92 protein-coding genes, 1 other RNA gene and 4 pseudogenes (1 of these 97 running past the window's edge) are annotated in these 98,605 nt (G+C 63.3%); 53 read left to right on the top strand and 44 right to left on the bottom strand.

Features of this window, described 5'->3' with window-relative positions; translation table 11 throughout:
• The coding region (locus CKW37_RS15020) for an IS3 family transposase (protein ID WP_135192744.1) at nucleotides 1-109 on the top strand (109 nt) is incomplete at its 5' end.
• 204 nt (nucleotides 110-313) lie between these two features.
• Here CKW37_RS15020 and CKW37_RS15015 read toward each other — a convergent pair.
• From CKW37_RS15015 to CKW37_RS14990, 6 genes and pseudogenes are all read right to left on the bottom strand, one after another.
• Nucleotides 314-1,213: a site-specific integrase gene (locus CKW37_RS15015; RefSeq protein ID WP_256587759.1), complete on the bottom strand. Its 900-nt coding sequence runs from the start codon at nucleotides 1,211-1,213 to the stop codon at nucleotides 314-316.
• A 512-nt stretch (nucleotides 1,214-1,725) separates the two neighbouring features.
• Nucleotides 1,726-1,962, bottom strand: a pseudogene (locus tag CKW37_RS15010) (magnesium chelatase domain-containing protein); the annotation flags it as partial.
• Between the two features lie 159 nt (nucleotides 1,963-2,121).
• Nucleotides 2,122-2,952 (bottom strand): hypothetical protein, encoded by an 831-nt coding sequence (locus CKW37_RS15005; RefSeq protein WP_095156486.1) that lies wholly within the window; start codon nucleotides 2,950-2,952, stop codon nucleotides 2,122-2,124.
• Nucleotides 2,953-4,638: a PXPV repeat protein gene (locus CKW37_RS15000; protein WP_095156485.1), complete on the bottom strand. Its 1,686-nt coding sequence runs from the start codon at nucleotides 4,636-4,638 to the stop codon at nucleotides 2,953-2,955. It abuts the gene before it with no gap.
• Between the two features lie 15 nt (nucleotides 4,639-4,653).
• Nucleotides 4,654-6,327, bottom strand: coding sequence for an OmpA family protein (locus CKW37_RS14995; protein WP_256587758.1), 1,674 nt, complete (start codon nucleotides 6,325-6,327; stop codon nucleotides 4,654-4,656).
• Nucleotides 6,328-6,553: 226 nt separating this feature from the next.
• A complete protein-coding gene (locus tag CKW37_RS14990) occupies nucleotides 6,554-6,817 on the bottom strand; it encodes an accessory factor UbiK family protein (protein ID WP_095156484.1) in 264 nt (87 codons plus the stop codon).
• A gap of 409 nt (nucleotides 6,818-7,226) precedes the next feature.
• Here CKW37_RS14990 and glnK point away from each other — a divergent pair, with 409 nt between their 5' ends.
• From glnK to sutA, 3 genes are all read left to right on the top strand, one after another.
• Nucleotides 7,227-7,565, top strand: coding sequence for a P-II family nitrogen regulator (gene glnK / locus CKW37_RS14985; protein ID WP_002555808.1), 339 nt, complete (start codon nucleotides 7,227-7,229; stop codon nucleotides 7,563-7,565).
• Nucleotides 7,566-7,605: 40 nt separating this feature from the next.
• On the top strand, nucleotides 7,606-8,943 hold the full coding sequence (locus CKW37_RS14980; RefSeq protein ID WP_095156483.1) for an ammonium transporter: 1,338 nt from the start codon (nucleotides 7,606-7,608) through the stop codon (nucleotides 8,941-8,943).
• A 477-nt stretch (nucleotides 8,944-9,420) separates the two neighbouring features.
• Nucleotides 9,421-9,744: a transcriptional regulator SutA gene (gene sutA, locus CKW37_RS14975; RefSeq protein WP_095156482.1), complete on the top strand. Its 324-nt coding sequence runs from the start codon at nucleotides 9,421-9,423 to the stop codon at nucleotides 9,742-9,744.
• 54 nt (nucleotides 9,745-9,798) lie between these two features.
• Here sutA and CKW37_RS14970 read toward each other — a convergent pair whose 3' ends face one another.
• The 6 genes and pseudogenes from CKW37_RS14970 to CKW37_RS14945 form a co-directional block, all read right to left on the bottom strand.
• Nucleotides 9,799-10,494 carry an HAD family hydrolase gene (locus tag CKW37_RS14970; RefSeq protein WP_095156481.1) on the bottom strand — a complete coding sequence of 232 codons (696 nt, stop codon included), beginning with the start codon at nucleotides 10,492-10,494 and terminating at the stop codon, nucleotides 9,799-9,801.
• The gene (gene xerC / locus CKW37_RS14965; protein ID WP_095156480.1) at nucleotides 10,491-11,390 is read right to left on the bottom strand and encodes a tyrosine recombinase XerC; all 900 of its coding nucleotides are present in this window, start codon (nucleotides 11,388-11,390) and stop codon (nucleotides 10,491-10,493) included. Before xerC ends, CKW37_RS14970 begins: the two co-directional genes overlap by 4 nt.
• Nucleotides 11,390-12,124: a DUF484 family protein gene (locus tag CKW37_RS14960; protein WP_095156479.1), complete on the bottom strand. Its 735-nt coding sequence runs from the start codon at nucleotides 12,122-12,124 to the stop codon at nucleotides 11,390-11,392. Before CKW37_RS14960 ends, xerC begins: the two co-directional genes overlap by 1 nt.
• 13 nt (nucleotides 12,125-12,137) lie before the next feature.
• Nucleotides 12,138-12,968 carry a diaminopimelate epimerase gene (gene dapF, locus CKW37_RS14955; RefSeq protein ID WP_095156478.1) on the bottom strand — a complete coding sequence of 277 codons (831 nt, stop codon included), beginning with the start codon at nucleotides 12,966-12,968 and terminating at the stop codon, nucleotides 12,138-12,140.
• 4 nt (nucleotides 12,969-12,972) lie between these two features.
• Complete coding sequence (lysA, locus tag CKW37_RS14950) at nucleotides 12,973-14,220, bottom strand: diaminopimelate decarboxylase (RefSeq protein WP_095156477.1); 1,248 nt, start codon at nucleotides 14,218-14,220, stop codon at nucleotides 12,973-12,975.
• A 12-nt stretch (nucleotides 14,221-14,232) separates the two neighbouring features.
• A pseudogene (locus tag CKW37_RS14945) lies at nucleotides 14,233-14,367 on the bottom strand (lipoprotein); the annotation flags it as partial.
• 184 nt (nucleotides 14,368-14,551) lie between these two features.
• Between CKW37_RS14945 and cyaY the strand changes: the two are divergent.
• From cyaY to rnk, 3 genes are all read left to right on the top strand, one after another.
• Nucleotides 14,552-14,884, top strand: coding sequence for an iron donor protein CyaY (gene cyaY, locus CKW37_RS14940; protein WP_095156475.1), 333 nt, complete (start codon nucleotides 14,552-14,554; stop codon nucleotides 14,882-14,884).
• A 1-nt stretch (nucleotide 14,885) separates the two neighbouring features.
• Nucleotides 14,886-15,104, top strand: a complete 219-nt coding sequence (locus CKW37_RS14935) for a DUF1289 domain-containing protein (protein ID WP_095156474.1) — start codon at nucleotides 14,886-14,888, stop codon at nucleotides 15,102-15,104.
• A 217-nt stretch (nucleotides 15,105-15,321) separates the two neighbouring features.
• The gene (gene rnk / locus CKW37_RS14930; RefSeq protein ID WP_095156473.1) at nucleotides 15,322-15,732 is read left to right on the top strand and encodes a nucleoside diphosphate kinase regulator; all 411 of its coding nucleotides are present in this window, start codon (nucleotides 15,322-15,324) and stop codon (nucleotides 15,730-15,732) included.
• Here rnk and CKW37_RS14925 read toward each other — a convergent pair whose 3' ends face one another.
• The 3 genes from CKW37_RS14925 to CKW37_RS14915 form a co-directional block, all read right to left on the bottom strand.
• Complete coding sequence (locus CKW37_RS14925) at nucleotides 15,733-18,588, bottom strand: class I adenylate cyclase (RefSeq protein WP_095156472.1); 2,856 nt, start codon at nucleotides 18,586-18,588, stop codon at nucleotides 15,733-15,735.
• 173 nt (nucleotides 18,589-18,761) lie between these two features.
• Nucleotides 18,762-19,007, bottom strand: coding sequence for a TIGR02647 family protein (locus CKW37_RS14920; RefSeq protein WP_095156471.1), 246 nt, complete (start codon nucleotides 19,005-19,007; stop codon nucleotides 18,762-18,764).
• 86 nt (nucleotides 19,008-19,093) lie between these two features.
• The gene (locus tag CKW37_RS14915) at nucleotides 19,094-19,378 is read right to left on the bottom strand and encodes a hypothetical protein (protein WP_095156470.1); all 285 of its coding nucleotides are present in this window, start codon (nucleotides 19,376-19,378) and stop codon (nucleotides 19,094-19,096) included.
• Between the two features lie 146 nt (nucleotides 19,379-19,524).
• On the opposite strand from CKW37_RS14915, the gene CKW37_RS14910 reads away from it, so the two are divergent.
• Nucleotides 19,525-20,190, top strand: coding sequence for a glutathione S-transferase family protein (locus tag CKW37_RS14910; RefSeq protein ID WP_095156469.1), 666 nt, complete (start codon nucleotides 19,525-19,527; stop codon nucleotides 20,188-20,190).
• 47 nt (nucleotides 20,191-20,237) lie between these two features.
• Here the strand turns inward: CKW37_RS14910 and argH are convergent, their stop codons facing one another.
• Nucleotides 20,238-21,632 carry an argininosuccinate lyase gene (gene argH / locus CKW37_RS14905; RefSeq protein ID WP_095156468.1) on the bottom strand — a complete coding sequence of 465 codons (1,395 nt, stop codon included), beginning with the start codon at nucleotides 21,630-21,632 and terminating at the stop codon, nucleotides 20,238-20,240.
• A gap of 199 nt (nucleotides 21,633-21,831) precedes the next feature.
• Here argH and CKW37_RS14900 point away from each other — a divergent pair.
• From CKW37_RS14900 to rsd, 8 genes and pseudogenes are all read left to right on the top strand, one after another.
• A pseudogene (locus tag CKW37_RS14900) lies at nucleotides 21,832-21,939 on the top strand (sensor histidine kinase); the annotation flags it as partial.
• Nucleotides 21,936-22,682: a LytTR family DNA-binding domain-containing protein gene (locus CKW37_RS14895; protein ID WP_095156467.1), complete on the top strand. Its 747-nt coding sequence runs from the start codon at nucleotides 21,936-21,938 to the stop codon at nucleotides 22,680-22,682. The pseudogene CKW37_RS14900 and the gene CKW37_RS14895, both read left to right, overlap by 4 nt.
• Before the next feature lie 116 nt (nucleotides 22,683-22,798).
• A complete protein-coding gene (hemC, locus tag CKW37_RS14890; RefSeq protein WP_095156466.1) occupies nucleotides 22,799-23,740 on the top strand; it encodes a hydroxymethylbilane synthase in 942 nt (313 codons plus the stop codon).
• Nucleotides 23,737-24,504 carry a uroporphyrinogen-III synthase gene (locus tag CKW37_RS14885; RefSeq protein ID WP_095156465.1) on the top strand — a complete coding sequence of 256 codons (768 nt, stop codon included), beginning with the start codon at nucleotides 23,737-23,739 and terminating at the stop codon, nucleotides 24,502-24,504. Before hemC ends, CKW37_RS14885 begins: the two co-directional genes overlap by 4 nt.
• Before the next feature lie 44 nt (nucleotides 24,505-24,548).
• Nucleotides 24,549-25,682: a uroporphyrinogen-III C-methyltransferase gene (locus CKW37_RS14880; protein WP_095156464.1), complete on the top strand. Its 1,134-nt coding sequence runs from the start codon at nucleotides 24,549-24,551 to the stop codon at nucleotides 25,680-25,682.
• Nucleotides 25,679-26,917: a heme biosynthesis protein HemY gene (locus CKW37_RS14875; protein ID WP_095156463.1), complete on the top strand. Its 1,239-nt coding sequence runs from the start codon at nucleotides 25,679-25,681 to the stop codon at nucleotides 26,915-26,917. Before CKW37_RS14880 ends, CKW37_RS14875 begins: the two co-directional genes overlap by 4 nt.
• Nucleotides 26,918-27,114: 197 nt before the next feature.
• Nucleotides 27,115-27,636, top strand: a complete 522-nt coding sequence (locus tag CKW37_RS14870) for a disulfide bond formation protein B (protein ID WP_095156462.1) — start codon at nucleotides 27,115-27,117, stop codon at nucleotides 27,634-27,636.
• 229 nt (nucleotides 27,637-27,865) lie between these two features.
• Nucleotides 27,866-28,336: a sigma D regulator gene (rsd, locus tag CKW37_RS14865; RefSeq protein ID WP_095156461.1), complete on the top strand. Its 471-nt coding sequence runs from the start codon at nucleotides 27,866-27,868 to the stop codon at nucleotides 28,334-28,336.
• Nucleotides 28,337-28,363: 27 nt separating this feature from the next.
• Here rsd and CKW37_RS14860 read toward each other — a convergent pair whose 3' ends face one another.
• Nucleotides 28,364-29,029 (bottom strand): FKBP-type peptidyl-prolyl cis-trans isomerase, encoded by a 666-nt coding sequence (locus tag CKW37_RS14860; RefSeq protein WP_095156460.1) that lies wholly within the window; start codon nucleotides 29,027-29,029, stop codon nucleotides 28,364-28,366.
• Between the two features lie 241 nt (nucleotides 29,030-29,270).
• Between CKW37_RS14860 and CKW37_RS14855 the strand changes: the two genes are divergently transcribed.
• Nucleotides 29,271-30,395: an AlgP family protein gene (locus CKW37_RS14855; RefSeq protein ID WP_095156459.1), complete on the top strand. Its 1,125-nt coding sequence runs from the start codon at nucleotides 29,271-29,273 to the stop codon at nucleotides 30,393-30,395.
• On the opposite strand, the gene CKW37_RS14850 is transcribed toward CKW37_RS14855, so the two are convergent.
• The gene (locus CKW37_RS14850) at nucleotides 30,371-30,853 is read right to left on the bottom strand and encodes a TIGR02444 family protein (RefSeq protein WP_095156458.1); all 483 of its coding nucleotides are present in this window, start codon (nucleotides 30,851-30,853) and stop codon (nucleotides 30,371-30,373) included. The genes CKW37_RS14855 and CKW37_RS14850 overlap by 25 nt on opposite strands.
• 50 nt (nucleotides 30,854-30,903) lie before the next feature.
• On the opposite strand from CKW37_RS14850, the gene CKW37_RS14845 reads away from it, so the two are divergent.
• Nucleotides 30,904-32,814 carry an ATP-binding cassette domain-containing protein gene (locus tag CKW37_RS14845; protein WP_095156457.1) on the top strand — a complete coding sequence of 637 codons (1,911 nt, stop codon included), beginning with the start codon at nucleotides 30,904-30,906 and terminating at the stop codon, nucleotides 32,812-32,814.
• Nucleotides 32,814-33,401, top strand: a complete 588-nt coding sequence (locus CKW37_RS14840) for a mechanosensitive ion channel family protein (protein WP_095156456.1) — start codon at nucleotides 32,814-32,816, stop codon at nucleotides 33,399-33,401. Before CKW37_RS14845 ends, CKW37_RS14840 begins: the two co-directional genes overlap by 1 nt.
• On the opposite strand, the gene CKW37_RS32970 is transcribed toward CKW37_RS14840, so the two are convergent.
• The gene (locus CKW37_RS32970) at nucleotides 33,395-33,568 is read right to left on the bottom strand and encodes a hypothetical protein (protein WP_177454419.1); all 174 of its coding nucleotides are present in this window, start codon (nucleotides 33,566-33,568) and stop codon (nucleotides 33,395-33,397) included. The genes CKW37_RS14840 and CKW37_RS32970 overlap by 7 nt on opposite strands.
• On the opposite strand from CKW37_RS32970, the gene CKW37_RS14835 reads away from it, so the two are divergent.
• Entirely contained in the window at nucleotides 33,486-34,118 is a 633-nt protein-coding gene (locus tag CKW37_RS14835) for a LysE family transporter (RefSeq protein WP_095156455.1), read from the top strand. The genes CKW37_RS32970 and CKW37_RS14835 overlap by 83 nt on opposite strands.
• Before the next feature lie 151 nt (nucleotides 34,119-34,269).
• Here CKW37_RS14835 and CKW37_RS14830 read toward each other — a convergent pair whose 3' ends face one another.
• From CKW37_RS14830 to CKW37_RS14815, 4 genes are read right to left on the bottom strand one after another with little or no spacing between them, the layout of a single operon-like run.
• Nucleotides 34,270-35,013, bottom strand: coding sequence for a penicillin-binding protein activator LpoB (locus tag CKW37_RS14830; protein WP_095156454.1), 744 nt, complete (start codon nucleotides 35,011-35,013; stop codon nucleotides 34,270-34,272).
• A gap of 3 nt (nucleotides 35,014-35,016) precedes the next feature.
• Complete coding sequence (gene lpoB / locus CKW37_RS14825) at nucleotides 35,017-35,607, bottom strand: penicillin-binding protein activator LpoB (RefSeq protein WP_095156453.1); 591 nt, start codon at nucleotides 35,605-35,607, stop codon at nucleotides 35,017-35,019.
• Between the two features lie 21 nt (nucleotides 35,608-35,628).
• Nucleotides 35,629-35,997, bottom strand: a complete 369-nt coding sequence (locus CKW37_RS14820) for a YcfL family protein (protein ID WP_095156452.1) — start codon at nucleotides 35,995-35,997, stop codon at nucleotides 35,629-35,631.
• Between the two features lie 13 nt (nucleotides 35,998-36,010).
• Nucleotides 36,011-37,486 (bottom strand): COG3014 family protein, encoded by a 1,476-nt coding sequence (locus CKW37_RS14815; RefSeq protein ID WP_095156451.1) that lies wholly within the window; start codon nucleotides 37,484-37,486, stop codon nucleotides 36,011-36,013.
• A 318-nt stretch (nucleotides 37,487-37,804) separates the two neighbouring features.
• On the opposite strand from CKW37_RS14815, the gene CKW37_RS14810 reads away from it, so the two are divergent.
• Together CKW37_RS14810 and CKW37_RS14805 are read left to right on the top strand one after the other, a co-directional pair.
• A complete protein-coding gene (locus CKW37_RS14810; protein WP_095156450.1) occupies nucleotides 37,805-39,703 on the top strand; it encodes a cytochrome c/FTR1 family iron permease in 1,899 nt (632 codons plus the stop codon).
• Nucleotides 39,704-39,769: 66 nt separating this feature from the next.
• On the top strand, nucleotides 39,770-40,231 hold the full coding sequence (locus tag CKW37_RS14805; protein ID WP_095156498.1) for a YaiI/YqxD family protein: 462 nt from the start codon (nucleotides 39,770-39,772) through the stop codon (nucleotides 40,229-40,231).
• 30 nt (nucleotides 40,232-40,261) lie between these two features.
• Here CKW37_RS14805 and elbB read toward each other — a convergent pair whose 3' ends face one another.
• Complete coding sequence (elbB, locus tag CKW37_RS14800; RefSeq protein ID WP_095156449.1) at nucleotides 40,262-40,927, bottom strand: isoprenoid biosynthesis glyoxalase ElbB; 666 nt, start codon at nucleotides 40,925-40,927, stop codon at nucleotides 40,262-40,264.
• Between the two features lie 113 nt (nucleotides 40,928-41,040).
• On the opposite strand from elbB, the pseudogene CKW37_RS14795 reads away from it, so the two are divergent.
• Nucleotides 41,041-42,249, top strand: a pseudogene (locus tag CKW37_RS14795) (sterol desaturase family protein); the annotation flags it as partial.
• Here the strand turns inward: CKW37_RS14795 and CKW37_RS14790 are convergent.
• Nucleotides 42,169-42,816, bottom strand: a complete 648-nt coding sequence (locus CKW37_RS14790) for a DedA family protein (RefSeq protein ID WP_175652605.1) — start codon at nucleotides 42,814-42,816, stop codon at nucleotides 42,169-42,171. The pseudogene CKW37_RS14795 and the gene CKW37_RS14790 sit on opposite strands and share 81 nt — an antisense overlap.
• Nucleotides 42,817-43,024: 208 nt before the next feature.
• Here CKW37_RS14790 and hemB point away from each other — a divergent pair, with 208 nt between their 5' ends.
• Both hemB and ppk1 read left to right on the top strand, forming a co-directional pair.
• Nucleotides 43,025-44,035 carry a porphobilinogen synthase gene (gene hemB / locus CKW37_RS14785; protein ID WP_095156447.1) on the top strand — a complete coding sequence of 337 codons (1,011 nt, stop codon included), beginning with the start codon at nucleotides 43,025-43,027 and terminating at the stop codon, nucleotides 44,033-44,035.
• Nucleotides 44,036-44,054: 19 nt separating this feature from the next.
• Nucleotides 44,055-46,280: a polyphosphate kinase 1 gene (gene ppk1, locus CKW37_RS14780; protein ID WP_095156446.1), complete on the top strand. Its 2,226-nt coding sequence runs from the start codon at nucleotides 44,055-44,057 to the stop codon at nucleotides 46,278-46,280.
• On the opposite strand, the gene ppx is transcribed toward ppk1, so the two are convergent.
• Nucleotides 46,267-47,769, bottom strand: coding sequence for an exopolyphosphatase (gene ppx, locus CKW37_RS14775; RefSeq protein WP_095156445.1), 1,503 nt, complete (start codon nucleotides 47,767-47,769; stop codon nucleotides 46,267-46,269). The genes ppk1 and ppx overlap by 14 nt on opposite strands.
• Nucleotides 47,770-48,008: 239 nt before the next feature.
• On the opposite strand from ppx, the gene trxA reads away from it, so the two are divergent.
• The 5 genes from trxA (at nucleotide 48,009) to CKW37_RS14750 (ending at nucleotide 53,313) form a co-directional block, all read left to right on the top strand.
• Entirely contained in the window at nucleotides 48,009-48,338 is a 330-nt protein-coding gene (trxA, locus tag CKW37_RS14770; RefSeq protein WP_095156497.1) for a thioredoxin TrxA, read from the top strand.
• 225 nt (nucleotides 48,339-48,563) lie between these two features.
• Nucleotides 48,564-49,823 carry a transcription termination factor Rho gene (gene rho, locus CKW37_RS14765; protein WP_095156444.1) on the top strand — a complete coding sequence of 420 codons (1,260 nt, stop codon included), beginning with the start codon at nucleotides 48,564-48,566 and terminating at the stop codon, nucleotides 49,821-49,823.
• Nucleotides 49,824-49,950: 127 nt separating this feature from the next.
• On the top strand, nucleotides 49,951-51,417 hold the full coding sequence (gene ubiD / locus CKW37_RS14760) for a 4-hydroxy-3-polyprenylbenzoate decarboxylase (RefSeq protein ID WP_095156443.1): 1,467 nt from the start codon (nucleotides 49,951-49,953) through the stop codon (nucleotides 51,415-51,417).
• A complete protein-coding gene (locus CKW37_RS14755; RefSeq protein ID WP_095156442.1) occupies nucleotides 51,417-52,385 on the top strand; it encodes a CDP-6-deoxy-delta-3,4-glucoseen reductase in 969 nt (322 codons plus the stop codon). Before ubiD ends, CKW37_RS14755 begins: the two co-directional genes overlap by 1 nt.
• Nucleotides 52,386-52,671: 286 nt before the next feature.
• The gene (locus CKW37_RS14750) at nucleotides 52,672-53,313 is read left to right on the top strand and encodes a gamma-glutamylcyclotransferase (protein ID WP_095156441.1); all 642 of its coding nucleotides are present in this window, start codon (nucleotides 52,672-52,674) and stop codon (nucleotides 53,311-53,313) included.
• 47 nt (nucleotides 53,314-53,360) lie between these two features.
• Here the strand turns inward: CKW37_RS14750 and CKW37_RS14745 are convergent, their stop codons facing one another.
• Nucleotides 53,361-54,338, bottom strand: a complete 978-nt coding sequence (locus CKW37_RS14745; RefSeq protein WP_095156440.1) for an NADPH:quinone oxidoreductase family protein — start codon at nucleotides 54,336-54,338, stop codon at nucleotides 53,361-53,363.
• Nucleotides 54,339-54,495: 157 nt separating this feature from the next.
• Here CKW37_RS14745 and CKW37_RS14740 point away from each other — a divergent pair, with 157 nt between their 5' ends.
• Entirely contained in the window at nucleotides 54,496-54,900 is a 405-nt protein-coding gene (locus CKW37_RS14740) for a flagellar basal body-associated protein FliL (protein WP_095156439.1), read from the top strand.
• Here CKW37_RS14740 and CKW37_RS14735 read toward each other — a convergent pair whose 3' ends face one another.
• From CKW37_RS14735 to CKW37_RS14720, 4 genes are all read right to left on the bottom strand, one after another.
• Nucleotides 54,901-56,019 carry an ABC transporter permease gene (locus CKW37_RS14735; RefSeq protein WP_095156438.1) on the bottom strand — a complete coding sequence of 373 codons (1,119 nt, stop codon included), beginning with the start codon at nucleotides 56,017-56,019 and terminating at the stop codon, nucleotides 54,901-54,903.
• Nucleotides 56,019-58,739, bottom strand: a complete 2,721-nt coding sequence (gene rbbA / locus CKW37_RS14730; RefSeq protein ID WP_095156437.1) for a ribosome-associated ATPase/putative transporter RbbA — start codon at nucleotides 58,737-58,739, stop codon at nucleotides 56,019-56,021. The genes CKW37_RS14735 and rbbA overlap by 1 nt, the downstream gene beginning before the upstream one ends.
• A complete protein-coding gene (locus tag CKW37_RS14725) occupies nucleotides 58,736-59,701 on the bottom strand; it encodes an HlyD family secretion protein (RefSeq protein WP_371864290.1) in 966 nt (321 codons plus the stop codon). Before CKW37_RS14725 ends, rbbA begins: the two co-directional genes overlap by 4 nt.
• A 93-nt stretch (nucleotides 59,702-59,794) precedes the next feature.
• Complete coding sequence (locus tag CKW37_RS14720) at nucleotides 59,795-60,244, bottom strand: EVE domain-containing protein (protein WP_095156436.1); 450 nt, start codon at nucleotides 60,242-60,244, stop codon at nucleotides 59,795-59,797.
• A 186-nt stretch (nucleotides 60,245-60,430) separates the two neighbouring features.
• Here CKW37_RS14720 and CKW37_RS32965 point away from each other — a divergent pair, with 186 nt between their 5' ends.
• Nucleotides 60,431-60,577: a hypothetical protein gene (locus CKW37_RS32965; protein WP_175652615.1), complete on the top strand. Its 147-nt coding sequence runs from the start codon at nucleotides 60,431-60,433 to the stop codon at nucleotides 60,575-60,577.
• Between the two features lie 14 nt (nucleotides 60,578-60,591).
• Here CKW37_RS32965 and CKW37_RS14715 read toward each other — a convergent pair whose 3' ends face one another.
• The 4 genes from CKW37_RS14715 to CKW37_RS14700 form a co-directional block, all read right to left on the bottom strand.
• Nucleotides 60,592-61,197 (bottom strand): 5-formyltetrahydrofolate cyclo-ligase, encoded by a 606-nt coding sequence (locus CKW37_RS14715; protein WP_095156435.1) that lies wholly within the window; start codon nucleotides 61,195-61,197, stop codon nucleotides 60,592-60,594.
• An 89-nt stretch (nucleotides 61,198-61,286) separates the two neighbouring features.
• Nucleotides 61,287-61,465, bottom strand: a non-coding RNA gene (gene ssrS / locus CKW37_RS14710) — 6S RNA.
• Between the two features lie 19 nt (nucleotides 61,466-61,484).
• Entirely contained in the window at nucleotides 61,485-61,802 is a 318-nt protein-coding gene (locus tag CKW37_RS14705; protein WP_095156434.1) for a cell division protein ZapA, read from the bottom strand.
• Entirely contained in the window at nucleotides 61,799-62,008 is a 210-nt protein-coding gene (locus CKW37_RS14700; RefSeq protein WP_095156433.1) for a TIGR02449 family protein, read from the bottom strand. Before CKW37_RS14700 ends, CKW37_RS14705 begins: the two co-directional genes overlap by 4 nt.
• Nucleotides 62,009-62,158: 150 nt before the next feature.
• Between CKW37_RS14700 and CKW37_RS14695 the strand changes: the two genes are divergently transcribed.
• The 9 genes from CKW37_RS14695 to gcvP all read left to right on the top strand — a co-directional run bounded on the left by CKW37_RS14695 (nucleotide 62,159) and on the right by gcvP (nucleotide 73,991).
• Nucleotides 62,159-62,713 (top strand): YecA family protein, encoded by a 555-nt coding sequence (locus CKW37_RS14695; protein WP_095156432.1) that lies wholly within the window; start codon nucleotides 62,159-62,161, stop codon nucleotides 62,711-62,713.
• A 19-nt stretch (nucleotides 62,714-62,732) separates the two neighbouring features.
• A complete protein-coding gene (pepP, locus tag CKW37_RS14690) occupies nucleotides 62,733-64,073 on the top strand; it encodes a Xaa-Pro aminopeptidase (RefSeq protein ID WP_095156431.1) in 1,341 nt (446 codons plus the stop codon).
• Nucleotides 64,070-65,269, top strand: a complete 1,200-nt coding sequence (gene ubiH, locus CKW37_RS14685; protein ID WP_095156430.1) for a 2-octaprenyl-6-methoxyphenyl hydroxylase — start codon at nucleotides 64,070-64,072, stop codon at nucleotides 65,267-65,269. The genes pepP and ubiH overlap by 4 nt, the downstream gene beginning before the upstream one ends.
• 41 nt (nucleotides 65,270-65,310) lie before the next feature.
• Nucleotides 65,311-66,528 carry a 2-octaprenyl-3-methyl-6-methoxy-1,4-benzoquinol hydroxylase gene (locus CKW37_RS14680; protein ID WP_177454424.1) on the top strand — a complete coding sequence of 406 codons (1,218 nt, stop codon included), beginning with the start codon at nucleotides 65,311-65,313 and terminating at the stop codon, nucleotides 66,526-66,528.
• Between the two features lie 106 nt (nucleotides 66,529-66,634).
• Entirely contained in the window at nucleotides 66,635-67,636 is a 1,002-nt protein-coding gene (locus CKW37_RS14675) for an extracellular solute-binding protein (RefSeq protein WP_095156428.1), read from the top strand.
• A gap of 94 nt (nucleotides 67,637-67,730) precedes the next feature.
• Nucleotides 67,731-69,353, top strand: coding sequence for an iron ABC transporter permease (locus tag CKW37_RS14670; RefSeq protein WP_095156427.1), 1,623 nt, complete (start codon nucleotides 67,731-67,733; stop codon nucleotides 69,351-69,353).
• Nucleotides 69,354-69,472: 119 nt separating this feature from the next.
• Nucleotides 69,473-70,555: a glycine cleavage system aminomethyltransferase GcvT gene (gene gcvT, locus CKW37_RS14665; RefSeq protein WP_095156426.1), complete on the top strand. Its 1,083-nt coding sequence runs from the start codon at nucleotides 69,473-69,475 to the stop codon at nucleotides 70,553-70,555.
• 46 nt (nucleotides 70,556-70,601) lie between these two features.
• Complete coding sequence (gcvH, locus tag CKW37_RS14660) at nucleotides 70,602-70,985, top strand: glycine cleavage system protein GcvH (protein ID WP_095156425.1); 384 nt, start codon at nucleotides 70,602-70,604, stop codon at nucleotides 70,983-70,985.
• 132 nt (nucleotides 70,986-71,117) lie between these two features.
• Entirely contained in the window at nucleotides 71,118-73,991 is a 2,874-nt protein-coding gene (gene gcvP, locus CKW37_RS14655) for an aminomethyl-transferring glycine dehydrogenase (RefSeq protein WP_095156424.1), read from the top strand.
• A 37-nt stretch (nucleotides 73,992-74,028) separates the two neighbouring features.
• Here gcvP and CKW37_RS14650 read toward each other — a convergent pair whose 3' ends face one another.
• The 3 genes from CKW37_RS14650 to CKW37_RS14640 form a co-directional block, all read right to left on the bottom strand.
• Nucleotides 74,029-74,346 carry a DUF2388 domain-containing protein gene (locus CKW37_RS14650; RefSeq protein WP_095156423.1) on the bottom strand — a complete coding sequence of 106 codons (318 nt, stop codon included), beginning with the start codon at nucleotides 74,344-74,346 and terminating at the stop codon, nucleotides 74,029-74,031.
• A gap of 165 nt (nucleotides 74,347-74,511) precedes the next feature.
• Complete coding sequence (locus tag CKW37_RS14645; protein ID WP_095156422.1) at nucleotides 74,512-76,188, bottom strand: GspE/PulE family protein; 1,677 nt, start codon at nucleotides 76,186-76,188, stop codon at nucleotides 74,512-74,514.
• A gap of 80 nt (nucleotides 76,189-76,268) precedes the next feature.
• Nucleotides 76,269-76,622: a hypothetical protein gene (locus CKW37_RS14640; RefSeq protein WP_095156421.1), complete on the bottom strand. Its 354-nt coding sequence runs from the start codon at nucleotides 76,620-76,622 to the stop codon at nucleotides 76,269-76,271.
• Nucleotides 76,623-76,748: 126 nt separating this feature from the next.
• Here CKW37_RS14640 and CKW37_RS14635 point away from each other — a divergent pair, with 126 nt between their 5' ends.
• Entirely contained in the window at nucleotides 76,749-77,219 is a 471-nt protein-coding gene (locus CKW37_RS14635) for an Lrp/AsnC family transcriptional regulator (RefSeq protein ID WP_095156420.1), read from the top strand.
• 44 nt (nucleotides 77,220-77,263) lie between these two features.
• Here CKW37_RS14635 and CKW37_RS14630 read toward each other — a convergent pair whose 3' ends face one another.
• Complete coding sequence (locus CKW37_RS14630) at nucleotides 77,264-78,631, bottom strand: inorganic triphosphatase (protein ID WP_095156419.1); 1,368 nt, start codon at nucleotides 78,629-78,631, stop codon at nucleotides 77,264-77,266.
• 120 nt (nucleotides 78,632-78,751) lie between these two features.
• On the opposite strand from CKW37_RS14630, the gene argE reads away from it, so the two are divergent.
• Together argE and argA are read left to right on the top strand one after the other, a co-directional pair.
• The gene (gene argE, locus CKW37_RS14625; protein WP_143501996.1) at nucleotides 78,752-79,909 is read left to right on the top strand and encodes an acetylornithine deacetylase; all 1,158 of its coding nucleotides are present in this window, start codon (nucleotides 78,752-78,754) and stop codon (nucleotides 79,907-79,909) included.
• Nucleotides 79,910-80,020: 111 nt separating this feature from the next.
• Entirely contained in the window at nucleotides 80,021-81,319 is a 1,299-nt protein-coding gene (argA, locus tag CKW37_RS14620) for an amino-acid N-acetyltransferase (RefSeq protein WP_095156417.1), read from the top strand.
• Nucleotides 81,320-81,365: 46 nt separating this feature from the next.
• Here argA and CKW37_RS14615 read toward each other — a convergent pair whose 3' ends face one another.
• Nucleotides 81,366-82,742: a glutamine synthetase family protein gene (locus tag CKW37_RS14615; RefSeq protein ID WP_095156416.1), complete on the bottom strand. Its 1,377-nt coding sequence runs from the start codon at nucleotides 82,740-82,742 to the stop codon at nucleotides 81,366-81,368.
• Between the two features lie 602 nt (nucleotides 82,743-83,344).
• Here CKW37_RS14615 and CKW37_RS14610 point away from each other — a divergent pair.
• The 7 genes from CKW37_RS14610 (at nucleotide 83,345) to CKW37_RS14580 (ending at nucleotide 91,637) form a co-directional block, all read left to right on the top strand.
• Nucleotides 83,345-84,706, top strand: a complete 1,362-nt coding sequence (locus CKW37_RS14610) for a glutamine synthetase family protein (protein WP_095156415.1) — start codon at nucleotides 83,345-83,347, stop codon at nucleotides 84,704-84,706.
• Nucleotides 84,707-84,754: 48 nt separating this feature from the next.
• A complete protein-coding gene (locus CKW37_RS14605) occupies nucleotides 84,755-86,116 on the top strand; it encodes an aspartate aminotransferase family protein (RefSeq protein WP_095156414.1) in 1,362 nt (453 codons plus the stop codon).
• A gap of 161 nt (nucleotides 86,117-86,277) precedes the next feature.
• Entirely contained in the window at nucleotides 86,278-87,375 is a 1,098-nt protein-coding gene (locus tag CKW37_RS14600) for a polyamine ABC transporter substrate-binding protein (protein WP_095156413.1), read from the top strand.
• Nucleotides 87,376-87,540: 165 nt separating this feature from the next.
• A complete protein-coding gene (locus tag CKW37_RS14595; protein ID WP_095156412.1) occupies nucleotides 87,541-88,635 on the top strand; it encodes a polyamine ABC transporter substrate-binding protein in 1,095 nt (364 codons plus the stop codon).
• Between the two features lie 58 nt (nucleotides 88,636-88,693).
• Entirely contained in the window at nucleotides 88,694-89,836 is a 1,143-nt protein-coding gene (locus tag CKW37_RS14590) for an ABC transporter ATP-binding protein (protein WP_095156411.1), read from the top strand.
• Entirely contained in the window at nucleotides 89,833-90,753 is a 921-nt protein-coding gene (locus CKW37_RS14585; RefSeq protein ID WP_095156410.1) for an ABC transporter permease subunit, read from the top strand. The genes CKW37_RS14590 and CKW37_RS14585 overlap by 4 nt, the downstream gene beginning before the upstream one ends.
• Nucleotides 90,750-91,637, top strand: a complete 888-nt coding sequence (locus tag CKW37_RS14580; protein WP_095156409.1) for an ABC transporter permease subunit — start codon at nucleotides 90,750-90,752, stop codon at nucleotides 91,635-91,637. Before CKW37_RS14585 ends, CKW37_RS14580 begins: the two co-directional genes overlap by 4 nt.
• A gap of 102 nt (nucleotides 91,638-91,739) precedes the next feature.
• On the opposite strand, the gene CKW37_RS14575 is transcribed toward CKW37_RS14580, so the two are convergent.
• A complete protein-coding gene (locus CKW37_RS14575) occupies nucleotides 91,740-94,121 on the bottom strand; it encodes a penicillin acylase family protein (protein WP_095156408.1) in 2,382 nt (793 codons plus the stop codon).
• A 108-nt stretch (nucleotides 94,122-94,229) separates the two neighbouring features.
• On the opposite strand from CKW37_RS14575, the gene CKW37_RS14570 reads away from it, so the two are divergent.
• On the top strand, nucleotides 94,230-94,778 hold the full coding sequence (locus CKW37_RS14570) for a sugar O-acetyltransferase (RefSeq protein WP_095156407.1): 549 nt from the start codon (nucleotides 94,230-94,232) through the stop codon (nucleotides 94,776-94,778).
• Nucleotides 94,779-94,820: 42 nt separating this feature from the next.
• Here CKW37_RS14570 and CKW37_RS14565 read toward each other — a convergent pair whose 3' ends face one another.
• From CKW37_RS14565 to CKW37_RS14555, 3 genes are all read right to left on the bottom strand, one after another.
• Nucleotides 94,821-95,096 carry a bacteriocin immunity protein gene (locus CKW37_RS14565; RefSeq protein ID WP_095156406.1) on the bottom strand — a complete coding sequence of 92 codons (276 nt, stop codon included), beginning with the start codon at nucleotides 95,094-95,096 and terminating at the stop codon, nucleotides 94,821-94,823.
• A complete protein-coding gene (locus CKW37_RS14560) occupies nucleotides 95,096-97,300 on the bottom strand; it encodes an S-type pyocin domain-containing protein (RefSeq protein WP_095156405.1) in 2,205 nt (734 codons plus the stop codon). The genes CKW37_RS14565 and CKW37_RS14560 overlap by 1 nt, the downstream gene beginning before the upstream one ends.
• Nucleotides 97,301-97,399: 99 nt before the next feature.
• Nucleotides 97,400-97,960 (bottom strand): DUF6436 domain-containing protein, encoded by a 561-nt coding sequence (locus CKW37_RS14555; RefSeq protein WP_095156404.1) that lies wholly within the window; start codon nucleotides 97,958-97,960, stop codon nucleotides 97,400-97,402.
• A 100-nt stretch (nucleotides 97,961-98,060) separates the two neighbouring features.
• Here CKW37_RS14555 and CKW37_RS14550 point away from each other — a divergent pair, with 100 nt between their 5' ends.
• Nucleotides 98,061-98,605, top strand: the 5' portion of a protein-coding gene (locus CKW37_RS14550; protein WP_095156403.1) for an alpha/beta hydrolase. It continues 394 nt past the right edge of the window; only the first 545 of its 939 coding nucleotides appear in the window; the start codon lies at nucleotides 98,061-98,063; its stop codon lies beyond the right edge, outside the window.

Genomic DNA, 98,605 nt, shown 5'->3' with positions numbered 1-98,605 from the left:
CGATTACATCGAGATGTTCTATAACCCTAAACGCCGACACAGCAGTGCTATGCAGCTGTCTCCAGTAGAGTATGAGAAACGCTATTTCCTGAGCTTGGAGAGTGTCTAGGAAACCAGGGGCGATTCACAGTAACGGTAGGCGCTCCAATAGCGGCGGACCTAATTTTCCACTTGAAACCAAGCTAGAAAATTTACGGATGTCCGTGCCTGCCCCCCCATGGTAAAGTAGTAGGGTCAGGTTTAGAGGCGTTTCCCTTATCCCATAAGTTACGCCAGAGAATGTCAGGTTCGGTAATGATGCGGAAGGCATTTCTCAGTCCTGTCCGGAAAAAATTCCGAGAAATGCTCTAGTGAAGGTGTTAGCTAGTTCCTGCTTTATAGGTGTTTTTTCTACAAATTTTATGTATCTAAGTGCCGTTGATTCATGCTTGTGTAACAAAGCATCCTTTACGATCGCTACTGCGTGAATTCCACCGCCGGCACTTATGGCGAGTCGTGCTAGTTCCGTAGCGAAGGTACAACGTGTTTGGTGAAAACGGAAGTCACGCATCGTTTGGAGGCCATTTGCCAATGCAGCCTTTCTAAAATTATGCATCTCCACATTTATTGCTACAGATTTATTCGAGCCACGTTGGGCATACGGATTGCCAAAACGTGTTAAAAATACGAGGTCTTTACAGTCTGAGGAGGCCTTAATTTCTCGTTTAAGGCGGTGTTCGCTGTGCGAGTAGCGAATAAGCTCTTCTAGTAAGTCTTTTGTGATCCAGACTTGACCCGTTATACCAAATTTTGTCGCTACTGAGGGACTTGCACCTGGACCTACCCCTAATCGATATAGATTTTGATCACATGGGTCTGGTATTGCATTCGTCAACGTTTTTACTTTGAGGTCCGTCAATGTTTGAATCCTCATGCCAGTAAAAAAGCCACAGGTTAAAAGAAGAAATAACTCTTCAGATGCCTGCTTGCGGGCGAAGTTGAGGATTTGATTACGGTCGGCGGCCGATACAGGAAGTAGGCCATCTTCAAGCCGCTCACCTGGCCGTGATCGATTAGGAATCGACAGATCAGTGGTGGTAACTGCAAGGGTGCGCTCAAGACCGAACGAATTAGTGAGGTGTATACCTATCGTCCGTTCAAGCCACATAGGCCAATCCGGAGAAAGAAGGCCGGTAACTGTGAGCCAGCGATAAAAGCCAATGACTACTCGCATTCGTTGCGATACCGTTGATGGGGCTAGTTCTGAGTTATCCCTAGCCTCAACGAGGGTGCCGCGATAGCGAACTAAACATCGGTGCTCCCTACGAGCAGGAAAGTCCCACCAGGCACTGCCTGATGCTTCCAACCAATTTGCATAAGCATGCAAGCATGTTGCCTTTGCTTGCACCGTCTTCAGGTCAACATCTTGGTTGCACGCACTCTCCATGAGCCAGAGGTTTGCTTCACGCCACGGGTTTCCGTCCGCCCAAAACAGCTGAGGTAGCCCCTTAATTACGCGGCCGAGTACCACCGCCGTCCAGTGTACTCGACCCTCTGAAAGCTCTGAGCGATGGGGAATGTGATTGATTGACTCAAGTCGCGCCATGAGTGCCTACCCGTTCGTGACGGTCAATGGACAAGCTTGGGCTTAGCAAATATGTATCGACGGAAGCGTAGCTTAAAAGTTGAAAACGTCCATGAGTGAACTAAGTACTATGTGGCGTCCATACCTCCACCTAATCTGTGGCCGCCGTCCTTCGGCAAATCCGCCGGCGCCAGGTTGAGGGTGATCCGCCGCGCCGGAAACTCCAGCTTCGAATTGAGGATCGCGCTGCGCACCCGGTCCTTGCTTTCCTTGACCGTGGCTTCAGGCAGGCCGACCAGCGTCAGGGTCGGCAAACCGTTGGCGAGGTGGGCTTCGATGATGACAGGCGGGGCCAGCACGCCCACCTGGGCGCGGCTGTGGACGAGGGCGAGGGACATGAACGCTCCATGATCGATACGACGCCGCGTCGTGCGGCTTTGCAAGGATAGTGGCGGGTTCACGGGGTGCAGGCGGGAGAGTGAATCCGGGTGTTGCCGAGGGCGATCAGGTCGTTCCCGAAAAAAACACCCGCCGCCTGTAGGCGGCGGGTGAGGGGGTTACTTCAGGTCGACGTTCAGGCTCGGCGTGCCGAACGCAACGAGGCTGGCGTTGGAGCCGCTGAAGTAGCCTTTCCAGAAGCCTTCCAGCAGTTCCATGGTCTTTCCGGAACGGTAGGCCTGTTTCACGTCCTTGGTCACCAGCCCGGCACCGGCCACATAGACGCGGGCGCCTTGCAGGTCGGCGTAGAGCTGTTTCTCTTCGACGCGCTTGAGTTCGGCCTGGGCTTGCAGGTCACGAATCCGGTTGTTCACGTAGAAGCTGCCGAAGTCGCTGTTTTCCAGCATGTCGGAAATCAGCAGGATGACCCGCTCTTGCGCTGGCTGGGTAGCCAGGTCGTTGCCGATGTCACGCAGCGAATGGAAGATCTCGCTGCGCGGAATGTCTTCGGACGCTTCGCGCAGGGCGCTGACAAAGGCGCCGCCGAACTTCTTGCGGAAGAAGTCCTGCTGCTGCGCGACGCATTTGTCGAACGTGCGCAGCGACGACATGCCAACGCTGTCGCGGACCTTGCCTTCCAGCGGGGTGTTCAGCTCGCCGGCGAAACGCAGTTGCATGAACTGGTTGGGCAGGAACGCCGAGAAGCTGTACAGACGCACCCGGTCGCCGGGGGCGACGAAGCGGTTGATCTGGGCCCAGGTGGCTTTCTGGATGCTTTCGGGCATCGGAATGGTCTGGTCGACGATCACCGTCAGTTCACGGCCCGACGCCGGCTGGCGGAAGTCGCTGACCTTGGCGTAGCTGTAGCAGTCGGGAATTTCATTGCGCTCGGCCGCCTGCGCGAACGCAGGCAGGCACAGCAGCAGGGCGAAAAAGGGCTTGAGCTTCATTCAGATCCCTTCGAATTCTTTGAGCAGGATTTGATCGGCGCGGATCTTCAGTACCGCTTCCGCGTCCAGGCCCTTCTTCTCGCTGACTTTGCGCAGGTCGTCTTCGCTGAAGCGGGTCAGGTCCATGGCGCGCATCGCGTCCAGGCCACCGGCTTGCGCGGCGGGTGCTGCCTGCTCGACCGCTGCTGGCTGCACGGCGGCGACCGGCGCTGGCGCTGCAACAGGCTGTGGAGCAACGACCGGAGCGGGTGCTGCGACCGGCTGCGGTGCAACCACAGGCTCGGCAACCACCGCTGGCTGCGGCGCCACGGCAACCGGTGCCGGCTGAGCTACAGGTTGCGCAACAGGCACGGCCACGGCGGGTTGGCCGGCGGCGGCTGCGGCGAGCGTGGCGTCACGGATAAGCGCTTCTTCATGCATGCGCGAGGCGTAGACGTTGAAGTCGCGACCGTGGGCGCCGCTGATGGCTTCCTGCACTTTGCGGTCGGTGGTCGGGCGCTGCGACAACTTCAACTGCAGCATGCGCAGCTTGTGGTCGGCGTGGGCGGCGATGCGGGTGCGCTGGTTGTCCATCCAACGCTCCAGCTCGGCGGCGTTGTTGAACTTGTGGGTGTACTCCCAGGCCTTTTTCGACTCGGCGCCGGCGAAGCCGAAGATCGACGCCAGCCAGACGCTGACCGCCTGGATCGAGATGTAGATCACCGAGAGCACCACGAAGGTGATCAACGAGGCGCTACGGATGGCGTCCATCCGGTCGTCCAGGGTCTTGTCGCTGGCTTCCTGGTTGACCGAAGCCGACTCGGACGGCAGCTCGAACGGGCTGGCGCTGCCCTCGTAGCTCTGCTCGGCGAACACATTCGGGTTGCCGACCATTTCGGTCTCGATGCTCTTGAGCTGGTAGGCGCGGATGCCGAACGCGGCACAGGCCATGATCAGCACGACCACGGCGCAGCCGATGATCATGCCGTTGCGCGGGGTGACGGTCTGGTTGGTGGTCAGACGGGCCAGGATACGGTTGTAGTCCTTGGCGCCCTTGTCGTCGTGGGTGTCCTTGATGCGGTGGCCCGGCTGGATCTGCTTGAGCGGGGTGTTGCCTTTGTCCGGGTCGATTTCCCACCAGTGGCGGGCTTTTTTCACCAGCGAGTTGTGGTGGATGGCGCGACCGGCCGCTTCAGCGAGGCCCGCCGAGAGCACCGAGAGCAGGAAGGCGGCGATCCAGGCCAGGTAGGTCTGGTCATTCGAGGAGGCGTTCTGGTTGATGAACGGCACCAGCACGTAGGCGAAACCCACGGCCTCGAACATGATCAGCAGGAAGATCAGCACCAGCACCCAGGTCGGACGCTCGCGACGACCACCTTCGCCGATGGCGTCGAGATAGGCTTCGGACTTGTTGTAGTAGTCGGCGTTCTTCTCGCCGATTTCCTTGTAGTAGTCGTAGTAGTTGTTACACAGCGCTGTCTCGTTCTGGAGCCAGTTCTTGTTGTCGATGATCATGCCGTCACGCGACAGCCGTGCGACGGTGCCGATCAGCGGGAAGCCGTGCCACACGCGCATGGCGAAGTAGCTGACCTGTTCCCAGTAGACCTTGATCAGGATGACCGAGAGCAAGGTTGTTACCACCGCCCCGGTGATCAGCTTGTTAGCCCCCGCGAGGGCCATGAGCGCTTTGAAGCTCAAGTCTTCCATTGTTCGTTCCTTGTATCAGGTGCGGGTGGGCACGTAGCGGGCGGAGTAGGTTTCACCGGAGCTTTTCGGGTAGAACAGCACCCCGTCAGTGGCCTGTGAGTTGCCTTTGCTGAACACCACGTCCATGCAGGACAGCGGTGCCTTGGGGTTCTGGATGAAGACGCGGTAGAGCACGCGGTCTTGGCCTTCGTAGGTGTTGGCCACGGCGTTGACCTTGCTCAGCGCCTTGCGGTTGCCCTTGTCGTAGTTTTCCACGACCTGGATGAACGGCTGGCGGTCCACCGCAGCGGATTCGCGCAGGATGGACACCGGCGAAATGGTCACCAGGTGGCCGTTGACCGTTTCAGCCCAGACCCGGTTGTTGTAGCCGGGCAGGTAATCGGTGGTGGCACGGTTTTCCACGGCTTTGCCGCTGGCCAGGTTGAACACCTTGCCGCTTTCGCGCGGCTGGTCGGCTTCACAACTGCTCATGGGGATCTGCGACGCCTGCGCGCTGGAGATCAGGGCGAAACCACCGCTCTTGGGCGTGATGGCCTGGCCCAGGGTCCATTGGTTGGTGCTGGCCGGCTTGCCACCGAAGTCCACCGCTGTGCCTTTGAACGGGCTGGCGGAGCTGGTCGGCGCTTTGGCCGAGGCGACTTCGCTGGACTTGCCTTGCGTGCTGGTCACGACCGGCGACTGCGCCGTGGACTCGCTGCTGGTGTCTTTGCTGGTGTCGGTTTTCGCGACGGTGGTGCTGGTCTTGTCCGTCCCGGTCTTGGCGACCGTGGTGGCGGACTTGTCGCTGCCGGACTTGGCAACGCTGGTGTTCTTGCTGGACGCGGTTTTGCCGCTGCTGGCGGTCGCCTTGCCTTGAGCCGGGGCGGCCGGCGCCGTGGTCGACGTACCGTGGGCCAGGTATTTCGGGTTGTTCTGCTCGGCGTTGATGCGCTTGACCAGGGTCTGCACGTCATTCACTTCGACGATTTCCACGCGGCGGTTTTTCGCCCGCTCGGTGACGTCGGTGTTGTCGGCCACCGGACGCGAAGCGCCCGCGCCCTGGAAGTACATGCGGTCGGCGCTGATGCCCTGCTCGGCCAGAATGCTGGCGACGGCGCGGGCGCGTTGTTCCGAAAGCTTCTGGTTGGTGGCGGCGCTGCCGGTGGCGTCGGTGTGGCCGACCACCAGGATGGCCGTGGTGTCTTTCTCACCCGGCTTGCTGGCGAAGGCGCTGGCGAGCTTGCGCACCTGGCGCTGGCCGTCGGCGGTCAGGGCCGCGCTGCCCAGCGGGAACATGCCCTGGTCTTCGACCTGGGCGACGAAACCGGCGTCTTCCGGTGCGGCACCGGGTTCTGCGGTCTTCAGGGTTTCGGTCTGCAGGCGCAGGTTCTCTTCCTTGGCGACCTTCTCGAGCTTGTCGATGCGGTTCTTGTACACCAGTGCGATGCCGCAACCGGCGGTGGCGCCGATGAGTGCGCCGCCGATGATCGAGCCGTTGCCCTTTTCCTTCTTGTTCTTCTTGACCATGGCGCCGGCCGCAGCACCCGCGACGGCACCGATGGCGCCGCCGGTAATGCAGTTGACGCTTTCACTGTGGCTGGCGGCGAAGTCGTGCACGGTGGCGCAGCCACTGGTGACGAGGGTGATGGAAAGGGCCAGGGCCGTTGCACGGAAAGTCCGTGAGCCGATCGGATTTTGAGAGGGGATCAATGGTGCGCTCCTGGTGCTCACGACAGAACCTCAGGGCGCTCGCGAAGGGGCGTAGTGAAGATGGTCATCCCTGAAGCAGGCAAGGCGAAGCCTTGTTGGCTTCGCGCGAACGCGCATTTCATCACAGCGGGTGATGGCGCTTCAATGGCGTCAAGAAAAAATCATTACTTGATGTGGCCAGCGTTCGGCACTGGCCAACATTCGCGGGGGTGCGAGAGCGTGTCGCTCACTCGCTGGTGATGGGGTTGAGGCGGGCTTCGAGTTCTTCGACCTTGGATTCCAGCGCTTCAAGGCGAGCGCGGGTGCGGGCGAGCACGACCATCTGGCTGTCGAATTCTTCCCGGCTGACCAGGTCGAGTTTGCTGAAGCCGCTTTGCAGCAGGGCCTTGAACTGGCTTTCGAGTTCGTTGCGTGGCTGCGAGGCGTCGCCACTGAACAGGCGCGAGGCCTGGTCGCTCAGGGCATCGAGAAAGGCTTTGGGCGCGAGCATGATCGGCTGTCCTGTCAGGCAAAGAGGGGCGGCAGTGTAGCACGGGGCAATAGCGGCCTTTTGCTGCACGCTTTTTGAGCATGCCCGGGAATGGTCACGCACCTTTATTGTGCGTCCCTCGCCTGCTAGCGACTGGCCAATATCGTGAATCGCTCCCAAGTCGTTGTAATCCGGGCTTTTGTCAGACATGGCAAGGTTTCTGCTAAGACCATCGTGACCCATGCACTGATGCAGTCCCCGTGACGAGGCAGTGCTCAGGCAGCGCGAATACATGTGTTTTGTCAGGAGCGGTACTGGTGTCGGACCGGGCATATAAAGCCGACGAAGCGTTACAAAGCCAGGCACTGCGCTTAGACTTGAGTCGGGTTTGTTTTCCTGGGGCAAGTCCACCAATTCGGGAGAAAGTTTCATGAAGCTAGTCACTGCCATCATCAAGCCGTTCAAATTGGACGATGTGCGCGAGTCGCTGTCCGAGATCGGCGTGCAGGGCATCACCGTCACTGAAGTCAAAGGTTTCGGTCGTCAAAAGGGTCACACCGAGCTGTATCGCGGCGCGGAATACGTGGTCGACTTCCTGCCCAAGGTCAAGATCGATGTCGCCATCGACGACAAGGATCTGGACCGGGTCATTGAAGCCATCACCAAGGCCGCCAACACCGGCAAGATCGGTGACGGCAAGATTTTCGTGGTGAATCTGGAACAGGCTATCCGCATCCGTACCGGCGAAACCGATACCGACGCGATCTAAAACAAGCCGCCCCAAACCCAACGCCCCAGGAGATAACAACATGACTCTGCGTAAGTTCGCAGGGCTAGGAGCCCTTTTGTCCCTCACAATGCCTGGCCTGGCATTTGCCGAGGAAACCGCGGCGGCGGCAGCAGCCCCGGCGCTCAATTCCGGCGACACCGCCTGGATGCTTACCGCAACTGCCCTCGTCCTGTTCATGACCATTCCTGGCCTGGCGCTGTTCTACGGCGGCATGGTGCGTTCGAAGAACGTCCTCTCGGTGATGATGCAGTGTTTCGCCATTACCGGCCTGATCAGCGTGCTCTGGGTCGTCTACGGCTACAGCATGGCGTTCGATACCACCGGTATGGAGCAGGGCGTCACCAACTTCAATTCCTTCGTCGGCGGCCTGTCCAAGGCATTCCTCGCCGGCGTGACGCCGGCAAGCCTGACAGCGGCCTTCCCGGAAGCGGTGTTCGTCGTCTTCCAGATGACCTTCGCCATCATTACCCCGGCCCTGATCGTCGGTGCCTTCGCCGAGCGCATGAAGTTCTCCGCGATGCTGCTGTTCATGGGTATCTGGTTCACCCTGGTCTATGCACCGATCGCGCACATGGTCTGGTCCGGCAACGGCGGCCTGATGTGGGACTGGGGCGTACTGGACTTTGCGGGCGGCACCGTGGTGCACATCAACGCCGGTGTTGCCGGCCTGGTGGCCTGCCTGGTGCTGGGCAAGCGTAAAGGCTTCCCGACCACCCCGATGGCCCCGCACAACCTCGGTTACACCCTGATCGGCGCCGCCATGCTGTGGGTTGGCTGGTTCGGCTTCAACGCCGGCTCCGCCGCCGCCGCCAACGGCACCGCCGGCATGGCGATGCTGGTGACCCAGGTCGCCACCGCCGCCGCCGCGCTGGGCTGGATGTTCGCCGAGTGGATCACCCACGGCAAACCAAGCGCACTGGGCATCGCCTCGGGTGTGGTTGCCGGCCTCGTCGCCATCACCCCGGCTGCCGGCACCGTCGGCCCGATGGGCGCCCTGGTGATCGGCCTGGTCGCTGGCGTGATCTGCTTCTTCTGCGCCACCAGCCTGAAACGCAAACTGGGCTATGACGACTCGCTCGATGCCTTCGGCGTCCACGGTATCGGCGGTATCGTCGGTGCGATCCTCACCGGTGTGTTCGCAGCACCGGCCCTGGGCGGCTTCGGCACCGTTACCGATATCGGCGCTCAAGTCTGGATTCAGGCCAAGGGTGTCGGCTTCACCGTGATCTACACCGCGATCGTCACCTACGTGATCCTCAAGGTGCTGGATCTGGTCATGGGCTTGCGTGTGAACGAAGAAGAAGAGTCGGTCGGTCTCGACCTGGCACAACACAACGAGCGCGGCTACAACCTGTAACTGCCCTCGAAAAAACTTGCCCGGTTCGCCGGGCATTTTTTCGTCTGGATTTTGCCCTTGTTGGCGACGCAAACGGTTTTTCGCCTCAGGTTCATCGCTGCGGGAATGCATTGCGCGACGGCGCCTGGTTTGTCAGCGGAAAACTTACAGGCGTCCGGGAGATTTAGGCACTTTGCTTTTTCAACGGGCACGCTAGAATGCGCGCCGTGGAGTGATGATGGCCTGTTCACACACTTCATGGCCCTTTGCTAGGCTTGTCGATGAGCAGGCCCTGTCGGCGGGGTAAAGTCCGGTGTGGTTGAACCGGCAGCTCTTTATTTGGTCAGGCTCAAAGTAGCCTGCACGGCGCTCGTCAGGCGACACGGCGGGTGCTGTCGATCACGGGTTACCCGAGGTCTGTTTTTTCTCCAGCGGTCGTAAACCTCCACGGCTGCTGGTCTATAACTAATCTGCTTTTCGCAAGTCATGAGGTAGAACATGAGCGACGACGATCTGGAAAACGATGACCTCGAAGTAGGCGACGAAGACGAAGGTGATGAAGGCCTCGAAGCGGCAGCCGACGATGTGGCGGACGACGCGGGCGATGACAGCCCGGCGCCGGCTGCCAAGGGCAAGTCCAAGGCTGCGGCAGCGGTCGACGAAATGCCGAGCATGGAAGCCAAGCAGAAGGAACGCGACGCTATCGCCCGTGCGATGGAAGAGTTCCTGTCTCGCGGTGGCAAAGTGCAGGAAGTCGAAGCCAACGTGGTTGCCGACCCGCCCAAGAAGCCTGACAACAAATACGGTAGCCGTCCCATCTGAGGCCGCTGTAACAAAAAAGCCCGCCATTGCAGCGGGCTTTTTTGCGTTTGGGGTTCAGCGCCAGCGGGCGAGCACTTCCGGCAATTGCGACAGGCGCTGGATTTCCGCGTCCGGGCGGCCGTCGGCTTGCCAGGCTTTGCCCTGGGGGTTGAACCACACCGCGCGCAGGCCGGCCTGTTGCGCCCCGGCGATGTCATCGCCGGGATGATCGCCGATATGCACCGCGGCACCGGCCTCGACGCCGCCCTGGCGCAAGGCTTCGAGGAAGGGCGCCGGGTCCGGCTTGCCGATCCCCAGGTCTTCGGCGCAGAGCGCGAATTTGAAATAGTCGGCCAGGCCCAGGCGGCGCACATCGGCGTTGCCGTTGGTAACCACCCCGAGGGTGTAATGGTGGCGCAGGATCTCCAGCACCGGCTGCACCTCGGGGAAGATATCGATCTGGTGACGGGCGTGGAGGAACACCTCGAACCCTTCGTTGGCCAGCTCGCGGGCGTGCGCTTCGCTGTAGCCGACATCTTCCAGGGCATGGAACAGCACGCGCCGGCGCAAGGCGCTGATGCGGTGCTTGAGGCCGGGCTCGGCCTGCACCAGGCGTTCGCGAATGGCGTACAGGTGCTCGACCGGCACGCCGCCCAGGCTCGGCGCATTGGCCGCCAGCCAGTCGCGCAGGACGGCCTCGGCGCTGACGATCACCGGCGCGGTGTCCCACAGGGTGTCGTCAAGGTCGAAGGTGATCAGCTCGATACTCATGAGTCGCTGCCTTTGCTGCGTTTGGCACGAGGGTGGGCGCTGTCGTAAACCGCCGCCAGGTGCTGGAAATCAAGGTGAGTGTAGATCTGCGTGGTGGCGATATCGGCGTGGCCGAGCATCTCCTGAACCGCGCGCAGGTCCTGCGACGACTCCAGCAAATGGCTGGCGAAGGAATGGCGGAGCATGTGCGGGTGCAGGTTCTGTCCCAACTCGCGCTCGCCAGCGGCGCGCACCCGCAACTGAATGGCGCGCGGGCCGAGGCGGCGGCCTTGCTGGCTGACGAAGACGGCCCCGTCCGCCGGGTTGCTCATCGTGCGCAGCGCCAGCCAGTGTTCGAGCGCCTCGCGCGCCTTGCGCCCGACCGGCAGGACGCGGGTCTTGCTGCCTTTGCCGTGCACTTGCACCAGCCCTGCGGGCAGGTCCAGTTGCTCCAGGTTCAGGCTGGTCAGCTCGGAAAGGCGCAGGCCGGAGGAATAGAACAGTTCGAGAATCGCCTGATCGCGGCGGGCGAGAAAATCGTCCTCGACGCCGCCTTCGAGCAGTTGTAGCGCGCGGTCGGTGTCCAGGGTGCGCGGCAGACGCCGCTCGCCCTTGGGCGCCGCCAGGCCGTTGGCCGGGTCGTGGTCGCACAGGCCTTCGCGGTTCAAATAACGGTAGAAGCCGCGTACTGCCGAGAGCAGGCGGGCGAGGCTCCGGGACGACTGGCCTTGGTGATGGCGGCGGGCGATGAACTGGCGCAGTTGCTGGATCTGCAGGGCTTTCCAGTCGCTGATACCAGCGGTGGCGCACCACGCCAGGACGCTGTCCAGGTCGCGGCGGTAGGCCAGTTGGGTGTGCTCGGACATCTGGCGTTCATTGCGCAAGTGCGCATGGAACGCCTCCAACTGGCGTTCCATTAGCGCACCGGGCGCAGGGTCTGGGTAACTTGGGGGATGACCCGGCCGAGCACTTCGGCGATATAGCCGAGGAACAGCGTGCCGACGGTGCTCTTGTAGTGGTGCGGGTCGCGGCTGCCGATCGCCAGCACGCCGTGCAGGCCCTGGTTTTCCACCGCGGCCACGGCGCTGGAGCCGACGTCCTTGCGCGACTCGCCGAACAGGAAGTCCAGCTCGTGGTCACGCAGGCTGCCGCTGACCGTCTTGCCGCCGCAGAGCAGCCCGCCAATGGCTTGCTGCGCTTCGCTGGTGCTGACCCAGCGGCCCACGGGCGTGGCGTTTTCACCGAACAGAATGAGGCTGACGAAGGGCACCTGGAAGTCCTGGCGCAGACGGTCTTCGACCGCCATGACCACGGCTTCCAGGCTATCGGCATCGAGCAGGTCGAGGATCAGCCGGCGGGTCTTTTCGAACAGCCGGTCGTTGTCGCGGGCGACATCCATCAGGTGGGAAAGGCGGTGGCGCATTTCGATGTTGCGATCGCGCAGCAGCTTGAGCTGGCGCTCCACCAGCGACACGCTGTCGCCGCGCTGGTGGGGGATCTGCATGTCGAGCAGCAAGTCATCGTGCTCGACAAAGAAGGTGGGGTTGGCACGCAGGAAGGCTGTCACGGCCTCAGCCCCGACGGTGGGCGTTGAGCCCTCCGCGAGGTTGTCGCTGGGCTCTTCGGCTGGCGCCTGGGGCTGATCGGTCATGGCTGGCACTCACTCATAGACGAACCTGTCCTTCATACACCCGAACTGCCGGGCCGGTCATCATGACCGACTGGCCGGGACCGTTCCACTCGATGGACAAGCGTCCGCCGGGCAGGTCGATCAGCAGCGGCGAATCCATCCAGCCCTGGCTGATGGCCGCCACTGCCGCGGCGCAGGCGCCGGTGCCGCAGGCCTGGGTTTCCCCGGCGCCACGTTCCCAGACGCGCAGTTGCGCGCGGTGACGGTCGATGACCTGGAGGAAACCGACGTTCACCCGCTGCGGGAAGCGTGGGTGGTTCTCGATCTGCGGGCCCAGGTCGTGGACCGGCGCCGCGTTGATGTCATCGACCCGCAGCACGGCGTGGGGGTTGCCCATCGATACGGCGGCCAGTTCGACCGTCTGCCCGCCAACTTCCAGCGGGTAGCTCAGCGCCTGGCTCGGTGCCTGGAACGGGATGTCCGCCGGGACCAGCCGAGGCGGGCCCATGTCGACGCAGATCTGGCCGTCGTTACGCACGTCCAGTTCGATGATGCCGCTCTTGGTTTCGACGCGGATGGTCTTCTTCGCGGTCAGGCGCTTGTCCAGCACGAAGCGCGCGAAGCAGCGCGCACCGTTGCCGCACTGCTCGACCTCGGAACCGTCGGCGTTGAAGATCCGGTAGCGGAAGTCCACCTCCGGGTTGCTCGGCGCCTCGACGATCAGTAACTGGTCGAAGCCGATCCCGGTATGGCGGTCGCCCCACTGTTTGGCGTGCTTGGGCAGGATGTGCGCGTGCTGGCTGACCAGGTCGAGGACCATGAAGTCATTGCCCAGGCCGTGCATCTTGGTAAAACGCAAAAGCATCGGGTCACTCCGGCAGCAGGCTTTCGCCGGCGAACAGCTCGGCTACGGTCTCGCGGCGGCGCACTTCGAATGCCTGGTCGCCATCGACCAGCACTTCGGCGCTGCGGCCACGGGTGTTGTAGTTGGAGCTCATGACGAAACCATAGGCGCCCGCCGAACGAACGGCCAGCAGATCGCCTTCGGCCAGGTTCAGGGAGCGGTCCTTGGCGAGGAAGTCGCCGGTCTCGCAGATCGGCCCGACCACATCGTAGGTGCGCGGCTCGCCCTGGCGCGGCTGTACGGCGCTGACGTCCATCCAGGCCTGGTACAGCGCCGGGCGGATCAGGTCGTTCATCGCCGCATCGACGATGGCGAAGTCCTTGTGTTCGGTGTGCTTGAGGTACTCAACCTTGGTCAGCAGCACGCCGGCGTTGGCGACGATATGCCGGCCCGGCTCGAAGACCAGTGCCAGGTCGCGGTCGCCGAGGCGTTCGCGCACGGCTTTGATGTAGTCGCCGGCCAGAGGCGGCGCTTCATCGCGGTAACGCACGCCAAGACCGCCGCCCAGATCCAGGTGGCGCAGCAGAATGCCGCACTCGCCGAGGCGGTCGACCAGCGCCAGCAGGCGGTCGACGGCATCGAGGAAAGGATCGAGGGAGGTGAGTTGCGAACCGATATGGCAATCGACACCGACCACTTCCAGGTTGGGCAACTGCGCGGCGCGAATGTAGACATCTTCGGCATCGGCGATGGCGATGCCGAACTTGTTTTCTTTCAGGCCGGTGGAGATGTACGGGTGGGTGCCGGCATCGACGTCCGGGTTGACGCGCAGCGAGACCGGAGCGCGCAGACCCATCTCGGCGGCGACCACTTGCAGGCGTTCCAGCTCCTCGGTCGACTCGACGTTGAAGCAGTGCACGCCGACTTCGAGGGCGCGGCGCATGTCTTCACGGGTCTTGCCGACGCCGGAGAAGACCACGCGATCGGCCCGTCCGCCCGCAGCCAGAACCCGCTCCAGCTCACCGCCGGAAACGATGTCGAAGCCTGCGCCGAGGCGCGCCAGGACGTTCAGCACGCCGAGGTTGGAGTTGGCTTTTACAGCGAAGCAGACCAGGTGCGACATGCCCTGCAGGGCATCGGCGTAGCTCAGGTACTGGGCTTCGATATGGGCCCGGGAGTAGACGTAGGTCGGGGTGCCGAAGCGCTCGGCAATCGCCGACAGCGCTACGCCTTCCGCGAACAGCGCGCCGTCGCGGTAGTTGAAAGCGTCCATCGGTGCCCCTTACTGGTGCTGGTGCGATTGCGACTTCTTGCCGTCCTTGCCGTCTTCCGGCAGGTACAGGGGGCCTTTTTGACCACAGGCGGAGACGAGACAGGCAACCGCGACGAGCGCCGCGAGGGAGGAAATCAGGCGCTTCATGGCGAAATCCTTTAATTTAAGCAGTATTGCGCCGGAGTATACCGAGCGCCCGACGCCTTGCCTATGTGGCCGGTCCGCCGTCGGGCGGCGCAGTGGGCGCGGCGCGTTTGTCTTTGCATTCGAAGCGCTGCGCTCGTATCTTGCCCGGCTTGCGTGTTGAGCAGACATTTTCGAGGTTCTTGCAATGAGTTTGAGCGAAGCGCGTTTTCACGATCTGGTAGACGCCACCCAACAGGCACTGGAAGACCTGTTCGATGAAAGCGGCATGGACCTGGACATGGAAAATTCGGCCGGCGTGCTGACCGTCAAGTTCGACAACGGCAGCCAGTTGATCTTCAGCCGCCAGGAGCCCCTGCGCCAACTGTGGCTGGCGGACCGTTCCGGCGGTTTCCACTTCGACTTCGACGAAGAAAGCGGCAAGTGGACGTGCGAGAAAACCGAGGAACTGCTGGGCGAGATGCTGGAGCGCATCGTCTGGGAGCGCGCCGGCGAAAAACTCGATTTCGAAGAGATCTGAGATGACCACCGCCGTCAGACCGGCCAAGCCGTTGTACAGCAATGTCAGCCCGGCCGTCCCGTCACCCTGCATCAGCACCTGCCGTCTCGACGAGGCGCGGGTGTGCATTGGCTGCTTCCGGCATGTCGAGGACATTCGCGAGTGGCGCTCGGCGGATGACCAGCGGCGGCGCGAGATTTGTGCGCAGGCGGGTGAGCGGCGGTTGATGGCGAGCGCCTGAACCGGGGTGTTTTGGGTGGCCTCATCGCTGGCGAGCCAGCTCCCAGAGGTGTGCCCGTCCCCCGGTAGGAGCGAGCTTGCTCGCGAAGGGCCGCCTCTTGTGAATTTGTCCCGCTGTGGTAGTGTCAGTCCTCATCGGCCGAAGCCGAACCGTCAAAACCCCGCCCTTGGGCGGGGTTTTGCTTTATTCGATCTGCAAAAAGGAGTCTTACCGGATCATGAGCACCAAGCCCTCCCTCACCCTCACCCGATTGGACGTGCAGCGTCTCGAGCGTCTGATCGACAGCCTCGATGAAGATGTCCCGGGTGTGCTGGCCCTGCAGGGCGAGCTGGACCGTGCCGAGCAGGTGGTCGGTCACGAGGAAATCCCGGCCGGCGTGGTGACCATGAATTCCCGCGTGCACTGCCGCGAGGAAGCGACCGGCAAGGACTACCACCTGACGCTGGTCTACCCGAAGGACGCCGGCAAGGAAGGCAACGTGTCGATCCTCGCGCCGATCGGCTGCGCGCTGCTGGGCCTGTCGGTGGGCGAGCAGATCGACTGGCCGGCGCCGGGCGGCAAGACCCTCAAGCTCAAGCTGCTGGAAGTCGAATACCAGCCTGAAGCCGCGGGCGATTTCGACCTCTGATCAGGCCGCTGCCAGCGCCTGGTTCAGTACTCGCTCAAGCTCTTGCTTGTAGCGCAGGTAGAGAATGCTCGAACCCTGGCCGTCGGCAAGCAGGTCCGACAGGTCCAGGTCAGTGATGTAGCAACGATAGCGCTGGGCGTCCCGGCGCTGCTCGATGATCTCCCGGGCGACCACGGTGTAGAGCTGGTCGCCGTGATCCAGTTCGGAAAACTCCTTCTGATTGCAGTAGAGCGTGACGTGCAACGCATCGTCGGCGGCTGCCTGGATGATCGCCTGAACCTCGTAGTAAGGCTGGTCCAGCGCCAGTTCCGGCGCCTGCCACGGTTCGACCTGGCGGGCGCGGCCCGTGCCTGAAGGCAGTAACCGGTAATAGAGGATGTCCAGTGGATGGGCTTGCTGCTCGTCCATCGGCAACCGCGCATTGCGCCGGAACACCACCGACTGCAAGAAGCGCTGCAGCGGCAGCAGCAGGCTGCTGTCGTCGTGAAACGGCAGGCGTTGCTGCCACAGCACGTTGTACTCATCCAGCACGTAGACATCTGCCACAGCGTCCTGCACCCGGTAGAAAACCTGAATGCACTGCGGCTGCCCCAGCGGCAGGACCAGCGCCAGGTCGTGGTCTTCCAGCACGTTGCCGTCCAGCGCCAGCGGGCTGTAGCTGTTGCGCTCCTGCCCGAGGTAGGTGAACAGACTCGCCTGACTGTCCAGCGACACCAGGTTCACGCCGCTGGCGAACAGCTCCAGCACATGGGTGTGCTGCTGGACCTGAATCAGGTAGCGATAGTCGAGGTGCTGGTCGTGGAGCGACTGAGCGGTGGTGAACACTTCCTCCACCCGTTGGGCAATCGCCAGCGCGCGGTTGTGGCAGAAGCTGCGCACCCGCAGGCCCGGCCGGTGCCGTGCTTGCGCGGGGGTATCGTCGAGGCTGTTGAGGTAGTCGCGCAGGCAGCGCAGCAATGCATGCTCGCCGTCGTAGCGCAGTACCTGCACTTCGTTCCAGCTATTGAGGGTGATCTGGTCGAGGGTCAGCACCAGGTTTTCCCGCACGCCTGCGTAGCTCAGCGAGTCGGTGCGCTCGGTGGTCATCAGGATGTTCAGGTCGCGGTGATGACGCAGCGGATCGACGCCGACATTCACCAGCAACAGCACGTTGTCCGCCACGCTCGGTTGCAGCAGGCGCGCATCGCTGACGGTGCTCAGCGGCAGCACCACGCTCTGCTGCAGGCTGCCGATCAGGTTGAACAGCTCGTACTCGCTCAAATCACTGCTGCCCGGGTGCAGGGCCAGCCGCGTGGAGCTATCGATGACGCCGTTGCGGTGGGCCCAGGCCAGCAGGTCGAGCAGGTCGCGGCTGCGCTTGATCGGCGTGAAATGCTCCCACTCATGGGCGGTCAGGTTGCCGTTGTACAGCCCCCAATGGGTTTGCCCGGGCTCCTTGCGGTCGGGCGACTGGACCACGGTCAGGGTGTCTTCGGCCAGGTCCGGGGCGACGCCCGGGTTGACGAACTCGACCTTGCCGGCACGTCGCTCGAAGGCGGCATACAGGCGCCGACCGAGGATGTTCAGGTCGCGCTGGTTGATGCTGGCGGTGGCGCCCAGGTTGCGGGCGAACTGATCGAGGAAGCGGTAGCTGTGGTTCAGCTCGGCCACCAGCACCCGCCGCTCGGCCGCGACCTGACGCACTTTCCACTGGCTGCGGCTGTCCAGCAGCGCCAGTTGTCGTTCGTCCCAGCCCCATTCGTGGGTCAGGCGCTCCAGCAGCGCGGATTGCCAGTTGGAGCGTTGCCGCGCCAGTTGGCTGATCTTGCGGTTCACCTTCAGGTACAGGCTGCGCCGCACCAGTTCCAGGCGCTGGTGTTCGCCGCGGCGTTGCAGGTATTGCTCGATGCGCCGGTACACCATCATGTACGGGTCCAGTTCGTCCAGGTCCAGCACGTTGGCGAACACCGCCTGCTTGAAGTGCAGGCTCAGGCAGCGCACGTCCGGGTGCTCGCTGGCGTAGACCTCGGTCAGCAGCAGCTTGAGCACGGATTTGTACGGCGATTCGATGCCCTTGAACAACTGCCACAAGCCGGCGCCGACGAATTCGCCGGGCGGTATGTGCGACAGGTTGCCGAGGTCGAGCACTTCGTCGCTGGGCACGAAGCGCTTGGACAGCAGGGTTTCGGTGTAGCGGGCGTAGTTGGCTTCTTCGTAGACCGGCACCAGCCACCACAGCGGCGTGCGTCCGGCCAGCCAGATGGCGGTGCGGTAGAACTCGTCCAGCAACAGGTAATGCTGGGTGGTGCCACAGTCGTCGGAACTGAGGCGGCTTTCGCGCTCGCCGGTGATGAACTGCCGCGGTTCGATCATGAACAGGTGCGCTTCGGCGCCCTGGCTGGCGGCCCAGATTTCCAGCAACTGGCATTTCTTGCGCAGCTCGGCCACCGCGGCCTCGCCCAGGTCCGGGGCGTGGCAGACCCAGATGTCCATATCGCTTTGTTCTGCCTGGGCCAGCGTGCCCAGGCTACCCATCAGGAACAGGCCGTGGATCGGCAGCCATTGTTCGCCGCGTTTGGCTTTGTAGGAAAACGAGCGCGTCAGGCGCTGGGCATCGGCCAGGGCCAGCGGCGTCGGCTCATAGGCGGACACGCCGGCAGGCGTCGTGCCGGACACATAGCCGGGCAGCAGCGGATGGTTGACGTGGAAGAACAGCGGCAGCAGGGTCAGGACCTGTTGCTGGCGGCTGGAAAGTCCTTCCATGGCCCGGGCCAGACGCCCTTGGTTGAGATCCAGGAAGCGCTTGCGCAGCTGGCTGAGGACTTTTCGATCGATGCCCTGATCGAGGTTCGGGCGAATTTCCTGGGGGTGATTCATCGCGAGCTTTAAACCGGCCGTCATGAAGGCATGGGCGAGTTTAGCCGTTGTCGCGTTGTAGGAATAAGCGCTATTTGATTTTTGACGTCAGATTTCCAGCGCCGTTTGTCGGCGCCGCCGAATCTGTCGTGGCAAGCCCGCGGTAGCGCGGGCTTGTCGGGGGAGGGCGGCGGTCAGGCCGGTTCGGCAACGTTCAGAATGGTCAGCAATTGCTGGGCTGCTTCCGCGGCATCGTGGCCCAGTTGAGTGAGGTAGCCGCCATCGGGCTGGTCGATCAGCCTCTTCTCGTAGAGGCGCTTGGCCGCCGCGATGATATGAGGGGCGGCGGTGTTGTGGACTTTAAGTCCTTCCTGGGTGCTGTCGAGATTGAACAGCGCGAGGATTTCCAGTTCGGCAACCAAATCGGGGGTAAACGACATAGATACTCCGGACTTCAAGAAAAAGGAGGGCGGCACCTCTGCGGATGCCTGGTTTTGCAGTGTAGTCAGCCTCGCCTGGCTTTGCGTCAGTCTTTCTCTGGCGGCAGTTCGGGCAGGGCGCGCAGCGCGGTTTCATACCATTCGGTGTTGAAGGCGCGGTCATCTTCAAGCATGGCATCGATCTCGATGGCCAGGACATGGGCCATCAGGTTGAGGATGTCTTCACGCTCGTAGCCCACCAGAGTCAGCTTGTTGAACGCTGCCTTGGCTGCCGGCGGCTCGCCGCTTTCAATCTGGTTTTCGATAGCTTGGGTCAGGGTCGATTCGGCGAAGGCTTCTTCATCGTCGTTGTCGATATCGTGGTCGCTCATGGGCGCGCTCCTCGGGATGAGGCAGCCAGTTTGCCACGGCCTTGGCGGCAATGCCGGGGTATCTGCTACTTGGATGATGCTGGTCAGTACCGGGCATTGGGTCTATAACACCCCGGCCAACCCCTTACGGCCTGGAGGCTGTTTTCATGCTCAAGCTTCATGGATTCGCAGTCAGCAACTACTACAACATGGTCAAGCTGGCACTGCTGGAAAAAGGCCTGCCGTTCGAGGAGGTACTGTTTTTCGGTGGACAGGTGCCGAGCTCGCTGAAAATCAGCCCGAGGGGCAAGGTGCCGGTGCTGGAGACCGAGCACGGTTTCCTCAGCGAAACCGACCTGATCCTCGATTACATCGAGCAGACCCAGCCGGGCAAGGCGTTGCTGCCGAGCGAACCGTTCGCCCGCGCCAAGGTGTGGGAACTGGTCAAGGAGATGGAGCTGTATATAGAGCTGCCGGCGCGCGCGTTCTACCCGCAGACCTTCTTCGGCGCCGAAGTGCCCGAGGCGATCAGGGAAAAGGCCTGGACCGAATTGCAGAGCGGCATCGCAACCCTCAAGCGCAACGGGGTGTTCACCCCTTACGTCGCGGGTGAGAGCCTGACGGTGGCGGATATCTTCTTCTGCTTCAGCGTCGATCTGGCGCGTGCGGTGGGCAAGAAAGCCCATGGCGTGGACTTGCTGGAAGACTTCCCGCAGGCCAGCGCACTGCTGGAGCAGTTCGCGCAGAACCCGCATGTGGTGGCGATCAATGAAGCCAAGGCGGCGCAGTTCCCGACCTTCCTGGAGCAGGTGGTCAAGGCGCGTAGCCAGTAGTAAAGGCGGGGCAGTGTGGGAGCGAGCAAGCTCGCTCCCACTTTGACTCAGCGGCTGGCCAGCAAGGCCTGGCCGCGGGCCACGGCAGCGCGAACCTGCGCCGGCGCGGTACCACCAATGTGGTTACGAGCGTTGACCGAACCTTCCAGGGTCAGCACTGCGAACACGTCCTGCTCGATCTGGTCGCTGAACTGACGCAGTTCGTCCAGGCTCATCTCGGCCAGGTCCTTGCCGGTCTCCACACCGTATTTAACTGCATGGCCGACGATTTCGTGGCAATCACGGAACGGCAGGCCGCGGCGTACCAGATAGTCCGCCAGGTCGGTCGCGGTGGAGAAGCCGCGCAGGGCTGCTTCGCGCATTACCGCGTGACGCGGCTTGATCGCCGGGATCATGTCGGCGAAGGCACGCAGCGAGTCACGCAGGGTGTCGGCGGCGTCGAACAGCGGTTCCTTGTCTTCCTGGTTGTCCTTGTTGTAGGCCAGCGGCTGGCCTTTCATCAGGGTCAGCAGGCCGGTCAGGGCGCCGAATACGCGGCCGGTCTTGCCGCGAACCAGCTCTGGAACGTCCGGGTTTTTCTTTTGCGGCATGATCGAACTGCCGGTGCAGAAACGATCCGGCAGATCGATGAACTGGAACTGGGCGCTGGTCCACAGCACCAGCTCTTCCGAGAAACGCGACAGGTGCATCATCGCCACGCTGGCGGCGGCGCAGAATTCGATGGCGAAGTCGCGGTCGGACACGCCGTCCAGCGAGTTGCCGGCAACGGCTTCGAAGCCCAGCAGCTTGCAGGTCAGCTCGCGGTCGATCGGGTAGGTGGTGCCGGCCAGCGCGGCGCTGCCCAGCGGCATGCGGTTGGTGCGCTTGCGGCAGTCGACCAGGCGCTCGTAGTCGCGGCTGAGCATTTCGAACCAGGCCAGCAGGTGGTGGCCGAAGGTCACGGGCTGCGCGGTTTGCAGGTGGGTGAAGCCGGGCATCACGGTTTCCGCTTCGCCCTCGGCCTGCTCCAGCAGACCCTGCTGCAAGCGGGTGATTTCGGCGAGGATCAGGTCGATTTCGTCACGCAGCCACAGGCGGATGTCGGTGGCCACCTGGTCGTTGCGGCTGCGCCCGGTGTGCAGCTTCTTGCCGGTGATGCCGATGCGGTCGGTCAGACGCGCTTCGATGTTCATGTGCACGTCTTCAAGGTCGATGCGCCAGTCGAAGTGACCGGCCTCGATCTCGCCCTGGATGGTCTGCAGGCCGTCGATGATGGTGTCGCGTTCGGCGTCGGTGAGCACGCCGACCTTCGCCAGCATCGTGGCGTGGGCGATCGAACCCATGATGTCGTGGCGGTACAGGCGCTGGTCGAAGGTGACGGAGGCGGTGAAGCGGGCGACGAAGGCGTCGACGGGCTCACTGAAGCGGCCGCCCCAGGACTGGTTGGTCTTGTCAGTGCTCATGGATTCGCTCGTTGAAGGCGTGAACGGGAAAAAGTGCCGCAGATGATAACAGGGTTGCCGGCTGCTACGAGGCCCGGAAGTCGGCACGAATGCGGGTTGGTGTCGCACCCGCGCGGGATATTTATCGATTGAACGGCAGTGTTCCGGCAACCGTCTACAGTTGGACAAAGGATCGGCATGTTTGCTGTCGAGCCAGTGAATCTTTAGCCATCGTGCGAGTCTGAGCGTGGATCGCCGTGACGGTCGTCACCTCACCTGTCTACGTTACCCTTGTGCGAGACTCACGCAGGAATCCAGCGCTATATGAATGTCCTGATCGTTGATGACGAACCCCAAGCCCGCGAACGCCTGAGCCGGCTGCTCGGCGACCTGGAGGGCTATACCGTGCTGGAGCCCAGCGCCACCAATGGTGACGAGGCTCTGGCGTTGATCGACAGTCTGAAGCCCGACGTGGTCCTGCTCGACGTGCGCATGCCGGGTGTTGACGGCCTGCAGGTCGCTGCCCGTCTTTGCGAGCGCGAATCCCCGCCGGCCGTGGTGTTTTGCACCACGGACGACGAATTCGCCGTGCAGGCGCTCAAGGACAGCGCCGTGGGCTACGTGCTCAAGCCGGTGCAGGGCGAAGACCTGCACAACGCCTTGCGCAAGGCCGACCGGCCCAACCGCGCGCAACTGGCGGCCCTCACCCGCCCTGCCGCCGAAAGCGGCAGCGGCCCGCGCAGCCATATCAGCGCGCGGACCCGCAAGGGCATCGAACTGGTCCCCCTCGACCAGGTGATTTATTTCATCGCCGACCACAAATACGTGACCTTGCGCCACGAAGGCGGTGAGGTCTTGCTCGACGAGCCACTCAAGGCGCTGGAAGACGAGTTCGGCGATCGTTTCGTGCGCATCCACCGCAACGCGCTGGTGGCCCGCGACCGCATCGAACGCCTGCAGCGAACGCCGCTCGGGCACTTCCAGTTGTTCCTCAAGGGGCTCAACGGTGATGCGCTGATTGTCAGTCGGCGTCATGTGGCGGGTGTGCGCAAAATGATGCAGCAGCTTTAGGGCGGGGCAGGAAGGCTCGGCGGCCAGGGATGGTCACTTTTCAGATGACATAGATCTGCAAGAGGCTTTGGCGGAGCTGTTATTATCCGGCGAATCTTTCTGCTACGGATCGTTCCATGTCCACTCGCGAAATCCGCATTGCCACTCGCAAAAGTGCCCTTGCCCTGTGGCAGGCCGAATATGTCAAAGCCCGTCTGGAACAGGCCCATCCGGGACTGATCGTGACCCTGGTGCCGATGGTCAGCCGTGGCGACAAGCTGCTCGATTCGCCGCTGTCGAAAATTGGCGGCAAGGGCCTGTTCGTCAAGGAGCTGGAAACCGCGCTGCTCGAGCAGGAAGCCGACATCGCCGTGCATTCGATGAAAGATGTGCCGATGGACTTCCCCGAGGGCCTGGGCCTGTTCTGCATCTGCGAGCGCGAAGACCCACGCGACGCCTTCGTTTCCAACACCTTCTCCAGCCTCGACGCGCTGCCGGCCGGCAGCATCGTCGGCACCTCCAGCCTGCGCCGTCAGGCCCAGTTGCTGGCGCGCCGGCCTGATCTGGAAATCCGCTTCCTGCGCGGCAACGTCAATACCCGCCTGGCCAAGCTGGATGCTGGCGAGTACGACGCGATCATCCTCGCCGCCGCTGGCCTGATCCGCCTTGGTTTCGAAGACCGTATCACCGCCTCCATCAGCATCGACGACAGCCTCCCGGCGGGCGGCCAGGGCGCGGTGGGCATCGAGTGCCGCAGTGCCGATCACGAAATCCACGCCCTGCTGGCGCCGCTGCATCACGCTGACACCGCCGACCGCGTCAGCGCCGAACGTGCGCTGAACAAACACCTCAACGGTGGCTGCCAGGTGCCAATCGCCTGCTACGCCGTGCTTGAAGGCGAGCAACTGTGGCTGCGCGGCCTGGTGGGCGAGCCCAGTGGCGGCGCGCTGCTCAGTGCCGATGCCCGCGCCCCGCGTGCACAGGCCGAGGCGCTGGGTGTCCAGGTTGCCGAGGCATTGCTGGCGCAAGGCGCTGGCGACATCCTCAAGGCGGTGTACGGCGAGGCCGGTCACCCGTGACCCGCTGGCGGCTGCTGCTGACCCGGCCCGCCGAGGACTGCGCGGCGCTGGCCGCCACCCTCGCCGAGGCGGGTGCATACGGCAGTTGCATGCCCCTGCTGGAAATCGAGCCGCTGACGGTCCCGGACCAGTATCAGGCGCTGATACACAACCTCGATCGCTACTGCGCGGTTATCGTGGTCAGCAAACCGGCAGCCCGGCTTGGCCTCGAGTTGCTTGCCAGGCAGTGGCCGCAGTTACCTGAGCTGGCCTGGTTCAGTGTCGGTGCCGGCACTGCCGGCGTGCTCGAAAGCCATGGACTGACGGCGCACTTCCCCGACAACGGTGATGACAGCGAAGCCCTGTTGCGCTTGCCGCAATTGCAGGCGGCGCTGGCCGGTCCGGCGCCGCGCGTGTTGATCCTGCGCGGCGAAGACGGGCGCGAACTGCTGGCCTCGCAGTTGACCGCGCTCGGTGCGCATGTCGACTATCTGCCGCTGTACCGCCGTGGCGTGCCGAACTACCCTGCCAATACGCTGGCGCAGCGGGTCTCGGCGGAACGCCTGAATGGCCTGGTGGTCAGCAGTGGACAGGGTTTTGAACACCTGCGGGCGCTGGCTGCGCAGGATTGGCCGCGTCTGACGCGGTTGCCCTTGTTCGTACCGAGCCCGCGGGTGGCTGAAATTGCCCGCCAGGCCGGTGCCCAGAACGTGGTGGATTGTCGCGGCGCCAGTGCCGCGGCTTTGCTGGCGGCGCTGCGGGAAACCCCTGCACCCGCTTTCTAAGGCGCTAAGCTGATGCGACGCGCCCCAATGCAAAGGATGGATACGTGAGCGAAACAGCCTTGCCCAACGATGATCTGCAAACGACGTCCGAGGCTTCGACGAAACCCGCGCCCGAGTCATCCGGGCGCTCTGGCAATGGTCTGGCGATCCTCGCCCTGCTGCTCGGCGCCGCCGGTGTGGCTGCCGGAGGCTGGGGGCTGTGGCAGGTTCGTCACTTGCAGCAGTCGAGCCAGGTCCAGGTTGACCAGGTACGCCAACTGAACGAACAGACCGAAGCCCTGCAGGCCCGCGAGCAGCAACTTACGGCGCAATTGAGCAGCCTGCCGCCGGCCAGCGAACTGGAAGACCGCCGCCGTCTGGTGGCGCAACTGCAGGGTGACCAGCAACGCCTGAGCCAGCGCCTTGAAACCGTGCTCGGCGCCAGCCGCAAGGACTGGCGCCTGGCCGAGGCCGAGCACCTGCTGCGTCTGGCTAGCTTGCGCCTGTCCGCCTTGCAGGACATCGCCAGCGCCCGCGCGCTGGTCGAGGGCGCGGACCAGATTCTGCGCGAACAGAGCGATCCCGCTTCGTTCGCCGCCCGCGAGCAACTGGCCCGCAGCCTGGCCGCGCTGAACAGTGTGGAGCAGCCGGACCGCACCGGTTTGTTCCTGAAGTTGGCCGCACTGCGTGAGCAGGTGGTGCAGCTCAATGTGCAGGCGCCGGAGTTCAAGGCTGACGGTGAATCCTCGTCCGGCCTGACCGCCGATGGCGATGGTGCCAGTCGCTGGTCGCAATGGTGGGAGCAGATCTCCCGCTACTTCCGCATCGACTTCAATGCCGATCAGAACATCAAGCCACTGCTCGCCGGGCAGGCGCTGAGCCAGGTGCGCCTGGCCCTCAGCCTGGCGCTGGAGCAGGCGCAGTGGGCCGCGCTCAATGGCGAGGCGAAGGTCTACACCCAGGCGCTGGATGAGGCCCGTGGTGTGCTGCTGGCCAACTTCAATCGGGACAACGAGCAGGGCCGCTTGATGCTCGACCAGCTCAATGCTCTGGTGAAGGCGCCGGTGACGGTGGTGACGCCGGACCTGGCCGAAAGCCTCAGCGCCGTGCAGGCGTACCTCGAGCGGCGTCATATGCCGGCCGAGGAAGCGGCACTGCGCCAGCCCGCCGAAGATAAAACCCAGGAGGCCAAGCCATGAAGCGCGCCTACCTGCTGGTGGTGGTGGCGATCGTCGTCGCCACCCTGTTGGGTATCGCCGTGGCCCGGCACAGCGGCTATGTCCTGATCGCGTACGACACCTTCCGCTACGAATCGAGCCTGTGGGCGACCCTCGCGTTGGTGGCGGCTGTGATCCTGGCGTTGTGGTTGCTGCGCGTGGTGATCGGTCTGGTGTTCACCTCTACCGGGCTGGTCAATCCATGGTCGCGGCATAACCGCAGCCGCCGTACCCGGATCGCTATCGAGCAAGGCCAGATGGACCTCGCCGAAGGTCGCTGGGCCAGTGCGCAGAAACACCTGCACCGCGCCGCCGAGGCCGAGCGCCAGCCACTGCTGTACTACCTCGGCGCGGCCCGCGCGGCCAACGAGCTGGGTCGTACCGAAGACAGTGACAACCTGCTGGAGCGGGCGCTGGAGCGTCAGCCTCAGGCGGAACTGGCCATTGCTCTGACACACGCACAGCTACAGGTCGATCGCGGCGATACCGAGGCTGCGTTGGTCACCCTGCAGGCCATGCATGAGCGTCATCCGCACAACGCGCAGGTACTGCGTCAGTTACAGCGTCTGTATCAACAGCGTGGCGACTGGTCGGCGCTGATTCGGCTGATGCCGGAGTTGCGCAAGGACAAGGTGTTGTCGGCGAAGGAACTGGCGGACCTCGAGCGCCGTGCCTGGGGCGAGAACCTGAGCCTGGCGGTGCAGCGCGAGGACGATGGTCAGGCGGCCCGGCAATCGTTGGAGCGTGCCTGGCAACAACTGAGCAACGCCCAGCGCCAGGAGCCGCAACTGGTGCTGGCCTACGCCGAGCAACTGCGCCAACTGGGCGCCGAGGGCACGGCGGAGGAAGTGTTGCGCACCGCGCTCAAGCGTGAGTACGAAAGCCATCTGGCGCGCCTCTACGGCCTGGTGCGTGGCAGTGATCCGGCGCGGCAACTGCAAACCGCCGAAGGCTGGCTCAAGACGCACGCCGACGACCCGAGCCTGTTGCTGACCCTAGGCCGTCTGAGCTTGCAGAACCGTCTGTGGGGCAAGGCCCGCGACTATCTGGAAGACAGCCTGCGCCTGCAACGCAACCCGGAAACCTGCGCCGAGCTGGCGCGCCTGTTGGCCGGCCTGGGCGACAACGAGCGCAGCAACGCGCTGTTCCAGGAAGGCTTGGGCCTGCTCGACGAGCGCCTCCTGGCGTTGCCGCTGCCGGATCCGGTGCGGGCGTGATAGACGCCGCGGACTGAACGGCAGGTTTGGTCCGCGGTGGTGACGGTGTGAGTTTCCTGCGCAGGTTTGAGGATTTTTCCTATCCTGTTCGGCGAAAGTTCTAACAAAATCAGAGATTTGTCTACTTCGTTGCTTCTTGAAACAACGGGGGCGTTTCCTCTACCGTTGCGCAATCTCTTTCCTGCCTTGGTTCTGCCATGCCGCTGGCCTGTCTGCGTTCAATCTTCCTCCCGGCTTTCCTGGCTTCCTTTCTGGTGCTTTGCGGCGCGTTCTACCTCGAGTTCGGCCTAGGGCAGATTGCCTGTCCGCTGTGTCAGGGGCAGCGGCTGTTGCTGGCGGCGTTTTCGCTGGTCTGCCTGTGTGGGCTGATTCATCGCCCGTCCCGCCGGGTCGCTCGCAGGTATCTCTGGCTGTGCCTGGCGCTGGCCATTGCGGGTGCTCTGCTCGCAACCCGGCATGTTTGGCTGCAAGGGCTTTTTCCTACCGACGACACGCCTTGCCTGCAGTCCATGGACTATCTGGTCGAGCAGGGAAGCCTCATCGAGTGGTTGCAAGGCATGCTGGTGGGGGCGGCCGAGTGCGTGCCGATCACCTGGAGTTTCATGGACCTGAGTGTGCCGGAGTTGAGCCTGCTGGCGTTTCTCGGGCTCGGCGTGATGGTGGTGTCGAGATTGTTACCTTGGCGTGAGGTGAACCCGCCCAACCCGGCGCGGTCATGAAAGGGGGCCGCCGGTCGTTTGAATCACCGGTGGCGATGCGTCGCAGGCTTAAACACTTGTATGAAACTAGTCACCTGCGTACCTTGAAGCCAAGGGCGTGCGGGAATAATCTCCCCTGCACGCATACCGAAAACACTGCTGCTCAATGCCGTTCTGCCGTTATTCCTTTTTGTATCTCAGCCTTGAGATACGGGGCGCAGGGGCACGACCCACTAGGGATGAGACCGCCATGTTAGATAGTTGTCAGAATGCTCAGGAACGCTGGGGTGGGGTTCACAAGCTCATTGACCGCTGGCTGAACGAGCGCGGAGAGTTGGTAACTGCGTTCCGCGAGTTGCGCGATGCCAAGCAGGCATTTGCCGACAAGAAAGCCAATGGTCGCTTCTGCGAGATTCTCGTGGATTATGTTTCCGCCTGGCACTTCGAAATCTGCGAACAGCTGGTCAGCGAAGCCAAGGCGTTTGGCGATGACGGTGGGCTGAAACTGGCCGAACAGATCAACCCGCGCATCAACGACAGCACTCAGCTCGCGTTGACCTTCAACGACAATTGCCACAAAGGTGAATGCAAGGACGCCGAGCGTTTCGCCGAAGAGCTGAGCAAGCTCGGTGGTCAGTTGCGCGAGCGCTTCGAACTGGAAGACTGCCTGATCGAGGTGCTGCACACCGCGCACAAGGAAGAGGTCGCCACTCAGGCCTGATCCTTCTGCGATGACGTTGCCGGCCTGTCAGTCGGCAACGTTGAGCAATTCAATCTCGAATACCAGCGGCGTGTACGGCGCGATCAAATCGCCCGCACCATCCGCTCCGTAGGCTTGCGCCGAAGGGATCACCAAGCGGTATTTCGAACCCGCAGCCATCTCCGGCAACGCCGTTTGCCAGCCTTCGATCACACTGCCCAGTTTGAACCACTGCGGTTGGTTGTTCTGATCGAACACTGTGCCATCCGGCAATTTCCCTACATAACGAACCTGCACCCTGCCACCCGCTTTCGGCTTGGCGCCGTTGCCTGCCTGCAGCTCGGTCATCAGCACGCCGTCACTGAGTTCACGCACACCGGCGCGGCCGCGCTCGGTGGCCATGAAACGCTTTTCCGCTGCCAGCGCCTGCTCGACCTGCGATTGCGCGGCGGCGGCAGTGGCCTGCTCGTCGTGCCTGGCGAGGACGGCATCGATACGCGCCTGGCTCAGCGCCAGCGGCTTGTTCTGATAAGCCTGTTGCAGGCCCTCGAGCAGCGCCTGGAGTTGCAGCCCCGGAACCTCCTGGCGCAGGCGCTCACCCAGGCTGGCGCCAAGGCTGTAGGCGAGGTCGTGATCCGATGTGGCGGGGGTGGTCTGTTCCGCGAACGCCGGCGGCAGCATGAGGACTAATGACAGCAACAAATAGCGCGGCACGGGCAGGCTCCGAAAAGACCGAAGAAGAGTTTCGAGCGGTGTTGATTATGCCGTCGGCATGGAGCAATTAGTTAATTATCGGCAGTCGGAAATACAGCATCTACACTTGTTTTCGAGCTGCAGCGATAACAACTTTGCCCAGGCATGCAACGCGGCGTCTCCCTTGCGGTCAACATGCCCTAGCGGCGATAGCAGCACAGGTCTAGTATGAGCCGCAATTTCGTCAGCCAGGAGGTAAGCCATGTCGGCCAACAAGAAGCCAGTCAATACGCCTTTGCACCTGCTACAACAACTCTCGGGCAGCCTGCTCGAGCATTTGGAGAACGCCTGCTCGCAAGCGCTGGCTGATGCGGAAAAACTCCTGTCCAAGTTGGAAAAACAACGTGGCAAGGCTCAGGAAAAACTGCACAAGTCTCGCCTCAAACTTCAGGATGCCGCTAACGCCGGTAAAGCCAAGGCACAGGACAAGGCAAAAACTGTAGTAAGTGAGTTGGAAGGACTGCTCGATTCGTTGCAAGAGCGTCAAGCGCAAACCCGCACTTATATTTCTGGCCTCAAGCGTGATGTCCAGGAAAGCTTGAAGCTGGCCCAGGGTGTTGGCAAAGTTCGTGATGCCGTGTCCAAGACACTGTCCACTCGCGCACCGGCCAAGCCTGCCGCGAAACCAGCCGCCAAGACCGCTGCCAAGCCAGCCGCAAAAGCCGCTGCTGCCAAGGCGCCGGCCAAACCCGCCGCCAAGCCTGCTGCTGCCAAGCCTGCCGCCAAACCCGCCGCTAAAGCTGCTGCTGCCAAGGCCCCGGCCAAAGCTGCCGCCAAGCCGGTAGCTGCCAAAGCCGCTGCCAAGCCAGCCGCAAAAGCTGCTGCCGCCAAGGCGCCGGCCAAGCCAGCCGCCAAACCGGTAGCGGCCAAAGCCCCAGCCAAGCCAGCCGCGAAAGCCGCTGCTGCCAAGGCGCCGGCCAAACCTGCTGCCAAGCCGGTAGCCGCCAAAGCCCCAGCCAAACCGGCGGCCAAACCCGCCGCCGCCAAAGCACCTGCCAAGCCTGCCGCTGCCAAGCCGGTAGCCGCCAAAGCCCCGGCCAAGCCAGCAGCCAAACCCGTCGCCGCCAAGGCACCGGCCAAACCGGTAGCCGCGAAGGCTCCAGCCAAGCCAGCGGCCACCAAGGCGCCAGCCAAACCGGCTGCTGCCAAAGCACCAGCCAAACCCGCCGCCGCCAAGGCTCCTGCCAAGCCAGCAGCAGCGAAACCTGCCGCCAAGCCCGCTACCCCTGCCGCTACACCAGCAGCGGCAGCGTCGCCGGCTCCTGCGGCGCCCGCTCCAGCCAGCGCTCCAGCAGCAACCACTCAATCTCCGTCGACGGCTTCCTGAGTCGTCACCACTGCGGCGCGCAGCACTTGCAGCGCGTCGTGGTGGCGAGAGATGGCCGGCGCCAGCCGTGCCAGCCAGCTATCCGGCCGGGCTTTGTCCCCGTCCGGCCAGCCGGCACAAATACCCTGTAAACGTTCCAGTTGCAGGCGCTCCGCATCCAGCTCCAGCCCTTTGATTCGCTCGCGCAACGCCGCCAGTTGGCTGTCCGCAGTCGCTTGCGCGCGCCATTGCTGTCGCAGTGACCTCAACGGTTGCACCACGTCGCGCTGCCACGGACCCGCCAGTTGCCGCAATTGCTCGATGCGCCCATCGCTGGGCACGACTGCGCGTCGGTCGAGCCACGCCGCGCACAGCAGCAGGCAGACATCCGCGCCCTGCGCCTGAAGTTCCAGGCAGGCTTGCTCTACGCCAGGCCGGGCATAGAGCCCGATGGCGAAATTCCACAGGTCGGTGTGCATGGTCCCACTCGCGCCAGTTGCCATCGAAGCTGGTAGACTCCGCGGCCATTATGATCAGACTCTCGAACCTCACTTTACAGCGTGGTCCGCAACGCCTGCTAGAAGGCGCGGAGCTCACCCTGCACGCCGGCCACAAAGCCGGTTTGATCGGTGCCAACGGCGCCGGCAAGTCCAGCCTGTTCGCCTTGCTGCGCGGCGAGCTCACACCCGACGCCGGCAACTGTCAGTTGCCCGGCGACTGGCGTATCGCCCACATGCGCCAGGAGGTCGACACCCTCGACCGCCTGGCCGTGGACTATGTGCTGGACGGCGATGTGCACCTGCGCAAGGTCCAGGACGCGCTTGTCGCCGCCGAAGCCGCCCATGACAACATCGCCCTGGCGCGGCTGCACATCGAGCTCGACAGCGCTGACGGCTACACCGCCGATGCGCGGGCGCGCAAGCTGCTGGCTGGCCTCGGCTTCAGCAACGAGCAGATGGACCGCCGTGTCGGCGACTTCTCCGGTGGCTGGCGGATGCGTCTGAACCTGGCGCAGGCACTGATGTGCCCCTCCGACCTGCTGCTGCTCGACGAACCCACCAACCACCTGGACCTCGACGCGATCCTCTGGCTGGAAGACTGGCTCAAGGGCTACCCCGGCACGCTGCTGCTGATCTCCCACGACCGTGATTTCCTCGATGCCGTGGTCGATCACGTCGCCCATGTCGAGCAGTGCAAGCTGACGCTCTACCGCGGCGGCTACAGCGCCTTCGAGCGGGCCCGGGCCGAGCGCCTGGCGCAACAGCAGCAGGCGTACGAGAAGCAGCAGGCGCAGCGCGCCCACATGGAAAAATACATCGCCCGGTTCAAGGCCCAGGCGACCAAGGCCCGTCAGGCGCAGAGCCGGATCAAGGCCCTGGAGCGCATGGAAGAACTGTCGGCGGCCCACGTCGATTCGCCGTTCGACTTCGCTTTCCGTGAGTCCGAGAAGATCTCCAGCCCGCTGCTCGACCTCGCCGAAGCCCGCCTGGGTTATGGCGACAAAACCGTGCTGGAGAAGATCAAGCTGCAACTGGCACCGGGTGCCCGTATCGGCCTGCTCGGCCCTAACGGCGCGGGCAAGTCGACGCTGATCAAGAACCTCGCGGGCGAGCTGGAGCCGCTGGCCGGTCGCCTGGTGCGCGGCGAGAACCTGGTGGTCGGCTACTTCGCCCAGCACCAGCTCGACTCCCTCGACAGCAAGGCCAGCCCGTTGCTGCACCTGCAGCGCCTGGCGCCGACCGAGCGTGAGCAAACGCTGCGCGATTTCCTCGGCGGTTTCGACTTCCGTGGCAATCGCTGCGACGAGCCGGTGCTGAATTTCTCCGGTGGCGAGAAAGCCCGCCTGGCCCTGGCGCTGATTGCCTGGGAGCGGCCGAACCTGCTGCTGCTCGACGAACCGACCAACCACCTCGACCTGGAAATGCGCCTGGCGCTGACCATGGCGCTGCAGGAATTCAGCGGCGCCGTCGTGGTGGTCTCTCACGATCGTCATCTGCTCAAGAGCACCACGGACGAGTTCCTGCTGGTCGCCGACGGCAAGATGGAAGCCTTCGACGGCGACCTCGATGACTACGCCCGCTGGCTGGTGGAGTATCGCCAGCGCAACGCGCCGGTCAGTACAACGCCGGTCAACCCCGACAAGACCGACAAGAAGGCCCAGCGCCAGGCCGCCGCAGCCCTGCGCCAGCAATTGGCACCGCACAAGCGCGAGGCCGACAAGCTTGAAGCCGAGCTGGGCAAGCTGCACGCGGAGCTGGCGAAAGTCGAAGCGAGCCTCGGCGACAGCGGTGTCTACGAGGCCGCCCGCAAGGACGAACTGCGTGACCTGCTGGCCCGTCAGGCCCAGCTCAAAAGTCGCGAAGCGGAACTGGAAGAAGCCTGGATGGAAGCGCTAGAAGTGCTGGAAAACATGCAGGCGGAGCTGGAGGCATTGTCCTGATGGAGTCGTTGCGGCAGATGTTGCCGGTGGAGTGGATCGGACCGTTCTGGATGGGTTTGCAGATCCTGCTGATCCTGGTGGTGGCCTTCGTCCTGCAACGCCTGGTTGCCCGCTGCCTGAAACGTCTGAGCGAGCGCTACCCGCTGCCGCCGCAACTGATGGTGCCGCTGCGCGGTGGTCTGCGCTGGCTGATCATGGGCAGCGCTTTGCTGTTTGTGCTGGAGCGTCTCGGGGTTTCCGCCACGGTGTTGTGGACGGCGCTGTCGGGCTTTGTCGCGGTCGCCGCGGTGGCGTTCTTCGCGATCTGGAGCGTGCTGTCGAACCTGCTGTGCGCGGTGTTGATCTTCACGGTCGGCCCGTTCCGCATCGGCGATGTGGTGGAGCTGGTCGACACCACCGACAAGCCGGGCATCAAGGGCCGGGTCACGGCCATCAACCTGCTGTTCACCACCCTGGTGGAACTGCCTGAAACCGGCGGCGCGCTGGTGCAGGTGCCGAACAGCCAGTTCTTCCAGAAGTCCGTGCGGCGCTGGCGTGGCAGTGATGTCTTGCCACTGGTGACCGATGACAAGTCGAGCGGTCATTGAGCGATCGCTGAAAAATTTTGTGGTGATTTCTTTTCCAGCGGATTAGCGTGAGGCCTTGAACCGATTTTTTGGCCGAGGTGTGTCATGTCGCTGGAAACGTGGTTGGCTTTTTTCGCCGCCTGTTGGGTAATCAGTCTGTCGCCGGGTGCAGGGGCTATCGCCTCCATGTCCTGCGGTTTGCAATATGGCTTCTGGCGCGGTTACTGGAACGCCCTGGGTCTGCAACTGGGCCTGATCCTGCAGATTGCGATCATTGCCGCCGGCGTTGGCGCTATCCTCGCGGCGTCGGCCACCGCGTTCCAGATCATCAAGTGGTTTGGCGTGGCCTATCTGATCTACCTGGCTGTGAAGCAATGGCGAGCACTGCCGGCTGACCTGTCCGACGACGCTGCGGTCCGGCCCATCGGCAAGCCGCTGAGCCTGGTGTTCCGTGGTTTCCTGGTCAACGTCAGCAACCCCAAGGCGCTGGTCTTCATGCTCGCGGTGCTGCCGCAGTTCATCAACCCGCACGAGCCGCTGCTGCCGCAATACGTGGCGATCACCGTGACCATGATCAGCGTGGACCTGCTGGTGATGGCCGGCTACACCGGGCTGGCCTCTCGCGTGCTGCGCCTGCTGCGTACGCCGAAGCAGCAACGCCGGATGAACCGCACCTTCGCTGGCCTGTTCCTGGGCGCGGCAACCTTGCTGGCGACCATTCGCCGGGCACCGGTCTGATTCGATCAGCAATGAAAAAGGCGACCTGGGTTTTGCCCGTCCGTTAAACCATTGAGGCCCTTCGCGAGCAAGCTCGCTCCTACAAAAGCGACGCATCTGTAGGAGCGAGCTTGCTCGCGAAGGACCCCGTGTCTCTTTGCCGTCTCCGGCTTCAGCGCAGGATCTGCGCCGGCTCATCCGGTGGCAGGTTGTTGCCGCCTGGGTAAGCACGCGGTTGCCCCGGTACCGGTCCGCCCAACTGCTCGGCCAGTTGCCGGGCGACATCGATGCCCAGCTCTTTCGACACTTCACGCACTACCTTCGGCCGGCTCAGGCTGATCTTCGCGTCGCGACCGTTGACCAGCTTGGTTTGCTGGCCTTCACCCATGGCGGTGAACGCCGAGGTGATTTCGTAGGTGCGGGTGTTGATCAGGCTGAAGTCGGCCACCAGGGTCAGGCCCAACACCGCCGAGTAGCTGTTGGTGTTGTCGATGGCGTTGGTGTCCTGCTCGAAGTCGACATCCGACAAGGTGCCGAACAGCACATAGTCCGCGCCCTTGAAGTGGCCGGCCTTGATGCGCTTGATGATGTCGTAGACGTCACCCTTGGCGTCGGCGGTGTAGGGCGTGCCCTGCACCAACTGGAACATCCCGGACTTGATGATCTCGCCCTTGATGTCGCCGCTGAACTTGCGCAGTTCGGTCTGCTCGATGTAGCTCTGGCTGCTCTCGAACTCGTTGTAGTTCGACGAGCCGCTGGCGCTATACATGCTTGCCTGCGAACTGTTCTGCGCAGAAACGATGTGGATGTACTGCTCCACACGTTCTTGATACGCAAGGTCGGTGACCGCCACCTTGGGGGCCGCCTGTACGCCAAAGGCGCAGGCCAGGCCCAGAATTCCCATCCATGCGCGCATTGCTTATCGCTCCGTGGTCTTGCGGATTTCTTTCTCGTCCATCCACTCGGCCAGGCCGCTTTCGACGTCGATCAGTTGCAGGCTGAATTTGTAGAAGACGTCCTTGTAGTCCTCGCTGCGCTTGACGATCGAGCTGATCGAGCCTTCCAGGCGGTATTTGGCGGCGATCATGTTGCCGGTCTTGGCGACGGTGTTTTTCTTGTACAGGCCGCTCTGGTTCTGCAGCTTGAGCTGGTCGACCTGGCTCTGCATCTGGTTGTTGTCGCTGGCGAAGCGGGCGGTGCCGGACTTCATCAGCTGGGTCTTGATCGAGGTGGTGATCTCGCGGGTATCGATGTACTCGCTGGTCTTGTTCTTCACGTCGTAGACCTGAACCACCGGACGACCTTGCAGCACGCCGGACTGGGCCAGGGAGCGGGTCATGGTTTCGGCGATCATTTGCAGGTCGGTGGAACCGAATTCATTGGTCACCAGTTCGACGGCCTTGCTGTCGCCGTAGCTGATGTTCTTGCCGCCCAGCACCGGGGAGGGCGACGAGCAGCCGCTGGCCAGGGCAACGACGGCGGCGAGCAGGGAAAGCTGGACAAACTTCATGTAGAAAACTCCGGAAAAAAATTACTGAGACTGGACTTCGAGGCGGAAATCGGTGGCCTGGGGAACCGGCGCAATCGCTGGCAAGACGCTGGATTGCGAACCGTACAGGGTCAGGGTTTTCCAGCTTTCCTCGTCGGCGACGGGGAAGCCGTCGTTGCCCAACCAGGCGAAGCGGTAGAAGAGGGTCTTGTTGCTGCCGCTGGTGTTGTTCAGCGCGACCTTGACGGTGAGAAAGCCGTTCTCGCGGGCGACCCGCATCGGGCCGGTCTCGATGTTCTTCAGCTTGCCCATGACCACGACTTTGCTGGCGGCGCTGCCGGGAGCGGGCGGCGGTGTGGCGCAACCGGCCAGCAGGGCGGTGGCGAGGGCGATGGCGAGTTTGAAGCGCATGACAGTCCTTGGGTTACTTGAGGGTGGCGACGGCGGCTGCCGGAGCCGGAGGTGTGAGGAGCCTGGCGGAGCCGGCGGCGAAGACTTGGTTGCCAACGACGCGCAGCGAAACGACCTGATAAGGACGGTCGACTTTCACCACGATCTTGCTGCCGCCCAAGCCTGACGGCAGGCTCAACTGGTGCTCGCCCGGACTCAGGCGCACACGGGCGACCAGGGTTTCGTTGGGCAGGGTGCGCCAGGTGCGGGTGTCAGCGCCTTCGGTGATGGCGGAGGCGATGCCCACGGCCAGGCCGGCCAGCGGGTTGACGTCGTTGATCTGCTTCTGCGCCACCGCGCGGGTGACGGCGCGCACGCTGGTGCGCAGGATGATGCCCGGCATGTCGTCGCGCAAGGCCCGGCGAGACATGGCCGAAGTGCTGTTGAGCGTGGTCAGCGACAGCGACTTGTCGTCCAGCGTGACCTGGCCGACATGGGCGGTGGATGTGTCTTCGCGGATGATCGGGAACGACAGCGGGGTGATCACCAGATTGCCGCTGATCACCAGCGGCAACGGGATGCGGATCGAGTCGCGGGCTGGCGCCAGGCCGCTCTGGACCACGATCAGCACGTCGCTGTCCTGGCTCTTGGGTTTTTCCACGACGACTTCTTTGGCCTTGCCTTTGCGCTTGCCCTTGTTCTTGCTGGCGACGGGGGCGGGCTCACTGTTGTTGTCGGCGCTCTTGTCGAGGTCGAGCAGGGCCTGTTCCAGCAGCGGGGTGTTGGGCAGCAGTTCGGCAGCCTTGCGATAACCCGGCGCGGCCAGGCCCTGTTCGCCCAGCGCCTCGTAGACGAAGCCGGACAGGTAATGGCTGAAGGCGCTCTGGTAGCTGTTTTTCAGGCCGATGACTTCGGGCGCATCAAGGGCGGCGACCGGGTAGCCGCGCAGGTCCTTGTACTCGGTCGTGACGCCTTCCTTCTCGGCTTCTTCTTCGCGCTTGAGGTATTCCTTGTCGCGCAACTCGGCGATCACCGCCTCGCGCTCGTGGGTCTTCTTGATTTCGGTGCGGGCGCCGTCGAAGTCGTTCTGCGCCAACAGGTTCAGGGCCATCTGGGTGGTCAGCATGACTTTTTCATAGTCATAGCCTTCGTAGCGGCGAACCTTGTCGTTGACCAGGTAGCTGCCGAACTGGCTCAGGTATTTCTCGGTATCGAGCTTGACCGACTCTTCCCATTTGAACACCAGCCCATCGGCCTCGCGCCAGGCCAACTGGCTGCCGGTCAGGTCGCCCTTGGAGCGCAGCAACTCGCCTTTTTCGAAGTAGTAGAGAAGATCCTTGTCTTCACCGGTGTTGTTTTTCTCCAGCACGGCCAGGGCGGCATCGATGTTGCCGCTGCTCAGGTGCTGGTTGGTTTCCTGGAGTTCGCTGTCGTAGCTGCGGAACACAGAGCAGCCTGTCAGCTGGAGTGCCACGAAAAGCGCGGCAAACGTGAAGACACGGGACTTCATTGCTTCTTCCCTGAACAGAGGTTGGGGTCTTTCGGAAGGCCGAAAAGTGCTTTTGAATTGTTCTTTGATTCCGTTAGGGCATAACGGAAGGCGCGCAGTATAGGGGCGGACTTCGTTACTCCAAGACGTGCGGATTGTTACCGAAGGTGAGTGCCAGCACGCGTGCCATTATCTCCGAAGTGCCCGATGAACGGTAACTTCCGCCGCACTCCGAAGGGCAATTAATGAAATTGTTGCTAATTTTTACGATTCGCCTTGAGCCCGCCTGGACGGCGGTGAACAATATTCGCCTCATCGCTACCGTCCGAGACTGGCCCCATGATTTCCCGCTCCCGCTTGTTCGCCTGGCTGCTGTGGCCAGTGCTGGCCCTGGGCAGTGCCGCGGCACTGGCTGAACCTGTCGAGGGGGCGGCGAAGGCGCTGCACCTGCTGGATTACATCGGCGCGGATTACCCGGCCACGGTGCAGTCCGGCAACGTGGTGGACAAGGCCGAGTACGCCGAGCAACTGGAGTTCGTCGGGGTCCTGCAAGGGTTGCTCGCCGACCTGCCGGAGCGGCCTCAGCGCCAGGCGTTGCAGGACGGCGTCAGCAAGCTGCGCCAGGCCATCAGCGAACATCAGGATGGCGCCAGCGTGGCGCGTCAGGCCCGGCAATTGGGCGCCGAGCTGGCGCTGGCGTATGAAGTCAGCCAGGCCCCGGTCATCACCCCCGACCCGACGCGCGGCGCGCCGCTCTACGCCCAGCATTGCTCGGTGTGCCACGGCGACAGCGGTGCCGGCGATGGCCCCGCGGGCCTCGGCCTGGAGCCGCCGCCCGCCAACCTGCGGGATGTCGCGCGCCTCGACCGGCTGAGCCTGTTCGATCTGTACAACACCCTCGGCCTGGGTATCGAAGGCACCGACATGCCGTCCTTCGCCGACCAGCTCGACGAGCGCCAGCGCTGGGACCTGGCCACCTACATCGCCGGGTTCAGCGCCGATCCGGCCAAGGCCGTCAGCGACAAACCCTTCAACCTCGCCGATCTGGCACGTCAGACCCCGGCTGAAATCGAGGCGGCCCAAGGCGCGCCAGCGCTGCTCGCTTTCCGTGCCCAGCGCGCCAAGCCGCCACAGGTCCAACGCGGTCCGGGGCAGTTGCTCGACTACACCGCCACCACCCTCGATCAGAGCCTGGCGGCCTATCAGCGTGGTGACCACGAGCAGGCCTACGACCTGTCCGTGGCGGCTTACCTGGAAGGCTTCGAACTGGTGGAAAGCTCGCTCGACAACGTCGACAGCACCGTGCGCAAAGACACCGAAAAAGCCCTGATGGCTTACCGTCAGTCGCTTCAGGACGGCCTGCCGCTGGAGCAGGTCAGCCAGCGTCTGGCCGACGCCAAGGCCAAGCTGAAGGTGTGCGCCGGTCTGCTGGGCAGTGATGGCCTGAGCTGGTCGCTGAGTTATATCTCCGGCTTGCTGATTCTGTTGCGCGAAGGGCTGGAGGCGATCCTCGTTCTGGCGGCCATCCTCGCGTTTCTGCGCAACACCGGGCAGCAGGCGGCGGTGCGCAGCGTCAACATCGGTTGGGGACTGGCGTTGCTGGCGGGCTTCGGCACCTGGGCGCTGGCTGCGTATGTGATCGATGTGGGCGGCGCGCAGCGCGAACTGCTCGAAGGCTGCACGGCGCTGTTCGCCTGCGTGATGGTGCTCTGGCTCGGCGTGTGGATGCACGACCGTCGGCATGCCGCGGCCTGGCAGGACTACATCAAGAGCAGCCTGGTCGGCGGCGGCGGTCGCTTCGGCTTCGCCATGCTGGCGTTCTTCTCGGTGTACCGCGAGCTGTTCGAGGTGATCCTGTTCTACGAAACCCTCTGGTTGCAGGCCGGTCCGGCCGGGCATCAGGCGGTATTGGCGGGTGGCGCCACGGCGCTGGTGGCCCTTGTGGGGCTGGCGTGGGTGATCCTGCGGGGCTCGGCCAAGTTGCCGCTGTCGCTGTTCTTCAGCATCAACGCGGCGCTGCTGTGCGCGCTGTCGGTGGTGTTCGCCGGGCATGGCGTCAAGGCGCTGCAGGAAGCCGGGATCTTCGGCACCCGGCCGGTGCCGTTCTTCGACTTCGACTGGCTGGGTATCCATGCCGACGCCTATTCGCTGGCCGCCCAGGTCGCGGCCCTGCTGGCGATCGCGGTGCTGTATGGCCGCAGTTGGTTCAGCGAGCGGCGCCGCGTTTCGGCGCATTGATTTGAAGCGGGGCGGGCGAGCGGGGATACTGCCCGCCTGTTTCGTCTCGCTGTGGATAACTCAATGATGCGTATCTGGATCGATGCCGACGCCTGCCCCAAGGCCGCGAAGGATCAGATCGTTAAATTCGCGCTCAAGCGTCAATTTGAAGTGGTGATGGTGGCCGGCGGGCCCCAGGCCAAGCCGCCTTTCGCCTGCGTAAAGCTGATCGTGGTGCCGAGCGGGCCGGATGCCGCCGATGATTACCTGGTGGAACACGCGGTCCCCGGCGAACTGGTGATCTGCAGCGATGTGCCGCTGGCCGACCGCCTGGTGAAGAAGGGCGTCGCTGCCCTCGATCCGCGTGGCCGCGAGTTCGATGAGCGCAACATGGGCGAGCGGCTGGCGGTGCGCAACCTGTTCACCGACCTGCGTGAACAGGGCCAGGTCGGCGGCGGCCAGGCGCCTTATGGCGAGCGCGAAAAGCAGGCGTTCGCCAATTCACTAGACCGCATCCTGACGCGCCTGGCGCGGCAGTTTCCGGGCTGAGGCCCGACCAGCGAGCCTCGATCTTTCCAGTCACTCGTCTTCGTGGGTCAATTCCAGCACGCGGTCGACCAGCTTGTAGATACCGCCGGCGGCGTCGCTGATGGACTGGGCGAGCATATAGGCCGGGGTGGTGACCAGCTTGCGCGCAGTGTCTTCGACGATGCCGTGCACATCGCATTCTTCGTGGGTGCCGCCCATCTTGACGATGGCCGCACTGATCTCGGCGTCGTTGCCGATGGTGCAGACCACGCCCGGGCCGTAGATCTTCGCCGCCAGCGCCGGCGAGATGCAGATCAGGCCAACCGGCTTGCCGGCTTCGGCGAATGCTTCGGCCAGGGCCAGGACATCCGGGTGCACGGTGCAGTTGGCGCCTTCGATGAGCAGGTTGGAGAGGTTTTTCGCCGTGCCGAAACCGCCTGGCACGATCAACGCGTCGAAGTCGTTGGCATCGGCTTCGCGCAGGTCCTTGATATTGCCGCGGGCGATCCGCGCGGACTCCACCAGCACATTGCGCGACTCGGGCATTTCCTCGCCGGTGAGGTGGTTGATCACGTGCAGTTGCGCGATGTTCGGCGCGAAGCACTGCACCTGGGCGCCGCGCTGGTCGAGGCGCAGCAGGGTGATGACGCTTTCATGGATTTCCGCGCCGTCGTAGACGCCGCAGCCTGACAGAATCACAGCAACTTTTTTGGTCATGCTTTCTACTCCCGATTCGAGGCGCTAAATGTCGTCTAATTTGGCAGTTGTCGCCATAGGGATTCCCGCATTGCGGGCCTAATCTTGATCCATTGCCAGAAAATGGACTCGCCATGGACTTCATCCTGCTTGCCGTGCCGTTTTTCTTCGTCTTGATCGCGGTCGAACTGCTGGCTGACCGCTGGCGCGGCGTGAGCACTTATCGGTTGGCGGATGCCGTCAACAGCCTGAGTGCGGGGGTGTTGTCGACCACCACGGGGTTGTTGACCAAGGGTGTCGGGCTGGTCAGCTACGCCATTGCCCTGGAGCACCTGGCGCTGTTCGAGTTGCCGGCGAATGCCTGGTGGGTGTGGGTGCTGGCGTTCATCGCCTATGACTTCTGCTACTACTGGCTGCATCGCTTCGGCCACGAGCGCAACATTCTCTGGGCCGCGCATTCGGTGCATCACCAGAGCGAGGACTACAACCTTTCTACCGCGCTGCGTCAGACCAGCACCGGGTTTCTGCTGTCGTGGATCTTCTACCTGCCGCTGGCGGTGCTGGGCGTGCCGCTGCTGGTGTTCGTCAGCGTCGGTGCGCTGAACCTGCTGTATCAGTTCTGGGTGCATACCCGGCACATTCCCAAGCTTGGCTGGTATGAGTGGCTGTTCGTCACGCCGTCCAATCATCGCGTCCACCATGCGCAGAATCCTATCTACATAGATCGCAACTACGGGGGCGTGTTCATTCTCTGGGACCGGCTGTTCGGCACCTTCCTCGAAGAAGACGATAACGAGCCCGTGATTTTCGGGGTGACCACGCCGCTGGCGAGCTGGAATCCACTGTGGGCCAATCTGCAGTTCTACGCCCAACTCTGGGCCGATGCGCGACGCACCGGGCGTTGGTGGGACAAGCTGCGAATCTGGTTCATGCCCACCGGCTGGCGCCCGGCCGATGTGGCGCAACGTTATCCACAGGCGAAGCAGGATCTGACGAATTTCCGCAAGTTCGAGGTGCCACTGGGTGGGGCGCAGCAGCTTTACGTGTTGCTGCAATTCGCGGCCTATGTGGCGCTGGGCAGCTATCTGATGAACGCAGGCGGGCGCCTGCCGCTGGCAGCGTTGCTGCTGGGCTGGGGGGTGATGGCGTTTGGATTGTTCGTGTTGGGGACGGCGCTGGAGAACCGTCCCTGGGCGCGGCGTCTGGAACTCACGCGGCTGGGGCTGAACCTGCCGGCCTATGCGCTGGCCGGTGTGACCGGTCTAGGGCCGGTCACCGCCCTGGGGTGGGTCGCGCTGCTCGGTTACAGCCTGCTCAGCCTGATCGGCCTGTACTTGAGCCGCCGCTTCCTGTTTGGCAATGCGCGCGGCCTTGAACCGGCGACGCAGCCACAGCAGGGCGCCGAGCACCAGCAGGCCGCCGAGCACCCATAGTTCGTACTTCTTCACGTTGCCCAGCAGGCCTTCGAGAATCGCGCCGAAGTGGTAGGCGGCGGCACCCAGGGCCAACGCCCAGACCGCCGCGCCGATGCCATTGAGCAACAGGTAGCGGCGCGGTGGATAACCGGACAGGCCGATGGCCACCGGCATCACGGTACGCAGGCCGTAGACGAAGCGGAAACTCAGCACCCAGATGTCCGGGTGGCGGCGGATGTGCTCAAGCGCCCGGTCGCCCATCAACTGCCAGCGCGGTTTGCGTGCCAGCAACTTGCGCCCATGACGACGGCCCATGAAGTACCAGAGCTGATCGCCGGCATAGCTGCCGAAGAACGCCACCAGCACCACCAGGTTGATGTCCATGTATCCGCGGAACGCAAGGAATCCGGCCAGTACCAGGATGGTCTCGCCTTCAAAAAACGTACCTAGAAAAAGGGCAAAGTAGCCGAAATCTTGCAGGAATTCTTGAAGCATTTTCTGGATGCTGGCGAAATGAACGCGCAGCCTACCCCTTCGAGCGCTTGGGGGAAAGTGTCCAAATGTGTCTCGACGTGAACAATTCCTACAAGGGACAATGCCTGCGTCTGTAGGTCGCAGGGTTGTCCCCGCCTGTCACACAAGCGTCATAATGGCCGCTTATAACTGTCGCGCCCGCCTGTCCGCGCGGGCTCAGGAGTCTGCCGTGAGCTTTACCCCTGCCAATCGTCTGTTCCCCGCTACCCGCCTGCGTCGCAACCGTCGTGATGACTTTTCCCGTCGTCTGGTTCGCGAGAATGTCCTGACTGTCGATGACCTGATCCTGCCGGTATTCGTGCTGGACGGTGAAAACCGCCGCGAGGAAGTGGCCTCCATGCCGGGCGTCGAGCGCCTGAGCATCGACCTGCTGCTGGAAGCGGCGGCGGAGTGGGTCGAGCTGGGCATTCCGGCGCTGGCACTGTTCCCGGTGACCCCGTCGGAAAACAAATCCCTCGATGGCGCCGAAGCCTGGAACCCCGAAGGCATTGCCCAGCGCGCTACCCGCGCCCTGCGTGCACGCTTCCCGGAACTGGGCGTGATTACCGACGTCGCGCTTGACCCGTTCACCACCCACGGTCAGGACGGCATCCTTGATGAAGAAGGCTATGTGCAGAACGACATCACCGTCGATGCACTGGTCCGCCAGGCCCTGTCCCACGCCGAAGCCGGCGCCCAGGTGGTCGCTCCGTCGGACATGATGGACGGCCGCATCCAGGCCATCCGTGAAGCCCTGGAGCTGGCCGGCCACGTCAACGTGCGCATCATGGCCTACTCGGCCAAGTACGCCAGCGCTTACTATGGTCCGTTCCGCGATGCGGTGGGCTCGGCGCTCAATCTGGGCAAGGCCAACAAGGCCTCGTACCAGATGGATCCGGCCAACACCAATGAGGCGCTGCACGAAGTGGCAGCCGACCTCTCCGAAGGCGCCGATATGGTCATGGTCAAGCCAGGCATGCCATATCTGGATATCCTTCAGCGGGTCAAGGACGAGTTCAAGGTGCCGACCTTCGTTTACCAGGTCAGTGGCGAGTACGCGATGCACATGGCTGCGATCCAGAATGGCTGGCTCTCCGAGGGCGTCATTCTCGAATCGCTCACCGCTTTCAAACGAGCGGGCGCCGACGGCATCCTGACTTACTTCGCTGTACGCGCCGCACAATTGATGAGAGGGCAGTAACGCCCTTCAGGAACGCAAGATGAATAACGAAGCACTGATCGAAGACGCTGTTAAGGATGAACCAGTCGCTCCCGAGCAACTGCTGGAAACCCCGCCAGAACCCGAGGTGGTCGCGGCTCCCCCGGCGGAGGCGCCGGCGGTTGCTCCGGCACCCGCTGTCGCGGTACCGGGCCTGGATGACAGCAGCCTTTACATCCATCGCGAACTGTCGCAATTGCAGTTCAACATCCGCGTGCTGGAACAGGCGCTGGATGAGTCCTATCCCCTGCTGGAGCGGCTGAAGTTTCTGCTGATCTTCTCCAGCAACCTGGATGAGTTCTTCGAGATTCGTGTTGCGGGCCTGAAAAAGCAGATCACCTTCGCTCGCGAGCAGGCCGGCGCCGACGGCCTGCAGCCGCACCAGGCACTGGCGCGGATCAGCGACCTGGTGCACCACGAAGTGCAGCGCCAGTACGCGATTCTCAACGAAGTGCTGCTGCCGGAACTGGAAAAGCACCAGATCCGCTTCATCCGTCGCCGTCACTGGACGACCAAGCTCAAGACCTGGGTGCGCCGCTTCTTCCGCGACGAGATCGCGCCGATCATCACGCCGATCGGCCTCGACCCGACTCACCCGTTCCCGCTGCTGGTGAACAAGAGCCTGAACTTCATCGTCGAGCTGGAAGGTATCGATGCCTTCGGCCGCGACTCGGGCCTGGCGATTATCCCGGCGCCGCGTCTGCTGCCGCGGGTTATCCGGGTGCCGGAAGACGTCGGTGGTCCTGGCGACAACTATGTATTCCTTTCGTCGATGATCCACGCGCACGCCGACGACCTGTTCCAGGGCATGAAGGTCAAGGGCTGCTACCAGTTCCGCCTGACTCGTAACGCCGACCTGGCGCTGGACTCCGAAGATGTCGAAGACCTGGCCCGCGCCCTGCGCGGCGAGCTGTTCTCCCGTCGCTACGGTGACGCGGTGCGTCTCGAGGTCGCCGACACTTGCCCGAAACACCTGTCCGACTACCTGCTCAAACAGTTCAGCCTGAGCGAGAGCGAGCTGTATCAGGTCAATGGGCCGGTCAACCTGACCCGCCTGTTCAGCATCACCGGCCTGGACAGCCATCCGGAGCTGCAATACCTCCCGTTCACGCCGGCCATTCCCAAGCTGTTGCAGAACAGCGAGAACATTTTCAGCGTGGTGAGCAAGCAGGACATCCTGCTGATGCACCCGTTCGAGTCGTTCACCCCGGTCGTCGACATGCTGCGCCAGGCCGCCAAGGACCCGCACGTCCTGGCCGTACGCCAGACCCTCTACCGCAGCGGCGCCAACTCGGAAATCGTCGATGCGCTGGTGGACGCGGCGCGTAACGGCAAGGAGGTCACTGCGGTGATCGAATTGCGCGCGCGCTTCGACGAAGAGTCCAACCTGCAGATGGCCAGCCGCCTGCAGGCCGCGGGCGCCGTGGTGATCTACGGTGTGGTCGGCTTCAAGACCCACGCCAAGATGATGTTGATCCTGCGTCGCGAAGCCGGCGAGATCGTCCGCTACGCGCACCTGGGGACCGGCAACTACCACGCCGGCAACGCCCGCCTGTACACCGACTACAGCCTGCTGACTTCCGACGATGCGCTTTGCGAGGACGTCGGCAAGTTGTTCAGCCAGTTGATCGGCATGGGCAAGACCCTGCGCATGAAAAAGCTGCTGCACGCGCCTTTCACCCTGAAGAAAGGCATGCTCGACATGATCGCGCGGGAAACCCAGTTCGCCGTGGAAGGCAAGCCGGCGCACATCATCGCCAAGTTCAACTCGCTGACCGACCCGAAGATCATCCGCGCGCTGTACAAGGCCAGCCAGTCGGGCGTGCGCATTGATCTGGTGGTACGTGGCATGTGCTGCCTGCGTCCGGGCATCGCCGGCGTCTCGCACAACATCCACGTGCGCTCGATCATCGGCCGCTTCCTGGAGCACACCCGGGTGTTCTACTTCCTCAATGGCGGCGAGGAGCAGATCTTCCTGTCCAGCGCCGACTGGATGGAGCGCAACCTCGACAAGCGCGTCGAGACCTGCTTCCCGGTCGATGGCAAGAAACTTCTGCTACGGGTGAAGAAAGAGCTGGAAGGGTACCTGACCGACAACACCCACTCGTGGATCCTGCAACCGGACGGCCGCTACGTACGCAGCACGCCGACCGGCAACCAGAACCCGCGCAGTGTTCAGGCGACTCTGCTCGAGCGCCTGAGCAATCCGGTGCTTATCGTACGCTGAGGACGAAACCGACCCGGGCCAACCACTCGGCTTCCTGTTCGAAGTCGGCCCGGGTCAACTGGTTCTCTTCCAGCCAGTTATCCGGGAACGCGATGGCCAGGCTGTCGCCATTGGCGTGCAGTTCCACCTTCGGCATCTGTTGGGTGCCGCGGATGTGGTGGAACAGGATGGCGAAGCGCAGCAGTACGCACAGGCGAATGAGCTTCACGCCTTCGTCGCCGAAGTCGGCGAACTTGTCCTTGGGAATGTTGCGGCGGTGGCCACGCACCAGCAGGGCCAGCATTTGCTGGTCTTCGCGGGAGAAGCCGGCCAGATCGGAGTGTTCGATCAGGTAGGCGCCGTGCTTGTGGTAGTGATAGTGGGCGATGTCCAGGCCTACCTCATGCACCTTGGCCGCCCAGCCCAGCAGTTCACGCCAGATACCGTCTTGCAGATCCCACGCCGCGGCTACCTGGTCGAAGGCGTGCAGCGCCTTGCGCTCGACCCGGGCAACCTGGCCCTGATCGACGTGGTAGCGCTCCATCAGCGAACTGAGGGTGCGCTCGCGCACGTCTTCGTGATGGTGGCGGCCGAGCAGGTCATAGAGCACGCCTTCGCGCAGGGCGCCGTCGCAGTGGTCCATGCGTTGCAGTTCGAGGGCGTCGAAAATCGCTTCGAGGATCGCCAGGCCTGCCGGGAAGATCGCCCGACGGTCAGGTTTGACGCCGTCGAAGTCGATCTTCTCGATTTCGCCCAGCTTGAACAGCTTGCGCTTGAGCCAGGCCATGCCTTCGGCGTTGACTTCACCGTTGCCCAGGCCGCCGGCCTTGATGGCCAGACCAATGGCGCGGATGGTGCCGGACGACCCGATGGCTTCATCCCAGCCCAGGCGGTGCAGGGCGGTTTCGATGCTCATCAGCTCCAGGCGCGCCGCGGTGTAGGCCTGGGCGTAGCGTGCCGGGGTGATCTTGCCGTCGCGGAAATAACGCTGGGTGAAGCTGACACAGCCCATTTGCAGGCTTTCGCGCAGCAGCGGTTCGAAGCGCTGGCCGATGATGAACTCGGTACTGCCGCCGCCGATGTCGGCCACCAGGCGCTTGCCGGGGGTGTCGGCGAGGGTGTGGGAAACACCCAGATAAATGAGGCGGGCTTCCTCGCGACCGGAAATCACTTCCACCGGATGGCCGAGGATTTCTTCGGCGCGGCGGATGAACTCGCCGCGGTTGCGCGCTTCGCGCAGTGCGTTGGTGCCGACGATGCGCACCGAGCCCTGGGGCATGCCGTTGATCAGTTGGGCGAAGCGCTTGAGGCAGTCGAGGCCGCGCTGCATGGATTCTTCGTTGAGCTGGCGCTCTTCATTGATGCCAGCCGCCAGTTGAACCTTCTCGCCGAGCCGCTCAAGGATACGGATTTCGCTGTGATGGGCTTTGGCTACAACCATATGGAAGCTGTTGGAGCCAAGGTCAATGGCGGCGATCAGGGAAAGGTTCTTGGCAGTGGAATGCGGCATGTGATGGCTTCTCGGTCGTTAACCCGGCAATCCTGCCACGATAGTCGGTTTACGCCAACGCGGAGCAGTGCAAGGCTTGATATGGCGCAGTTTCGCGTAGGAATTGTGTCTTTTGTGTGACGGTCGATACGCAAGATCATGAACTACCATAGACAGACTCAATCGCTGGCGGCTTCCTGTCGGCAGAGAGGGCCGTTATGATGGGCAACGTTTTTTTGCTTCCGAACCTGGAGATTTCCATGAGCAGCGATCTTATCAAACACGTTACCGACGCCAGTTTCGAGGCCGACGTACTGCAGGCCCAGGGCCCTGTACTGGTCGACTACTGGGCTGAGTGGTGCGGTCCTTGCAAAATGATCGCTCCGGTCCTGGACGCTATCGCCGAGGATTACAACGGCAAGCTGACCATCGCCAAGCTGAACATCGACTCAAACCCTGATACTCCGGGCAAGCACGGCGTTCGGGGTATCCCGACCCTGATGCTGTTCAAGGACGGCCAGGTCGCAGCCACCAAGGTCGGCGCCCTGTCGAAATCTCAGTTGCAAGCGTTCATCGACGCCAATATCTGAGTCTGTAAAAGCCCCGCATTTGTCGGGGCTTTTCTCATTCTGGTGACTAGACGCCAGAAAAAGCAGGTGTTAAATTCGGCCTCGCATTGTTTCTTCAATGCCCCCTGCACACCGCCGCCGCCTTCCAATTCGAACTTGTGCGCGATCCTGTCGCCTTCTCTGCGGCGCGGCCTCATTAAGCCAGATGCTTAATCTCCCTTCTTACATGATTACCTCAATCCCCTTATGAACCTGACTGAACTCAAGCAAAAGCCGATTACCGATCTGCTAGAAATGGCCGAACAGATGGGCATAGAAAATATGGCCCGTTCGCGCAAGCAGGATGTGATTTTCTCCCTGTTGAAGAAGCACGCGAAAAGCGGCGAGGAAATTTCCGGTGACGGCGTGCTGGAGATTCTCCAGGACGGCTTCGGCTTCCTGCGTTCGGCGGATTCTTCCTACCTGGCCGGCCCAGACGACATCTACGTCTCGCCAAGCCAGATCCGTCGCTTCAACCTGCGCACCGGCGACACCATCGTCGGCAAGATCCGGCCGCCAAAAGAAGGCGAGCGTTACTTCGCACTGCTCAAGGTCGACACCATCAACTTCGACCGTCCTGAAAACGCGAAGAACAAGATCCTGTTCGAAAACCTGACGCCGCTGTTCCCCAACAAGCGCCTGAAGATGGAAGCCGGCAACGGTTCCACCGAAGACCTCACCGGTCGCGTTATCGACCTGTGCGCCCCGATCGGCAAAGGCCAGCGCGGCCTGATCGTCGCCCCGCCGAAAGCGGGCAAGACCATCATGCTGCAGAACATCGCGGCGAACATTACCCGCAACAACCCCGAGTGCCACCTGATCGTCCTGCTGATCGACGAGCGCCCGGAAGAAGTGACCGAAATGCAGCGCACCGTGCGCGGCGAAGTGGTTGCCTCCACCTTCGACGAGCCGCCAACCCGTCACGTGCAAGTGGCCGAAATGGTCATCGAGAAGGCCAAGCGCCTGGTCGAGCACAAGAAAGACGTGGTCATCCTGCTTGATTCCATCACCCGTCTGGCTCGCGCCTACAACACCGTGATCCCGAGCTCCGGCAAGGTACTGACCGGTGGTGTCGATGCCCACGCGCTGGAAAAACCGAAGCGTTTCTTCGGTGCCGCACGGAACATCGAGGAAGGCGGTTCGCTGACCATCATCGCCACCGCGCTGGTTGAAACCGGTTCGAAGATGGACGAAGTGATCTACGAAGAGTTCAAGGGCACCGGCAACATGGAACTGCCTCTGGACCGTCGCATCGCCGAGAAGCGTGTGTTCCCGGCCATCAACATCAACCGTTCGGGCACCCGCCGCGAAGAGCTGCTGACCGCCGACGACGAACTGCAACGCATGTGGATCCTGCGCAAGCTGCTGCACCCGATGGACGAAATCGCTGCCATCGAGTTCTTGATCGACAAGCTCAAGCAGACCAAGACCAACGACGAGTTCTTCCTGTCGATGAAGCGCAAGTAAGCACTCGCTGTAGGCAAGAGCCGGGGAAACCCGGCTTTTTGCTATCTATCTTACGGACTATTCTGACTGGCCCGGTTCGGCGCTACACTGCCCGTCCCGACCGATACGGCCAACACGAGGCTCACGCATGCAGTATCGCGATTTGCGCGACTTTATCCGTGGCCTGGAGCAGCGCTCAGAACTCAAGCGCATCCAGGTCCCCATTTCGCCGGTCCTGGAAATGACTGAAGTCTGCGACCGCACACTGCGGGCCAAGGGGCCGGCACTGTTGTTCGAGCGCCCCACCGGTTACGACATTCCCGTCCTCGGCAACCTGTTCGGCACCCCGGAGCGGGTGGCCATGGGCATGGGCGCCCAGTCAGTGAGCGAACTGCGGGAAATCGGCAAGCTGCTGGCGTTCCTCAAGGAGCCCGAGCCGCCAAAGGGGCTCAAGGACGCCTGGTCCAAGCTGCCGATCTTCAAGAAAGTCGTGGCCATGGCGCCGAAAGTGGTCAAGGACGCGCCTTGCCACGAAGTGGTCATCGAGGGCGAGGATGTCGACCTGGGCATGCTGCCGATCCAGCATTGCTGGCCAGGCGACGTCGCGCCGCTGATCACCTGGGGCCTGACCGTTACCCGCGGGCCGAACAAGGAGCGGCAGAACCTCGGCATCTATCGCCAGCAGGTGATTGGCCGCAACAAGGTCATCATGCGTTGGCTCAGCCACCGCGGCGGCGCCCTCGACTACCGCGAGTGGTGCGAGAAGAACCCCGGCAAGCCATTCCCGGTGGCCGTCGCCCTGGGCGCTGACCCGGCGACCATCCTCGGTGCCGTCACGCCGGTGCCGGACACCCTTTCCGAATACGCCTTCGCCGGCCTGCTGCGGGGCAACCGCACCGAGCTGGTGAAGTGCCGTGGCAGCGACCTGCAGGTGCCGGCGACCGCCGAGATCATCCTGGAAGGCGTGATCCACCCCGGCGAAACCGCGCCCGAAGGCCCGTATGGCGACCACACCGGCTATTACAACGAAGTCGACAGCTTCCCGGTGTTCACCATCGAGCGCATCACTCACCGCACCAAGCCGATCTATCACAGCACCTACACCGGCCGTCCACCGGATGAGCCGGCGATTCTCGGCGTGGCGCTGAACGAAGTGTTCGTGCCGATCCTGCAGAAGCAGTTCCCGGAAATCACCGACTTCTACCTGCCACCCGAAGGCTGCTCCTACCGCATGGCGGTGGTCACCATGAAGAAGCAGTACCCGGGGCACGCCAAGCGGGTAATGCTGGGCGTCTGGTCGTTTTTGCGACAGTTCATGTACACCAAGTTCGTTATCGTCACCGACGACGATGTCAATGCGCGGGACTGGAACGACGTGATCTGGGCCATCACCACGCGCATGGACCCCAAGCGCGACACGGTGCTGATCGAGAACACGCCGATCGATTACCTCGACTTCGCCTCGCCGGTCTCGGGCCTCGGTTCGAAGATGGGCCTGGACGCCACCAACAAGTGGCCGGGCGAAACCACGCGCGAATGGGGCCGGGTCATCGTCAAGGACGAGGCCGTCACCAAGCGGATCGATGAGCTGTGGAACCAGTTGGGAATAGATTGATGCAGGTAACCTTGCAGCCGTCCGGAGCCGTACTGGCGCTCAAGCCCGGAGAGAGGATTCTGGAAGCGGCACAACGCCTGGGTTACGACTGCCCGCAGAGCTGCCGCAATGGCAACTGTCACGTCTGTGCCGCCCTGCTGGTGGAGGGCCGGGTGCGTCAGGACGGTGAAGTACGCGATCACGGTGAGCTGTTCACCTGCATCGCCGAACCGCTGGAAGACTGCATCCTGCTCTGGGACGGCGTGCTCGCCCTGGGCGAGCTGCCGGTGCGTACGCTGGCGTGCCAGTTGAGCGAGTGCACCGAGGTCGGTGGCGATGTCTGGCGCGTGCGCCTGCGCGCCCCGGCCGGCAAACCGCCGCGCTACCACGCCGGGCAGTATTTGCTGATCGAGCGCGAAAGCGGCGACAAGGCAGCCTTCTCCCTGGCATCGGCACCGCACGGTGGCCGTGACCTGGAAATGCACGTGCTGGCGCGGGAAAAGAGCGCGCTGGACCTGATCGCGCAACTGCAGCGCACCCGCATGGCCCGCCTCGAAATGCCATTCGGCGACACCCATCTCGCCGAATTGCCGGAAGGTCCGCTGGTGCTGATCGCCGCAGGCACCGGCATGGCGCAGATGCACAGCCTGATCGAGCATTGCCGCGTGCAGGGCTTCAAGCACCCGGTGCATCTGTACTGGGGCGTGCGCCGGCCCGAGGACTTCTACAGCATCGACGCATGGGCGCAGTGGGAGCAACTGCCAAACCTGTTCCTGCACAAGGTCGTGAGCGACCTGTGTGGCTGGGACGGGCGCTGCGGCCTGCTGCATGAGGCGGTCTGCGAGGACCTCGACGACCTGTCGCGGATTCATGTCTATGCCAGCGGTTCGCCGGCCATGGTCTATGCCACCCTCGATGCCCTGGTGAATGCCGGCATGGATGCGCACCAGATGCGCGCCGATGTATTCGCTTATGCCCCACGCGGCTAACTTGAGTAATAAGGCGCGTTGCAACAACGCGCCGGTTTATAACCGAGTGTCCAAGTAAGGCTTATAAGCAAACGCCCGCCTTTTAATTATTGCCGGCGCCGCGAAAAAGTATCGCTACACTTGCAATAGTGTCCTTCGATCTTCTGAAACTCCCGTATTTCGCGGTGTTTAGGCGAGCGGGGGGCTTGTTTCCGAACCGTTGTCTGCCGTACGGTAAGTGTCTATTGAGTGCGTTGGCTCTATAGTGGAGTACTTCGGTATTTCACGAGGAACTTTGGCGGCGGCTATGTCGGTAATCGAACCTGCACCTTTTCCCCTTGCGTATCCCCCGGTACTTGATTTCGGTCAGCAATTGTCCCGGGAGCAACTTCTCGACTCTGTCCAGCAAACCATGGCCCTGCACCAAGGCGGCCCGGTCTGGCTGTTCGCCTACGGTTCGTTGATCTGGCGCCCGGAGTGCCAGTCCACCGAGCGGCGGCGCGGGCGGGTTCATGGTTATCACCGCGGGCTGTACCTGTGGTCGCATGAGCATCGCGGCACGCCGGAATGTCCGGGGCTGGTGTTTGGGCTGGATCGGGGCGGTTCATGCAGCGGGTTCGCCTATCGGTTGCCGGAAGACAAACTGCAGGATTCGCTGCTGGCGCTGTGGCAGCGCGAGATGCCGTACCCGGCGTATCGCCCGCACTGGCTGAATTGCCGGTTGGACGACGGCAGCAAGGTGCAGGCGCTGGGGTTCGTGCTGGAGCGGCATCTGCCGTGCTACGCGGGGAATCTGCCGGACAGCCTGCTCACCCATATCCTTGCCAGCGCCAAAGGGCGTTATGGCACGACCCGCGATTATGTCGAGCAGACCCTGGAAGCGTTGCGCAGCCATGCCATGCCGGATCGCAATCTGGAGGCGCGGTACAGGCGCTGTCATGGTCAGTGATTGAGCCTTGGGGCTGCAATGCAGCCCCAGAGCCCTGCAACCACGGTTTATCTGACCTTCACCACCAGCTTCCCAACCGCCTTGCGCCCCGCCAATTGTTCGATCGCCAACCCGGCCTCGGCCAATGGATAGGTCTTCGACACCAACGGCTTCAACTTGCCCTCGGCAAACCACGCAAACAGTTGCTGGAAGTTCGCTGCGTTGTCCGCCGGCTGGCGCTGGGCGAACGAGCCCCAGAACACGCCGAGCACCGCCGCGCCCTTGAGCAGCACCAGATTGACCGGTAACTCAGGGATTCGCCCGCTGGCAAAGCCCACCACCAGCAACCGGCCGTTCCAGGCCAGGCCGCGTACGGCCTGGTCGAACAGGTCGCCGCCCACCGGGTCGTAGATCACATCGACGCCCTTGCCGCCGGTCAGGCGTTTGATTTCGTCTTTCAGGCTGTGCTGGCTGTAGTCGATCAACTCGTCCGCGCCCGCAGCCTTGGCGATTTCCAGTTTCTCCGCGCTACTGGCCGCGGCGATTACCCGCGCGCCCATGGCCTTGCCGATTTCCACCGCCGCCAGGCCGACGCCGCCGGAAGCACCCAGCACCAGCAAGGTTTCGCCGGCCTGCAATTGGCCGCGCTGGCGCAGCGCGTGCATCGAGGTGCCGTAGGTCATGCCGAAGGCCGAGGCAGTGGCGAAGTCCATGCCTTCCGGGATGGGCAGCACGTTGTAGGCCGGCACCGCGACCTGTTCGGCGAAGCTGCCCCAGCCCGTCAGGGCCATGACCCGGTCGCCGACCTTGAACGCGCCGGCATTCTCGCCCGTCGCGGCAACCACCCCGGCGGCCTCGCCACCCGGCGAGAACGGCAGCGGCGGCTGGAACTGGTATTTGCCCTCGATGATCAGGGTGTCCGGGAAGTTGACGCTCGCGGCGTGTACGTCCAGGAGGATTTCATTCTTCTTCGGCGTCGGGCTGGCGACGTCTTCCAGCACCAGATCACGGGCCGGACCATGGGCTTTGCACAACACGGCTTTCATCAGGGCTATTCCTTTGCGGGTGGTGGCCGATAAGTGTAGGTATGCAAGGTGCCGGGTCAACGAGCATGGCCTGGCCTGAATAGGCTGGCATAAGCCCGGGCTTGGGTTTGACCTGTGTGCTGGGTATGCTGGCGCCAACTGTTTGAGGAGCGAATTCGTGAAAGCGTGGATCTTGATGGTACTGGCGCTGACGCTGCCAGTGGCGGCCATGGCCGAAGAGAAGGAAGCAGCAGCGCCGAAGGTTGCCTATATCAGCCTGTCGCCGCCCCTGGTCGGCAACTACGCCCTCGATGGCGGCCCGCGTCTGCGGGTGTACAAGGCCGATGTTGCGCTGAAGGTCGAAGGCGATGCCGACGCAGCCGCGGTCAAGCACCACGAGCCGCTGATCCGTAACCAGTTGGTGGCGCTGTTCACCCAGCAGAGCCTGGACGGCATGAGCAACGTCGACGCCAAGGAAAAACTGCGTCAGGAAGCCCTCAAGCAGGTCCAGCAGGTGCTGTCCAACGAAGAGGGTCGGCCGGTCGTCGAAGACCTGCTGTTCAACAACCTGATCGTTCAGTAATCACGAGGCCAGGCTGCGGCGGAAACGTGCCAGGGCGATCGCGAAGAACGCCAGGCCGATCGCCGCCAGGGCCAGCAGGTCGGGCCACACCACCGTGATCCCGGCGTCGCGAAACAGAATCGCGGCGCCCAGGCTGACGAAGTGGGTGGACGGCGACAACTGCATCACCCACTGCAACCATTGCGGCATGCTGTCCAGCGGCGTGCTGCCGCCCGAGAGCAACAGCATCGGGATGATCACCGGAATCGCCAGCAACCCGAACTGCGGCGTCGAGCGCGCCAGCGTAGCGAGAAAAATCCCCAGCGCCGTGCTGGCGAACAGGTACAGCGCCGTCACCCCCAGAAACAGCGGCAGCGAGCCGGCCAACGGCACGCCCAGCGCCCACTTCACCACCACCTCCAGCGACACCCAGGTGCACAGCACCACCACCAGCGCGTTGCTGCCGATCTTGGCGAGCATGATTTCCAGTGCGGTCAGCGGCAGCACCAGCAGGTGATCGAGGGTGCCATGCTCGCGCTCGCGCAGCAGGGCGGTGCCGGTGAGGATGATCGCGAGGATGGTGATGTTGTTGACGATCTGGATCACCGCCAGGAACCAGCCTCCTTCCAGGTTCGGGTTGAACAGCGCGCGGGGCTCCAGCAGCGCCGGGCTGCGGCTGGCGCTGCCGGCGGGGCTGGCGTAATCCAGCAACTCGCGTTCGAAAATCCGCCCGATATAGCCGGCGCCCATGAACGCCTGGCTCATGGCCGTGGCATCGACGTTGATCTGCAGTTCCGGCGAGCGCCCGGCCAGCAGGTCGCTCTGGAAATTCACCGGAATATTGATGACGAAGGTGTACAGGCCGCTGTCCAGGCTGCGGTCGAGCTGGTCGTAGGCCAGCGGCACGGCGGGCTGGAATTCCGGGGGCTGCAGCGCTTCGGTCAGCTTGCGCGAGACCAGGCTCTGGTCCTCATCGACCACCGCGACGCTGGCGTTGTGCACGCCGATCACCGAGCCCGCCGCCGGCATGTAGATCGCCACGCTGAAGGCATAGAGCAGAAACAGCAGCAGAACGCTGTCGTGGCGCAGGCTGGTCAGCTCTTTCAGACCCAGGCGCAGAATGTGGGCAAGACGCTGCATCAGGCCTCCTGTTTCTTCAGCATGATCAGGCTGAGCCCGGTGAACCCGACGAAGAAGCCGAGCAGCGCCAGGCATTGCGGCCACAGTTCGCGCAGGTCCAGGGCCTTGGTGAAGGTGCCGACGGCGATATCGAGGAAGTAGCCCGCCGGGAACAACTGGCCCATCAGCGCCGCGGAGCCATCGAGGGATGAGCGCGGCACGATCAGCCCGGAGAACTGGATGGTCGGCAGGCTGGTGAGGATCATGGTGCCGAGGATCGCGGCGATCTGGGTGCGGGTGAAGGCCGAGATCAGCAGGCCGAGGCTGGTGGTCGCCAGCAGGTACAGCACCCCGCCGCACGCCAGCGCCAGGGCGCTGCCCTTGAACGGCACGCCGAACAGCCAGCGGTTCATCGCCACCAGCAGCGCCAGGTTCACCAGGCTCACCGCCAGGTACGGCGCCTGTTTGCCGAGCAGGAACTCAAGGCGGGTCAGCGGCGTGGCGTAGAAGTTGGTGATCGAACCCAGCTCCTTTTCGCGGACGATGCCGAGGGCGGTGAGCATGGCCGGGATGAACGCCAGGATCAGCGCCATGACCCCAGGCCCGATGGCGTTCACGCTGACCACATCCTGGTTGTAGCGAAAGCGCGTCTCCAGCTTCACCGCCGCCTGGCGCGGCTGCGCCGGGCTGCTCAGCGCCGCCAGTTGTTCGAGGTTGGCCTGATGCACCGCTTCGACATAGTTGCGGCTGGTTTCGGCGCGGAACGGCATGCCGCCGTCGAGCCAGGCCGCGACCACCGGCTGGCGCCCGGCAAGCAGGTCGCGGCCGAAGCCGGGGGGAATCTCGAGGGCCAGCTTGATCTCCGAGCGCTGCAGGCGCTGGTGCAGTTGTCGCGGATCGCGGATTGGCGGCTGCTCGGCAAAGTAGCGCGAGCCACGGAAGGCTTCGAGGTAGGCCCGGCTTTGCGGGCTCTGGTCCTGGTCGTAGACGGCGAAGGCGAGGTTTTCGACATCCAGCGAAATGCCGAAGCCGAAGATCACCATCATGAACAGCGCACCCAGCAGGGCGAACGCCAGGCGCACCTTGTCGCGCAGCAGCTCCTTGCCCTCGCGGCTGGCCACGGCGACCAGCCGGGTCAGGCTGAAACCCCGGCGAGGTGGCGGACTGGCGGGTGCGGCCGGCGTGTCGAGATTGGCTGCTGGCGTCTCGGGCGCGCCGCCCTGGGCTTGTTCCAGGCACGTGACGAAGGCGTCTTCCAAGGTCGCGCCTCCGTACTGCACCTGCAAGGCGGCCGGGGTGTCGCAGGCCAGCACTGAGCCTGCGTGCATCAGCGAGATGCGGTCGCAGCGCAGCGCCTCATTCATGAAGTGGGTCGAGAGAAAGATGGTCACGCCCTGTTCCCGCGACAGCTCGATCAGCAACCGCCAGAAGTCGTCGCGGGCGGCCGGGTCGACGCCGGAGGTGGGCTCGTCGAGGATCAGCACTTCCGGGCGGTGCAGCACCGCCACGGCCAGCGACAGGCGCTGGCGCAGGCCCAGCGGCAGGGCGCCGGACGGCTGGTCGGCGACGTCGCCGAGGTCGAAGCGCTGGATCAACTCGGCGATGCGCGGCGTGCTGTCGGCGGGTTTCAGGTCGAACAGCCGCGCGTGCAGTTCCAGGTTCTGGCGCACGCTGAGTTCGCCGTACAGCGAGAAACTCTGCGACATGAAACCGACCCGCTTGCGCGTGGCCAGGTCCTTGGCGTCCACCGGGCGGCCGAGCAGGGTGGCGCTGCCTTCGCTGGCCGGCATCAGGCCGGTGAGGACTTTCATGGTGGTGGTCTTGCCGCAGCCGTTGGAGCCGAGGAAGCCGAAAATCTCGCCACGGCCGATGGCGAAGCTGACCTTGTTCACGGCGGTGAAGTCGCCGAAGCGCAGGGTCAGTTCATACGCTTCGATGGCGATGCTGGCGTCGCCGGCGTCCCGTGGCGGGATGTGCAGCGGCTCGGCGTTGTGGTGGCTGTCGCCCTGGAAGTAGGTGAAGGCTTCGTCCAGCTTGCCGCTGGGCGTGACGCTGGCCAGTTCATGGCTGGCGCCGGCGCCGATCAGCCGGCCGCGGTCGAGCATCAGGCAGTGTTCGAACTGTTCGGCCTCTTCCATGTAGGCCGTTGCTACCAGCAGCGTCAGTTGCGGACGTTGCTGACGCACATGCTCGACCAGCTCCCAGAAGCGCCGCCGCGACAGCGGGTCGACGCCGGTGGTGGGCTCATCGAGGATCAGCAGATCGGGTTCGTGGATCAGCGCGCAGCACAGGCCGAGTTTCTGTTTCATGCCGCCAGACAGCTTGCCCGCCGGGCGCTCGGCGAAGCGGGCGAGGTCGGTGGCCTCCAGCAGCGTTTGCATGCGCGCGTCGCATTCGGCGCGGGACAGGCCGAACAAGGTGGCGAAGAAGCGGATGTTTTCGCTGATCGACAGGTCCGGGTACAGGTTGCCGCCCAGGCCCTGGGGCATGAAGGCGATGCGCGGGTACAGGCTGCTGCGGTGCGAACGCTTGCCGATCGGGCCGCCGAGCACGTCCAGTTCACCCTGTTGCAGCCGTTTGACCCCGGCGATCAGCCCGAGCAGGCTGGACTTGCCGGCGCCGTCCGGGCCGATCAAGCCGCAGCGGGTGCCGGCGGGCAGGTCGAAGGTGATGTCATGCAGGGCTTCCAGCGCGCCATAGCGGTGACGGATGCCGCGGGCCTGCAGGGCCAGCCCGTTCATTGCAGGTTGGCCGGCCAGTCCACGGTGGCGGTGCGCACATAACCGGCGCCGGGCATGCCGGGCTTGGCCTGGGGCACGGCGTCGGGGGCGGTCAGGCGCAGCTTGACCCGGAATACCAGCTTCTGCCGCTCGTCGCGGGTTTCCACCTGCTTGGGCGTGAACTGGGCCTTGGCCGCGACGAAGCTGATTTTCGCCGGCAGCGCCTGGTCGGGCAGGGCGTCGAGGACGATCCGCGCCTCGTCGCCGATGGTCAGCCGGCCAGCGGTGGAGGCGGGCAGGTAGAGGTTCATGTATTGGTCGCTGGGGTCGATCAGCAGCAGCACTCGGCCACCGGCACCGAGCACTTCGCCCGGTTCGGCCAGGCGCAACTGAATCACGCCGTTGATTGGCGCGCGCAGGCTGCTGTCGTCGATTTCGCTGGTCAGTTGCGCGACCTGGGCCTCGGCCGCGCCAATCGCTGCCTTGATCGCCGCGAGCTGTGCCCGTGCGGCGACCACCGCCGAGTTGCTGGTGTCGAAGCGCGCCTGTTGCTGGTCGAGCAACTGCTGGCTGGCGTATTTGCGCTGGAACATCTCGCGGATGCGCTTCAGCTCCTGGCTGGCGAGCAGTTGTTCGCTCTGGCGCAACTGCACGTTGGCCTGGGCGGCGGCGTAGTTCTCCCGGGCGCGGGCCACTTCGGCTTCGGCCTGGGCGCGCTGGGCTTCGAGGGTGCGGGTATCGATGCGGGCGAGCAACTGGCCGCGGCTGACTTTGTCGCCTTCGTCCACCAGCACTTCGGCGAGACGCCCAGGCACCTTGCTGGCGATCTGGACTTCGGTGGCTTCGAGCCGCCCGTTGCCCATGGCCAGGCCTTCGGGCAGGCGGTCATGCAAGGATTTCCAGTAGCCCAGGCCACCGGCCGCCAGCAGCAGCGCAATCAGCGCGCCGGCGAAAATCTTGGGGGTGTGTTGACTCATCGACATGGTCCTGCATCCTGCTATATACGCGTCAGATTGTGACGTCCCACCAGCCTTGGTGGTTTGATTCGCGTCAAATGAGCCCCGATCCTACGCCGATCAGCGAAGATTGAGTATTGCCGCCCACTGTTCGGCTGTGACCGGCATCACAGACAGGCGACTGCCTTTCTGCACCAGCGGCAGTTCGGCGAGGGCGGTTTGCAGCTTCAGGTAGCCCAGGCCCAGCACCTTCGGGAAGGTTTCCACATGGGCCACGTCCACCGCGCTCCACGGGTTCTTGTCGGCGTTGGCCTTGGGGTCGTGGTAATGGCTTTGCGGGTCGAGGGCGGTCGGGTCGGGATAGGCCGCGGTGCTGATCCGGGCAATACCGGCGATGCCCGGCTCGGGGCAACTGGAGTGGTAGAAGAAAAACTCGTCGCCCACCGCCATCGCGCGGATGAAATTGCGCGCCTGGTAATTGCGAACCCCGTCCCAGCGCGCCTCGCCGAGGCGGGCGAGGTCCTCGATCGAGAGTTCGTCGGGTTCGGATTTCATCAGCCAGTAGGCCATGGGCTCAGCTCCAGTCAGTCTCTGAAACAACCTGTTGCATCAAACCGACAGCCGGTTGGCGTCAAGGTTTGCTTGTGGACGAGTGTTGTCGGAAAATGCGCCAAATTTTAAGCTTGACGCTGCTGCACGGCCTATAAAAAGAACCGTCGCGGACATCGTGATCAGTTTGCCTTCGGGGGGCAATCGATGAATCGCAAAAAACCGGACCTGCTCTGGATTCTAGTTTTCGTGTTTGGTTTGGGCGTTGTCACGACCGGTTATGCGCAAAGCTTCTGGGAACGCAAAGTTGAAACCGCTTATCAGCAGATGCCGGTGAATCCCGCTCAGCGTTGATGCCGCGGCGCCGTTCAGTGCGCCAGATACCAGCTTTTATCCGATACAGTGCCTTGTAGCGGCACGTCCCAACTGGCTTGCGCCAGGCGTTCCACCTTCTGGCATTCATGGGCCAGCCCCAGCAGCAGGGGTTTTTTCCAGGCCTTGCGCCGGCCTTGATAGGCCAGGCTGCGGTCATAGAAACCACCGCCCATTCCGAGGCGACCGCCCATCTCGTCGAAACCCACCAGCGGCAGCAGGATCAGGTCCAGCGCCCAGACCGGGCGTTGCCGCGCCAGGCGGATGCTCGGCTCGGGGATGCGAAAGCGGTTGGGCCGCAGTTTTTCGCCCTGTTCGAAGCGTTGGAACGCCATCTTGGTTTTCGGCCAGGCATGCAGCACCGGCAGGTAGGTGCGCTTGCCACGGCGTTGGGCCTCGCGCAGCAGCAGGCGCGGGTCGATTTCGCTGTCGTTGGGCAGGTACAGGGCGATGTGGCGAGCGCGACGGAACAGCGGATGCTGCGCCAGTTGCCGATACAGGCCACGGGCGGCCTGACGTTGCTCGGCAGGGCTGAGTGCACGGCGGGCATCGCGAAGCAGGCGGCGGAGTTGGGGGCGGGTAAGCGGCGCGGTGTCGGTCATGGCACGGGCGATCCCTGGGGGCGATCATCACGCGGTGATGTCGCAGGTGCAGGCGCGCAAGGAAGATAAAGGCGCATGCAGGTAGAAACAGGCTCCCCGACGAACCGCTGTCGGTGTAGCCCTTGAACCCGAAAGTTCAAGGTGGAGATTGCAGGGGGCGTTAAGGCTTTCCGTCAAGCGGACATGCACACCGGCCCCAACGTGCAACCCCCGTGGTTGTGCGTATCGGCTCAGGGACATGACCGACTGGCAAGCACTCCAGGGAGTGGGCGGGAGTATACAGAAACTCAGTTGGCTTTTGTATCCGCGTCGTCGATCAGGGCCTGGTCGACGCGGTCGAGCAGCTCGCGTACCTGCTCACGGGTGGCGCCGCCGCTCTGGGCTTCCGGGCGCTCTTGATTGTGCAAAAGGTCGTGGGTGATGTTCAGCGCGGCCATCACGGCGATGCGGTCGGCGCCGATCACTTTGCCGCTGCTGCGGATCTCGCGCATCTTGCCGTCGAGGTAGCGTGCGGCGCTGACCAGATTGCTGCGTTCTTCCTGCGGGCAGATGATCGAATACTCTTTGTCGAGGATCTGCACGGTGACGCTATTGGTAGAACTCATGAGTCTTGCTCCAGGGACTTGAGCCGCGAAATCATCGATTCGACCTTATGTCGCGCGATTTCGTTTTTTTCAATGAGGTGGGCGCGCTCCTCGCGCCAGGATTTCTCCTGCTCGGATAGGAGTGTGTTTTGCCGTTTTAGTTGCTCGACCCGCTCAATCAGCAGTTCGAGTCGGCTCTTCAGCGTTTGCAGCTCATTATCTTGCATTGCTCGCCACTCGATTCGGTCTGACTGTGACTGTCTGGCTACTGCGCCTCATGCGCCGGAATTGCCGCGTCGATGGTCTTGGCGCGCCTGCCGGTGCTAGGATACAAGGCCTTCATTCTAGTCATTGCGCCGTCTGGCGCCTAGTTGCCCATGCCCACTACCAATTCGCCGTACACCGCCTTCGCCAACCTGCTCAACAGCAACGGTCATCCTGTTTCCCCCGCCGAACTGCACGGCCTGTTGCTCGGTCGTAGCTGCGCCGGCGCAGGCTTCGATGTTGACGGCTGGCTGGCCGACGCCGCTCATCTGCTGGAGACCGAACCAGTAGACAACGTCCGCAACGCTTTGATCGGCCTCCAGGAAATGGTCAAGTCCGAACTGACCGGCGAAGACATCGCCATCGTCCTGCTGCTGCCGGGCGATGACCTGCCGCTCACCGAGCGCGCGGCTGCACTGGGCCAATGGTGCCAGGGCTTCCTCAGCGGCTTCGGCTTGAACTCCGGCGGCAAGGACCTCAGCGACGAGGTCAATGAAGTACTGCAGGACCTGAGCGCGATTTCGCAAGTTCAGGACGCACTGGAAGAATCCGAAGACGGCGAAAGCGACTATATGGAAGTGATGGAGTACCTGCGCGTCGCACCGCTGCTGCTCTTCACGGAATTGGCCAAGCCGGTCGCGCCTGCCGCCAAACCTTCCTTGCACTGAGGCCAAACAGGGGTTCCCCGTGGCAACAAACCATATCCCGAAAGCGGAATACGCCCGGCGCCGCAAGTCGCTGATGGCGCAGATGGAACCCAACAGCATCGCCATCCTGCCGGCTGCCGCGGTTGCCATTCGCAACCGTGACGTCGAGCACGTCTATCGCCAGGACAGCGACTTCCAGTACCTCAGCGGTTTTCCCGAGCCCGAGGCGGTGATCGCCCTGATCCCCGGCCGCGAGCACGGCGAGTACGTGCTGTTCTGCCGTGAGCGTAATCCCGAGCGCGAGCAGTGGGACGGCCTGCGCGCCGGCCAGGAAGGTGCGATCCGCGACTTTGCGGCCGACGACGCCTTCCCCATCGCTGATATCGACGACATTCTTCCCGGCCTGATCGAAGGGCGCGATCGCGTCTATTCGGCCATGGGCAGCAATGCCGAGTTCGACCGCCGCCTGATGGAGTGGATCAACGTGATCCGTTCCAAGGCGCGCCTGGGGGCTTCGCCGCCGAACGAATTCGTTGCCCTGGATCATCTGCTGCACGACATGCGCCTGTATAAATCGGCGGCGGAAGTGAAGGTCATGCGCGAAGCCGCGGCGATCTCCTCGCGGGCCCATGTGCGGGCCATGCAGGCCAGCCGTGCCGGCCTTCACGAGTACAGCCTGGAAGCCGAGCTGGACTACGAGTTCCGCAAGGGCGGGGCGAAGATGGCGGCCTACGGGTCGATCGTCGCCGCCGGGCGCAATAGCTGCATCCTGCATTACCAGCAGAACGACGCGCCGCTCAAGGATGGCGACCTGGTGCTGATCGACGCCGGTTGCGAGATCGACTGCTACGCCAGCGACATCACCCGCACCTTCCCGGTCAGCGGGCGTTTCTCGGCGGAACAGAAGGCGATCTACGAACTGGTGCTCAAGGCTCAGGAAGCGGCCTTCGCGGTCATCGCCCCCGGCAAGCACTGGAACCACGCCCACGAGGCGACGGTTCAAGTGATCACCGAAGGGCTGGTGGAACTGGGCCTGCTCAAGGGCGATGTGGCCGAACTGATCGAAACCGAGGCCTACCGGGCCTTCTACATGCACCGGGCCGGACACTGGCTGGGCATGGATGTACATGATGTCGGCGAGTACAAGGTCGGCGGTCAATGGCGCGTGCTCGAACCGGGCATGGCCCTGACGGTCGAACCGGGTATCTACATTGCCGCGGACAACCAGAGCGTCGCCAAGAAGTGGCGCGGTATTGGTGTACGGATCGAGGACGACGTAGTGGTAACCAAGCACGGCTGTGAAATCCTGACCTCCGGTGTGCCGAAAACGGTCGCCGAAATCGAAGCCCTGATGGCCGCCGCCAGAAGCCAGGCCGCATGAGCCGGGTCAATCTGGCGATCATCGGCGGCGGCCTGGTCGGCGCCAGCCTCGCGCTGGCCCTGCAGGCCGGCGCCAAGGCCCGGGGCTGGAAGATCCTGCTGATCGAACCGTTCGCCCCGGGCGACAGCTACCAACCCAGTTATGACGCGCGTTCTTCTGCGCTGTCGTTCGGCACCCGGCAGATCTACGAGCGCCTTGACCTGTGGCAAGTCATCAGCCGCCGCGCCGAGCCAATCCGGCAGATCCAGGTATCCGACCGCGGGCGCTTCGGCGCCACCCGTCTCGACGCGCTGGAAGAAGGCGTTCCGGCGCTGGGCTACGTGGTGGAAAACGCCTGGCTCGGCCAATGCCTGTGGCAGGGCCTCGACCCCGAAGTGGTGAGCTGGCGCTGCCCGGCGGAAGTCACCGCGATGCAGCCATTGGGCGATGGCTATCGGTTGTCGCTCAATGACGACACCGTCCTGGAATGCGACCTGGCCGTGCTCGCCGATGGCGGGCGTTCAGGCCTGCGCGAACAACTGGGCATTCACGTCAGCCAGCGCCCGTACAACCAGAGCGCGCTGATCGCCAACATCACCCCGAGCGAAGCCCACTGCGGCCAGGCCTTCGAGCGCTTCACCGACGAAGGCCCGATGGCCCTGCTGCCGCTGCCGGAAAACCGCTGCGCGCTGGTCTGGACCCGCGCCGGGATGGACGCCAAGCGCCTGGCGGAGCTGGACGAACGGCGCTTCCTCGACGAACTGCAGAGCATCTTCGGTTACCGCCTCGGCGCTCTGCGCCAGGTTGGCGCGCGGCACCTTTATCCGTTGACGCTGGTGGAAGCGCAGGAGCAGGTGCGTCCGCATCTGGTGGTGCTCGGCAACGCCGCCCACAGCCTGCACCCGATCGCCGGGCAGGGTTTCAACCTGTCGCTGCGCGACGTGCAGTCGCTGGCCGATGGCCTGCTTGCCGGCCCCGAAAAACCCGGCGACCTCGGCACGCTGTTGGCCTACCGCGAGCGCCAGCGTCTGGACCAGGACCTGACCGTGGGCTTCTCCGACAAGATCACCCGCCTGTTTGGCACGGCTCAGCCGTTGATCGCCACCGGCCGCAACCTCGGCCTGCTTGGCCTCGATCTGCTGCCCCCGGCCAAGCGCTGGTTCGCCCGCCAGGCCATGGGCCTCGGCACTCGCCCTGACCTTCAAGGCAAGGCATGACCCCTTTTTTCTATTACCCGGAACAGGCTTGAAGCATGGACATGCGCGCGGATCTGTTGATTGTCGGTGCCGGTATGGTCGGCAGCGCTCTGGCCCTGGCCTTGCAGCACAGCGGCCTGGAAATCCTCTTGCTGGACGGCAGCTCCCTGTCCGTCCCGCGCTTCGATGATGCCGCGCCGTTCGAGCCGAGGGTCAGCGCCCTGTCGGCGGCGAGCCAGCGGATTCTCGATCGTCTCGGCGCCTGGCAGGGCATTTCCGAACGGCGTGCCAGCCCTTACTCGGACATGCAGGTCTGGGACGGCAGCGGCACCGGGCAGATCCACTTTTCCGCCGCCAGCGTTCACGCCGATGTGCTGGGCCATATCGTCGAGAACCGGGTGGTTCAGGACGGCCTGCTGGAACGCCTGCACGACAGCGAAATCGGCCTGCTGGCCGATGCCCGCCTGGAACGCATGCGCCGTTCCGGTGACGAGTGGCTGCTGACCCTCGCCGACGGCCGCAACCTGCGGGCACCGCTGGTGATCGCCGCCGACGGCGCCAACTCGGCGGTGCGCCGCCTGACCGGCTGCGAAACCCGCGAATGGGATTACCTGCACCACGCCATCGTCACCAGCGTGCGCTGCGCCGAGCCGCACCAGAACACGGCCTGGCAACGCTTCACCGATGAAGGTCCGCTGGCCTTCCTGCCGCTGCAGCGCGACGGCAAGCAGGATTGGTGCTCGATCGTCTGGTCGACCACGCCCGAGCGGGCGGAAAAACTCATGGTGCTGCCGGACGACGCGTTCTGCACTGAGCTTGAGCGTGCGTTTGAAGGCCGCCTCGGCGCGGTACTGCAAGCCGACCCGCGCGTCTGCGTGCCGCTGCGCCAGCGTCATGCCAAGCGCTATGTCGCCGAGGGCCTCGCGCTGATCGGCGATGCTGCGCACACCATTCACCCGCTGGCCGGCCAGGGTGTGAACCTGGGCTTTCTCGATGCCGCGGTGCTGGCCGAAGAACTGCTGAAGGCCTACGAGCGCGGCGAGCGACTGGCCGACGTGAAGGTGCTGAGCCGCTTCGAGCGTCGGCGCATGCCGCACAACCTGGCGCTGATGGCCGCGATGGAGGGCTTCGAGCGCTTGTTCCAGGCCGACCCGCTGCCGCTGCGCTGGCTGCGTAACAGTGGCCTGAAATGGGTCGAACAGATGCCCGAGGCCAAGGCATTGTTCGTGCGTCAGGCACTGGGTTTGAGTGGCGATCTGCCGGAACTGGCGAAGGCCTGAAAGGCCCGCAACATCTGGTAACTCCTCGGTGAAGCGTTCGGTTTGTGATGCCAAATGACATTAACTACCATTTGCGCCTCATTTGAATTTCCGAGGAGCGCTACCGATGTCGCCACGCAAGCATTTACTGGCCGCCCTGACCCTCACGCTGTTTGGCGGTGCTGCCCAGGCGGCGGACGAGGTGGTGGTGTACTCCTCGCGCATCGATGAGCTGATCAAGCCGGTATTCGACGCCTACACCGCCAAGACCGGGGTGAAGATCAAGTTCATCACCGACAAGGAAGCCCCGCTGATGCAGCGGATCAAGGCCGAGGGCGAGAACGGCGTGGCCGACCTGCTGCTCACCGTCGACGCCGGCAACCTCTGGCAGGCCGAGCAGATGGGCATCCTCCAGCCGATCAAGTCCGCCGTGATCGACGCCAACATCCCTGCGCAATACCGCGCGTCTTCCCATGACTGGACCGGCCTGAGCCTGCGTGCGCGGACCATCGTCTACTCCACCGACCGGGTCAAACCCGAAGAGCTGAGCACCTACGAGGCGCTGGCCGACAAGCAATGGGAAGGCCGCCTGTGCCTGCGCACGGCGAAGAAGGTCTACAACCAGTCGCTGACCGCCACCATGATCGAAACCCATGGCGCCGAGAAAACCGAAGAGCTGGTCAAGGGCTGGGTCAACAACCTGTCCACCGACGTGTTCTCCGATGACAACGCCGTGATCCATGCCATCGCCGCCGGCCAGTGCGACGTGGGCATCGTCAACACTTACTACTACGGTCGCCTGCATCAGGAAAACCCGAAACTGCCGGTCAAGCTGTTCTGGCCCAACCAGGCTGATCGCGGCGTCCACGTGAACCTGTCGGGCATCGGCCTGACCAAACACGCACCGCACCCGGAAGCCGCCAAGGCGCTGGTCGAGTGGATGACCGGCGAGGAAGCACAGAAGATGTTCGCGGGCATCAACCAGGAATTCCCGGCCAACCCGAAAGTCGCGCCGTCCGATGAAGTCGCCGCCTGGGGCAGCTTCAAGGCCGACAGCCTGCCGGTGGAAGTTGCCGGCAAGCGCCAGGCTGAAGCGATTCGCTTGATGGATCGGGCTGGCTGGAACTGAGTTTCAAGCCTTATTCTTGCTGCGCCCTCAAGCCCGCCCTGGCATCGCGCCGGGCGGGCTTTTTCATTGACTGCCGCCCGTAGAGACTTTCTCCTTGCCGCACCCCGTCCAACGCCGCTGGTATCCCCTGGTCTACGCCATCGCCGCGCTGGTGATGCTGCCGCTTAGTGTCCTGTTGTTGTCCTGGCAAAGCGTGGACATGCAGATCTGGTCGCACCTGCTCGATACCCAGATGAGCCGCCTGTTGAGCAACACCCTGACGCTGGTGGTTGGCGTTGGTGTGGGCGTCACTCTGCTGGGCGTCAGCCTGGCGTGGCTCACCAGCCTCTGCGAGTTTCCCGGACGGCGCTGGCTGGACTGGGCGCTGATGCTGCCGTTCGCGATTCCCGCCTATGTGCTGGCTTTCGTTTTCGTTGGCTTGCTGGATTTCTCCGGGCCGGTGCAGACGCTGCTGCGCGAGTGGTTCGGGCCGATGCGTCTGCCGCGGGTGCGTTCCACCGGCGGGGTGATCATCGTTCTGGTGCTGGTGTTCTATCCCTACGTCTACCTGCTGGCGCGCACCGCCTTCCTCGCCCAGGGCAAGGGCCTGATGGAAGCGGCGCGGGTCCTCGGGTATTCCCCGCTAAAGGCGTTCTGGCGGGTCGCGTTGCCGATGGCGCGTCCGGCCATCGGTGCGGGCGTGGCACTGGCGCTGATGGAGACGCTGGCTGACTTCGGCGCCGTCTCGGTGTTCAACTTCGACACCTTCACCACGGCGATCTACAAGACCTGGTACGGCTTCTTCAGCCTGTCCAGCGCGGCGCAACTGGCTAGCCTGTTGCTGCTGGCGGTGATCCTCGTGCTCTATGGCGAACACCGCGCCCGTGGTGCGGTGCGCGGCAGCAACGAGCGCCCGCGCGGCAAGGCGCTGTATCACCTGCGTGGGGTCAAGGCGCTGTTAGCCAGTGGCTGGTGCCTGTTGGTGTTCGCCTGCGCCTTCGTCATTCCGGTGCTGCAATTGCTGGCCTGGTTCTGGCAGCGTGGGCGCTTCGACCTCGATGAGCGTTACACCGGACTGATCCTGCACACCCTGTACCTCGGCGCCATGGCCGCGCTGATCACCGTCAGCGCGGCGCTGCTGCTGGCTTTCGCCCGCCGCCAGTCCTCGGCACGGGGCATCCGCGTCGGCGTCAGCCTGGCCAACCTCGGCTATGCGTTGCCCGGCTCGGTGCTGGCGGTGGCGATCATGCTGGCGTTCAGTTATCTCGATCGCGAACTGGTGATTCCGCTCTCCGGTTGGCTCGGCGGGGCGGGCAAGCCGTTGTTGCTGGGCAGCCTGTCGGCGTTGTTGCTGGCGTATCTGGTGCGCTTCATTGCCGTGGCCTACGGTCCGCTGGAAAACAGCCTCGGGCGTATCCGTCCATCGTTGCCGGAAGCGGCGCGCAGCCTTGGGGTCAGCGGCCCGGGATTGTTTTTCAAGGTGTATCTCCCATTGCTGGTACCCGGTGCGTTGAGCGCGGCGCTGCTGGTGTTCGTCGATGTGCTCAAGGAGATGCCGGCAACCCTGCTGATGCGCCCGTTCGGCTGGGACACGCTGGCGGTGCGGGTTTTCGAGATGACCAGCGAAGGCGAATGGGCGCGGGCGTCGCTGCCGGCGCTGACGCTGGTTCTGGTGGGGCTGCTGCCGGTCATCGGACTGATTCGGCGTTCCGCCCGCCACCCCGGTCAAAGTCGCTGAGGATGTAACCCGGCCGCCTTGCGGATACAATGCGCGGCATTCGCTGCGGCCGGCCACTGGCCGGGTAGCAGGAACGCTGCCGTCTGCCGCAGCTTCGCCACGCCCGGAAGGAGAAACCCATGGGACAGCGTACGCCTCTGTATGACCTGCACTTGGCGCTTGGCGCCAAGATGGTCGATTTTGGCGGTTGGGATATGCCCCTGCATTACGGTTCGCAGGTCGAGGAGCACCATCAAGTGCGTCGCGACTGCGGAGTTTTCGACGTTTCGCATATGACGGTAATCGACATCAGCGGTGTCGATGCCACCGAATGGCTGCGTCATCTGCTGACCAACGATGTCGCCCGCCTCGGCGAGATCGGCAAGGCCCTCTACAGCACCCTGCTCAATGACGAAGGCGGTGTGATCGACGACCTCATCGTCTATCGCCTGGCCGACGGCTATCGCCTGGTGGTCAACGCCGCGACCCGCGACAAGGACCTGGCCTGGCTCGAAGCGCACAAGAGCGGCTTCGAAGTGCAGTTCCGCGAGCGCCCTGAGCTGGCGATCCTCGCGATCCAGGGCCCGCAGGCGCGGGAGAAGGTTGCCGAGCTGCTCAGTTCCGCACGCGCCGAGCTGATCCGCAACCTCAAGCCTTTCGAAGGGCAATTCGAAGGTGACTGGTTCATCGCCCGCACCGGCTACACCGGTGAAGATGGCCTGGAAATCATCCTGCCGGCCCTGCAGGCGCCAGCATTTTTCAACGACCTGGTCGGCGCCGGCATCGCCCCGAGCGGCCTCGGCGCCCGCGACACGCTGCGCCTGGAAGCCGGGATGAACCTGTACGGCAACGATATCGACGAGGCGCATTCACCGCTGACCTCCAACCTCGCCTGGAGCATCGCCTGGGATCCTGCGGGGCGTGATTTCATCGGCCGCCAGGCGCTGGAAGCCGAAAAGGCCCGTGGTATTTCGCAGAAACTCGTCGGCCTGGTGCTGGAAGAGCGGGGTGTATTGCGGGCCCATCAGGTAGTTCGTGTCGCTGAAATTGGCGAAGGTGAGATCACCAGTGGTAGTTTCTCTCCTACGCTGAGCAAGGCAATTGCTCTGGCGCGCCTTCCAATGGCGACCGCCGACCGTGCCGAAGTGGAAATCCGCGGCAAATGGTACCCGGTGCGGGTGGTCAAGCCGACGTTCGTGCGTCATGGCAGGATCCTGATCTGAATTCATTCCGGCGGGCCGACCGCTGACCTGTTGAGGAAAAACAATTATGAGCAATGTTCCCGCCGACCTGCGTTTTGCCGAAAGCCATGAATGGGCGCGGCTGGAGGCCGATGGCACCGTGACCGTCGGTATCAGTGATCACGCCCAGGAAGCCCTGGGTGACGTGGTATTCGTCGAGCTGGCGGAGGTGGGCAAGGTGTTCGCCCAGGCCGAAGCGGCTGGTGTGGTCGAGTCGGTCAAGGCCGCCTCGGACATCTACGCCCCGGTTGGCGGCGAAGTCATCGCCGTGAACGAAGACCTGGCCGACAGCCCGGAGCAACTGAACGAAAACCCTTACGGCGCGTGGATCTTCAAACTGAAGCCGTCCAACCCGGCTGAGCTGGACAAGCTGCTGGACGCGGCGGGCTACAAGTCTGCTATCGGCGAGTGATGTTTTTGGGGAGCTGATTGCGCCGAACCGTCGCGACGCGCTCCCCAAAATTCCCACGCAATCGGCAATCCCTTCCTAGACTCAATAGGCCCCGGCCTACCTCGGGGCTTGGTCTAGGAAGAGAGAGCCGCTATGTCCTTGTTGCCGTCCCTGAGCCAACTGCAAGACCCCAATGCTTTCCTGCGCCGCCACCTCGGCCCCGATGCCGCCGAGCAGCATGCCATGCTCGATGTGCTGGGCGTTGCCAGCCGCAGTGAACTTATCGAACAGACGGTGCCGCCCGGCATCCGCTTCAATCGCCCCCTCGACTTGCCTCCGGCCCTGGATGAACAGGCAGCGCTGGCGCGTCTGCGTGGTTACGCCGAACAGAACCAAGTGTGGACCAGCCTGATCGGCATGGGCTACCACGGCACGCGCACGCCAACGGTCATTCTGCGCAACGTGCTGGAAAATCCCGGTTGGTACACCGCCTACACGCCCTATCAGCCGGAAATCGCCCAAGGTCGCCTGGAAGCCTTGCTGAATTTTCAGCAGATGGTCATCGACCTGACCGGCCTGGACCTGGCCAATGCCTCGTTGCTGGACGAAGCCACCGCAGCGGGCGAAGCCATGGCCCTGGCCAAGCGGGTGGCGAAATCGCGCAGCAACCTGTTCTTCGCCAACGAACACTGCCACCCGCAGACCCTCTCGGTGCTGCAGACCCGCGCCGAAGGCTTCGGTTTCGAACTGATCGTCGATTCGCTGGATAATCTGGGCAAGCACCAGGTGTTCGGCGCGCTGCTGCAGTACCCCAACACCCACGGCGGCGTGCACGACCTGCGCCCGGCCATCGAGCATTTGCACGGGCAGCAGGCGATCGCCTGTGTCGCCGCCGACCTGCTCAGCCTGTTGCTGCTGGCGCCGCCGGGCGAGCAGGGCGCTGATGTGGTGCTCGGCTCGACCCAGCGTTTTGGCGTGCCCATGGGCTATGGCGGGCCGCATGCGGCCTATTTCGCTTGCCGTGACGAATTCAAGCGGGCCATGCCCGGGCGCATCATCGGCGTGTCGAAAGACGCTCGCGGCAGCCTGGCGCTGCGCATGGCCCTGCAAACCCGCGAACAACACATCCGCCGCGAGAAGGCCAATTCGAACATCTGCACCGCGCAGGTCCTGCTGGCCAACATCGCTGGCTTCTACGCCGTCTATCACGGCCCCGACGGGCTGCGGCGCATCGCCCAGCGCGTGCACCGGCTGACCACCATTCTTGCCGTTGGCCTGGAGCGCAACGGCGTCAAACGGCTGAACGCGCACTTCTTCGACACCCTGACCCTGGACGTCGGCGGCAGCCAGACGGCGATCATCCAGAGCGCCGAGGCGGCGCGGATCAACCTGCGGATTCTCGGTCGCGGGCACCTCGGCGTGAGCCTCGACGAGACCTGCGACGAAACCACGGTGCTGCGCCTCTTCGACATTTTCCTCGGCGCCGACCACGGTTTGCAGGTCGAAGCGCTGGACGACGAAGACTTGCCCGCCGGTATCCCCGATTCGCTGCTGCGCCAGTCTGAGTACCTGACCCACCCGGTGTTCAACCTGCACCACAGCGAAACCGAGATGCTGCGCTATCTCAAACAACTGGAAAACAAAGACCTGGCGCTGAACCAGTCCATGATCCCGCTGGGCTCCTGCACCATGAAGCTCAACGCCAGCAGCGAGATGATCCCCATCACCTGGCCGGGGTTTGCCGACCTGCACCCGTTCGTGCCGCTGACGCAGGCGGCGGGCTACAAGGCGATGATCGACGAACTGGAAAGCTGGTTATGTGCGATCACCGGTTTCGATGCGATCTGCATGCAGCCCAACTCCGGCGCCCAGGGCGAGTACGCCGGGCTGCTGGCGATCAGCAAGTACCACCGCAGTCGCCAGCAGGGCCGGCGCGATATCTGCCTGATCCCGGCGTCGGCCCACGGTACCAACCCGGCGTCGGCGCAGATGGCCGGCATGCAGGTGGTGATCGTCGCCTGCGACACGGCGGGCAACGTCGACCTGGAAGACCTCAAGGCCCGGGCGGCGGAGGCCGGGGAGCGGCTGTCCTGCCTGATGGCGACCTACCCCTCGACCCACGGCGTTTACGAGGAAGGTATCAGCGAGATCTGCGAAGTTATCCACAGCCACGGTGGCCAGGTCTACATGGACGGCGCCAACCTCAACGCCCAGGTCGGCCTGGCGCGACCGGCGGACATCGGCGCCGACGTCTCGCACATGAACCTGCACAAGACCTTCTGCATTCCCCATGGCGGCGGCGGCCCGGGCATGGGCCCGATTGGCGTGCGGGCGCACCTTGCGCCCTTCGTTGCCAGTCACCCGGTGGTGCCGGTCCCTGGCCCCGATCCGCAGAACAGCGCGGTCAGCGCCGCGCCGTGGGGCAGTGCCAGCATCTTGCCGATCAGTTGGATGTACATCGCCATGATGGGCCCGCAGCTGGCCGACGCCAGCGAGGTGGCGATTCTCTCCGCCAACTACCTGGCCCAACGTCTCGGTGGCGCATTCCCGGTGCTCTATCGCGGGCGCAACGAGCGGGTGGCCCATGAATGCATCCTCGACCTGCGACCGTTGAAGGCCGAGACCGGGATCAGCGAGGAAGATGTCGCCAAACGCCTGATGGACTACGGTTTCCACGCGCCGACCATGTCCTTCCCGGTGCCGGGCACGTTGATGGTGGAGCCCACCGAGAGCGAGCCGAAGGCCGAGCTGGACCGTTTTGTCGAAGCGATGCTGAGCATCCGCGCGGAAATCGCCGAAGTGCAGAACGGCAACTGGCCCGCCGAGGACAATCCGCTCAAGCGCGCGCCGCATACCTTGGCGGATGTGCTGGCGCGGTGGGACCGGCCCTACAGCATCGAGCAGGGCGTGGCGCCCAGTGCCCACGCCCGGGCGCACAAGTATTGGCCCGCGGTGAACCGGGTCGACAATGTCTATGGCGACCGCAACCTGTTCTGTGCCTGTGTGCCGGTGGAGGATTACCGCTGAGGGAGGGCGGGCGACCCGCGTGGATCGCCCGCAAGTGTCACTCGGTGATTGCGCTGTTGCGCGCCAGGATGGCGTTGGCCAGTTCCATGTCGCTGGCGTTCAGGCTCGGGTTTTCCGCGCGGGCCTGGCGCAGGGCGGCTTCGAGGAACGGACCGCGGATCGCGCCTTCGCTGGCGACGAAGCTGCCGGCATCATCCTGCGCGGCGGCGACTAGCTTGTGGTCGCGGGAGGTCAGGTAGGTCGAGGCGGTGGTCGCGCCCGAAGAAATCACGTTGCGCCAGAAGGGATCGGCCATGGCCGAGGCCGAGGCGAGGGACAGCAGGGTGAGGGTGGCGATGGCAAAGGGGCGACGCATGATTCCAGGGCTCCGGGGGATTTTGGGTAGGTCATCGCGACGGTTCGGCGCCCCGACAAGCTCGCTCCTACAGGGGTTTGATGTCGGTTTTGTAGGAGCGAGCTTGCTCGCGATGCTTTAGACGCCGAATTTGGACATCGGCCCCGCAACAAGTTCCCGATGGCACTACGCCGAAACCCGATCCACCTCCACCGCCGTGGTTACCCCCGCCGCCACCTTGCGCAAGCCGTTCTCGCGCAGGTCGAACATGCCCTCGGCCCGTGCCCGCTGGCGCAAACTCGTCAGGTCGCAGTCCCCGTTGATTAGCGCCTTGAGCCCGTGACTCACCGACAGCACTTCATACAGTCCCGTACGCCCCTGATAGCCGGTCTGCCGGCATTCCTTGCAGCCTACCGCGCTGGCCTCGCCCGGCGCCTTGCACGCGACACACAGCGTGCGCACCAGCCGCTGGGCGACCACGCCCACCAGGGTCGACTTGATCAAATAATGTGCAACGCCCAGCTCCAGTAACCGGCCAATCGCACCGCTGGCATCGTTGGTGTGCAGCGTGGACAACACCAGATGCCCGGTCAGCGCCGCCTGAATCGCCACTTGGGCGGTTTCCAGATCGCGGATCTCGCCCACCATGATGATGTCCGGATCCTGGCGTAGCAGCGCACGCACGCCGTTGGCAAAACCGAGGTCGATGCCGGGCTGCACCTGGGTCTGGTTGAAGGCCGGCTCGACCATTTCGATCGGGTCTTCCAGGGTGCAGACGTTGACCTGCGGCGTGGCCAGTTGCTTGAGGGCGCTGTAGAGCGTGCTGGTCTTGCCCGAGCCGGTCGGGCCGGTCACCAGGATGATGCCGTGGGGCTGGCGCAGCATGGTCTGCCAGCGCGTCAGTTCGTCGCCGTCCAGGCCCAGGCCGTGGAAGTCCTGGCGCAGTAGTTGCGGGTCGAAGATGCGCATTACCAGCTTTTCGCCGAAGGTGGTCGGCAGGGTCGACAGGCGCAGTTCCACCTCGTCGCCGGCCGGGGTGCGGGTCTTGATCCGGCCGTCCTGCGGCCGGCGTTTTTCCGCGACGTTCATGCGCCCGAGGCTTTTCAGGCGGCTGGTGATCGCCAGGGTCACCGCGGGCGGGAAGGAATAGGTGTCGTGCAGCACGCCGTCGATGCGCAGGCGCAGCCGGCCCTGTTCGCGGCGGGGTTCGAGGTGGATATCGCTGGCGCGTTGCTCGAAGGCGTAGTGCAGCAGCCAGTCGACGATGCTGACGATGTGCGCGTCATCGGCATCGTGCTGGCCGTCGCCCAGTTCCAGCAACTGCTCCAGATCACCGCTGGCGGGGGCCGGCATGTCCAGGTGGCTGGCGCCGTTGACCGAGTGAGCGAGGCGAAAGAAGTCCTGGCTCAACTGGCGAATCCGTTCGGGGCTGGCGACAACCCGCAACACCCGGCGTTTGAGCACCTGGGCCAGGTCGGTCTCCCAACTGCGCACATACGGCTCGGCGCTGGCGACGGTGACGCTGTCGCAGTCTTGGGCGACGGCAAGAATGCCGTGCCGGCGGGCGAAGGCCGCGGACATCAGCCCGGTCATCCCGGCGAGGTCGATGCTTAGCGGATCGAGGCGCAGAAAGGGTTGCCCGGCCTGCTCGGCGAGCCACTGGCACAGGCTGTCCAGGTCGAGTGTCTGGCCGGGACGTTGCAGATCATCCAGGCGCTGGCGGGCGATGCATTCGAGGGGATGGTCGGTGCGTGGGGCACCGCTGAAGTGCTGGCGGGCCTGTGGCGCGATACGCCGTTGTGCGATCAGTTCATCGAGCAGGCTGGAAAGGTCCAGCGTGCGGTCGGTGGCGGGGGCGGGCATGCGACGTCCTTGTGTGCGCTTCGAAGCAACCAAGGCTAGCCGTCGTGGCGCGCACCGTCGGGACGCAAGCGTTGCCGGGTTTATCCGTGCCAGCCGGCCCGCTGTGGAGTGGACGGCAGCAGCGCGGTGAGCACGGCCACTTCGCAGACACACACCAGATTGCGCATTTTTTGCGCAATCAACTGGGCGCGGTTCCAGTTCAGGCCGTCGATGGCGATGTCGATGTGCAGCAGGTCGGCTTCCTGGCGCATGTTTACTCCATGCGGCATCAAACATTGCAGGGCAAACAGGTTGAGCACTCGGCACAGGCTGTCCGACTCGGCTTCGGCTTGCAGCTGGTAGTGGTAGCGAACCTTGTTGTTCTCGTTGCAGGCAACAGCGGGTTCGAAAAGCTGCGGGGCGGCGAAGTGGTCAGGCCGTTCGAGTACGGTCATGGGTGTTCTCCAAAAACGATGGAGGAATTTTTACACGGCGTGTCGGAGATTATTTTCCTATCATTGGCCGATACGAGCTTTTTTCGAATTGTTCAATTCGTCCATGTGCACACGAGAGAAATAATCATGCAAGTCGAGCTGGACACTTACGACCGCCGCATCCTCGCCGTGCTGCAAGAGGACGCCTCGTTGTCCAGCGCGCAGGTGGCAGAGCGGGTCGGGCTTTCGCAGTCACCGTGTTGGCGCCGCATTCAGCGTTTGAAGGACGAGGGGGTGATTCGTGCCCAGGTGAGCCTGCTCGATCGCAAGAAGGTGGGCCTGAACACGCAGATTTTCGCCGAGGTGAAACTCAACGCGCACGGGCGCTCCAACTTCGCCGAATTCACCGAGGCGATCCGCGGGTTTCCGGAAGTGCTGGAGTGTTATGTGCTGATGGGGGCGGTGGATTTTCTGCTGCGGATCGTCACCTCGGACATCGAGGCCTACGAGCGCTTCTTCTTCGAAAAACTGTCGATGGTGCCGGGGATTCAGGAGGTCAACTCGACCGTGGCGCTGTCGGAGATCAAATCCACCACCAGCCTGCCGCTCATGCGTTGAACGGTGTCGCGGGCAGGCGCTGAAGGCCTGCCCGCGACCCTGGCTTATTTACGCGCCAGTTGTTTCCAGCCGCGGCACTGGGCAACGGCGAAGGCTTGCTGGACGCGGGCGTCGAGCACTTCGTCGCTGATCGGCAGGCAGGCCAGTTGTTGCAGCTTGCTCAGCTCGCCGTAGAGGCGGTCCAGTTCCGGCACTTCCAGCACGTCGCGGGCGTGGTGCAGCCAGGCCAGCAGGCGCTCGATGCGCGGCAGTTGCTCGGCGAGGTCTTCCGGCTGCTGCTGGTACAGCGGCAGTTGCAAGGCCTTGGCCTCGTCGCCGAACTCTACGGTCAGCCAGCTCGCCAGCGGCGCGGCGCCCTGGCGGTCACCGCGCTTGTTGCGGTCGACGGTCCAGGCACGGGCCAGCAGCCAGCGCGAGGTGTCGAGGGAGAACTGGCCCCAGCGGGTGTCGAGTAGTTCGTCGGCGAACTGCTCGGGCGCGGCGCGGCGGACGTCTTCGTCGTCATTGCCGGCCAGGACCACGGTGCGCCAGTCTTCCAGCAGGGCGTCGAGACTGCCGCGCAGGGCACGGGTGGTGGCGCGCGGTGCCGCCTGGCCGAGGCTGCTGGCCAGGCCGCGCAGTTCGGCGAGGCACTGCACCCAGTCCTGCAGCAGGCGCCAGTGGCCGTTGTAGCGGTATTGCTCGGCCAGACGCTGGCTGCTGCCGAGCAACTGCCAGGCGATGGCGGCAAAGGCGTCGTCCAGCGACATTTCCGGGGTCAGTTCGGCGGCGGGCAGGCTGACCTGATAGCTGGTCGGGTCGAGCAGGCGGTAGCCGCGCTCGGCCTTGCTGATATCGCACGGGAACAGCGGCAGCGTCGCCGCCAGTTCGGCAGCCAGCTCCAGCAGGGCTGCTGGCTCGCCTTCGCGCAGTTCCAGCTCCAGCTCGCAGATTTCTTCCTTCTGCTTGCCGACGATGACGGTGCCGAGGTCCAGGGCGGCTTCGATCACCACTTTGGACTTGCCGCGGCCCCAGGCGATGTCGGCGTATTCGCGGACGAAATCGGTGGTGAACAGCGGCTTGATGGTTTTCTTGTCCAGCTCCGCCAGTTCGGCGGGCCAGCACTGGTCGTCGAGCTTCTTCAGGTCCAGCTTGGCCTTGGGCAGCTCCCACTGGAATTCATTGCGCTCGGACAGGCCGGCAACGCTCTGGCCGCGGGTCTTCAGGGTCTGGATCACCACGTCGCCGTCGCGGCGCAGGCGCAGGGCGACTTTGGCTGCAGCAAGATCGCGCTCCGGGGTGTCGAAGTACTGGTTGAGCAGCTCACGCTGCTGCCAGCCGGACTTGTTGCGCTTCTTCAGCAATGGGTGCTCACGCAGCGCGGCGAGGGTCTCGCGGCTGATCCGCAGTTTGATTTCGGTTTCTTTGTTCATTGCTGGGTAACCAGAAGGGCGGGGACGTCTTGGCCGTGCAGTGTACAGGACTCGACCGCTCGCGGTTTATTCAAGGTGGCCGATGGCCCTATGATGGGCCTCGTTTCCAGGAGAACGCGCATGCCGCTGCCATCGCTCAAGGACCAGTTCGCCGCGTTGATCGCCGCGCCCTCGGTCAGTTGTACCCAACCGGATCTGGACCAGTCCAACCGCGGGGTGATCGATCTGCTTGCCGGCTGGCTCGGCGACCTGGGTTTCACCTGCGAGATCCAGCAGATCACGCCGGGCAAGTTCAACCTGCTCGCCAGTTACGGCAGCGGCCCCGGCGGGCTGGTGCTGGCCGGGCACAGCGACACGGTGCCCTACGATCCGCAATTGTGGAAAAGCGATCCGCTGACGCTGACGGAAGTCGGTGATCGCTGGGTCGGACTCGGCGTGTGCGACATGAAGGGCTTTTTCCCGTTGATCATCGAGGCGGTCCGGCCGCTGCTCGACCAACCGTTCCGGCAGCCGCTGCTGATCCTGGCGACCTGTGACGAAGAAAGCTCGATGTCCGGCGCCCGCGCCCTGGCCGAGGCCGGCCGCCCGCTTGGGCGCGCCGCAGTGATCGGCGAGCCGACCGGGCTGAAGCCGATCCGTCTGCACAAGGGTGTGATGATGGAGCGCATCGATATTCTCGGGCGCAGTGGCCATTCGTCGGATCCGTCTTTGGGCCACAGCGCTCTGGAAGCGATGCATCAGGTCATGGGCGCCTTGATGGAGCTGCGCCAGCAATGGCAGCGCGAGTACAACAACAGCCAGTTCAGCGTGCCCCAGCCGACCCTGAACTTCGGCTGCATCCACGGTGGCGACAACCCTAACCGGATCTGCGGCCAATGCGCCCTGGAATTCGACCTGCGCCCGCTGCCGGGCATGGACCCGCAGGTGCTGCGCGCGGCGATTCGCGGCAAGCTGGCGCCGCTGGCCGAGCAGCATCAGGTGACGATCGACTATGCGCCGCTGTTCCCGGAGGTGCCGCCATTCGAACAGAGTGCCGATGCGGAACTGGTGCAACTGGCCGAACGTCTTACCGGTCATGTGGCCGAGGCAGTAGCCTTCGGCACCGAAGCGCCTTATCTTCAGCGCCTGGGCTGCGAGACTCTGGTCCTCGGCCCCGGTGATATCGCCTGCGCTCACCAGCCCGGCGAGTACCTTGAACTGTCACGCCTGGACCCTACAGTGCGTGTGTTGCGTGAGTTGATCCAACATTACTGCCTCAGCCCGGCCACCGGCCGCTGAGCCACCTTGCCTTGCAAAGGAGAACGCGTGTGACGCCTTGCCTGCTGCGACGATAACCCTTCGAGCGCTGTTGCTGTTCCGTTCTTGTCTTCATTTCTACAGGCTCAGGTTATGCCCGAATACGTCAATTGGCTGCGTCATGCTTCGCCTTACATCAATGCTCACCGGGACTGCACCTTCGTGGTCATGCTTCCGGGAGACGGGGTAGACCACCCCAACTTCGGCAATATCGTCCACGACCTGGTGCTGTTGCACAGCCTCGGGGTTCGTCTGGTGCTGGTGCATGGCTCCCGCCCGCAAATCGAAAGCCGCCTGAGCGCCCGCGGTCTCAGCGCCCATTATCACCATGGCTTGCGCATCACCGATGCGGCGACCCTGGAGTGCGTGATCGATGCGGTCGGGCAACTGCGCATCGCCATCGAAGCACGCCTGTCCATGGACATGGCGGCCTCGCCGATGCAGGGCTCGCGGTTGCGGGTGGCCTCGGGCAACCTGGTCACCGCACGGCCGATTGGCGTGCTGGAAGGCGTGGATTATCACCACACCGGTGAAGTGCGCCGGGTCGACCGCAAGGGCATCAGTCGCCTGCTGGACGAGCGCTCCATCGTCCTGCTGTCGCCGCTGGGCTATTCGCCCACGGGCGAAATCTTCAACCTGGCGTGCGAAGACGTCGCGACCCGCGCCGCCATCGAGCTGGAGGCGGACAAGCTGCTGCTGTTCGGCGCCGAGCCGGGTCTGCTGGACGCGACGGGACGTCTGGTCCGGGAAATCCGTCCGCAGCAGGTGGCGCCTCACCTGGAACGCCTCGGTTCCGACTACCAGGCCGAGCTGCTGGACGCCGCCGCCGAAGCCTGCCGGGGCGGCGTGGCACGCAGTCATATCGTCAGCTACGCCGAGAACGGCGCGCTGCTCAACGAGCTGTTCACCCGCGAAGGCGGCGGCACGCTGGTTGCGCAGGAGCAGTTCGAACTGGTGCGGGAGGCGGCGATCGAAGACGTCGGTGGTCTGCTGGATCTGATCAGTCCGCTGGAAGAGCAGGGCATTCTGGTGCGTCGCTCCCGTGAGGTACTGGAGCGGGAGATCGAGCAGTTCAGCGTGGTAGAGCGTGAAAGCGTGATCATCGCCTGTGCGGCGCTGTATCCGATTGCTGATTCCGATGCGGGTGAGCTGGCGTGCCTGGCAGTGAACCCGGAGTATCGCCATGGCGGTCGCGGTGACGATCTGCTGGAGCGCATCGAGACGCGGGCGAGGGCGTTGGGGCTGAAGACGCTGTTCGTACTGACGACCCGGACGGCGCACTGGTTCCGCGAGCGCGGATTTGTGCCGAGCGGGGTCGAGCGGCTGCCGGCGGCGCGGGCGTCGCTGTACAACTATCAGCGCAATTCGAAGATTTTCGAGAAAACTTTGTAGGTATTGCGCCCATAAAAAACGCCGCCTGAGCAGGCGGCGTTTTCATTTACACGGTATGCAGGTACCAGTTGTACTCGAGGTCGGAGATGGAGTGTTCGAACTCCTCCAGCTCGCTTTCCTTGCACGCGACAAAGATGTCGATGTACTTCGGATCGATGTACTTGTTGAGGATCTCGCTGTCGTCCAGCTCGCGCAGGGCATCACGCAAGTTGTTCGGCAGGCTCTGCTCAACCTGTTCGTAGGCGTTGCCTTCGACCGGCTTGTTCGGCTCGACCTTGTTGGTCAGGCCGTGATGCACGCCCGCCAGCACGGCAGCCATCAACAGGTACGGGTTGGCGTCGGCACCGGCTACGCGGTGTTCAAGGCGCACAGCGTCCGGCGTGCCCGTCGGAACGCGCAGGGCCACGGTGCGGTTGTCCAGACCCCAGCTTGGTGCGTTCGGCACATAGAACTGGGCACCGAAGCGACGGTACGAGTTGACGTTCGGGCAGAGGAACGCCATTGACGCTGGCAGGGTCTCGAGCACACCGCCGATCGCGTGACGCAGCGCGGCGTTCTGCTCGGGATCCTCGCTGGTGAAGATGTTCTTGCCATCTTTGTCCAGCACCGAGATATGAACATGCAGACCGTTGCCCGCCTGGCCCGGGTAAGGCTTGGCCATGAAGGTGGTGTCCATCTCATGGTCGTAGGCGATGTTCTTGATCAGGCGTTTGAGCAGAACCGCGTAATCGCAGGCCTTCAGCGGGTCGGCGACGTGGTGCAGGTTCACTTCAAACTGCGCCGGGGCGCTTTCCTTGACGATGGCGTCAGCCGGAATGCCTTGTTCCTTCGCACCCTCGAGGATGTCCTGGAGGCAGTCGACGTATTCGTCGAGGTCGTCGATCAGATAAACCTGGGTCGATTGCGGACGTTTGCCGGAAATCGGCGAGCGTGGCGGCTGTGGACGGCCGTTCACGTTTTCCTGGTCGATCAGGTAGAACTCCAGCTCGAACGCGGCGCAGATGGTCAGGCCCATCTCGTCGAACCTGGCCACCACCTGACGCAGGACTTCCCGCGGGTCGGCAAAGAACGGCGCACCTTCGATTTCGTGCATGGTCATCAGCAGCTGCGCGGTAGGGCGCTTCTGCCAAGGTTCGTTGGAGAGTGTGTCGGGGATTGGATAGCAGATGCGGTCGGCGTCGCCGATGTCCAGGCCCAGGCCGGTGCTTTCGACCGTGGAACCGTTGATATCCAATGCGAAGAGGGAGGCCGGCAGGTTGATGCCTTTCTCGTAAACCTTGTGGAGGCTGGTGCGCTCAATGCGCTTGCCGCGCACCACACCATTCATATCTGCAATCAGAAGGTCAACGTAGAGAACCTCAGGATGTTCCTTAAGGAACGCGTTCGCTTCGTTAAGCTGAACGGCACGCGGGGGTACCGACATGATGCAACACCTTTGTTGTTAAAAATATCAATCAATGGGGGCTTGCAGGCCCAGTCAATCGGAAAGCCCGAATGAAGTCAAGCAAGCCCCATGATGCCCTAAAAGGGCGCCATAGCGGCATTTTTGCTGCAATTCAGGGCATTCACAAGCGCTGCTTTCGTCGTGAAAGGGGTGAAACGAGTAAGCCGTATTTTATTTTTTACGGGGTGGTTGTGTAAAAAAATGAACAAGGCTAAGCTCGGTCGCAACCCATAACATCAATAATACCGGGGGTTACATGTCACGCCTGTCGATCATTGGCGACACCGGCTGCCCTGTGCGGGCGGGTCTGGATGCCATTTCCGCGAGCAGCGAACGCTATATGCCAGTAGCGTTGGCGCCGGCCAAAATAGTTGACGGCCAAGGCGACGTGTTCCCGATCGTTTCACCTACTCATACTGCCTTTCATCACTATAGCGGGCTCCTCTGCATCACGGGCAATGCCAGTGACGCATTCTCCTCGCGCGCCTTTTGCTTTGGGCCGTCGGGGCATCCAGAATGCTGGAGACGGCCTGACATAGGCGTCTTGACTACAGTCCAGGCATTTACCTGCTGAGGTATTTATGAGTAGCAGCAATCTCGACCAGCTCACCGATTGGCTGAAAGAGCACAAGATCACCGAAGTCGAATGTCTGATCAGCGACTTGACCGGTATCACCCGGGGCAAGATCTCGCCAACCAACAAGTTCATCGCCGAAAAGGGCATGCGTCTGCCCGAAAGCGTCCTGCTGCAGACCGTGACCGGCGACTACGTCGATGACGACATCTATTACGAGCTGCTCGACCCGGCCGACATCGACATGATCTGCCGCCCCGACGAGAACGCGGTGTTCCTCGTGCCGTGGGCCATCGAGCCGACTGCCCAGGTAATCCACGACACCTACGACAAGAAGGGAAACCCGGTCGAGCTGTCGCCGCGCAACGTGCTCAAGAAAGTGCTGAAACTCTATGCCGACAAGGGCTGGCAGCCGATCGTCGCGCCGGAAATGGAGTTCTACCTGACCAAGCGCTGCGAAGACCCGGACTTCCCGCTGCAGCCGCCAATCGGCCGCTCCGGCCGCCCGGAAACCGGTCGCCAGTCGTTCTCCATCGAAGCCGCCAACGAATTCGACCCGCTGTTCGAAGACGTCTATGACTGGTGCGAACTGCAGAACCTCGACCTGGACACGCTGATCCACGAAGACGGCACCGCGCAGATGGAAATCAACTTCCGTCACGGCAACGCCCTGTCCCTGGCCGATCAGATCCTGGTGTTCAAGCGGACCATGCGCGAGGCAGCGCTCAAGCACAATGTCGCCGCCACGTTCATGGCCAAGCCCATGACCGGCGAGCCCGGCAGCGCCATGCACCTGCACCAGAGCATCATCGACGTGCAGACCGGCAAGAACATCTTCTCCAATGAAGACGGCAGCATGAGCGAGCTGTTCCTGTACCACGTCGGTGGCCTGCAGAAGTTCATCCCCGAAGTGCTGCCGCTGTTCGCCCCCAACGTCAACTCGTTCCGCCGCTTCCTGCCCGACACCTCGGCGCCGGTGAACGTCGAGTGGGGCGAGGAAAACCGCACCGTCGGCCTGCGCGTCCCGGATGCCGGCCCGCAGAACCGCCGTGTCGAGAACCGCCTGCCCGGCGCCGACGCCAACCCTTACCTGGCCATCGCCGCGAGCCTGCTGTGCGGCTACATCGGCATGGTCGAAGGCATCAATGCCAGTGCCCCGGTCGTGGGCCGTGGTTACGAGCGGCGCAACCTGCGCCTGCCGCTGACCATCGAGGACGCCCTGGAGCGCATGGAAAACTGCCGTGCGCTGGAGAAGTACCTGGGCAAGAAATTCATTGCCGGTTACGTCGCCACCAAACGGGCCGAGCACGAGAACTTCAAGCGCGTGATCAGCTCCTGGGAACGTGAGTTCCTGCTGTTCGCGGTCTGATCAACCCCGGGGCCGCAGGAGCGCGGCCGCCAGAAAACGGAGAAGCACATGAGCGTCAAGAACCCGCAAACCCGCGAGTGGCAGGACCTGAGTCGTGATCATCACCTGGCGCCTTTCAGTGACTATAAACAGTTGCAGGAAAAGGGCCCGCGGATCATTACCAAGGCCCAGGGCGTGCACCTGTGGGACAGCGAGGGCAACAAGATCCTCGACGGCATGGCCGGCCTGTGGTGCGTGGCGGTCGGCTATGGCCGTGAAGAACTGGCCGATGCGGCGAGCAAGCAGATGCGCGAGCTGCCGTATTACAACCTGTTCTTCCAGACTGCTCACCCGCCGGCGCTCGAACTGGCCAAGGCGATTTCCGACGTGGCCCCGGAAGGCATGAGCCACGTGTTCTTCACCGGCTCCGGCTCCGAAGGCAATGACACCGTGCTGCGCATGGTCCGTCATTACTGGGCGCTGAAGGGCAAGCCGCAGAAGAAAACCATCATCGGCCGCGTCAACGGCTACCACGGTTCCACCGTGGCCGGTGCCAGCCTGGGCGGCATGTCCGGCATGCACGAGCAGGGCGACCTGCCGATCCCGAACATCGTTCACATCCCGCAGCCATACTGGTTCGGCGAAGGTGGTGACAAGACCCCGGAAGAGTTCGGTATCTGGGCCGCCGAGCAACTGGAGAAGAAGATCCTCGAAGTCGGCGTCGACAACGTCGCCGCCTTTATTGCCGAGCCGATCCAGGGCGCGGGCGGGGTGATCATTCCACCGGAAAGCTACTGGCCGAAGATCAAGGAAATCCTCGCGCGCTACGAGATCCTGTTCGTTGCCGACGAAGTCATCTGCGGTTTCGGCCGCACCGGCGAGTGGTTCGGCTCCGACTACTACGACCTCAAGCCTGACCTGATGACCATCGCCAAGGGCCTGACTTCCGGCTACATCCCAATGGGCGGCGTGATCGTCCGTGACGAAGTGGTCAAGGTGCTTAACGAAGGCGGCGACTTCAACCACGGCTTCACCTATTCCGGCCACCCGGTGGCAGCGGCGGTGGGCCTGGAAAACCTGCGGATTCTGCGCGACGAGAAGATTGTCGAGCGCGTCCACGAGGAAACGGCACCCTATTTGCAGAAACGTCTGCGCGAGCTGAACGACCACCCGCTGGTGGGCGAGGTCCGCGGTCTGGGCATGCTCGGCGCGATCGAACTGGTCAAGGACAAGGCCACGCGTACCCGTTACGAGGGCAAGGGCGTCGGCATGATCTGCCGCCAGTTTTGCTTCGACAACGGCCTGATCATGCGCGCCGTGGGCGACACCATGATCATCGCTCCGCCGCTGGTGATCAGCCGCGAAGAGATTGATGAACTGGTTGAAAAGGCTCGTAAATGCCTGGATCTGACCCTCGAAGCACTGGGCTGATCAACTGCTAGGCTGGCATGGTGGCTTTGCGGCATTGCCGAGGCGGCTCTTTCCTTGAAAGAGCGCCTTGGATCTTGCCAGACTAGTGCCTGTTTCAGCCGGGTGCCGACAGGGCCGGCCGCTGAACAGATGGCTTTATAAAAATTCTGGAGCAATAACGCATGAAGAAAATGGGCAAGACGCTGTTGGCCGTTTCCCTCGCGGGGATGATGGCTAGTGCTGTTCAGGCGGACAACAAGGTCCTCCACGTCTACAACTGGTCCGACTACATCGCCCCGGATACCGTCGCCAAGTTCGAGAAGCAGACGGGCATCAAGGTCGTCTACGACGTCTTCGACAGCAACGAGACCCTGGAAGCCAAGCTGCTGGCGGGCAAGTCCGGCTATGACGTAGTGGTTCCGTCCAACAACTTCCTGGCCAAGCAGATCAAGGCCGGCGTTTACCAGGAGCTGGACCGTTCCAAGCTGGCCAACTGGAAAAACCTCGACGAAGACCTGCTCAAGGCCGTCGGCGACGCCAGCGACAAAGGCAACAAATACGCCTTCCCGTACATGTGGGGCAGCATCGGCATCGGCTACAACCCAGAGAAGGTCAAGGCCGCGCTGGGCGTCGACAAGATCGACTCCTGGGACGTGGTGTTCAAGCCCGAGAACATCGCCAAGCTCAAGAGCTGCGGCGTGAGCTTCCTCGATGCACCGACCGAGATGATTCCGGCCGCGCTGCACTACCTGGGCAAGCCGACCGCGAGCAAGGACAAGGCTGACCTGAAGGCCGCCGAAGACCTGTTCATGAGCATCCGTCCTTCGGTCACCTACTTCCACTCCTCCAAGTACATCTCTGACCTCGCCAACGGCAACATCTGCGTCGCTGTCGGTTACTCGGGTGATCTGGAGCAGTCCAAGGCCCGCGCCCACGAAGCTGGCGACAAGGTCAAGCTGGACTACGTGATTCCGAAAGAAGGTGCCGGCACCTTCTACGACATGGTCGCCATTCCGAAGGATGCCGAGAACGTCGACGCCGCCTACCAGTGGATGAACTTCCTGCTGCAGCCGGAAATCATGGCCGAGATCACCAACTCCGTGCGCTTCCCGAACGGCAACAAGGCCGCCACTGCGCTGGTAGACAAAGACATCTCCGGCGATCCGAGCATCTACCCGTCGGATGAAGTGAAGAAACAACTCTATGCGATCAGCGACCAGGACCCGGCCACCCTGCGCCTGGTGACTCGTAGCTGGACCAAGATCAAGTCGGGCAAGTAACCCGGCCTGACCCCCCCAGGCGCGGTGAAAGCCGCGTCCTGTGGGGGCTGCAATGCAAAATTCTTTTGCTGGTCAGGTGTATCGAAGGTAAGTTGCGCGCCGGTTTGCATGGCCGGCAGGTATTTCTGCCGTATGCCACGGGCACTAATGTAGAGGACCTCCCACTTGTCTATTTCCGTATTTCGCAAGGCCGTCATGGCTGGAGCGGGTCTGACGCTGGCTTGCAGCGTCCAAGCGGCGCCCACGGTGCACATCTACAACTGGTCGGACTACATCGGCCAGACCACACTCGCGGACTTCGAAAAGTCGACCGGCATCAAGCCGCTGTATGACGTGTTCGATTCCAATGAAACCCTGGAAGGCAAGCTCCTGGCCGGTCGCACCGGCTATGACGTAGTCGTGCCGTCCAACCATTTCCTCGGCAAGCAGATCAAAGCCGGCGCGTTCCAGAAGCTCGACCGTGCGCAGTTGCCGAACTGGGAGAATCTCGACCCCGCCCTGCTCAAGCGCCTGGAGCGCAACGACCCGGGCAACCAGTACGCCGTGCCGTACCTGTGGGGCACCAACGGCATTGGCTACAACGTCGAGAAGGTCAAAGCGGTGCTCGGCACCGACAAGATCGACTCCTGGGCCATGCTGTTCGAGCCGGAGAACATCAAGAAACTCTCCAGTTGCGGCGTCGCCTTCCTCGACTCGGCGGATGAAATGCTGCCGGCCGTACTGAATTACATGGGGCTCAACCCCAACAGCGAAAACCCCAAGGACTATGAAGCCGCCGAGAAGAAACTGCTCGCCGTGCGTCCTTACGTGACCTACTTCCATTCTTCCAAGTACATATCCGATCTCGCCAATGGCGATATCTGCGTCGCCGCGGGCTTCTCCGGCGACATCTTCCAGGCCAAGGCCCGTGCTGAAGAAGCCGGCAAGGGCGTGGAAGTGGCGTATGTGATCCCCAAGGAAGGCGGCAACCTCTGGTTCGACATGCTGGCCATCCCCAAGGATGCCGGCAACGTCAAAGAGGCCCACACCTTCATCAACTATCTGCTCAAGCCTGAGGTCATTGCCCAGGTCAGCGATTACGTTGGTTATGCCAACCCTAACCCCAAGGCTGGCGACCTGATGGACCAGGATGTTCGCAAGGACGCGGCGGTTTATCCGCCGCAGGAAGTGCTGGACAAGTTGTACGTCAACTCTGAGCTACCGCCCAAAGTGCAACGTTTGATGACCCGCATCTGGACCAAGGTCAAGTCGGGCAAATAAAAATCCGTACCCGTCACGGCAGGGGCGGGTACAGAACATTCTGTTGGGAGTTTCACACATGGCAGTTGCCTCCGGCGCCTACAAAAAAGCCCTCGAGGGCGATCAGCAACCTAAACAGGTGCTGGTCAAGATCGACCGGGTCACAAAGAAGTTCGACGAAACCATCGCGGTGGACGATGTCTCGCTCGAAATTAAAAAGGGTGAGATCTTCGCGTTGCTCGGCGGCTCCGGTTCGGGTAAATCCACCCTGCTGCGCATGCTGGCCGGTTTCGAGCGTCCGACCGAGGGGCGTATTTTCCTCGATGGCGTCGACATTACCGACATGCCGCCGTACGAGCGGCCCATCAACATGATGTTCCAGTCCTACGCGCTGTTCCCGCACATGACCGTGGCGCAGAACATCGCCTTCGGCCTGCAGCAGGACAAGATGCCCAAGGCCGAGATCGAAGCCCGCGTGGCCGAGATGCTCAAGCTGGTGCACATGACCCAGTACGCCAAGCGCAAGCCGCACCAGCTCTCCGGCGGCCAGCGTCAGCGCGTCGCCCTGGCCCGTTCGCTGGCCAAGAGCCCCAAGCTGCTGCTGCTCGATGAGCCGATGGGGGCACTGGACAAGAAACTGCGTTCGCAGATGCAGCTCGAACTGGTGGAAATCATCGAGCGGGTCGGCGTGACCTGCGTGATGGTGACCCACGACCAGGAAGAGGCCATGACCATGGCCCAGCGCATCGCCATCATGCACCTGGGCTGGATTGCCCAGATCGGCAGCCCGATCGACGTCTACGAGACCCCGACCAGCCGCCTGGTCTGCGAGTTCATCGGCAACGTCAACCTGTTCGACGGTGAAGTGGTCGACGACGCCGAAGGCCACGCGCGCATCGCCAGCCCCGAGCTCGAGCGCCACATCTACGTCGGCCACGGCATCACCACCTCGGTGGAAGACAAGCGCATCACCTACGCCCTGCGCCCGGAAAAACTCCTGGTAACGACCCAGCAGCCTACCTGCGAGTACAACTGGTCGCGCGGCAAGGTCCACGACATCGCCTACCTGGGCGGCCACTCGGTGTTCTACGTCGAGCTGCCGAGCGGCAAGATCGTCCAGTCCTTCGTCGCCAACGCTGAACGTCAGGGCTCGCGCCCAACCTGGGGCGATGAAGTGTACGTGTGGTGGGAAGACGACAGCGGCGTGGTACTGCGGTCATGAACATGCGCAAGCTCAAGCGAGCCCTCAATCGCATAACACCCGAGGGGCGCCACCTGGTCATCGGCGCCCCGTTCCTGTGGCTGTTCCTGTTCTTCATGCTGCCGTTCTTCATCGTTCTGAAGATCAGCTTCGCTGAAGCGGATGTGGCGATCCCGCCGTATACCGAGATCTACAGCTACGTCGAAGACAAGATCCAGGTGGTCCTCAACCTGGCCAACTATGGCCTGCTGACCCAGGACGAGCTGTACATCTCGGCCTACCTGGGCTCGTTGAAAATGGCCTTCTTCAGCACGCTGCTATGCCTGCTGATCGGCTACCCGATGGCCTACGCCATTGCCAATGCGCGCAAGGACATCCAGACCGTCCTGCTGCTGCTGATCATGATGCCGACCTGGACTGCGATCCTGATCCGCGTCTACGCCTGGATGGGCATCCTCAGCAACAACGGCCTGCTCAACGCCTTCCTGATGTGGCTGGGGTTGATCGACGAACCGCTGCAGATCCTCAATACCAACCTCGCGGTGTACATCGGCGTGGTCTATTCGTATCTGCCGTTCATGATCCTGCCGCTGTTCGCCAACCTGGTGAAACACGACCAGAGCCTGCTGGAAGCCGCGTCCGACCTGGGTTCGAGCACCTTCAACAGCTTCTGGAAGATCACCGTGCCGCTGTCGAAAAACGGCATCATCGCCGGCTGCATGCTGGTGTTCATTCCGGTGGTGGGCGAGTTCGTCATCCCCGAGCTGCTCGGCGGCCCGGAAACCCTGATGATCGGTAAGGTGCTCTGGCAAGAGTTCTTCAACAACCGCGACTGGCCGGTGGCGTCCGCCCTGGCGGTGGTCATGCTGGCGATCCTGATCGTGCCAATCCTCCTGTTCAACCGCAGTCAGGCCAAAGAGATGGAGGGCAGGGCATGAAGCGTTTCGGATTCTCCAAGCTGATGCTGGTGCTCGGCCTGCTGTTCATCTACCTGCCGATGCTGATCCTGGTGATCTACTCGTTCAACGCCTCCAAGCTGGTGACGGTCTGGGGCGGCTGGTCGGTGAAGTGGTACGTCGGCCTGCTCGACAACACCCAGCTCATGGGCTCGGTGATGCGCTCGCTGGAAATCGCCTGCTACACCGCGGTTGCCGCAGTGGCGCTGGGCACCCTGGCCGCCTTCGTGCTGACCCGCGTGACCCGCTTCAAGGGCCGCACGCTGTTCGGCGGCCTGGTCACCGCGCCGCTGGTCATGCCTGAAGTGATCACCGGTCTGTCGCTGTTGCTGCTGTTCGTGGCCATGGCACAGATGATTGGCTGGCCGCAGGAGCGTGGCATCGTCACCATCTGGATCGCCCACACCACCTTCTGTGCCGCGTATGTCGCGGTGGTGGTCTCGGCCCGCTTGCGCGAGCTGGACCTGTCCATCGAAGAAGCGGCCATGGACCTGGGTGCACGGCCGTGGAAGGTGTTCTTCCTGATCACCATCCCGATGATCGCGCCGTCGCTGGCGGCGGGCGGCATGATGTCCTTCGCCCTGTCGCTGGATGACCTGGTACTGGCGAGCTTCGTGTCCGGTCCTGGTTCCACCACCTTGCCGATGGAAGTGTTCTCGGCGGTGCGTCTGGGCGTGAAGCCCGAAATCAACGCCGTGGCCAGCCTGATCCTGCTGGTGGTGTCGTTTGCCACCTTCCTGATCTGGTACTTCAGCCGCCGTGCCGAAGAGCGCCGCAAGCGCGCGATTCAGCAGGCGATCGAAGAGAGCGCTGCGGATTCGTGGAAACAGCCGGATGTGCGTCGCCCGGCGGCGGCTCAGGCTTGATCTGCTGAACGTCATCGCGACGGTTCGGCGCCCCGACAAGCTCGCTCCTACAGGTAACGCAATCCTGTAGGAGCGAGCTCGCTCGCGATGCGGCCCCTCGATCTATCTCCCCGGCACCAACCGCAACGTCCCCTCCGTCTCCCCCGCCAGCCCCAACCAGGCCCGCTGGTATTTCCCCTCGATATACGCCTTCGCCTGATCCGCATAATGCCGATCAAACAGCACCCCACTCTGCCCAACCGGATTGATGCTCAGCGCCGTCCCTGCATCGGCGAAATCGATCAGCCGCCGCGTCGACGGGCCATAAGTCACCGGCCATGGCGCCGGGCCGATCTTCGCCGACAGGTTGTTCGGCACCTCATGCGTCCCCGGCGCGGCGAACGGTCCGACGTTGAACAAACGGTCCAGCGGCTTCTGCATGCCCAGCGGATGGCCGTGGGTCAGGGTGTGCGCCTTGCCCCACTGCCAGCTCGCCGGGTCTGTGCCGAGGGTGTCGCGCAGGTGCGCCAGGGTCTTGTCCCAGGCGCGCTTGACCACCGCCGCACGACTACCGCGCTCGCTGCTGCCCTGGCTGTCCCACCACGGCGAATCGGCGTCGGCGGCGAGGCGCGGCAGGGCGGCATCGATCACCCGGGTCGACAGCAGCGTCTGGAACCAGCTATCGCCCAGCTCGTCGTGCATCGCCGCATACGCCAGCTCATAGAGAAACTGGTTGAACAGCGTGGCGTTGACCGAATCCAGCGGGTAGTCGCCGCGCCAGCCGGCCAATTGTTCCACCAGTTCGCGTCCTTGCTCGTCCTGCACCACCTGGCGCAACACCCCGAGCAGCGGCCCCAGGGTGCGCGGGCCGTAATCGGTGCTGCTCCCCAGTTGCAGCGCCTGACTGTTTTGCAGGTCCCATTTGATCTGCGTGTCGGCCAGTTGCCGGTCGAGCTGCTGACCACGATCCGCGAGGTTGTAGTAACCGGGAACGACCATGCCGCTGGGTGATAGCGGCTGGAAGTTGGCGGAGACGATATAACCGCTGGCCGGGTTCTCCGACTGCGGGTTGGCGCTGAACGGGTAGAAACCGGATTTGTCGGCCTGGGCGGTGCTGCCGTCGAGGATAAAGGCCGGGTTCACGCCGTCCGGGCGCACCGGCAGCGCTGCTGCGGCCCACCAGCCGATATCGCCCTTGGCATTGGCCCAGATGAAGTTCAGGCCCGGCGCCTGGACCTTCTGCACGGCGCTGCGCATGGCGTCCAGGGTGCTGGCGCGGTTGATCGCGTAGAAACCGTCGAGAATCGGGTTCTCGGTTTCCAGAAAGGCCCACCACATGGCGATCGGCGTCGGGCCCGCGTCCTGGCCGATCACTTTGTTGACGATTGGGCCGTGGGGCGAGCGCAGCAGGGTGATGGTCTTGTCCGCCTCGCCTTTGACCTTGATGGTCTGTTCGGTACGGGTCAGTGCCTGCCACTGGCCACCGACCATGACCTGATCAGGGTTGTCCGGGTTGACCCGCTCGGCGATCAGGTCGATGTCGTCGTTCTGGAACATGGTCAGGCTCCAGCCGAATTCGCGGTTGTGCCCGAGGGAAGCAAAGGGGTTGAGCGCCTGGTAGTAGCCGTACAGGTGAAAGCCCGGCGCCGACAGCTCGGCCTCGTACCACACCGCCGGGACCGAGAAGCGAATATGCGGGTCGCCAGCCAGCAACGGCTTGCCGCTCTGGGTGCGACGGCCGCTCACGGCCCAGGCATTGCTGCCCTCGAACTGCGGCAGGCCGGCTTCGCCAAGAGCTTGCTGGCTGACCAGCGCCAGTTGGCTCAGGCTGTTCCAGTCGGCATCGGCCAGTGCCGGCGCCTTTTGCAGCACGCCGTCCGGGTGCCAGTCGAGGTCGAAGACCTTCAGGTAGTCGTTGCCGAGGTGGTCGCGGATGAAGGTCAGCAACGGCTCGGTGCGAAACGCCGCGGCGAAGCTGTAGGCCATGAAACCGGCGATGCTCACTGTGTCCTGGGCCGTGAAGGGGCGCGGCGTGATGCCCAGCGCATCGAACTCCATGGGTTTTGGATGCGTGGCTTGCCACGCATTTACGCCGTCGAGGTAGGCCTGCAGCGCTTTCCAGGCTGGGGAATGCTTGTCCTGTCGATCCACGTAGACCTGCGCCTGATCGGCAATGCGCAGGCTGCGGAACAGGGTGTCGGTGTCCACCAGCTTTGGCCCCAGCACCTCGGCCAGTTCGCCCCGAGCCAGGCGCCGGGTGATTTCCATCTGGAAGAGCCGGTCCTGGGCATGGACATAGCCGAGGGCGCGGTACAGGTCGTTTTCGTTCTGGGCCTGGATATGCGGAACGCCGCGCTCGTCGTAGCGCACGCTCACTGGCGCCTGAAGATTCGCCAGGACCAATTCGCCGTTGCGCAGCGGCTGTTTGCCCTGCACATACCAATAGCCACCACCCGCGGCCACGGCGACGATGGCGACGGCGAGAAGGGAGAGACTGCGTTTCATCGAAGCTCCTTGCAACGGGTCCGGAGGATCTTTCTTCCAGTGAGTCGGTCATCTTTCGGACAGAGGATAGACTTTTGCAACCTAACCCATCAGCCAGGAGTTGCGGCAATGGATCTCAGCGAAAAACAGAAAATGCTCACAGGCCAGCTCTATCGGGCCTCCTGCCCGGAATTACAGGCCGAGCAGATTGCCAACAAACACTGGATGCAGGGCTACAACAACTCCGCCGACCTGCTCAACGAACAGCGCCATGAACTGCTGGCCGCGCACTTCGCCAGGGTCGGCGCGGACGCGGTGATCCGCCCACCGTTCTATTGCGACTACGGCTACAACATCGACCTGGGCGCGCGGGTCTTCATGAACTTCAACTGCGTAATTCTCGACGTTTGCCCGGTCAGCATCGGCGACGACTGCCAGATCGGCCCGGCGGTGCAGATCTATACCGCCGACCATCCCCGCGACCCGGAACTGCGCCGCAGCGGCCTGGAAAGCGGCAAGCCGGTGAAGATCGGCCGCAACGTGTGGATCGGCGGCGGGGCAATCATCCTGCCAGGGGTGACCGTTGGCGATAACGCCGTCATTGGCGCCGGCAGCGTGGTGACCCGCGATGTGCCGGCGGGCGCGACGGTGGTGGGGAATCCGGCGCGGGTGCGCTAAGCGGGAAACGCCGCTATCGCATGGGGCGATAGCGGCGTTGGGTCAGGCGGGTTTGAAGCCGGGTTTGTTGTTGGCCGCGCGCCATTCTTTTACGCTTTTGACGACGCCTTCGGGGCTGTCCTCGGAGCCTTCTGGCGGGTAGTAGACGACATCGGAGCCACTGGGATGCTCCGTAATTGCTTCGAAGTGGTCCAGAAGTCGACCTTTCCAGGCCCCGTATGCGTTGCCTTCCAGCGGTGAATCATTTCGGAAAAATAACGTCACGAATGCCAGAAATTCGGCTTCCGTGTAGTCCTCGATACGTGGCTTTAGATCCATTAGTTCTTCTCCTTTTGGTGAGCTTCGACATGGGATTTCGGCGTCAGGATGACCAAATTGTCCAGATCATAAACAGCTCCGCCTTTTGCGATTGGATGGATGTGGTGTAATTCAAAACTCCGTCTTTTTCCCCTTTGCTCCGATTTCGGAGTCACAGGCGCTTTTCCTTTACGCATCTCGTCCAGGCTCGCTTGCATAAAGCTCTTGCTCAACTCTGGATCGGCAGCCGCTGCTTTCCAGATTGCCTCACGCATCTTGCCCCATCTGCTGAACTGCTTGCCCCGTAACTGATCCGCAATCTGCGCCGGAATCGGTGCTCCCTCTGGACTGGTCATTGCATCTCGCCAGCCAGGAATCGTCCTCCCGTTTCCAGCGCCGACCCCCGCATAATCCCGCGGGTTCTTGAACATGACATAAACAGGCTCAAGCCCCGAGTCCGCCGGGAAGGTGATGATGTAGTCGTCGAAATGGATGTCATCCCCTGCAGGAAAAGGCAGGAGCTGGGGCTGGTTCTTGAGCCCGATCTGGCCGGGATAGAGCGACGCCGGGCGTTGCCCCGCCGGCAGGCTGGTGGAGCTGTCCGTAGGAGGCGCTCCAGGTGTCCACAGAATCGTGATCGGACCGGGGCCGTCGGTAATGAAGGTGTAGGCACCCTTTTCGGCATCCCAGGTCGCGGCTCGCACCGGTACGTCGGCGGACGCCTGATCGTTGCCGGTGGGGATAATGCGGATTGTGGAGTCGTCACCGACCAGTCCGGAAATCAGCCGCATCGGTAGTGCAAAGTGCTCGCCGATGCTTTCCAGCAACTGCTGGGTATCGAAATCCAGCTTCATGCTGGTGAGCGGTACGCTGAGCCCGTGACGCCCGCCTTCCTCCAGCTTCATGGAGAACACCACCAGCGCCGCGAAATAGAGGCCCACGCGAGGCAAGCCGCCGACACGGCTGCCGACAGAAAGCAGCGCCTTGCCCATCGCTGGACGTACCGACTCGAACACCGCCATTGAAGAGGCGTTCGGCGTCATGACCTGGGGCAGGCCCATGCTGGCGACGGTCAAGCTATAGGTGGCCGGGCGTTGGGGAGTCTCGATGCCTTCAAGCGCCGCCAGGCGCACCAGTTCGCTGCGGGCATCGGCGAGGGCGCGCTCTATTTGCTCCTCGTAGGTGGCCATCCGCTGCAGCTCTGCGGGCCAGCTTTCCTGATGCGCATCAAGGGTGTGCACCACCGTCTGCAGCAGGGCCTCCCGATCTACGCGGTTCTGTTCTGAGGCCGACTCCGTATTGCCCGATGTGAGGCGGTTGTGCAGGAAGCCGCGTTCTACATCGAGCTTTTGAGCCTGGATATTGGCCTCGGCGCGGGACGCGTACGCTGCGTTTCTGGCCATGAGCAGCGCGGTGATTTCTTCGGCGAGGTCTCTGGCATGAAGGGCGGCGGTTTCCTGGGTGACGTTGTCTTGCTGATGGCGCGAGAAGTGTTCAAGGCGCTCCTCCATCTCGCGCAGATCGACAAGGTGCTGAAACCTCGCCTCGTCCAGCCTGACTTGCGCCAGTTCGACCGCCTGCGCCTGTTCGGTGAGACGTTGGTCGGCGCTTTGGTGAAGACGGGTCTGCGCCTTGACCCGTTCCACCGCGAGCTTGTTGGCCCGGGCGGTCAGCACATCGATGGATCTGGTCAGCAGGCGTGCTTCAAACGCGGCTTTGTAGGAGACGAGCCAGGTTTGTTTCGGATCAGGGACGCCGCCTTCGCGCGTGGCAATGCGAAGAAAATCGACGGTGGTTTTGTTGACGGGATCTTCGCCGTAGAACGCCCGGGCGCTTTCCCAGATCGGGGGCAGTGCTGCGCGCTTTTCCTCCAGCAAGCTGTTGATGGTGGCGGTTTTATGGTCGTACGACTGAAACGGGCCACTGGTGCTCGGCGGTGCGGTGCGTGCCTTCAACTCCTCAGTCAGGCGGGTGTTTAGCTGCTTTTCATTGTCGGCGTGTTGTTGCTCGACGCTTCGTTTGTCGTCCTGGAACTCCTTGGCCAGTTCGATAACCAACTTGCCAGGTTCAAGGACGGTCGTGACGTAGTCGGCGGGGTTGAAGCGTTGGGGTGCGAAATGGCGGGGAAAAACGTGGTAGCGGGGGATGAGGTTGTGTTCCAGCCGCCACGGAATTCGGGTGCTGTGAACAGTTTGTGCGGGCAAAACGATAGTTTGTCTCGACATACAGGCGCTCCTTTGCGTGTATGTGCGAAACCTACGGAGCGTTGCCCTCCTGCAAGATGTAGATAGTTATCGACGTGATGCCGGGTATTTCAGCCCTGTTCACTCATTCCACGGGCAATAACACCCCACCGCCATGGTCTGGGTCACCTTCACCGGCCGGCCTTGGGTCAGCGCCTGCAGGATCGGTTCGATAAAGCTGTTGTTGGCATTGCAGGTCGCGCCTTCGCTGTAGGGGCCGAAGTACGCGAGGTCGCCGTTCTGGTCCCAGATCGCCACGGCGGGACTGGCCGGTAGGTGCTCGGCGCCGGGCAGGCTGGCGATCGGCTGGAGGGCGGCAAGGGTGGTGGGCAACTGGCCGCGGCTGCCGGGCTTTTGCAGGACGTGGAAGGACACGCCCTGCGGCGCGTAGTGTTCGATCAGTTCGGCCAGGTGCTGCTGGTTGCCAACGTTGCACGGGCAGGCCGGGTCCCAGAAGTGCACCAGGCGGATCGGGCCGGGGCCGGCCAGTTCGGCGGGCAGGCGCAGGTGGTCGCCGGCGAACAGCGCGGTCTGGTTGTCGAAGGGGCGCAGGTAGCGACTCTGGAAGCTGTCGTACGCCCACCACAGGCCGGCGGCGCAGAGCAGCAGGGTCAGGGCGGCGAGCAAATTTTTCCCAGACATCGAACACACCGGCAATCATGGAGGGCGGCTAGCTTGCCATGCCCCCGCCGACAGATGAATATCGCAGATCAATCCTTTGCACTCTCAACGGAAGCCGTCCATGTCCGCCTCGTTCCAAGCCGATTCCCTGCGTGCCAGCCTGCAACCGCTGGCGGCCCGTCAGCCGCTGTCGAGCGCGGGGCAGGCGTATCAGCGTTTCTACGGCCTGGACCTGCCTGGGCACGAGGGCGTGCAGAGCTGGCTGGGGCGCTTCGACTGCGCAGGGTTCGAGGTGGTGAGCCAGGTCTGGCTGCCCGCCGCGCCGGTTGCGACGCTGGTGTTGCTGCACGGTTTCTACGATCACATGGGGCTGTACCGGCATGTCATCGACTGGGCGCTGGAGCAGCGCTTCGCGGTGATTTCCTGCGATCTGCCGGGGCACGGGTTGTCCAGCGGAGAGCGGGCCAGCATCGATGATTTCGCGGTGTACCAGCAGGTGCTCGACCGGTTGTTCGAACAGGCCGGCGAGTTGAATCTGCCGCAGCCCTGGCACCTGTGCGGGCAGAGCACGGGCGGCGCCATTGTCGTCGATCACCTGCTGCATCGCGGGGCGGACAGCCCGGCGCAGGGCCAGGTGATCCTGCTCGCGCCTTTGGTGCGGCCGCG

It is taken from the genome of Pseudomonas sp. Irchel 3E13, from assembly GCF_900187455.1.
Lineage (GTDB): Bacteria > Pseudomonadota > Gammaproteobacteria > Pseudomonadales > Pseudomonadaceae > Aquipseudomonas.
This window is presented reverse-complemented; position numbering and strand designations above follow the sequence as displayed.

What these genes read in the sequence shown, in the direction of transcription:
- CKW37_RS15015 (WP_256587759.1), bottom strand. Translation starts at nt 1,213, where the DNA reads ATGCGAGTAGTCATTGGCTTTTATCGCTGGCTCACAGTTACCGGCCTT.
- CKW37_RS15005 (WP_095156486.1), bottom strand. Translation starts at nt 2,952, where the DNA reads ATGAAGCTCAAGCCCTTTTTCGCCCTGCTGCTGTGCCTGCCTGCGTTC.
- CKW37_RS15000 (WP_095156485.1), bottom strand. Translation starts at nt 4,638, where the DNA reads ATGGAAGACTTGAGCTTCAAAGCGCTCATGGCCCTCGCGGGGGCTAAC.
- CKW37_RS14990 (WP_095156484.1), bottom strand. Translation starts at nt 6,817, where the DNA reads ATGCTCGCGCCCAAAGCCTTTCTCGATGCCCTGAGCGACCAGGCCTCG.
- glnK (WP_002555808.1), top strand. Translation starts at nt 7,227, where the DNA reads ATGAAGCTAGTCACTGCCATCATCAAGCCGTTCAAATTGGACGATGTG.
- CKW37_RS14980 (WP_095156483.1), top strand. Translation starts at nt 7,606, where the DNA reads ATGACTCTGCGTAAGTTCGCAGGGCTAGGAGCCCTTTTGTCCCTCACA.
- sutA (WP_095156482.1), top strand. Translation starts at nt 9,421, where the DNA reads ATGAGCGACGACGATCTGGAAAACGATGACCTCGAAGTAGGCGACGAA.
- CKW37_RS14970 (WP_095156481.1), bottom strand. Translation starts at nt 10,494, where the DNA reads ATGAGTATCGAGCTGATCACCTTCGACCTTGACGACACCCTGTGGGAC.
- xerC (WP_095156480.1), bottom strand. Translation starts at nt 11,390, where the DNA reads ATGGAACGCCAGTTGGAGGCGTTCCATGCGCACTTGCGCAATGAACGC.
- CKW37_RS14960 (WP_095156479.1), bottom strand. Translation starts at nt 12,124, where the DNA reads ATGACCGATCAGCCCCAGGCGCCAGCCGAAGAGCCCAGCGACAACCTC.
- dapF (WP_095156478.1), bottom strand. Translation starts at nt 12,968, where the DNA reads ATGCTTTTGCGTTTTACCAAGATGCACGGCCTGGGCAATGACTTCATG.
- lysA (WP_095156477.1), bottom strand. Translation starts at nt 14,220, where the DNA reads ATGGACGCTTTCAACTACCGCGACGGCGCGCTGTTCGCGGAAGGCGTA.
- cyaY (WP_095156475.1), top strand. Translation starts at nt 14,552, where the DNA reads ATGAGTTTGAGCGAAGCGCGTTTTCACGATCTGGTAGACGCCACCCAA.
- CKW37_RS14935 (WP_095156474.1), top strand. Translation starts at nt 14,886, where the DNA reads ATGACCACCGCCGTCAGACCGGCCAAGCCGTTGTACAGCAATGTCAGC.
- rnk (WP_095156473.1), top strand. Translation starts at nt 15,322, where the DNA reads ATGAGCACCAAGCCCTCCCTCACCCTCACCCGATTGGACGTGCAGCGT.
- CKW37_RS14925 (WP_095156472.1), bottom strand. Translation starts at nt 18,588, where the DNA reads ATGAATCACCCCCAGGAAATTCGCCCGAACCTCGATCAGGGCATCGAT.
- CKW37_RS14920 (WP_095156471.1), bottom strand. Translation starts at nt 19,007, where the DNA reads ATGTCGTTTACCCCCGATTTGGTTGCCGAACTGGAAATCCTCGCGCTG.
- CKW37_RS14915 (WP_095156470.1), bottom strand. Translation starts at nt 19,378, where the DNA reads ATGAGCGACCACGATATCGACAACGACGATGAAGAAGCCTTCGCCGAA.
- CKW37_RS14910 (WP_095156469.1), top strand. Translation starts at nt 19,525, where the DNA reads ATGCTCAAGCTTCATGGATTCGCAGTCAGCAACTACTACAACATGGTC.
- argH (WP_095156468.1), bottom strand. Translation starts at nt 21,632, where the DNA reads ATGAGCACTGACAAGACCAACCAGTCCTGGGGCGGCCGCTTCAGTGAG.
- CKW37_RS14895 (WP_095156467.1), top strand. Translation starts at nt 21,936, where the DNA reads ATGAATGTCCTGATCGTTGATGACGAACCCCAAGCCCGCGAACGCCTG.
- hemC (WP_095156466.1), top strand. Translation starts at nt 22,799, where the DNA reads ATGTCCACTCGCGAAATCCGCATTGCCACTCGCAAAAGTGCCCTTGCC.
- CKW37_RS14875 (WP_095156463.1), top strand. Translation starts at nt 25,679, where the DNA reads ATGAAGCGCGCCTACCTGCTGGTGGTGGTGGCGATCGTCGTCGCCACC.
- CKW37_RS14870 (WP_095156462.1), top strand. Translation starts at nt 27,115, where the DNA reads ATGCCGCTGGCCTGTCTGCGTTCAATCTTCCTCCCGGCTTTCCTGGCT.
- rsd (WP_095156461.1), top strand. Translation starts at nt 27,866, where the DNA reads ATGTTAGATAGTTGTCAGAATGCTCAGGAACGCTGGGGTGGGGTTCAC.
- CKW37_RS14855 (WP_095156459.1), top strand. Translation starts at nt 29,271, where the DNA reads ATGTCGGCCAACAAGAAGCCAGTCAATACGCCTTTGCACCTGCTACAA.
- CKW37_RS14850 (WP_095156458.1), bottom strand. Translation starts at nt 30,853, where the DNA reads ATGCACACCGACCTGTGGAATTTCGCCATCGGGCTCTATGCCCGGCCT.
- CKW37_RS14845 (WP_095156457.1), top strand. Translation starts at nt 30,904, where the DNA reads ATGATCAGACTCTCGAACCTCACTTTACAGCGTGGTCCGCAACGCCTG.
- CKW37_RS14840 (WP_095156456.1), top strand. Translation starts at nt 32,814, where the DNA reads ATGGAGTCGTTGCGGCAGATGTTGCCGGTGGAGTGGATCGGACCGTTC.
- CKW37_RS14835 (WP_095156455.1), top strand. Translation starts at nt 33,486, where the DNA reads ATGTCGCTGGAAACGTGGTTGGCTTTTTTCGCCGCCTGTTGGGTAATC.
- CKW37_RS32970 (WP_177454419.1), bottom strand. Translation starts at nt 33,568, where the DNA reads ATGGAGGCGATAGCCCCTGCACCCGGCGACAGACTGATTACCCAACAG.
- CKW37_RS14830 (WP_095156454.1), bottom strand. Translation starts at nt 35,013, where the DNA reads ATGCGCGCATGGATGGGAATTCTGGGCCTGGCCTGCGCCTTTGGCGTA.
- lpoB (WP_095156453.1), bottom strand. Translation starts at nt 35,607, where the DNA reads ATGAAGTTTGTCCAGCTTTCCCTGCTCGCCGCCGTCGTTGCCCTGGCC.
- CKW37_RS14820 (WP_095156452.1), bottom strand. Translation starts at nt 35,997, where the DNA reads ATGCGCTTCAAACTCGCCATCGCCCTCGCCACCGCCCTGCTGGCCGGT.
- CKW37_RS14815 (WP_095156451.1), bottom strand. Translation starts at nt 37,486, where the DNA reads ATGAAGTCCCGTGTCTTCACGTTTGCCGCGCTTTTCGTGGCACTCCAG.
- CKW37_RS14810 (WP_095156450.1), top strand. Translation starts at nt 37,805, where the DNA reads ATGATTTCCCGCTCCCGCTTGTTCGCCTGGCTGCTGTGGCCAGTGCTG.
- CKW37_RS14805 (WP_095156498.1), top strand. Translation starts at nt 39,770, where the DNA reads ATGCGTATCTGGATCGATGCCGACGCCTGCCCCAAGGCCGCGAAGGAT.
- elbB (WP_095156449.1), bottom strand. Translation starts at nt 40,927, where the DNA reads ATGACCAAAAAAGTTGCTGTGATTCTGTCAGGCTGCGGCGTCTACGAC.
- CKW37_RS14790 (WP_175652605.1), bottom strand. Translation starts at nt 42,816, where the DNA reads ATGCTTCAAGAATTCCTGCAAGATTTCGGCTACTTTGCCCTTTTTCTA.
- ppk1 (WP_095156446.1), top strand. Translation starts at nt 44,055, where the DNA reads ATGAATAACGAAGCACTGATCGAAGACGCTGTTAAGGATGAACCAGTC.
- ppx (WP_095156445.1), bottom strand. Translation starts at nt 47,769, where the DNA reads ATGCCGCATTCCACTGCCAAGAACCTTTCCCTGATCGCCGCCATTGAC.
- trxA (WP_095156497.1), top strand. Translation starts at nt 48,009, where the DNA reads ATGAGCAGCGATCTTATCAAACACGTTACCGACGCCAGTTTCGAGGCC.
- rho (WP_095156444.1), top strand. Translation starts at nt 48,564, where the DNA reads ATGAACCTGACTGAACTCAAGCAAAAGCCGATTACCGATCTGCTAGAA.
- ubiD (WP_095156443.1), top strand. Translation starts at nt 49,951, where the DNA reads ATGCAGTATCGCGATTTGCGCGACTTTATCCGTGGCCTGGAGCAGCGC.
- CKW37_RS14755 (WP_095156442.1), top strand. Translation starts at nt 51,417, where the DNA reads ATGCAGGTAACCTTGCAGCCGTCCGGAGCCGTACTGGCGCTCAAGCCC.
- CKW37_RS14750 (WP_095156441.1), top strand. Translation starts at nt 52,672, where the DNA reads ATGTCGGTAATCGAACCTGCACCTTTTCCCCTTGCGTATCCCCCGGTA.
- CKW37_RS14745 (WP_095156440.1), bottom strand. Translation starts at nt 54,338, where the DNA reads ATGAAAGCCGTGTTGTGCAAAGCCCATGGTCCGGCCCGTGATCTGGTG.
- CKW37_RS14735 (WP_095156438.1), bottom strand. Translation starts at nt 56,019, where the DNA reads ATGCAGCGTCTTGCCCACATTCTGCGCCTGGGTCTGAAAGAGCTGACC.
- rbbA (WP_095156437.1), bottom strand. Translation starts at nt 58,739, where the DNA reads ATGAACGGGCTGGCCCTGCAGGCCCGCGGCATCCGTCACCGCTATGGC.
- CKW37_RS14725 (WP_371864290.1), bottom strand. Translation starts at nt 59,701, where the DNA reads ATGTCGATGAGTCAACACACCCCCAAGATTTTCGCCGGCGCGCTGATT.
- CKW37_RS14720 (WP_095156436.1), bottom strand. Translation starts at nt 60,244, where the DNA reads ATGGCCTACTGGCTGATGAAATCCGAACCCGACGAACTCTCGATCGAG.
- CKW37_RS32965 (WP_175652615.1), top strand. Translation starts at nt 60,431, where the DNA reads ATGAATCGCAAAAAACCGGACCTGCTCTGGATTCTAGTTTTCGTGTTT.
- CKW37_RS14715 (WP_095156435.1), bottom strand. Translation starts at nt 61,197, where the DNA reads ATGACCGACACCGCGCCGCTTACCCGCCCCCAACTCCGCCGCCTGCTT.
- CKW37_RS14705 (WP_095156434.1), bottom strand. Translation starts at nt 61,802, where the DNA reads ATGAGTTCTACCAATAGCGTCACCGTGCAGATCCTCGACAAAGAGTAT.
- CKW37_RS14700 (WP_095156433.1), bottom strand. Translation starts at nt 62,008, where the DNA reads ATGCAAGATAATGAGCTGCAAACGCTGAAGAGCCGACTCGAACTGCTG.
- CKW37_RS14695 (WP_095156432.1), top strand. Translation starts at nt 62,159, where the DNA reads ATGCCCACTACCAATTCGCCGTACACCGCCTTCGCCAACCTGCTCAAC.
- ubiH (WP_095156430.1), top strand. Translation starts at nt 64,070, where the DNA reads ATGAGCCGGGTCAATCTGGCGATCATCGGCGGCGGCCTGGTCGGCGCC.
- CKW37_RS14680 (WP_177454424.1), top strand. Translation starts at nt 65,311, where the DNA reads ATGCGCGCGGATCTGTTGATTGTCGGTGCCGGTATGGTCGGCAGCGCT.
- CKW37_RS14675 (WP_095156428.1), top strand. Translation starts at nt 66,635, where the DNA reads ATGTCGCCACGCAAGCATTTACTGGCCGCCCTGACCCTCACGCTGTTT.
- gcvT (WP_095156426.1), top strand. Translation starts at nt 69,473, where the DNA reads ATGGGACAGCGTACGCCTCTGTATGACCTGCACTTGGCGCTTGGCGCC.
- gcvH (WP_095156425.1), top strand. Translation starts at nt 70,602, where the DNA reads ATGAGCAATGTTCCCGCCGACCTGCGTTTTGCCGAAAGCCATGAATGG.
- gcvP (WP_095156424.1), top strand. Translation starts at nt 71,118, where the DNA reads ATGTCCTTGTTGCCGTCCCTGAGCCAACTGCAAGACCCCAATGCTTTC.
- CKW37_RS14650 (WP_095156423.1), bottom strand. Translation starts at nt 74,346, where the DNA reads ATGCGTCGCCCCTTTGCCATCGCCACCCTCACCCTGCTGTCCCTCGCC.
- CKW37_RS14645 (WP_095156422.1), bottom strand. Translation starts at nt 76,188, where the DNA reads ATGCCCGCCCCCGCCACCGACCGCACGCTGGACCTTTCCAGCCTGCTC.
- CKW37_RS14640 (WP_095156421.1), bottom strand. Translation starts at nt 76,622, where the DNA reads ATGACCGTACTCGAACGGCCTGACCACTTCGCCGCCCCGCAGCTTTTC.
- CKW37_RS14635 (WP_095156420.1), top strand. Translation starts at nt 76,749, where the DNA reads ATGCAAGTCGAGCTGGACACTTACGACCGCCGCATCCTCGCCGTGCTG.
- CKW37_RS14630 (WP_095156419.1), bottom strand. Translation starts at nt 78,631, where the DNA reads ATGAACAAAGAAACCGAAATCAAACTGCGGATCAGCCGCGAGACCCTC.
- argE (WP_143501996.1), top strand. Translation starts at nt 78,752, where the DNA reads ATGCCGCTGCCATCGCTCAAGGACCAGTTCGCCGCGTTGATCGCCGCG.
- argA (WP_095156417.1), top strand. Translation starts at nt 80,021, where the DNA reads ATGCCCGAATACGTCAATTGGCTGCGTCATGCTTCGCCTTACATCAAT.
- CKW37_RS14615 (WP_095156416.1), bottom strand. Translation starts at nt 82,742, where the DNA reads ATGTCGGTACCCCCGCGTGCCGTTCAGCTTAACGAAGCGAACGCGTTC.
- CKW37_RS14610 (WP_095156415.1), top strand. Translation starts at nt 83,345, where the DNA reads ATGAGTAGCAGCAATCTCGACCAGCTCACCGATTGGCTGAAAGAGCAC.
- CKW37_RS14605 (WP_095156414.1), top strand. Translation starts at nt 84,755, where the DNA reads ATGAGCGTCAAGAACCCGCAAACCCGCGAGTGGCAGGACCTGAGTCGT.
- CKW37_RS14600 (WP_095156413.1), top strand. Translation starts at nt 86,278, where the DNA reads ATGAAGAAAATGGGCAAGACGCTGTTGGCCGTTTCCCTCGCGGGGATG.
- CKW37_RS14590 (WP_095156411.1), top strand. Translation starts at nt 88,694, where the DNA reads ATGGCAGTTGCCTCCGGCGCCTACAAAAAAGCCCTCGAGGGCGATCAG.
- CKW37_RS14585 (WP_095156410.1), top strand. Translation starts at nt 89,833, where the DNA reads ATGAACATGCGCAAGCTCAAGCGAGCCCTCAATCGCATAACACCCGAG.
- CKW37_RS14580 (WP_095156409.1), top strand. Translation starts at nt 90,750, where the DNA reads ATGAAGCGTTTCGGATTCTCCAAGCTGATGCTGGTGCTCGGCCTGCTG.
- CKW37_RS14575 (WP_095156408.1), bottom strand. Translation starts at nt 94,121, where the DNA reads ATGAAACGCAGTCTCTCCCTTCTCGCCGTCGCCATCGTCGCCGTGGCC.
- CKW37_RS14570 (WP_095156407.1), top strand. Translation starts at nt 94,230, where the DNA reads ATGGATCTCAGCGAAAAACAGAAAATGCTCACAGGCCAGCTCTATCGG.
- CKW37_RS14565 (WP_095156406.1), bottom strand. Translation starts at nt 95,096, where the DNA reads ATGGATCTAAAGCCACGTATCGAGGACTACACGGAAGCCGAATTTCTG.
- CKW37_RS14560 (WP_095156405.1), bottom strand. Translation starts at nt 97,300, where the DNA reads ATGTCGAGACAAACTATCGTTTTGCCCGCACAAACTGTTCACAGCACC.
- CKW37_RS14555 (WP_095156404.1), bottom strand. Translation starts at nt 97,960, where the DNA reads ATGTCTGGGAAAAATTTGCTCGCCGCCCTGACCCTGCTGCTCTGCGCC.